This window comes from Pseudomonas sp. NIBRBAC000502773, from assembly GCF_006517195.1.
GTDB classification, from domain to species: Bacteria; Pseudomonadota; Gammaproteobacteria; order Pseudomonadales; family Pseudomonadaceae; genus Aquipseudomonas; species Aquipseudomonas marginalis.
This window is the reverse complement of sequence record NZ_CP041189.1, coordinates 2,332,828-2,448,170: the sequence shown is the minus strand read 5'-3', so window position 1 is coordinate 2,448,170 and position 115,343 is coordinate 2,332,828. Positions and strand designations below refer to the sequence as shown.

The 115,343-nt window shown below is 58.3% G+C and carries 93 protein-coding genes, 2 tRNA genes and 1 other RNA gene (2 of these 96 only partly in view); 47 read left to right on the top strand and 49 right to left on the bottom strand.

What is annotated here, in order from left to right; all coding sequences use genetic code 11:
- On the top strand, positions 1 to 228 hold the end of the coding sequence (locus NIBR502773_RS11230) for a xanthine dehydrogenase family protein molybdopterin-binding subunit (protein ID WP_115487555.1). The gene continues 1,956 nt to the left of window position 1, outside the view; the window shows 228 of its 2,184 coding nt (coding positions 1,957–2,184); its start codon lies beyond the left edge, outside the window; the stop codon is at positions 226 to 228.
- A gap of 61 nt (positions 229 to 289) precedes the next feature.
- Here NIBR502773_RS11230 and NIBR502773_RS11225 read toward each other — a convergent pair whose 3' ends face one another.
- On the bottom strand, positions 290 to 1,537 hold the full coding sequence (locus NIBR502773_RS11225; RefSeq protein ID WP_141156061.1) for an MFS transporter: 1,248 nt from the start codon (positions 1,535 to 1,537) through the stop codon (positions 290 to 292).
- 318 nt (positions 1,538 to 1,855) lie between these two features.
- Between NIBR502773_RS11225 and NIBR502773_RS11220 the strand changes: the two genes are divergently transcribed.
- From NIBR502773_RS11220 to NIBR502773_RS11210, 3 genes are read left to right on the top strand one after another with little or no spacing between them, the layout of a single operon-like run.
- Positions 1,856 to 3,295 (top strand): cytochrome ubiquinol oxidase subunit I, encoded by a 1,440-nt coding sequence (locus NIBR502773_RS11220; protein ID WP_027605306.1) that lies wholly within the window; start codon positions 1,856 to 1,858, stop codon positions 3,293 to 3,295.
- A gap of 1 nt (position 3,296) precedes the next feature.
- Positions 3,297 to 4,304 (top strand): cytochrome d ubiquinol oxidase subunit II, encoded by a 1,008-nt coding sequence (cydB, locus tag NIBR502773_RS11215; RefSeq protein WP_141156060.1) that lies wholly within the window; start codon positions 3,297 to 3,299, stop codon positions 4,302 to 4,304.
- A 12-nt stretch (positions 4,305 to 4,316) separates the two neighbouring features.
- Entirely contained in the window at positions 4,317 to 4,484 is a 168-nt protein-coding gene (locus NIBR502773_RS11210) for a DUF2474 domain-containing protein (protein ID WP_010562540.1), read from the top strand.
- Between the two features lie 81 nt (positions 4,485 to 4,565).
- Here the strand turns inward: NIBR502773_RS11210 and NIBR502773_RS11205 are convergent, their stop codons facing one another.
- Both NIBR502773_RS11205 and NIBR502773_RS11200 read right to left on the bottom strand, forming a co-directional pair.
- On the bottom strand, positions 4,566 to 5,690 hold the full coding sequence (locus tag NIBR502773_RS11205) for a methyltransferase (RefSeq protein WP_141156059.1): 1,125 nt from the start codon (positions 5,688 to 5,690) through the stop codon (positions 4,566 to 4,568).
- A gap of 161 nt (positions 5,691 to 5,851) precedes the next feature.
- Complete coding sequence (locus NIBR502773_RS11200) at positions 5,852 to 6,562, bottom strand: LuxR family transcriptional regulator (RefSeq protein ID WP_092488504.1); 711 nt, start codon at positions 6,560 to 6,562, stop codon at positions 5,852 to 5,854.
- Between the two features lie 380 nt (positions 6,563 to 6,942).
- Between NIBR502773_RS11200 and NIBR502773_RS11195 the strand changes: the two genes are divergently transcribed.
- Positions 6,943 to 7,719 (top strand): ferredoxin--NADP reductase, encoded by a 777-nt coding sequence (locus NIBR502773_RS11195; protein ID WP_141156058.1) that lies wholly within the window; start codon positions 6,943 to 6,945, stop codon positions 7,717 to 7,719.
- Between the two features lie 46 nt (positions 7,720 to 7,765).
- Here NIBR502773_RS11195 and mscL read toward each other — a convergent pair whose 3' ends face one another.
- Positions 7,766 to 8,182 carry a large-conductance mechanosensitive channel protein MscL gene (mscL, locus tag NIBR502773_RS11190; protein ID WP_115487559.1) on the bottom strand — a complete coding sequence of 139 codons (417 nt, stop codon included), beginning with the start codon at positions 8,180 to 8,182 and terminating at the stop codon, positions 7,766 to 7,768.
- Between the two features lie 287 nt (positions 8,183 to 8,469).
- On the opposite strand from mscL, the gene katB reads away from it, so the two are divergent.
- The 4 genes from katB to NIBR502773_RS11170 are packed head-to-tail and all read left to right on the top strand — an operon-like array spanning position 8,470 to position 12,750.
- On the top strand, positions 8,470 to 10,011 hold the full coding sequence (gene katB, locus NIBR502773_RS11185; protein WP_027605312.1) for a catalase KatB: 1,542 nt from the start codon (positions 8,470 to 8,472) through the stop codon (positions 10,009 to 10,011).
- A 54-nt stretch (positions 10,012 to 10,065) separates the two neighbouring features.
- Positions 10,066 to 10,605 carry an ankyrin repeat domain-containing protein gene (locus tag NIBR502773_RS11180; protein ID WP_141156057.1) on the top strand — a complete coding sequence of 180 codons (540 nt, stop codon included), beginning with the start codon at positions 10,066 to 10,068 and terminating at the stop codon, positions 10,603 to 10,605.
- Positions 10,606 to 10,640: 35 nt separating this feature from the next.
- Positions 10,641 to 12,008, top strand: coding sequence for a DNA repair protein RadA (radA, locus tag NIBR502773_RS11175; protein ID WP_024077502.1), 1,368 nt, complete (start codon positions 10,641 to 10,643; stop codon positions 12,006 to 12,008).
- Between the two features lie 16 nt (positions 12,009 to 12,024).
- Positions 12,025 to 12,750, top strand: coding sequence for a hypothetical protein (locus NIBR502773_RS11170; protein ID WP_141156056.1), 726 nt, complete (start codon positions 12,025 to 12,027; stop codon positions 12,748 to 12,750).
- Between the two features lie 4 nt (positions 12,751 to 12,754).
- Here NIBR502773_RS11170 and NIBR502773_RS11165 read toward each other — a convergent pair whose 3' ends face one another.
- The gene (locus tag NIBR502773_RS11165) at positions 12,755 to 13,123 is read right to left on the bottom strand and encodes a PilZ domain-containing protein (RefSeq protein WP_141156055.1); all 369 of its coding nucleotides are present in this window, start codon (positions 13,121 to 13,123) and stop codon (positions 12,755 to 12,757) included.
- A gap of 174 nt (positions 13,124 to 13,297) precedes the next feature.
- Between NIBR502773_RS11165 and NIBR502773_RS11160 the strand changes: the two genes are divergently transcribed.
- The 3 genes from NIBR502773_RS11160 (at position 13,298) to yjiA (ending at position 16,673) form a co-directional block, all read left to right on the top strand.
- A complete protein-coding gene (locus NIBR502773_RS11160) occupies positions 13,298 to 15,364 on the top strand; it encodes a carbon starvation CstA family protein (protein ID WP_027605316.1) in 2,067 nt (688 codons plus the stop codon).
- Positions 15,365 to 15,379: 15 nt separating this feature from the next.
- Positions 15,380 to 15,577 (top strand): YbdD/YjiX family protein, encoded by a 198-nt coding sequence (locus NIBR502773_RS11155; RefSeq protein WP_003176208.1) that lies wholly within the window; start codon positions 15,380 to 15,382, stop codon positions 15,575 to 15,577.
- A 136-nt stretch (positions 15,578 to 15,713) separates the two neighbouring features.
- Positions 15,714 to 16,673 (top strand): GTPase, encoded by a 960-nt coding sequence (gene yjiA / locus NIBR502773_RS11150; protein ID WP_131699342.1) that lies wholly within the window; start codon positions 15,714 to 15,716, stop codon positions 16,671 to 16,673.
- A 124-nt stretch (positions 16,674 to 16,797) separates the two neighbouring features.
- Here the strand turns inward: yjiA and glyA are convergent, their stop codons facing one another.
- Both glyA and NIBR502773_RS11140 read right to left on the bottom strand, forming a co-directional pair.
- Positions 16,798 to 18,051: a serine hydroxymethyltransferase gene (glyA, locus tag NIBR502773_RS11145; RefSeq protein ID WP_017528864.1), complete on the bottom strand. Its 1,254-nt coding sequence runs from the start codon at positions 18,049 to 18,051 to the stop codon at positions 16,798 to 16,800.
- A 178-nt stretch (positions 18,052 to 18,229) separates the two neighbouring features.
- Complete coding sequence (locus NIBR502773_RS11140; protein ID WP_141156054.1) at positions 18,230 to 22,081, bottom strand: bifunctional diguanylate cyclase/phosphodiesterase; 3,852 nt, start codon at positions 22,079 to 22,081, stop codon at positions 18,230 to 18,232.
- Positions 22,082 to 22,366: 285 nt separating this feature from the next.
- On the opposite strand from NIBR502773_RS11140, the gene ettA reads away from it, so the two are divergent.
- Together ettA and gdhA are read left to right on the top strand one after the other, a co-directional pair.
- Positions 22,367 to 24,031, top strand: a complete 1,665-nt coding sequence (gene ettA, locus NIBR502773_RS11135) for an energy-dependent translational throttle protein EttA (RefSeq protein WP_065925348.1) — start codon at positions 22,367 to 22,369, stop codon at positions 24,029 to 24,031.
- 299 nt (positions 24,032 to 24,330) lie between these two features.
- Positions 24,331 to 25,668: an NADP-specific glutamate dehydrogenase gene (gene gdhA / locus NIBR502773_RS11130; RefSeq protein ID WP_065938305.1), complete on the top strand. Its 1,338-nt coding sequence runs from the start codon at positions 24,331 to 24,333 to the stop codon at positions 25,666 to 25,668.
- Here gdhA and NIBR502773_RS11125 read toward each other — a convergent pair.
- From NIBR502773_RS11125 to NIBR502773_RS11105, 5 genes are all read right to left on the bottom strand, one after another.
- Positions 25,665 to 26,162, bottom strand: coding sequence for a GreA/GreB family elongation factor (locus tag NIBR502773_RS11125; protein ID WP_141156053.1), 498 nt, complete (start codon positions 26,160 to 26,162; stop codon positions 25,665 to 25,667). The two genes, gdhA and NIBR502773_RS11125, sit on opposite strands and share 4 nt — an antisense overlap.
- Before the next feature lie 70 nt (positions 26,163 to 26,232).
- A complete protein-coding gene (locus NIBR502773_RS11120) occupies positions 26,233 to 26,589 on the bottom strand; it encodes a hypothetical protein (protein WP_141156052.1) in 357 nt (118 codons plus the stop codon).
- Between the two features lie 147 nt (positions 26,590 to 26,736).
- Positions 26,737 to 27,042 carry a chorismate mutase gene (locus NIBR502773_RS11115; RefSeq protein WP_098480906.1) on the bottom strand — a complete coding sequence of 102 codons (306 nt, stop codon included), beginning with the start codon at positions 27,040 to 27,042 and terminating at the stop codon, positions 26,737 to 26,739.
- A gap of 48 nt (positions 27,043 to 27,090) precedes the next feature.
- The gene (locus NIBR502773_RS11110; RefSeq protein WP_065938303.1) at positions 27,091 to 28,944 is read right to left on the bottom strand and encodes a DUF4105 domain-containing protein; all 1,854 of its coding nucleotides are present in this window, start codon (positions 28,942 to 28,944) and stop codon (positions 27,091 to 27,093) included.
- A gap of 91 nt (positions 28,945 to 29,035) precedes the next feature.
- Positions 29,036 to 29,524 carry a DUF3015 domain-containing protein gene (locus NIBR502773_RS11105; RefSeq protein ID WP_027605327.1) on the bottom strand — a complete coding sequence of 163 codons (489 nt, stop codon included), beginning with the start codon at positions 29,522 to 29,524 and terminating at the stop codon, positions 29,036 to 29,038.
- A 268-nt stretch (positions 29,525 to 29,792) separates the two neighbouring features.
- Here NIBR502773_RS11105 and NIBR502773_RS11100 point away from each other — a divergent pair, with 268 nt between their 5' ends.
- Positions 29,793 to 32,231 (top strand): Lon protease family protein, encoded by a 2,439-nt coding sequence (locus tag NIBR502773_RS11100; protein ID WP_141156051.1) that lies wholly within the window; start codon positions 29,793 to 29,795, stop codon positions 32,229 to 32,231.
- A gap of 297 nt (positions 32,232 to 32,528) precedes the next feature.
- Positions 32,529 to 32,846, top strand: coding sequence for a hypothetical protein (locus NIBR502773_RS11095; RefSeq protein ID WP_141156050.1), 318 nt, complete (start codon positions 32,529 to 32,531; stop codon positions 32,844 to 32,846).
- A gap of 6 nt (positions 32,847 to 32,852) precedes the next feature.
- Here the strand turns inward: NIBR502773_RS11095 and NIBR502773_RS11090 are convergent, their stop codons facing one another.
- The gene (locus NIBR502773_RS11090) at positions 32,853 to 34,676 is read right to left on the bottom strand and encodes a hypothetical protein (RefSeq protein WP_081744420.1); all 1,824 of its coding nucleotides are present in this window, start codon (positions 34,674 to 34,676) and stop codon (positions 32,853 to 32,855) included.
- Positions 34,677 to 34,839: 163 nt separating this feature from the next.
- Here NIBR502773_RS11090 and NIBR502773_RS11085 point away from each other — a divergent pair, with 163 nt between their 5' ends.
- Complete coding sequence (locus NIBR502773_RS11085; protein WP_017253710.1) at positions 34,840 to 35,328, top strand: TIGR00645 family protein; 489 nt, start codon at positions 34,840 to 34,842, stop codon at positions 35,326 to 35,328.
- Positions 35,329 to 35,343: 15 nt separating this feature from the next.
- Here NIBR502773_RS11085 and NIBR502773_RS11080 read toward each other — a convergent pair whose 3' ends face one another.
- The 5 genes from NIBR502773_RS11080 to NIBR502773_RS31300 all read right to left on the bottom strand — a co-directional run bounded on the left by NIBR502773_RS11080 (position 35,344) and on the right by NIBR502773_RS31300 (position 41,671).
- Entirely contained in the window at positions 35,344 to 36,783 is a 1,440-nt protein-coding gene (locus NIBR502773_RS11080) for a glycosyltransferase family 39 protein (protein WP_141156049.1), read from the bottom strand.
- A gap of 149 nt (positions 36,784 to 36,932) precedes the next feature.
- Positions 36,933 to 38,999, bottom strand: coding sequence for a methyl-accepting chemotaxis protein (locus NIBR502773_RS11075; RefSeq protein ID WP_373682390.1), 2,067 nt, complete (start codon positions 38,997 to 38,999; stop codon positions 36,933 to 36,935).
- Positions 39,000 to 39,217: 218 nt separating this feature from the next.
- Positions 39,218 to 40,333: an HD-GYP domain-containing protein gene (locus tag NIBR502773_RS11070; protein WP_141156047.1), complete on the bottom strand. Its 1,116-nt coding sequence runs from the start codon at positions 40,331 to 40,333 to the stop codon at positions 39,218 to 39,220.
- A 75-nt stretch (positions 40,334 to 40,408) separates the two neighbouring features.
- Positions 40,409 to 41,341 carry a chemotaxis protein CheV gene (locus NIBR502773_RS11065; RefSeq protein WP_115487566.1) on the bottom strand — a complete coding sequence of 311 codons (933 nt, stop codon included), beginning with the start codon at positions 41,339 to 41,341 and terminating at the stop codon, positions 40,409 to 40,411.
- 243 nt (positions 41,342 to 41,584) lie between these two features.
- The gene (locus NIBR502773_RS31300; RefSeq protein ID WP_373682389.1) at positions 41,585 to 41,671 is read right to left on the bottom strand and encodes a hypothetical protein; all 87 of its coding nucleotides are present in this window, start codon (positions 41,669 to 41,671) and stop codon (positions 41,585 to 41,587) included.
- A gap of 79 nt (positions 41,672 to 41,750) precedes the next feature.
- On the opposite strand from NIBR502773_RS31300, the gene NIBR502773_RS11060 reads away from it, so the two are divergent.
- Positions 41,751 to 42,197: a hypothetical protein gene (locus NIBR502773_RS11060; protein WP_141156046.1), complete on the top strand. Its 447-nt coding sequence runs from the start codon at positions 41,751 to 41,753 to the stop codon at positions 42,195 to 42,197.
- Positions 42,198 to 42,272: 75 nt separating this feature from the next.
- On the opposite strand, the gene NIBR502773_RS11055 is transcribed toward NIBR502773_RS11060, so the two are convergent.
- The 6 genes from NIBR502773_RS11055 to NIBR502773_RS11030 form a co-directional block, all read right to left on the bottom strand.
- A complete protein-coding gene (locus NIBR502773_RS11055) occupies positions 42,273 to 44,063 on the bottom strand; it encodes a hypothetical protein (protein WP_141156045.1) in 1,791 nt (596 codons plus the stop codon).
- A 223-nt stretch (positions 44,064 to 44,286) separates the two neighbouring features.
- On the bottom strand, positions 44,287 to 46,137 hold the full coding sequence (locus NIBR502773_RS11050) for an AIPR family protein (RefSeq protein WP_069077039.1): 1,851 nt from the start codon (positions 46,135 to 46,137) through the stop codon (positions 44,287 to 44,289).
- Positions 46,137 to 47,150: a PD-(D/E)XK motif protein gene (locus NIBR502773_RS11045; protein WP_141156044.1), complete on the bottom strand. Its 1,014-nt coding sequence runs from the start codon at positions 47,148 to 47,150 to the stop codon at positions 46,137 to 46,139. Before NIBR502773_RS11045 ends, NIBR502773_RS11050 begins: the two co-directional genes overlap by 1 nt.
- Entirely contained in the window at positions 47,134 to 49,965 is a 2,832-nt protein-coding gene (locus NIBR502773_RS11040; protein ID WP_069077037.1) for a Z1 domain-containing protein, read from the bottom strand. Before NIBR502773_RS11040 ends, NIBR502773_RS11045 begins: the two co-directional genes overlap by 17 nt.
- Before the next feature lie 13 nt (positions 49,966 to 49,978).
- On the bottom strand, positions 49,979 to 51,424 hold the full coding sequence (locus NIBR502773_RS11035; RefSeq protein ID WP_141156043.1) for an ATP-binding protein: 1,446 nt from the start codon (positions 51,422 to 51,424) through the stop codon (positions 49,979 to 49,981).
- An 88-nt stretch (positions 51,425 to 51,512) separates the two neighbouring features.
- A complete protein-coding gene (locus tag NIBR502773_RS11030) occupies positions 51,513 to 53,114 on the bottom strand; it encodes a DNA cytosine methyltransferase (protein ID WP_141156042.1) in 1,602 nt (533 codons plus the stop codon).
- A gap of 29 nt (positions 53,115 to 53,143) precedes the next feature.
- On the opposite strand from NIBR502773_RS11030, the gene NIBR502773_RS11025 reads away from it, so the two are divergent.
- Positions 53,144 to 53,557: a very short patch repair endonuclease gene (locus NIBR502773_RS11025; RefSeq protein ID WP_069077034.1), complete on the top strand. Its 414-nt coding sequence runs from the start codon at positions 53,144 to 53,146 to the stop codon at positions 53,555 to 53,557.
- Between the two features lie 41 nt (positions 53,558 to 53,598).
- On the opposite strand, the gene NIBR502773_RS11020 is transcribed toward NIBR502773_RS11025, so the two are convergent.
- From NIBR502773_RS11020 to NIBR502773_RS10970, 10 genes are all read right to left on the bottom strand, one after another.
- Complete coding sequence (locus NIBR502773_RS11020) at positions 53,599 to 54,591, bottom strand: hypothetical protein (RefSeq protein ID WP_069077457.1); 993 nt, start codon at positions 54,589 to 54,591, stop codon at positions 53,599 to 53,601.
- 68 nt (positions 54,592 to 54,659) lie between these two features.
- Positions 54,660 to 54,974 (bottom strand): hypothetical protein, encoded by a 315-nt coding sequence (locus NIBR502773_RS11015; RefSeq protein ID WP_069077033.1) that lies wholly within the window; start codon positions 54,972 to 54,974, stop codon positions 54,660 to 54,662.
- A complete protein-coding gene (locus NIBR502773_RS11010) occupies positions 54,971 to 55,951 on the bottom strand; it encodes an integrase domain-containing protein (RefSeq protein ID WP_069077456.1) in 981 nt (326 codons plus the stop codon). Before NIBR502773_RS11010 ends, NIBR502773_RS11015 begins: the two co-directional genes overlap by 4 nt.
- Complete coding sequence (locus NIBR502773_RS11005; protein ID WP_069077032.1) at positions 55,929 to 56,288, bottom strand: hypothetical protein; 360 nt, start codon at positions 56,286 to 56,288, stop codon at positions 55,929 to 55,931. Before NIBR502773_RS11005 ends, NIBR502773_RS11010 begins: the two co-directional genes overlap by 23 nt.
- Complete coding sequence (locus NIBR502773_RS11000) at positions 56,272 to 57,672, bottom strand: YfjI family protein (RefSeq protein WP_141156041.1); 1,401 nt, start codon at positions 57,670 to 57,672, stop codon at positions 56,272 to 56,274. The genes NIBR502773_RS11005 and NIBR502773_RS11000 overlap by 17 nt, the downstream gene beginning before the upstream one ends.
- A 1,032-nt stretch (positions 57,673 to 58,704) precedes the next feature.
- Positions 58,705 to 59,961: an integrase domain-containing protein gene (locus NIBR502773_RS10990; protein ID WP_069077455.1), complete on the bottom strand. Its 1,257-nt coding sequence runs from the start codon at positions 59,959 to 59,961 to the stop codon at positions 58,705 to 58,707.
- A gap of 187 nt (positions 59,962 to 60,148) precedes the next feature.
- Positions 60,149 to 60,545: a transfer-messenger RNA gene (gene ssrA / locus NIBR502773_RS10985) on the bottom strand.
- A gap of 94 nt (positions 60,546 to 60,639) precedes the next feature.
- Positions 60,640 to 60,918 (bottom strand): hypothetical protein, encoded by a 279-nt coding sequence (locus NIBR502773_RS10980; protein ID WP_065938289.1) that lies wholly within the window; start codon positions 60,916 to 60,918, stop codon positions 60,640 to 60,642.
- A gap of 137 nt (positions 60,919 to 61,055) precedes the next feature.
- Positions 61,056 to 63,866 carry an FAD-binding and (Fe-S)-binding domain-containing protein gene (locus NIBR502773_RS10975; protein ID WP_141156040.1) on the bottom strand — a complete coding sequence of 937 codons (2,811 nt, stop codon included), beginning with the start codon at positions 63,864 to 63,866 and terminating at the stop codon, positions 61,056 to 61,058.
- Between the two features lie 105 nt (positions 63,867 to 63,971).
- Positions 63,972 to 65,666: a lactate permease LctP family transporter gene (locus tag NIBR502773_RS10970; RefSeq protein WP_065947685.1), complete on the bottom strand. Its 1,695-nt coding sequence runs from the start codon at positions 65,664 to 65,666 to the stop codon at positions 63,972 to 63,974.
- Between the two features lie 261 nt (positions 65,667 to 65,927).
- Here NIBR502773_RS10970 and NIBR502773_RS10965 point away from each other — a divergent pair, with 261 nt between their 5' ends.
- On the top strand, positions 65,928 to 66,695 hold the full coding sequence (locus NIBR502773_RS10965; RefSeq protein ID WP_074847629.1) for an FCD domain-containing protein: 768 nt from the start codon (positions 65,928 to 65,930) through the stop codon (positions 66,693 to 66,695).
- Positions 66,696 to 66,730: 35 nt separating this feature from the next.
- On the opposite strand, the gene smpB is transcribed toward NIBR502773_RS10965, so the two are convergent.
- Positions 66,731 to 67,213, bottom strand: a complete 483-nt coding sequence (gene smpB, locus NIBR502773_RS10960; RefSeq protein WP_014719962.1) for an SsrA-binding protein SmpB — start codon at positions 67,211 to 67,213, stop codon at positions 66,731 to 66,733.
- 168 nt (positions 67,214 to 67,381) lie between these two features.
- On the opposite strand from smpB, the gene NIBR502773_RS10955 reads away from it, so the two are divergent.
- Both NIBR502773_RS10955 and NIBR502773_RS10950 read left to right on the top strand, forming a co-directional pair.
- Entirely contained in the window at positions 67,382 to 67,816 is a 435-nt protein-coding gene (locus tag NIBR502773_RS10955) for a type II toxin-antitoxin system RatA family toxin (protein ID WP_141156039.1), read from the top strand.
- Positions 67,809 to 68,111, top strand: coding sequence for an RnfH family protein (locus NIBR502773_RS10950; RefSeq protein ID WP_141156038.1), 303 nt, complete (start codon positions 67,809 to 67,811; stop codon positions 68,109 to 68,111). The genes NIBR502773_RS10955 and NIBR502773_RS10950 overlap by 8 nt, the downstream gene beginning before the upstream one ends.
- A gap of 62 nt (positions 68,112 to 68,173) precedes the next feature.
- On the opposite strand, the gene NIBR502773_RS10945 is transcribed toward NIBR502773_RS10950, so the two are convergent.
- Complete coding sequence (locus NIBR502773_RS10945; protein WP_027605355.1) at positions 68,174 to 68,701, bottom strand: outer membrane protein assembly factor BamE; 528 nt, start codon at positions 68,699 to 68,701, stop codon at positions 68,174 to 68,176.
- Positions 68,702 to 68,799: 98 nt separating this feature from the next.
- Between NIBR502773_RS10945 and fur the strand changes: the two genes are divergently transcribed.
- The gene (gene fur / locus NIBR502773_RS10940; RefSeq protein WP_010562662.1) at positions 68,800 to 69,204 is read left to right on the top strand and encodes a ferric iron uptake transcriptional regulator; all 405 of its coding nucleotides are present in this window, start codon (positions 68,800 to 68,802) and stop codon (positions 69,202 to 69,204) included.
- A gap of 85 nt (positions 69,205 to 69,289) precedes the next feature.
- Here fur and recN read toward each other — a convergent pair whose 3' ends face one another.
- On the bottom strand, positions 69,290 to 70,963 hold the full coding sequence (gene recN, locus NIBR502773_RS10935; RefSeq protein WP_141156037.1) for a DNA repair protein RecN: 1,674 nt from the start codon (positions 70,961 to 70,963) through the stop codon (positions 69,290 to 69,292).
- Positions 70,964 to 71,216: 253 nt separating this feature from the next.
- Here recN and grpE point away from each other — a divergent pair, with 253 nt between their 5' ends.
- The 8 genes from grpE to NIBR502773_RS10895 all read left to right on the top strand — a co-directional run bounded on the left by grpE (position 71,217) and on the right by NIBR502773_RS10895 (position 81,681).
- A complete protein-coding gene (gene grpE, locus NIBR502773_RS10930) occupies positions 71,217 to 71,777 on the top strand; it encodes a nucleotide exchange factor GrpE (protein WP_141156036.1) in 561 nt (186 codons plus the stop codon).
- A gap of 102 nt (positions 71,778 to 71,879) precedes the next feature.
- Positions 71,880 to 73,793, top strand: a complete 1,914-nt coding sequence (gene dnaK / locus NIBR502773_RS10925; RefSeq protein WP_141156035.1) for a molecular chaperone DnaK — start codon at positions 71,880 to 71,882, stop codon at positions 73,791 to 73,793.
- A 318-nt stretch (positions 73,794 to 74,111) separates the two neighbouring features.
- Complete coding sequence (dnaJ, locus tag NIBR502773_RS10920; RefSeq protein WP_065925314.1) at positions 74,112 to 75,236, top strand: molecular chaperone DnaJ; 1,125 nt, start codon at positions 74,112 to 74,114, stop codon at positions 75,234 to 75,236.
- Positions 75,237 to 75,246: 10 nt separating this feature from the next.
- A complete protein-coding gene (gene dapB / locus NIBR502773_RS10915; protein WP_065938283.1) occupies positions 75,247 to 76,053 on the top strand; it encodes a 4-hydroxy-tetrahydrodipicolinate reductase in 807 nt (268 codons plus the stop codon).
- 259 nt (positions 76,054 to 76,312) lie between these two features.
- Positions 76,313 to 77,449: a glutamine-hydrolyzing carbamoyl-phosphate synthase small subunit gene (gene carA / locus NIBR502773_RS10910; RefSeq protein WP_141156034.1), complete on the top strand. Its 1,137-nt coding sequence runs from the start codon at positions 76,313 to 76,315 to the stop codon at positions 77,447 to 77,449.
- Positions 77,450 to 77,553: 104 nt separating this feature from the next.
- On the top strand, positions 77,554 to 80,775 hold the full coding sequence (gene carB, locus NIBR502773_RS10905; protein WP_141156033.1) for a carbamoyl-phosphate synthase large subunit: 3,222 nt from the start codon (positions 77,554 to 77,556) through the stop codon (positions 80,773 to 80,775).
- Positions 80,772 to 81,248: a transcription elongation factor GreA gene (gene greA, locus NIBR502773_RS10900; RefSeq protein WP_115487576.1), complete on the top strand. Its 477-nt coding sequence runs from the start codon at positions 80,772 to 80,774 to the stop codon at positions 81,246 to 81,248. The genes carB and greA overlap by 4 nt, the downstream gene beginning before the upstream one ends.
- 28 nt (positions 81,249 to 81,276) lie before the next feature.
- Positions 81,277 to 81,681, top strand: coding sequence for an MFS transporter (locus NIBR502773_RS10895; protein ID WP_065938281.1), 405 nt, complete (start codon positions 81,277 to 81,279; stop codon positions 81,679 to 81,681).
- Positions 81,682 to 81,690: 9 nt separating this feature from the next.
- On the opposite strand, the gene NIBR502773_RS10890 is transcribed toward NIBR502773_RS10895, so the two are convergent.
- Positions 81,691 to 81,999, bottom strand: coding sequence for a YhbY family RNA-binding protein (locus tag NIBR502773_RS10890; protein ID WP_017139256.1), 309 nt, complete (start codon positions 81,997 to 81,999; stop codon positions 81,691 to 81,693).
- Positions 82,000 to 82,104: 105 nt separating this feature from the next.
- On the opposite strand from NIBR502773_RS10890, the gene rlmE reads away from it, so the two are divergent.
- From rlmE to NIBR502773_RS10810, 16 genes are all read left to right on the top strand, one after another.
- Positions 82,105 to 82,755, top strand: coding sequence for a 23S rRNA (uridine(2552)-2'-O)-methyltransferase RlmE (rlmE, locus tag NIBR502773_RS10885; protein ID WP_015885924.1), 651 nt, complete (start codon positions 82,105 to 82,107; stop codon positions 82,753 to 82,755).
- Between the two features lie 200 nt (positions 82,756 to 82,955).
- The gene (gene ftsH, locus NIBR502773_RS10880; RefSeq protein WP_027605365.1) at positions 82,956 to 84,866 is read left to right on the top strand and encodes an ATP-dependent zinc metalloprotease FtsH; all 1,911 of its coding nucleotides are present in this window, start codon (positions 82,956 to 82,958) and stop codon (positions 84,864 to 84,866) included.
- A 34-nt stretch (positions 84,867 to 84,900) separates the two neighbouring features.
- Positions 84,901 to 85,725, top strand: coding sequence for a dihydropteroate synthase (folP, locus tag NIBR502773_RS10875; protein ID WP_141156032.1), 825 nt, complete (start codon positions 84,901 to 84,903; stop codon positions 85,723 to 85,725).
- A 16-nt stretch (positions 85,726 to 85,741) separates the two neighbouring features.
- A complete protein-coding gene (gene glmM, locus NIBR502773_RS10870; RefSeq protein WP_115487578.1) occupies positions 85,742 to 87,079 on the top strand; it encodes a phosphoglucosamine mutase in 1,338 nt (445 codons plus the stop codon).
- Between the two features lie 66 nt (positions 87,080 to 87,145).
- Complete coding sequence (gene tpiA / locus NIBR502773_RS10865; RefSeq protein ID WP_015885920.1) at positions 87,146 to 87,901, top strand: triose-phosphate isomerase; 756 nt, start codon at positions 87,146 to 87,148, stop codon at positions 87,899 to 87,901.
- Between the two features lie 4 nt (positions 87,902 to 87,905).
- Entirely contained in the window at positions 87,906 to 88,289 is a 384-nt protein-coding gene (secG, locus tag NIBR502773_RS10860) for a preprotein translocase subunit SecG (RefSeq protein ID WP_141157837.1), read from the top strand.
- A 22-nt stretch (positions 88,290 to 88,311) separates the two neighbouring features.
- Positions 88,312 to 88,397 (top strand) — tRNA-Leu (locus tag NIBR502773_RS10855).
- 96 nt (positions 88,398 to 88,493) lie between these two features.
- Positions 88,494 to 88,570: transfer RNA gene (locus NIBR502773_RS10850), tRNA-Met, on the top strand.
- A gap of 140 nt (positions 88,571 to 88,710) precedes the next feature.
- A complete protein-coding gene (gene rimP / locus NIBR502773_RS10845) occupies positions 88,711 to 89,169 on the top strand; it encodes a ribosome maturation factor RimP (RefSeq protein WP_003235029.1) in 459 nt (152 codons plus the stop codon).
- 47 nt (positions 89,170 to 89,216) lie between these two features.
- Positions 89,217 to 90,698, top strand: coding sequence for a transcription termination factor NusA (gene nusA, locus NIBR502773_RS10840; protein WP_003212187.1), 1,482 nt, complete (start codon positions 89,217 to 89,219; stop codon positions 90,696 to 90,698).
- Between the two features lie 27 nt (positions 90,699 to 90,725).
- Positions 90,726 to 93,254, top strand: a complete 2,529-nt coding sequence (gene infB, locus NIBR502773_RS10835; RefSeq protein WP_141156031.1) for a translation initiation factor IF-2 — start codon at positions 90,726 to 90,728, stop codon at positions 93,252 to 93,254.
- Positions 93,255 to 93,413: 159 nt separating this feature from the next.
- Positions 93,414 to 93,809: a 30S ribosome-binding factor RbfA gene (gene rbfA / locus NIBR502773_RS10830; RefSeq protein ID WP_003176137.1), complete on the top strand. Its 396-nt coding sequence runs from the start codon at positions 93,414 to 93,416 to the stop codon at positions 93,807 to 93,809.
- A 3-nt stretch (positions 93,810 to 93,812) separates the two neighbouring features.
- On the top strand, positions 93,813 to 94,730 hold the full coding sequence (gene truB / locus NIBR502773_RS10825) for a tRNA pseudouridine(55) synthase TruB (protein ID WP_027605370.1): 918 nt from the start codon (positions 93,813 to 93,815) through the stop codon (positions 94,728 to 94,730).
- Between the two features lie 115 nt (positions 94,731 to 94,845).
- Entirely contained in the window at positions 94,846 to 95,115 is a 270-nt protein-coding gene (gene rpsO / locus NIBR502773_RS10820; RefSeq protein WP_003176135.1) for a 30S ribosomal protein S15, read from the top strand.
- 195 nt (positions 95,116 to 95,310) lie between these two features.
- Complete coding sequence (pnp, locus tag NIBR502773_RS10815; RefSeq protein ID WP_141156030.1) at positions 95,311 to 97,416, top strand: polyribonucleotide nucleotidyltransferase; 2,106 nt, start codon at positions 95,311 to 95,313, stop codon at positions 97,414 to 97,416.
- 294 nt (positions 97,417 to 97,710) lie between these two features.
- The gene (locus NIBR502773_RS10810) at positions 97,711 to 98,331 is read left to right on the top strand and encodes a BON domain-containing protein (protein WP_027605372.1); all 621 of its coding nucleotides are present in this window, start codon (positions 97,711 to 97,713) and stop codon (positions 98,329 to 98,331) included.
- A gap of 180 nt (positions 98,332 to 98,511) precedes the next feature.
- Here the strand turns inward: NIBR502773_RS10810 and NIBR502773_RS10805 are convergent, their stop codons facing one another.
- From NIBR502773_RS10805 to NIBR502773_RS10755, 11 genes are all read right to left on the bottom strand, one after another.
- The gene (locus NIBR502773_RS10805; RefSeq protein WP_141156029.1) at positions 98,512 to 101,445 is read right to left on the bottom strand and encodes a DUF748 domain-containing protein; all 2,934 of its coding nucleotides are present in this window, start codon (positions 101,443 to 101,445) and stop codon (positions 98,512 to 98,514) included.
- An 88-nt stretch (positions 101,446 to 101,533) separates the two neighbouring features.
- Positions 101,534 to 102,550 carry a class I SAM-dependent rRNA methyltransferase gene (locus tag NIBR502773_RS10800; protein ID WP_141156028.1) on the bottom strand — a complete coding sequence of 339 codons (1,017 nt, stop codon included), beginning with the start codon at positions 102,548 to 102,550 and terminating at the stop codon, positions 101,534 to 101,536.
- 67 nt (positions 102,551 to 102,617) lie between these two features.
- Positions 102,618 to 103,487, bottom strand: a complete 870-nt coding sequence (locus NIBR502773_RS10795; RefSeq protein ID WP_141156027.1) for an oxygenase MpaB family protein — start codon at positions 103,485 to 103,487, stop codon at positions 102,618 to 102,620.
- Between the two features lie 15 nt (positions 103,488 to 103,502).
- A complete protein-coding gene (gene acs, locus NIBR502773_RS10790; protein ID WP_141156026.1) occupies positions 103,503 to 105,440 on the bottom strand; it encodes an acetate--CoA ligase in 1,938 nt (645 codons plus the stop codon).
- 105 nt (positions 105,441 to 105,545) lie between these two features.
- A complete protein-coding gene (pgi, locus tag NIBR502773_RS10785) occupies positions 105,546 to 107,210 on the bottom strand; it encodes a glucose-6-phosphate isomerase (RefSeq protein ID WP_027605377.1) in 1,665 nt (554 codons plus the stop codon).
- A gap of 223 nt (positions 107,211 to 107,433) precedes the next feature.
- The gene (gene panC / locus NIBR502773_RS10780) at positions 107,434 to 108,285 is read right to left on the bottom strand and encodes a pantoate--beta-alanine ligase (protein ID WP_141156025.1); all 852 of its coding nucleotides are present in this window, start codon (positions 108,283 to 108,285) and stop codon (positions 107,434 to 107,436) included.
- Entirely contained in the window at positions 108,282 to 109,082 is an 801-nt protein-coding gene (panB, locus tag NIBR502773_RS10775; protein ID WP_141156024.1) for a 3-methyl-2-oxobutanoate hydroxymethyltransferase, read from the bottom strand. The genes panC and panB overlap by 4 nt, the downstream gene beginning before the upstream one ends.
- A 214-nt stretch (positions 109,083 to 109,296) precedes the next feature.
- Positions 109,297 to 109,794 carry a 2-amino-4-hydroxy-6-hydroxymethyldihydropteridine diphosphokinase gene (gene folK, locus NIBR502773_RS10770; protein WP_141156023.1) on the bottom strand — a complete coding sequence of 166 codons (498 nt, stop codon included), beginning with the start codon at positions 109,792 to 109,794 and terminating at the stop codon, positions 109,297 to 109,299.
- Positions 109,795 to 109,796: 2 nt separating this feature from the next.
- Positions 109,797 to 111,200 (bottom strand): polynucleotide adenylyltransferase PcnB, encoded by a 1,404-nt coding sequence (locus tag NIBR502773_RS10765; protein ID WP_027605381.1) that lies wholly within the window; start codon positions 111,198 to 111,200, stop codon positions 109,797 to 109,799.
- A 696-nt stretch (positions 111,201 to 111,896) separates the two neighbouring features.
- Positions 111,897 to 113,336 carry a sigma-54 dependent transcriptional regulator gene (locus tag NIBR502773_RS10760; RefSeq protein WP_141156022.1) on the bottom strand — a complete coding sequence of 480 codons (1,440 nt, stop codon included), beginning with the start codon at positions 113,334 to 113,336 and terminating at the stop codon, positions 111,897 to 111,899.
- A gap of 22 nt (positions 113,337 to 113,358) precedes the next feature.
- Positions 113,359 to 115,343, bottom strand: partial view of a sensor histidine kinase gene (locus tag NIBR502773_RS10755; protein ID WP_027605383.1) — the 3' portion only. The gene runs 970 nt beyond the window's last position; the window shows 1,985 of its 2,955 coding nt (coding positions 971–2,955); its start codon lies off the right edge, out of view; it ends in the stop codon at positions 113,359 to 113,361.

Sequence of the window (115,343 nt, the reverse complement as noted above, 5' to 3'; positions counted from 1 at the left end):
TACATGAACCACAGCCTGGCCGAGTACCACATCCCGGTAAATGCCGATATCGGCGAGATTGACGTGGTGTTTGTCGAGGAACATGACGAGATCGTCAACGCCCTTGGCTCCAAGGGCGTGGGAGAGATCGGCATTGTCGGGGTGGCGGCGGCGGTAGCGAATGCGGTCTACCATGCCACCGGCAAGCGGGTGCGAGAGTTTCCGATCACCCTGGATAAGGTGCTCTGACGCGGTCCAGCAAACACTGAAGATCCAAATGTGGGAGGGAACAAGCCCCTCCCACATTGGATCATGCAGCGGGCTTGATGCTTTCATCTACCGGCACATGCATACGATCCCGATTCGCCAGGGTCGGGAACAGTTTGATCCACACTCCGGTCACCACCAGCGTACCGATGCCGCCCATGACCACGGCGGGCACGGTGCCGAACCAATGGGCGGTAATCCCCGATTCGAACTCGCCCAGTTGGTTGGACGCACCGATAAACAGACCATTGACCGCACTCACCCGCCCGCGCATTTCATCCGGCGTCTCCAACTGCACGAAGGACGCACGGATCACCATGCTGATCATGTCCGCCGCGCCCAGCACCACCAGCACCGCCAGGGAAAACCAGAACGAGGTGGACAGGCCGAAGGCGATGGTCGCCACGCCGAATACGCCGACGGCGGTGAACATCACCCGGCCGACCTGCCGATCTACCGAAAAGCGCGCCAGCCACAACGACATCAACAACGCGCCCACCGCCGGCGCCGAGCGCAACAGGCCCAGGCCCCAGGCGCCGGTCAGCAGGATGTCCTTGGCGAATACCGGCAGCAACGCGGTGGCGCCGCCCAGCAGCACGGCGAACAGGTCGAGGGAAATCGCCCCGAGGATGTCCGGGCGGCTGCGGATAAAGCGGATGCCGGCGAGCAGTGAATCGAGGGTGGCCTTGCTCTTGTTGAGCGGGGTCTGGCGGGCGGGCAGGTTGAGGGTCAGTACACAGGCAATCAGGTACAGCGCCACCGTGGGCCCATACACCCAGACGCTGCCGAAGGCGTATAGCAAACCACCGAGGGCCGGGGCGACGATGGTTGCCAGTTGCTGGGCCGACTGCGACGAGGCCACCGCACGCGGGAACAGCGCACTGGGCACGATGCTTGGTAGCAGGGCCTGGGTGGTGGGCATTTCAAACGAGCGCGCGGCGCCGAGCAGGAAGGCGAGGATAAAGATCATCTCGCGGGTCACGTTGCCGGTGAGGCCGCCGATGGCCAGGGAAAGGGCAATCAGCGCCTGCACGGTCTGGCAGATGGCCGCGACTTTGCGTCGCTCATAGCGGTCGGCCACATGCCCGGTGTGCAGCATGAACAGCACGCGCGGCACGAACTCCACCAGACCGACCAGCCCCAGGTCGAGCACGTTACCGGTGAGTTGGTAGAGGTTCCAGCCAATGGCCACGGTAAGCATCTGGAAGCCGCTGGCGGTGAAGATCCGTGCCAGCCAGAACGCGATGAAAGGGCGGTGGTGACGTAACAGCAACGTGGGTTCACTGGGCATCGGAAATTCAGGTCAAGGCCGGAGGGAAGAGGCAGATTAGCATCAAGCTGTAACAATTAGTTGCGAGAAGAAGGCTGAGGCAAGCTGTCACGCGGCAAAAGACCACACAGGCCAGCCGCGAAAATGGGACTACTCTTTTCACTGTGATTGACCCAGATCAAAGTCATTTCAGAATTTGTTCTGGTGGCCGCAAGGCCCGATTCCCTGCGTGGCTGGTTAAAAAAAGAAACGAATTGAAATTCGCCAGACTCCATATCCGTGGGGGCAGTGGGTGCAGGCTCCCGCCAGCAGCCGGTATTACCTGACAGAGGAAGACTTATGTTCGGTTTGGAGGCGCTAGATCTCGCCCGAATTCAGTTCGCGTTCACCATCTCATTCCACATCCTGTTCCCGGCGATCACCATCGGCCTGGCCAGTTACCTCGCGGTACTGGAGGGCTTGTGGCTCAAGACCCATAACGATACCTACCGTGACCTCTACCATTTCTGGTCGAAGATCTTTGCCGTCAACTTCGGCATGGGCGTGGTCTCCGGTCTGGTCATGGCCTACCAGTTCGGCACCAACTGGAGCCGCTTCTCGGACTTCGCCGGCGCCGTGACCGGGCCGCTTCTGACGTACGAAGTGCTTACGGCCTTCTTCCTGGAAGCCGGTTTCCTCGGCGTGATGCTGTTCGGCTGGAACAAGGTGGGGCGCAAGCTGCACTTCTTCTCCACCGTGATGGTGGCCGTCGGTACGTTGATCTCGACCTTCTGGATCCTGGCGTCCAACAGCTGGATGCAGACGCCGCAAGGCTTTGAAATCATCGACGGCCGCGTGATTCCTACCGATTGGCTGGCGGTGATCTTCAACCCGTCGTTCCCTTACCGCCTGATGCACATGGCGACAGCGGCGTTCGTGGCCACCGCGTTCTTCGTCGGTTCCTCGGCGGCCTGGCACTTGCTGCGCGGCAAGGACAACCCGGCCATCCGCAAGATGTTGTCGATGGCGATGTGGATGGCCCTGATCGTGGCGCCTATCCAGGCGGTGATCGGCGACTTCCATGGCCTCAACACCCTCGAGCATCAGCCGGCGAAAATCGCCGCGATTGAAGGCCACTGGGAAAACAAAGGCAATGAGCCAACCCCGCTGATCCTGTTTGGCTGGCCCGACATGAAAGCGGAAAAAACCAAATACGCCGTGGAGATTCCGTACCTGGGCAGCCTGATCCTGACCCACTCCCTGGACAAACAGGTGCCGGCGCTCAAGGAATTCCCGCCGGAAGACCGGCCGAATTCGACCATCGTATTCTGGTCGTTCCGGGTCATGGTCGGCCTGGGGTTCCTGATGATCTTCACCGGCCTGTTCAGCCTCTGGCTGCGCCGGGGCGACAAAATGTACACGTCCAGGCCGTTCCTGTACCTGGCGCTGTGGATGGGGCCGTCTGGGCTGATCGCGATTCTCGCCGGTTGGTTCACCACCGAAATCGGCCGTCAGCCGTGGGTGGTCTACGGGTTGATGCGCACGGCGGATGCTTCTTCCGGGCATAGCCTGGCGCAGATGACGATCACCCTGGTGTTGTTCGTGGTGGTGTACTTCGCGCTGTTTGGCGCCGGCCTGGGCTACATGATGCGCCTGGTGCGCAAAGGCCCGGTGACCCACGAAGGCACGGAACCGACCCACGGTGGTCCTGGCCAGAAACGCACACCGGCCCGTCCGTTGTCCGCCGCCGATGATGGCAGCGATGACGACCACGCCCACATCCAGCACAAGGGGAATTGAGATGGGTATTGATCTTCCGCTGATCTGGGCCGTGATCATCATCTTCGGCATCATGATGTACGTGGTCATGGACGGCTTCGACCTGGGTATCGGCATTCTCTTCCCGTTTATTCCGGGCAAGACCGACCGTGACGTGATGATGAACACCGTGGCCCCGGTCTGGGACGGTAACGAAACCTGGCTGGTGCTGGGCGGCGCGGCGTTGTTCGGCGCGTTCCCGCTGGCCTATTCGGTGGTGTTGTCGGCGCTATACCTGCCGCTGATCCTGATGCTGGTGGGGCTGATCTTTCGTGGCGTGGCTTTCGAGTTCCGCTTCAAGGCCAAGGACCACAAGCGTCACCTGTGGGACAAGGCGTTTATCGGCGGTTCGCTGACGGCCACGTTCTTCCAGGGCGTCGCGCTGGGCGCGTTTATCGATGGGATTCCGGTGGTCAATCGCCAGTTTGCCGGCGGCTCGCTGGACTGGCTCACGCCGTTCACGATGTTCTGCGGCGTGGCGCTGATCGTGGCCTATGCCTTGCTGGGTTGCACCTGGCTGATCATGAAAACCGAAGGCCCGTTGCAGGAGAAGATGCACAACCTGGCGCGGCCATTGGCCTTCGTGGTGCTGGCCGTGATCGGCATCGTGAGTCTCTGGACGCCGCTGTCGCACCCGGAAATCGCCTCGCGCTGGTTCACCCTGCCGAACCTGTTCTGGTTCCTGCCGGTGCCGATCCTGGTGCTGGTGACCATGTACGGCTTGATCCGCGCCGTGGCGCGTAATGCCCACTACACGCCGTTCCTGCTGACGCTGGTGTTGATCTTCCTCGGCTACAGCGGCCTGGGGATCAGCCTGTGGCCGAATATCATCCCGCCCTCGGTGTCGATCTGGGATGCCGCTGCGCCGCCGCAGAGCCAGGGCTTCATGCTGGTGGGCACCTTGTTCATCATCCCGTTCATCCTGGGCTACACCTTCTGGAGCTACTACGTGTTCCGCGGCAAGGTCACCCACGAAGACGGCTATCACTAGGAGGGTCGTTGCATGTCCGGCAAACCTACGTTGCACGAGATTGAACAGGCCGAGAAACAGCCGCTGTGGCGGCGCCTCGGCTGGCTGGCGATGATCTGGACCGGCAGTGTGCTGGCCCTGTTCGTGGTGGCCAGCCTGATGCGCATGTTCATGAATGCGGCCGGCCTGACCACCCACTGACATCCCGATCCGGGCTTCGCGGCCCGCTGCCTGTTAACTTGAGGGCAAGCCCTGCTCTTCTTTTGGAAGGGCAGGGCTTTTTTATTTGCGTGCTTTGAGAATCACGAACTTGGGCGTGGCAGCGACCTGCTCTACGCCACGGAACAAGCGCGCCAACTTGCTGTGATAACCCAGGTGACGGTTGCCGACGATATACAGGGCGCCGCCGACCACCAGCGCCTCCCGCGCCTGCTGGAACATACGCCAGGCCAGGAAGTCGCCGACCACCTGCTGCTGGTGGAACGGCGGATTGCACAGCACCACGTCGAGGGAATCCGGCTCCTGGCCTGCGAGGCCGTCCCCGGCGCGTACTGTCACCTCCCGCTCACCGAGGGCGGCTTGCCAGTTCTCAAGGGCCGATTGCACGGCCATGTAGGACTCGTCCACCAAGGTGTACCGGGCTTCGGGGTTTTGCAGTGCGCTGGCAATCGCCAATACGCCGTTGCCGCAACCCAGGTCCGCCACGCGGGCACTGCCCAGGTTATTGGGCAGGTGCGGCAGGAAGGCGCGGGTGCCGATGTCCAGGCCTTCACGGCAGAACACGTTGGCATGGTTGAGCAGTTCGATGGCCGGCGCGTCGAGGGTGTAGCGCGTCGGGTAGGGCGAGACCGCCGCGGGGCGGTCGGCCAGTGTCGCAATCAGCAACCGCGCCTTCTTCACCGCCAGGGAGGCATGCATTGGCCCGATATAGCGCTCCAGCAACTCACCGGCCGCCCGGGGCAGGTGCTTGACCATGGCTGCGGCAATCACTTCGGCGCCCTGCGCGAGTTGGCCTTGCAGGCGGATCAGTTGTTCTTCCAGCAATGCCAGGGTCTTGGGGACGCGGATCAGCACCCGGTCGAACGGCCCGCTGGGCACCTCGCTGGCGGGGATGAACGGCACGGCGTCAAAGGCCTTGCCATTGCGCACCAGGTTTTTATCCAGGCCCAGGGCGGCCAGGAACGAGTCGCCGCTGGAGGTCACCTGCACCCGGCCTTCCAGGCTCGCAGCCAGGGCGCCGAAGCTGTCATTGAGCACCAGCACGCGGGTCGCAGCGCTCGGTTGCTGTTCAGCCAGGTAGCTGAGCAGGTACTCGTCGGCGGCGTCGAAGGCTTGCAGCGGATCGTTATGTTGCTCTGGCTGGCGGATCAGATCGAGCTGGGCGAAGGGGCTGTCGAGCAGGGGCATGGCGAGGGAGGCTCTGGGTCATCGATGGGTGTTCGGCAGTCGGCTGCGGAACCGTCTGAGTGAACAGCGGGCGGCACCCCGTGGGAACAGCCCAACACTCAGAATGGGTCGTAAATGTTACTTTTTTTCCAGAGGGATTACATGCGGTGTTTCAACGCTGATTAAAACAACCCCGCTTTCGAAGCGCAGAGCACGGCGGCGATCTTGTTATTGACCCCCAGTTTTTTGAAGCAACTGCAGATATGAAAGCCCACGGTGCGTTCGGACAGGCACAGGATGACGGCGATGTCCGCAGCGGTCTTGCCCATGGCTGACCACTTGAGGATTTCGGTTTCGCGCGGGGTTAATTTGTTTGCAGGGTTAATGCTGGGCTTGTGTGCGTAAGTCTTCGCGACTACCGCATGCATCGCATGGCACAGCCACAGGACCTGGCCGGCTTTTTCATAAAGCTCCTGCGGGGTCACTTCACCCGCACTGCGACCCAGGGTCAGCATGCTGAACACACCCTGGAAATCATGCACGGCTTGGGTCCATCCCAAATGCACACCAAAGGATTGAGCTAAAGACCACAGGTTGGGTGAGTCTTTAAAGATTTTTTCTTCCCAGACAAGGGGCAGTACACAACGTTTGCAATGTTCCACCACGGGATCAGCGTCAAAGAAGTGGGCCTGGTTATACAGTTTGTTCCATTCATCTGGATAGTTGTTGAGGCGAACAGGTTTCGTTTGGTTGTTAGGTAGTTGAGAGCTCATCGTGAAAGAACAGTATTGAAAGCCGAGTGCGTAGGTGTGGTTGACAGCCATCTCGAAAAGGGTAGTAACCTCGCTCTCGCCCTCCAGTTTGGGAAGTCGGGTATTGCGCCAGTTGACCATTGGTAACTCTCCATGGGTTTCCGCATGACATGGGATACGTCCTGAACTCCCACTGCACGGAAATTAGTGTAGGACATGAGCTACATCGCGAGACAAAATTTTCGCTCTTGCAGGGCAGCGTTTAAGAAATTTTCTCTAAGGTCGCGGCGGGCTTAGCTAAGGGGCTTAGTGGTTTTTTTCGATTTTTTAGTCAGTTGAAGCAGCTGTAGCGGATCAACTTAGAGCGTGCTTGTAGCGCGGATAAAGGAGCTAATAGCAAATTGATCAGAGTTGATATTAGGTTGCCATTATTTTGTGCCTATATAATGCCACTACCAACCAGAGGTGTTTCCGGGCTCGAGTTTGAGGGACACTAGGGCACCTGTAGAACGGAGTCCCCCATGACGGCCAGTGCTGAGAAATTTACCCGCCAGACCTTGCTCGATGTGCAATCCCTGACCCCCAGCCTGTTTACCCTGCGAACCACCCGTGACCCAGGGTTCCGGTTTACCGCCGGTCAGTTCGTGCGCCTGGGGGTCAGCAAGGCGGATGGCAGCACGGTGTGGCGCGCCTATTCCGTGGTGTCCTCGCCGTTTGATGAACACTTGGACTTTTTCTCGATTGTTGTCCCAGGCGGTGAATTCACCAGTGAACTCAGCCGATTGCGGGTGGGCGATACCTTGATGGTGGAGCGCCAGGCTACCGGGTTCCTGACCCTGAACCGTTTCGTCGATGGCCGGGACTTGTGGATGTTAGGCACCGGCACCGGGGTGGCACCGTTTTTGTCGATCCTGCAGGACTTCGAAGTCTGGGAGAAATTCGAGCGCATCATCCTGGTATACAGCGCGCGGGAAGCCCGGGAGCTGGCGTACCAGTCGCTGATCAAGGGGTTGGGCGAGCGGGAGTACCTGGCAGAATATGCGCACAAACTGACCTACATCCCCATCGTGACCCGAGAGGATTATCCGGGGGCGTTAAGTGGGCGTATTACCACCTCGATCGAAAACGGAGAATTGGAGCGTGCTGCCGGCGTCGAGCTGACCCCGGAACACTCCCGCGTGCTGATTTGCGGCAACCCGCAGATGGTGGATGACACTCGCCAGTTGCTCAAGCAGCGCGACATGCAACTGAGCCTTAGCCGCCGGCCAGGGCAGGTGGCGGTGGAAAACTACTGGTAATGAAAAGGCGCCTCAAGGAGGCGCCTTTTTTCCAAGCCGGTATGGGTTAAAGCTGCCTGTCGTTCTGTGCCTTGAGCAGGTCGCGAATCTCGCCCAGCAGCACTTCTTCCTTGCTCGGTGTCGGTGGCAGGCTCGGCGCCACGGCTTCTTCGCGCTTGAGGCGGTTGATGGCCTTGACGCCCATGAAGATCGCGAACGCGACGATCACAAAGTCGATCACGCTCTGGATGAACTTGCCGTACGCCAGCACCACGGCAGGCACATCGCCCTGTGCCGCCTTGAGCGTAATCGCCAGGTCACCAAAGTCCACGCCACCGATCAGCAGACCAATGGGCGGCATCACCACATCGCCTACAAACGAGGAAACAATTTTGCCGAAGGCGGCGCCGATGATGATACCGACGGCCATGTCGACCACATTACCTTTGACCGCGAAGGCCTTGAACTCACTGATCACGCCCATAGGTTATTCCTTGTTACAGATGAGAAGGGTGCCGCTCAGTGTAAGTCAGTCGTAACCGGCTTGCCTGATACAGCTGCTAACACTGTCAGTTTTTATCGACACATTAAATCGCAAATAGTTTGCAAAGTGCCACCAGTCGCGCGCGAAATACGCGCCATTTCAGCGGCTTACCACATTATTTTCTTAATCGCCCTGGTGGTGTTTTTCTATTTATCTTCTGACTCGCGGGTCACTAGCCTCTGGCAAGCACAACTGAATGTGCACTAAAAAAACCAGAGGAAACCTTGATGAAGAATCCAATGAATCGCGGCCCGGTATTGGCGCGTCATGTGCTGGTACTGGCGACCGCCAGCCTGCTTTCCCTCTCTGTACAAGCCGCCAACCTGACCCGTGACAACGGTGCCGCCGTCGGCGACAACCAGAACTCGCAAACCGCCGGCGCCAACGGCCCGGTGCTGCTGCAGGACGTGCAACTGATCCAGAAACTGCAGCGCTTCGACCGTGAGCGCATCCCCGAGCGCGTGGTGCATGCCCGCGGTACCGGCGCCCATGGCACCTTCACCGTCACCGATAACCTCAGCGACCTGACCAAGGCCAAGGTCTTTGCCGCTGGCGAAACGACCCCGGTGTTTGTGCGCTTCTCGGCCGTGGTGCACGGCAATCATTCCCCGGAAACCCTGCGTGACCCGCGCGGCTTCGCCACCAAGTTCTATACCGCCGATGGCAACTGGGACTTGGTGGGTAATAACTTCCCGACGTTCTTTATCCGCGATGCCATCAAGTTCCCCGACATGGTCCACGCCTTCAAGCCGGACCCGCGCACTAACCTGGATGATGACTCCCGTCGCTTCGACTTCTTCTCCCATGTTCCCGAGGCCACTCGCACACTTACCGAGTTGTATTCCGACTCCGGTACTCCGGCCAGTTATCGGGAAATGGACGGCAATGGCGTACATGCCTACAAGTTGATCAACGCCAAGGGTGAAGTGCACTACGTCAAGTTTCACTGGAAGAGCCTGCAAGGCATCAAGAACCTTGATCCCAAGCAAGTTACCGAAGTGCAGGGGCGTGACTACAGCCATATGACCAATGACTTGGTCACCCATATCAACAAGGGCGACTTCCCCAAGTGGGACCTGTATGTGCAGGTACTCAAGCCGGAAGACTTGGCCAAGTTTGATTTCGACCCGCTTGACGCTACCAAGATCTGGCCGAATGTACCCGAGCGCAAAGTCGGGCAGATGGTGCTGAACCGCAACCCGGCAAATGTCTTCCAGGAAACCGAACAAGTGGCCATGGCCCCGGCCAACCTGGTACCGGGCATCGAGCCGTCGGAAGACCGCCTCCTGCAAGGCCGGGTGTTCTCGTATGCCGACACGCAGATGTATCGCCTGGGCGCCAATGCCCTGCAATTGCCGATCAACGCCCCACGGGTCACCGTCAACAACGGTAACCAGGACGGCGCGCTGAACTTTGGCAAGACCACCAGTGGCGTGAACTACCAGCCAAGCCGCCTGGAAAACCGTGAAGAGCCGCAAACCGCGCGCTACAGCCAGACGGCGCTGTCGGGCAGCACCCAGCAGGCGAAGATCCAGCGTGAGCAGAACTTCAAGCAGGCCGGCGATCTGTATCGCTCCTACAGCCCGAAAGAGCGCCAGGACTTGATCGACAATTTCGGCGGCTCATTGGCCACTACCGATGACGAGAGCAAGCACATCATCCTGTCGTTCCTCTACAAGGCCGATCCGGAATACGGCACCGGCGTGGCCAAGGTCGCCAAGGGTGACCTGGCGCGCGTGAAGGCGCTGGCCGAAAAACTCACTGACTGACGTTGGTTTCGGTCGACGCCCTCCCGGGCGTCGACCTCTGGCAGGAGAGAACCCATGCGTATTTCTATCGGTTTACTGATGACCATGCTGGCCTTTGTCGCCCATGCCGAGTCGCCCGACCCGGTCGCGCTCAAGGCGCAGCTCCAGGACTATTACTTCGACGCCGCCCGCCGTGGCGACCTCGACATGCTCAACACCTTCATCGACGCCGGCTTCCCCCTCAACACCCAGGACGACAAGGGCTACACCGCGCTGATCCTCGCCGCCTACCACGGCGAAAGCGCTTATGTGGAGCGTTTGCTCGCCGCCGGTGCCGACGCCTGTGTGCAGGACAAACGTGGCAACACCGCGTTGATGGGGGCGATCTTCAAGGGTGAGTTGAGCATTGCCCAGCGCCTGCTGGCCACCGACTGCAACCCCGACCAACGTAACGGTGCCGGTCAAACGGCGGCCATGTACGCCGGCCTGTTCAAGCGCCTCGAGTTGCTCGACGAACTCAAGGCCAAGGGCGCCGATCTCAACGCCCAAGACCCGGTCGGCAACAGTGCTTCACGATTGGCCAGCGGTGAAATCCGGACCCCGGCGTCGCGCTGAGCTATCATCGCGGTTTTTCGGTTGGAGGTTCTCAAATGGCAAAGGCCAAGCGCATGTACGGCTGCACGGAGTGCGGCGCGACCTTTCCCAAGTGGGCCGGCCAATGCACCGAGTGTGGTGCGTGGAATACCCTGACTGAAACCATGATCGAAAGCGGCGGCGCCTCGGCCCCCACCGGCCGCGCCGGCTGGACCGGGCAGCAGGCGCAGATCAAGACTCTGGCGGAAGTCAGCGTTGAAGAGATCCCGCGTTTCTCGACGGCCTCCGGTGAGCTGGATCGGGTGCTGGGTGGCGGTCTGGTGGATGGTTCGGTGGTGTTGATCGGCGGTGACCCGGGCATCGGCAAATCGACGATTCTGCTGCAAACCCTGTGCAGCATCGCCAGCCGCATGCCGGCGCTGTACGTCACCGGCGAAGAATCCCAGCAACAGGTGGCCATGCGTGCCCGCCGTCTGGGCCTGCCCCAGGACCAACTGCGGGTCATGACCGAAACCTGCATCGAAAGCATCATTGCCACGGCCCGGATCGAAAAACCCAAGGTCATGGTGATCGACTCGATCCAGACGATTTTCACCGAACAACTGCAATCGGCGCCGGGCGGCGTGTCCCAGGTGCGCGAGAGTGCGGCGTTGCTGGTGCGTTACGCCAAGCAGAGCGGCACGGCGATCTTCCTGGTCGGCCATGTGACCAAAGAGGGCGCGCTGGCCGGGCCACGGGTGCTGGAGCATATGGTCGATACCGTGCTGTATTTCGAAGGCGAGTCCGATGGCCGCTTGCGCTTGCTGCGGGCGGTGAAGAACCGCTTCGGCGCGGTGAACGAACTGGGTGTGTTCGCCATGACCGACCGGGGGCTGAAGGAAGTCTCCAACCCCTCGGCGATTTTCCTGACCCGCGCCCAGGAAGAAGTTCCAGGCAGCGTGGTCATGGCGACGTGGGAAGGCACCCGGCCGATGCTGGTGGAAGTCCAGGCGCTGGTGGATGACAGCCATCTGGCCAACCCACGCCGCGTCACGCTGGGCCTGGATCAAAACCGCCTGGCGATGCTGTTGGCGGTGCTGCACCGTCACGGCGGCATCCCGACCCATGACCAGGACGTGTTCCTCAACGTGGTGGGCGGGGTCAAGGTGCTGGAAACCGCGTCCGACCTGGCGTTGATGGCGGCGGTGATGTCCAGCCTGCGTAACCGGCCATTGCCCCACGACCTGCTGGTATTCGGTGAAGTGGGCCTGTCGGGCGAAGTGCGCCCGGTGCCGAGCGGTCAGGAACGCTTGAAGGAAGCGGCCAAACACGGCTTCAAACGCGCGATCGTGCCAAAGGGCAATGCGCCGAAGGAAATGCCGCCAGGATTGCAGGTGATTGGGGTCACGCGCCTGGAACAGGCGTTGGATGCACTTTTCGAATAACTCAGGGATGGACACGATGCAACGATCAAACCGCTGGGGCGTCGTCGCTCTGTTTATCACCTTGGCCGGCTTGCCCGCCATGGCCTGGGCTGAGCTGCCAACGGGCTATCGCCTGGCGCAAACGCTGGTGACACAGGACGGCAGTGTGTTGCAGGTGCTCGAAGACCAACGCATCAGCGTCCAGCTGCACAAGGACAGTTGGGGCAGTGGGCTGGATGAAGACTCGTTCGACGAGCCCGGCGATTTGGTCGACAACCCGCTGCTCGAAGCCCAGGTGCGGTGGGTATCGGCCTCTGGCGAGGTGATAGCCCACGAAGACCTCGGCTACCCGTTGGCCGAGGTCGAGAAAGCCCCGATCAAAGGGCTGCCCGAACCTGTGTATTTTTTGACCATTGACCAGACCGCCCCCATGGGCAGCTACAGCGGGCCTGCCACGCAGCTGTTGCTGCCTGGCAAGCAGCAACTCAAACCGCTGGGTTACCAGGGCGCCGACGGCAAAGTCCAGGCGTTGACCCTGGCGCATACGGGCAAGGCGGCGTGGAAGATCGTAACGCCAACCAGTGGCGGCTCGGACGAACTGCTGCAGGTGTCGTCATTTATGGACGGCGACGGTGAGGATGACTTTGCCACCCGTTATCAGACTTATCGGTTTGTCGACGGGCAGTGGCACGGCGCCTCAAGTCAGAAGAAGGGCTACTGGGACATGGAAAGCGAATTTCCCGCACGTACGGCGTTTCCCTGAGCCCTTACACCTCCAGCAACGCGCCCAGCTCCCGCTCCAGCTCTTCCTGGTCGCCCAGGTTCAACTCGATCAGCCGCCGCAAGTGGCTGATCGATTCCAGATCGATGTCTGTGCACACAAATCCCAGCTGGCCATCCGCTTCGTGGGTCAGATGCACTCGCATCTTTATATGAGCCTTGGGGTCCAGGCGTATGTCGACGTCGAACGGCAGGGCTTTATTCCCCTTCCAGGGGGCGGGCTTTTGCACCAGCAAGCCCTTCAGCGACAAATCCACCAATTGCACGGGCCACTCCTGGCCGGTTTGCCGAAGTTCGGTCTTGGCATCAAAGGCGATCCGGCGAAAACGACGGCGATCAGACGCTTGCTCGGTCATGGTGAAACCCTCTGTGGATAAAAGGATTGTAGCCCTGCGCCATCATCGGGTGGTTTTTTCTGCTTTTTTTGCCTCTGCAAGGCTCTAGACCAACGTAGGGGGGTGGCCTTTAAGGCCAGTAGCGCTAAACTCCGGATGGCTGTCCTTTCTGTCCACCCTGGCTGGAATATAAAAATGAAAAATAATAATAGCCTGCTACGCCACCTACCCTGGCTGGTGTTGGCAATCGTAGGAGCGTGCGCCCTGGGCGTAGTGGCCTTGCGCCGAGGCGAGGCGATCAACGCCTTGTGGATCGTGGTCGCTGCCGTGGCCATCTATCTGGTCGCTTATCGCTACTACAGCCTGTTCATCGCTAATAATGTGATGCAACTCGATCCACGGCGGGCCACCCCCGCAGTGCTCAACAATGACGGTCTGGACTATGTGCCGACCAACAAACACATCCTTTTCGGTCACCACTTTGCGGCAATTGCCGGTGCAGGCCCCCTGGTCGGCCCGGTACTGGCGGCGCAAATGGGCTACCTGCCCGGCACGCTCTGGCTGATTGCCGGCGTGGTGCTGGCCGGTGCGGTGCAGGACTTCATGGTCCTGTTCCTGTCCACCCGTCGTAATGGCCGTTCCCTGGGCGACATGGTTCGCGAAGAGATGGGGCGTATCCCGGGGACCATCGCGCTGTTCGGCTGCTTCCTGATCATGATCATCATCCTCGCGGTGCTGGCGCTGATCGTGGTCAAGGCCCTGGCCGAGAGCCCATGGGGCATCTTCACGGTGATGGCGACCATCCCGATTGCGATGTTCATGGGTATCTACATGCGCTACATCCGCCCGGGCCGTATCGGTGAAATCTCCATCATCGGCGTGCTGTTGCTGCTCGGTTCGATCTGGCTGGGCGGGCAGATCGCCGCTGATCCGGTCTGGGCCAAGGCCTTCACCTTCACCGGGATCCAGATCACCTGGATGCTGATCGGCTACGGTTTCGTGGCGGCGGTACTGCCGGTGTGGCTGATCCTCGCGCCACGTGACTACCTCTCTACCTTCTTGAAAATCGGCACCATCATCGCCCTGGCGATTGGCATCCTGGTGACCATGCCCGACCTGAAAATGCCGGCGCTGACCCAGTTCATCGACGGTACCGGCCCGGTATGGAAGGGCGGCCTGTTCCCGTTCCTGTTCATCACCATTGCCTGTGGCGCGGTCTCGGGCTTCCACGCGCTGATTTCCTCGGGCACCACGCCCAAGCTGCTGGCCAATGAAAGCCACGCCCGTTACATCGGTTACGGCGGCATGCTGATGGAGTCCTTCGTGGCTATCATGGCGATGGTTGCCGCTTCGGTGATCGAGCCAGGCGTGTACTTCGCCATGAACAGCCCGGCGGCAATCGTCGGCACCGACGTGGTGACCGTGGCACAAACCGTCAGCAGCTGGGGTTTTGCAATTACCCCCGAGGCGCTGTCGGCGGTGGCCCATGACATCGGTGAAACCACCATCCTCGCGCGTGCCGGTGGTGCGCCGACGTTGGCGGTGGGTATCGCGCAGATCCTGCACAGTGTGCTGCCGGGTGAAAACACCATGGCGTTCTGGTACCACTTTGCGATCCTGTTCGAAGCGCTGTTTATCCTGACTGCCGTCGATGCGGGCACCCGTGCCGGTCGCTTCATGCTTCAGGACTTGCTTGGCTCCTTCGTACCGGCGCTCAAGCGCACCGAGTCCTGGACCGCCAACCTGATCGCGACCGCCGGTTGCGTCGCCATGTGGGGTTACCTGCTGTACCAGGGCGTGATCGACCCGCTGGGCGGTATCAACACCTTGTGGCCGCTGTTCGGTATCTCCAACCAGATGCTGGCCGGTATCGCGCTGATGCTCGCCACCGTTGTGCTGATCAAAATGAAGCGCCAGCGCTACATCTGGGTGACCATGCTGCCGGCGGTCTGGCTGCTGATATGCACCACCACCGCGGGCTTCATCAAGTTGTTCGACGCCAACCCGGCGATCGGCTTCCTGTCGCTGGCGAAGAAGTACAGTGATGCCCTGGCAAACGGCCAGATCCTGGCCCCGGCCAAGAGCGTGGACCAGATGCAGCACGTGATCTGGAACGCCTACACCAACGCAACGCTGACTGTGCTGTTCCTGTTCGTGGTGTTCAGCATCCTGTTCTATGCGCTCAAGGTCGGCGTCGCCGCCTGGGGCAACAAAGAGCGTACGGATAAAGAAGCCCCGTTCCAGGCAGTACCGGACGCATAATCGAGGATTGCAAGCATGTTCAATGACATCAGTCGCCTCGGTAAATACCTCGGTCAGGCCGCGCGCCTGATGGTCGGCATGCCCGACTACGACACGTACGTCGAGCATATGCAAACCAAGCACCCGGACAAGCCGATGATGGACTACAAGGCGTTCTTCCGGGAACGCCAGGAGGCCCGTTACGGCGGCAAGGGTGGGCCCAAGTGCTGTTGATTTAACGCAACGCCCTGTGGGAGGGGGCTTGCCCCCGATAGCGGTGTGTCAGTGACAGATCAGTGCCTGACACACTGCTATCGGGGGCAAGCCCCCTCCCACATTTGTTTCTGTGTTCCTTTAAGGAGAATTTCTTTTGTCCTCTCCCATTCCAGTCACCGTTCTCAGCGGCTTCCTCGGCGCGGGCAAGACCACCTTGCTGCGCCATCTGCTCAAGGCCGAGCACGGGCTGAAAATTGCCGTGATCGAAAACGAATTCAGCGACGCCGGTATCGACACCCAATTGCTGGGCGAAGAACCGGTGCAAGTCATGACCCTGTCCAACGGCTGCGTGTGCTGCACCATCCACACCGACCTGACCAAGGCCCTGTATCTGCTGCTCGAGCGCCTGGACAGTGGTGAGATCGCCTTTGACCGCCTGGTGATCGAGTGCACCGGCCTGGCCGACCCGGCGCCGGTGGCCCAGACCTTTTTCATTGATGAAGAACTGCGCGAGCGTTACATCCTCGACGGCATCATTACCCTGGTGGACGCCGCCCACGCCGAGCATCACCTGACCCAGACCATCGCCCAGGCACAGATCGGTTTCGCCGACCGGCTGCTGGTGAGCAAGCGTGACCTGGTGGATGACGCTACCTTCGAAGCACTCAGTGAACGCCTCACACGCATCAACCGCCGCGCGCCGATTCGCGTGGTTGAGCACGGCAAGATTGATCTGGCCGAACTGCTCGATGTGCGCGGCTTCAATCTCAACGCCGGCATGAGCCTGCGCCCGGTGAGCAAGGCGCCGTCCATCGACCGTATTTCCAGCCTGGTGCTGCGCACCGACCAGCCGCTGGATATCGACCGGCTCAGTGAGTTCATGAACGAACTGCTGGAAGACCATGGCAAGCAGCTGCTGCGCTACAAGGGCGTACTCAATATTGCCGGCGAAGACCGTCGCATGGTGTTCCAGGGCGTGCTCAAGCTCTATGGTTTCGACTGGGATACCGAATGGGCCGAGGGTGAGGCGCGGGAGAGTGTGATCGTGTTTATTGCCGATGAATTGCCGGAAGATAAAATCCGCGAAGGCTTTGCCAAGGTCTACCAACCTTGACGTGTAATGCAGTCAACTGTGGGAGGGGGCAAGCCCCCTCCCACAGTTGATCTCATTTCAAGTTGGAGACCAGGCATAAAAAAGCCCGGCTCAAGAGCCGGGCTTCTCAGTCAAGCAACTGCAATCAAGCGCCGTATACCGGCAGCTTCTTGCAGATGGCCTTGACCTTCTCACGTACCGCGTCGATCACGGCTTCGTTGTTCAGGTCCGCCAGGATGTCGCAGATCCAGCCGGCCAGTTCCTTGCACTCTGCTTCCTTGAAGCCACGAGTGGTCACAGCCGGGGTGCCGAAGCGCAGGCCGGAGGTGACGAACGGCGAACGTGGGTCGTTCGGCACGGAGTTTTTGTTCACGGTGATGAAGGCTTTGCCCAGGGCAGCGTCAGCATCTTTACCGGAAATGTCCTGCTTGATCAGGGACAGCAGGAACAGGTGGTTTTCAGTACCGCCGGACACCACGTCAAAGCCGCGCTCGATGAACACGCCGGCCATGGCCTTGGCGTTTTTCACCACTTGTTGCTGGTAGGTCTTGAACTCAGGCTGCAGGGCTTCCTTGAAGCAGATCGCCTTGGCAGCGATCACGTGCTCCAGTGGGCCGCCCTGGGCGCCCGGGAATACGGCGGAGTTCAGCTTTTTCTCGATCTCGGCGTTGGCGCGCGCCAGGATCAGGCCGCCACGTGGACCGCGCAGGGTCTTGTGGGTGGTGGTGGTCACCACGTCAGCGAAAGGTACCGGGTTCGGGTAGACGCCAGCGGCGACCAGACCGGCTACGTGAGCCATGTCGACGAACAGGTAGGCGCCCACCTTGTCGGCGATGGCGCGGAAGCGTGGGAAGTCGAGGATCTGCGAGTAGGCAGAGAAACCAGCCACGATCATTTTTGGCTTGTGCTCGACCGCCAGGCGCTCGACTTCGTCGTAGTCGATCAGGCCGTTGGCATCGATACCGTACTGAACGGCGTTGTACAGCTTGCCGGAGGAGGAAACGCTGGCGCCGTGGGTCAGGTGACCACCGTGGGCCAGGCTCATGCCCAGGATGGTGTCGCCGCCTTGCAGCAGGGCCAGGTACACGGCGCTGTTGGCTTGGGAGCCGGCGTGTGGCTGGACGTTGGCGTAATCGGCGCCGAACAGTTCTTTTGCACGGTCGATGGCCAGTTGCTCAACCACGTCGACGTACTCGCAGCCACCGTAGTAGCGCTTGCCTGGGTAGCCTTCGGCGTACTTGTTGGTCAGAACCGAACCTTGAGCCTCCATCACCGCAGGGCTGGTGTAGTTTTCCGAAGCGATCAGCTCAATGTGCTCTTCCTGGCGCACGGCTTCTTGCTCCATGGCGGCGAAGAGATCGGCGTCGTACTTGGCAATAGTCAAATCACGGCTGAACATGGCGGTCCTCAAGGATCGGGGGCAGAAAAGGAGGGCATTCTAACCCAATGGGTTTTAGATGGCATATGAAAGGACATCATGTCGCGGACAAGTGGGGCTCATCTCGAGATGGGCGGTGACTGTGCCGGCCTCATCGGGGGCTTGCCCCCGATGAGGCCATAAGCCTTACCACAACATTTCAATCGAACATGAACAGCGCATCATTGCTGAACTGCGCCTCGAACCGATGTGCCGGCATCGGCCGCCCGAATAGATACCCCTGCACCTCGTCGCAACCATGCTCGCGCAGGAAGTCCAGCTGCTCATGGGTTTCCACACCTTCGGCAATCACCGCCAGGTTGAGGCTGTGGGCCATGGCGATAATGGCGCGGGCGATTTGTGCATCCTGTTCGCCGGAGGGCAGGCCATCGACGAAGGTGCGGTCGATTTTCAGCACGTCGATGGGGAATTGCTTGAGGTAGTTGAGGGACGAATAACCGGTGCCGAAGTCATCCACCGCGATGCTCAGGCCCAGGTTTTTCAGGCTGTCGAGGATGTGCATGGCTTCGTTGACTTCGCGCATCAGGATACTTTCGGTCAGCTCCAGTTCCAGGCACGCCGGCGGCAGGCCGGTGTCCTTGAGGATGGTGGCGATGCGCGTGCCCAGTTGGCCGTCGGAGAACTGCCGCGCAGAGATGTTCACCGAGACTTTCGGCACCCGCACCTTGTTCTGGTGCCAGGTCTTGAGCTGGCGACAGGCTTCGCTGATCACCCAGTCGCCCACGTCCACCACCAGGCCCAGCTCTTCGAGCACCGGAATGAAGTCCCCCGGCGGCACCAGTCCACGGCGTGGGTGGCGCCAGCGCAGCAACGCCTCGGCACCGGTCAGGCGTTTGCCGTCGCCGCTGAACTGCGGCTGGTAATAGAGCACGAATTCGTCCTGCTCCAGGGCGTGGCGCAGGTCGCTCTCCAGTTCCAGGCGTTCCAGGGCGCTGGCGTTCATATCGGCTTGGTAGAACTGGAAGTTGTTCTTGCCGCGTTCCTTGGCGTGATACATCGCGGTGTCGGCGTTTTTCATCAGCTGGCTCAGCTCGTTGCCGTCCTGGGGGCTGAGTGCGATGCCGATACTGGCGGTCACAAAGAACTCGCGACCCTCCAGCACGAAGGGCTTCACCAGGCTGGCGAGGATCTGCTCGGCCACATGGATCGCGCGGTTCAGCGCCATCTCGCGGTTGACCCGCGGTTGCAGCAGCAACGTGAACTCGTCGCCGCCCATGCGTGCCACGGTGTCGTCTTCGGCCACGCAGCCGAGCAGGCGGGTCGCCATTTCCTTGAGCATGCGGTCGCCGGCCGCGTGGCCCAGGGAGTCGTTGATCGGCTTGAAACGGTCAAGGTCAAGGAACATCAGCACCACCCACGACTTCTGCCGTTCGGCTGATTGCAGCGCGGTGTGCAGGCGGTCCTGGAACAGCGTGCGGTTGGGCAGGTGGGTCAGGGCGTCGTAGTAGGCCAGACGGTGGATGCGCTGTTCGCTGGCCTTGCGTTCGCTGATATCACTGAAGAAACACACATAACTCGCCAGGTCGCCTTCGTCGTCGAACACCGCCGTAATGCCGACCCAGGCCGGGTAGTGCTCGCCGTTACGGCGCTTGAGCCACACTTCGCCTTCCCAGGTGCTGTGCTGGTGCAATTGCTTGAGCACGTAGCGCAGGTGGGCTTCCTGTTGTTCGTCGACGGTGAGCATGTTCGGCAACTGGTCGAGTACGTCACTCACCGCATAACCGCTGACCCGGCTGAACGCCTCGTTGGCCTGCACGATATAACCGGCCGGGTCGGTGATCAGGATCGCCGACGTGGAGTGTTCGAATACGGTGGCGGCCATGCGCAGGTCTTTTTCCGCGCGGCGTTGCTGGCTGATATCGCGGCCCACGCCGAGGACACCTTCGAAGGCCCCGTGCTCATCCCACACCAGCACCAGGCGCAGCTCGATCGGCACCTTGCGGCCGTCGGCGCGCAGGCAGTCGAACAGGAACAATTGGGTCTGCACTTGATCGCGGAGTCTGTTCAGCGCGTCGGGATCGCCCAGCGCCCGGCTGACCTGTTCCAGCAAGCTATAGATGCCGGTCAGTTGCTGGGGGTTGGCGATGATCGACTGCCAGCCGTTCTTGAATACCCAGTCCACGTCGTAACCCAGCACGGCGTTGACCGACGGGCTGATGTAGTTGAGGGCCAGTTGGCTGTCGGTGGAGCAGATCACGTCGCTGATGCTTTCGGCCAGCATGCGGTAGCGCTTTTCGCTGTCGCGCAGGGACTCGCTGGCTTCGATCTGGTCGGTGATGTCCTTGGCCACACCGATGATACGCGTGACTTGCGCCGATTTGTCCCGCGCCAGGGCCTGCTCGCGGATATCAAAGCGCCGCCATTGGTTGTTGCGATGGCGAAAGCGCAACTGGCAGTGCAACTGCGTCGCGTAGCCGGCCTGGCGTTGCTGCTGGCGCAAATCGTGGTAATGTTCGGCGTCTTCGGGGTGCAGCAGGATTTCCCAGAAATACTCGCCCATTTGCTGCAGTTCGGCCTTGGTATAGCCGAGGGTGTGGCCCAGATGGTGGTTGCTGAAGATCATGCGCTGGCTGATCACGTCCTGCACATACAAGTGGTCGGGCACGGTACGCACCACGTCCGACCAGAAGCTTTCGCGTTCCACCAGCGACAGCTCGATAAGCTTGCGGCTGGTGATGTCGCTGATGCTGAGGATCACCGCCTTGAAGTCGTCCTGCTGCTCCGGCAGGCGCATCACCATCCAAAGGTACTGTTCGTTGCCGGCCACATCCTTGAGCTGGATTTCCAACTCAAGCTGATTCTGTTGGGTCAGGACCGCTTCGAGTATCTGATGCCCGATGGACGTGGTATTGCGCGGGCAATCATCGATCAGCCGCTCCCACGCTTCCTCGCAGGAGCCCACTCTGAGCAGGCTCACCGCCACCTGGTTGATCTCGGTGATGCGCAGTTCGGTGAGCAACTGCCGGCATTCCTCGGGGGAGGTTTGCAGCCAGGCGTGCAGTTGCTCGCGGGTCTGCAAGTGCACCTTGCCAAAGAATGCATTCAGGCCCGACAGGTCAAGTACGCACAGGGCGACGCCGGTGCCTTCGAAAATATCCTGATACCGACGCCGGCCTTCATGCACCTGGCGCTGGCGGCGACGCATATTCAGCAACACGATCACGGGGATCAGCGAGAAGGCCAGGCCCAGCAGGCATTTACCGATAAACGCCGGCAGCAGTTGTTCCAGCACGGCTGCGCGGTCGAACATCCCGCGCAATTGCCAGTCGCTTTTGCTCAGGGGCGTGACCAGCACGCTTTTATTCAGGTCATCCGGGGTCAGGGCACCGGTCCATTGCGCCGGCATTCCGCTGTCACGGCTGACCACCCGGTGGTTCAGGCGGTTCTCGATGGCCCACATCGGCCGTTGGCCCTGGCTGTCCTGGCGGGTCAGGTTGACCAGGTAATCGGGTGCCAGGCGCAGCGCCCAGTACATCCTTGAGCCGCCGCTGGGCTGGTGCAGCAGCAGATAGATGAGGGTGCCGTCGTTGTTATTGCTCAGGTAGTAGGGTTGGCCGTGGCTGCGCTGCACCAACTCTTCCAGCCAGGCGCTGTCCTGGCTGTCATTGGCGCTGTCGCTGATCATCGCGCCGCTGGGCGCCAGCAGGGCGATACTGCGCAGTTCCGGCAGCGAGCGCTGCAACGTGCGCGTCAAGGCCTGCTGCTGTTCGATGTCGCGCGGCGGCTCGACCATCGGTAGCAGGTTCAGGGCAATTTTTGCGCTCAGGGCCATGTTCAGGCTGATTTGTTCAGCCAGGTCGGCACTGTAGTCGATGGTGTATTGCTGTTGGTTTTTCTGGTTTTGCTGCAACTGGTCCAGCAGTTGCCAGAACAATAATGCGAGCAGCAGGAGGACAAGCGTCGCCAATGCGCCTTTGAGGGTGCCGTGCAGGGGCGTTCCCGGCGCTACATGAGCGGCGCGCAAGGGCGTTGGCGGCGTGACTTTGGACAAGCTGTGATCCTGCGGTTTGGCTGGACTGGCGCGCGACGTGCACTATAAGCCGGACGCCCGAAGGGCGGCTAGCATGCCTTGACTTGTGGCAAAGTGCCAGCCCCGCTTGGCTGGACTGACCAAGCGCATTCAGGTAGCTTTGCCGGTTACGCGGGGGCGTTCCAGCCCCAGACATTCAGGCTTTTTCCGCTCGCTGGCATTGATGATAGTCAACGGCCCGCGCGGCGCATGGCCTGGCACGGGCTTCGCCCGCTTAATTCATCAGTCACTGACGCTAGGTTCACCATGGCTCAATACGTCTTCACCATGCATCGGCTGGGAAAAGTTGTCCCTCCGAAGCGGGAAATCCTGAAAAACATTTCGCTGTCCTTCTTCCCCGGCGCCAAGATCGGCGTGCTCGGCCTCAACGGTTCGGGTAAGTCCACGCTGCTGAAAATCATGGCCGGCGTCGACACCGAGTTCGAAGGCGAAGCCCGCCCGATGCCGGAACTGAACATCGGTTACCTGCCCCAGGAGCCGATCCTGGACCCGACCAAGACCGTGCGTGAAGTGGTCGAAGAAGCTGTCAGCGTGATCAAGGACGCCCAGGCTCGCCTGGACGAGGTCTACGCCGCCTACGCCGAACCGGACGCCGACTTCGACAAGCTGGCCGCTGAACAAGCCAAGCTCGAAGCCATCCTGCAGGCCGGCGACGGTCACAACCTGGAGCGCCAGCTGGAAGTCGCCGCCGATGCACTGCGCCTGCCGGCGTGGGACGCCAAGGTCGAATTCCTGTCCGGTGGTGAAAAACGCCGCGTGGCCCTGTGCCGCCTGCTGCTGTCGGCCCCCGACATGCTGCTGCTCGACGAACCGACCAACCACCTGGACGCCGACTCCGTCGCCTGGCTGGAGCACTTCCTGCACGATTTCCCTGGCACCGTGGTTGCGATCACGCACGACCGCTACTTCCTCGACAACGTTGCCGGCTGGATCCTCGAGCTCGACCGTGGCGCCGGTATCCCTTACGAGGGCAACTACTCCGGTTGGCTGGAAGCCAAGTCCGACCGTCTGGCCGCCGAATCCAAGCAGCAATCGGCCCACGAAAAAGCCATGAAGGAAGAACTGGAGTGGGTGCGCAAAGGCGCCAAGGCCCGCCAGTCCAAATCCAAGGCACGTCTGCAACGCTTCGAAGAAATGCAGTCGCAGGAATTCCAGAAGCGCAGCGAAACCAACGAGATCTACATCCCGGCCGGCCCGCGCCTGGGTGACAAGGTCATCGAGTTCAAGAACGTGTGCAAAGGCTATGGCGACCGCGTGCTGATCGACAACCTGTCGTTCTCCATGCCAAAAGGCGCGATCGTCGGCGTCATTGGTGGTAACGGTGCGGGTAAATCCACCCTGTTCCGCATGCTGATGGGCAAGGAAACGCCGGATTCGGGCAGCATCGAAATCGGTGAAACCGTGCAACTGGCCTGTGTGGACCAGAGCCGCGAAGACCTGGATGGCAGCAAGACTGTGTTCCAGCAAATTTCCGACGGTTCCGACCAGATCCGCATCGGCAACTATGAAATCCCGTCGCGCACCTACGTCGGCCGTTTCAACTTCAAGGGCGGCGACCAGCAGAAGTTCGTCAAGGACCTGTCCGGTGGTGAGCGCGGTCGCTTGCACCTGGCCCTGACCCTGAAAGAGGGCGGCAACGTCCTGCTGCTCGACGAACCGTCCAACGACCTCGACGTTGAAACCCTGCGTTCCCTGGAAGAAGCCCTGCTGGACTTCCCGGGCGCCGCCATTGTGATCTCTCACGATCGGTGGTTCCTTGACCGCGTCGCGACCCACATCCTGGCGTACGAAGACGACTCGCAAGCGGTGTTCTTCGAAGGCAACTACACCGAGTACGAAGCGGACCGTAAAAAGCGTTTGGGCGAAGCGGCTGCCCAGCCGCACCGTGTGCGCCACAAAAAACTGGCCTGATCCGGCTGGTGTGAAAAAAGCGGAGTCCTCGGACTCCGTTTTTTTTTGTACATTTTTCCTGACCCACACCGATCAAAAGTGGGAGGGGGCTTGCCCCCGATAGCTTTTTCCCTGCTGGTGCATAGCCTGTCTTGGCAATCCCCTTTTAAGTGCGATAAATCCTTTTTTCCTGGGTTTATTTATATCTAATGCACCATTTAAATTCACAAAAGCGACATTTTGCCCTGTCGCGGTGCGGCATGAATTGATAAAGTCCGGCTCAATCTCATTTAAAAACAATCAATTTGCCGAGACTTCTCATGATCGAATCCGTCGAATCCTTCCTTGCCCGCCTGAAAAAACGCGACCCTGACCAGCCGGAATTCCACCAGGCCGTAGAAGAAGTCCTACGCAGCCTGTGGCCGTTTCTTGAAGCCAATCCCCACTACCTGGCCTCGGGCATTCTGGAGCGTATCTGCGAGCCGGAGCGTGCGATTACCTTTCGGGTGTCGTGGGTGGATGATCACGGCAAGGTCCAGGTCAACCGCGGCTTTCGTATCCAGATGAACAGCGCCATCGGCCCCTACAAGGGCGGCCTGCGTTTCCATCCGTCGGTAAACCTGGGGGTGCTGAAGTTCCTCGCCTTCGAGCAGACCTTCAAGAATTCCCTGACCTCGCTGCCCATGGGCGGCGGCAAGGGCGGCTCGGATTTTGATCCCAAAGGCAAGAGCGATGCCGAAGTCATGCGCTTCTGCCAGGCGTTCATGAGCGAGTTGTACCGCCATATTGGCGCAGACGTGGACGTGCCGGCCGGCGACATCGGCGTGGGCGCCCGTGAGATTGGCTTCCTGTTCGGCCAGTACAAGCGCCTGAGCAACCAATTCACCTCCGTGCTCACCGGCAAGGGCATGACCTACGGCGGCAGCCTGATCCGCCCGGAAGCCACTGGGTTCGGGTGTGTGTACTTCGCCGAAGAAATGCTCAAGCGCGACGGCCTGCGAGTGGAAGGCAAGCGTGTCGCGGTCTCCGGCTCCGGCAACGTTGCCCAATACGCGGCGCGCAAGGTCATGGACCTGGGCGGCAAGGTGATTTCCCTGTCCGACTCCGAAGGCACGCTCTACGCCGAAAGCGGCTTGACCGAGGAACAATGGTCGGCGCTGCTGGAGCTGAAAAACGTGCAGCGCGGGCGCATCAGCGAACTGGCCGGCCGTTACGGCCTGGAGTTCCGCGCCGGTAAGACCCCTTGGGAGCTGGCCTGCGACATTGCCCTGCCATGCGCTACCCAGAACGAACTCGACGCCGAAGCGGCGCGCACGCTGCTGCGCAACGGCTGCATCTGCGTGGCCGAAGGCGCCAACATGCCGACCACCCTTGAGGCTGTGGATATCTTTATCGAGGCGGGCATCCTGTTTGCGCCGGGCAAGGCATCGAATGCCGGCGGCGTCGCCGTGAGCGGCCTGGAGATGTCGCAGAACGCCATGCGCCTGTTGTGGACCGCCGGTGAAGTGGACAGCAAGCTGCACAACATCATGCAGTCGATCCACCATGCCTGCGTGCACTACGGCGAAGAGAACGGTCGGATCAACTACGTGAAGGGCGCGAACATTGCGGGCTTCGTCAAAGTTGCCGACGCGATGCTGGCCCAGGGCATCGTCTAAGCCTCGGCCTCGATGCGCAGCACTTCGATCAACTGATCGCCGACGGGGCGCTTCCACAGCACCTCGTCACCCTCCTGGGCGCCCAGCAAGGCACGGCCCAGGGGCGAGCCCCAGTTGATCAGGCCGGCGCCGGCATCGGCCTGGTCTTCCCCGACCAATTGAATGCGCTGCTGTTCGTCATGCTCATTGGCGAACGTCACCCAGCTGCCGATCTGCACCTTGTCGGTAGACGTAGCGGGCGCTACCACCTGGGCGCTCTGCACGCGCTGGTTGAAGTAGCGCAAATCCCGCTCAAGGTCGGCCTGGCGCTGCTTATCGGCCTGTTCGCCCTTGGCAGACTCGGCGCTGTGCGCGGCCTGTAGCTGCGCAACCTTGGCCTGCAATTGCGCCAACCCCTGGGCGGTCAGGCGATTGGGCTGCTCACTGACCTGGCGCTCCACCGGCTGATCGGCCTGGGCGGCGGCGTTGTCCTCATTTACAAAAGCTCGGCTCATGACGTTCTCCCTCTATGGAGCTTGGGCCATGTTCGCCGCGCTTTAGTTTCGATGAATGTCTGAAAGCGACCTATTGCGAGCGATAGGCCCGCGCAGCATCCCGGTTTTTCTCCTGTTGCCAGGCGCGTTCATGGTCATCCCAGTGATTGTCCTTGTAGTCGCGCAGTTCCTCGTTCTCACGCATGGCCTTGCACTGGCGAAAACCATCCTCCCAGCCTTCGGCATAGACCCGGTCTTTCAGGTAACGCGGCACGTTTTTGCGAAACACCCCGGTGATCACCCCCGCCGCCTGGCGACCGCTGCTGCACCCATCGTCAAAACCATCGGCAAAGGCGGGCGGATAGCCCCGAGCCAGCAATTCCTGATGGGTTGACTGGCAACCCGATAGCCACACCACCGCACACAGCATTACTGCATACCGCCACATTGCTTGCTCCCTGGCCGTTTCACGGCTGATAGGAGAAGTCTAGATAGGGATTTGTCGGGGAGGTGTGAAAGGGGTGTGAGAAAGGTGTGGAGTACGATGAGATCGAGCGGTGGGCGCCGAAGCCGTTGGCGCCCTCACCACAAGGGCCTATGTCGCCTGGTTGGTCGCCAGGGCCGCATGATCCGCCAATTCCTGCTGGATAAACGCCGCGATCATTGCGCGATAGACCTGCTCGGTCACCTCGGGGTTGGCGCCCACGGTCTGCGCCAGATCCCGCACCTTGGCGATCACCTGCTCGACCCGCTGCGGGGCCTTGACGCCATCGGTGTCTTTTTTGAAGCGTGCCGCCTGGGAGACGTAGCGGCCGCGTTCGGCCAGCAGGGTGACGATTTGCTGGTCGAGGCGGTCGATGTTGTTTCGAACTTCTTCAAGGGTGGTGCAGGTAACGGCCATGTCGAATGAACTCCTGATGGTGCGGGCAATGCTGACAAAAGGTGTTAGTCAGTAGTGATACCACTTCACCTCAAGCATCACTTCATTCACCGGCGTCGACAAGTGGCTGTACTCGCGCTGTGCACTCAGGCGCAGGCCGAGGTTGCGGGACAGTTCCCACTGCTGGTTCAGGCTGATGCTGCGCCGCACTTCACCATTGGTGAAGAAGTCTCCTTTAGCCTCCAGGCTCAAATTGCCCAGCGGGTTTTTCCACAGCACGCCGGTATTAAACCCGGCAGCGGGAGAGATGGCTTCGTTGAAGTCGTTGTTGTGTTCCACGCGCACGGTGCCGAGGGCGAAGCCGAGCATGTCGTCGCGCAGTTGCCAGGTGCCACCGGCACCGCCGTTGACGTGGGCGACCAGGGTTTCGTCGTCGTGTTTACCGGGCACCCGCTCCAGGCCGCCGGTAACTTGCCAGGACCACGGCTGCAGCAAGGCGTTGCGCGGGGTCAGGGAGCGGATGGTGGCCAGGTCCAGTTGCTGCAGTTGCCAGTGGTTGCCTTCGTACTGGCGCAGTTTCATCTGCAGGATTTCGATCTGGGCGCCGAGGGGGAAGCCTTCGGCGTTGTCGTTGAGGTCGTGGTAGGCCATGCGCAGGCCGTATTCGCCGAAGGCCTTGTCGCCACGGGTGCCGAGGCCGGCTTGCCAGGTGCGCGATTCATGGCCGTTTTCGGGCAGGCCGGGGGGCGTGATCGTCAGGTCGGGCGCCGGGTTCTGGTTGATCGCGCGCAGCAGTTCGAAGCTGCGTTGGGAGCGCGCGGTGTCGCGCTCGAGGCCATTGGCACGGTAGCGGCCCAGGCGGTAGGCGGCGTCGATGATCAGCGCCTGGCGGTCGCGAGGTAATGCTTTGAAGGCTGGCGCCTGCAATTGCTGCTGGTCGTCGCTGACCTTCAACACCCATTGTTGTTCGTCGCTGTTCAGCGGCTTGGCGCGCTCCAGCAACTCGCGCTCGCGGGAGGGGCGGTAGTCGATCTTCTCTACCAGGCCGGCATCTTTTACCGCCTTGACCGTGTCGGTGGGGATCGCGGTGAGCGGGAATTGCTCGGTCAGGCGCAGGCCGGGGCGGGCCACTTGCAGCAGTTCCAGCAGGCGATAGGAGCAGTTTTCATCGAAGAAAAAGTAGTCGAACTGGATCTGCTTGAGTTCCCACACGTGCTCGACCATCCGCTCGGTCTCGACCTGGGTGAGGTTGAGGCGGTATTCCCACAGGTCGCGGTTTTCGAGGCTGCGGTATTCGGAGAGTTTTTCCTGGTAGGGCACCAGGGCGAACAGGCCGGGGTAGCCGCCCATCAGGCCTTTCCAGGCGTACAGGATGCTGTTGTCCGAGCCTTCGATATAGGCGCCGAAGTTGATCGCGTAGCTGAGCAGCGCAGTCTTGTTGCTCTGCACGTCGGCCTGGTCGATACGCAGCAGGGTGTGACCGAACATCGACGACGGGCTGTTGAGGTAGGCCGCCGGGAAGATCATCACCGCGCTATGGGGCGCGACGTCCTTGAACCATTGCTTGAATTCCTTGCAGTCCACGGCGGGCAGGTCAGTGAGGTGCAACTGATCCTTTAGCCAGCGGGTACGTGCGGGGTAAACGCATTGGGCGTGTTTTTCACCCAGGCTGGCCGGAGCGTAAAGCGCTTCAACGGTGGCCTTGAGTTCTGCATCCGGGTGGTGGGCGCCATCGGCGGCGAGGAAGAATTTCTTTTCACTGACATAGCTGCGCCAGCCACTGACTTTGCCAGCTTCGTAATGGCCCAGAGAAAGCCAGAACGGATCATTGGCCAGTTGCTGCAAACGTTGATCATCAAGATGCGGTGCCGCGTACAGCGGGGCGCAGGCAAAGAGTGCCATCCAGGCAAAGCGTTTGAGCATAGGGGCAACTTAAGTCGGAAATTAGAGAGACCCAAGGAGAGGCGGGTCCAAAAATAAAACCCGCGCCTGGGTAGGCGCGGGCAGGACGAGCTTAAGCCTGGGTAGCGTATTTTGCCAGACGGGCATCGCCTTTCAGTACAGCCAGGGTGTTGTTGTGCACGTCTTCAGCGGTCACATCGGCCTTGCTGAAGATTTGCTGGAAGTGTTCGTGAGCCACGGCAGCGAAGTGCTCGCGATCTTCCGGAGCAACGCCCAGTACCACGGCGTAGGTGGTCAGTGCTTCGCCATTACCCTTGGCCATGTCTTCGGACAGCTCGTTCATCATGCCATTCATGGCAATCCAGGACTTGCCGCCGTAGGTCAGCGCGCTGTTGGTGCTGCAACCGTTGGTGCCCGAGGTCATGCCGAAGGTGGCGTTACCCGAAGTACCGTTGGTGGTGGAAGCCAGGAAGTGAGCTGGAGTACCGCGCTGGCCTTCGAACAACATGTTGCCCCAACCGCAGTTCGGGCCACCTGGTGCTTCAGCCATTGCATTGAGGGAGACGACGGTGAAGAGAGTACCGAGAAGGATCCGTTTCATAGCTTTGTTCTCTTTGTGTGCAAACCAATGGACAAGGGTTCAGGCACTTCATAGCGCCCTAGGGATCGGTTATTAGTCCAACCCGCGCAGTTTGGAGTTTAGGCACGTTCCAAGGGTTCCGTGTGTTTTTATAAAACAATCAGCAATGTCGCGATTTTTTTTGCAGGGTGCCTCCCGTGTCCAGGGTTTCCCAACGGCGCGCCTTGCCAGAGCGCGCAACAGGGAGCCAGAATGCCGTCATCTGCCCCGCCTGATGTAAGGAAGCCCGATGCCTGATCCTGTTGCTGCCAGCTTGCGTCTAGCGCCCGAAGCGCTGACTCGCCCTTTCTCCGCTGAACAGTTCAGCTTCTCGACCACCAATGATTTGGAGCCCTTTCGCGGTGTGCTTGGCCAGGAACGTGCGGTTGAAGCGTTGCAGTTCGGTGTGGCCATGCCGCGCCCCGGTTACAACGTATTTGTCATGGGCGAGCCGGGTACCGGCCGCTTTTCGTTCGTCAAACGCTACCTGAAAGCCGAGGGCAAGCGCCTGCAGACCCCGGCGGACTGGGTCTATGTGAACAATTTTGACGAGCCTCGCGAACCCCGCGCCCTGGAATTGCCAGGCGGCGGTGCGGCAGCGTTCATTGCCGATATCAATGGCCTGGTCGACAACCTCGTCGCGACCTTCCCGGCGGTGTTCGAACACCCGACTTATCAGCAGCGCAAGAGTGCCATCGACCGCGCCTTCAACCAGCGCTATGACAAGGCCCTGGACGTGATCGAGCGCCTGGCCCTGGAAAAGGACGTGGCGCTGTACCGCGACAGTTCCAACATCGCCTTCACCCCGATGCTCGACGGCAAGGCCCTGGATGAGGCCGAGTTCTCCCAGCTGCCGGAAGTGGAACGCGAGCGTTTCCACACGGATATTTCCGAGCTGGAAGAGCGCCTCAACGAGGAATTGGCCAGCCTGCCCCAGTGGAAGCGCGAGTCCAATAACCAACTGCGTCAGTTCAACGAAGAAACCATCACCCTGGCCCTGCAGCCTTTGCTCGCACCGCTGTCGGAAAAGTACGCGGAGAACGCCGGTGTCTGCGGTTACCTGCAGGCCATGCAGGTGTACCTGCTGAAAACCGTGGTCGAGCAACTGGTGGACGACGCCAAGACCGACGCCCAGGCCCGCAAGCTGCTCGAAGAGCAATACTGCCCGAGCCTGGTGGTGGGCCATCCGGTCAACGGTGGCGCGCCGGTGGTGTTTGAACCGCACCCGACCTACGACAACCTGTTCGGCCGTATCGAATACAGCACCGACCAAGGCGCGCTGTACACCACCTATCGGCAGTTACGCCCAGGTGCGTTGCACCGTGCCAACGGCGGTTTTCTGATTCTTGAAGCCGAGAAGATGCTCAGCGAGCCGTTTGTGTGGGACGCCCTCAAGCGTTCCCTGCAGTCGCGCAAGCTGAAGATGGAATCGCCCCTGGGCGAACTGGGCCGCCTGGCCACCGTGACCCTTAACCCGCAGATGATCCCATTGCAGGTCAAGGTCATCATCATCGGTTCGCGCCAGTTGTATTACGCGCTGCAGGACGCCGATCCGGACTTCCAGGAGATGTTCCGGGTGCTGGTGGATTTCGACGAAGACATCCCGATGGTGGACGAGAGCCTGGAGCAGTTCGCCCAGTTGCTCAAGACCCGCACTTCGGAAGAAGGCATGGCGCCGCTGACTTCTGACGCGGTGGCGCGCCTGGCCACCTACAGCGCACGGCTGGCAGAGCACCAGGGCCGTTTGTCGGCGCGTATTGGGGATTTGTTCCAACTGGTCAGCGAAGCGGACTTTATCCGGCACCTGGCGGGCGATGAGATGACCGATGCGGGCCATATCGAGCGCGCGCTGAAGGCCAAGGCCACGCGCACCGGGCGTGTGTCGGCGCGGATTCTCGACGATATGCTCGCCGGGGTGATCCTGATCGACACCGCCGGCGCGGCGGTCGGCAAGTGCAACGGGCTGACGGTGCTGGAGGTCGGCGACTCGGCGTTCGGGGTGCCGGCGCGGATTTCCGCCACGGTGTACCCGGGCGGCAGCGGCATCGTCGACATCGAGCGTGAAGTTAACCTTGGACAGCCGATTCACTCCAAAGGCGTGATGATCCTCACCGGTTACCTGGGCAGCCGCTATGCCCAGGAGTTCCCGCTGGCGATCTCGGCGAGTATCGCGCTGGAACAGTCCTACGGTTACGTGGACGGTGACAGCGCGTCCCTGGGCGAGGCCTGCACGTTGATCTCGGCCTTGTCGAAGACGCCGCTCAAGCAGTGCTTTGCGATCACCGGTTCGATCAACCAGTTTGGTGAAGTGCAGGCTGTGGGCGGGGTCAACGAGAAGATCGAAGGCTTCTTCCGCCTGTGCGAAGCCCGCGGTTTGACCGGCGAGCAAGGGGCGATCATTCCCCAGGCCAACGTGGCCACGTTGATGCTGGATGAAAAGGTGTTGCAGGCCGTGCGCGCCGGGCAATTCCACATCTATGCGGTGCGTCAGGCCGACGAGGCATTGAGCCTGCTGGTGGGCGAGGATGCCGGTGAGCCGGACGCCGAGGGGCAGTTCCCGGAAGGCACGGTCAATGCCCGCGTGGTCGAGCGCTTGCGCGCGATTGCCGAGATGATCAGCGAGGAAGACCTGAAGGAAGCGGAGAAGGAGCTGGCACAGCAGGCGCTGGCCGAAGCCAAGCCCACCTGAGTTCTGAGGCCAGGCCGGATCAAACATGTGGAAGGGGGCTTGCTCCCGATTGCGATAGGTCAGTCATGTAGAGGTCGACTGACACACTGCATCGGGAGCAAGCCCCCACACATTTGGATCTGGTTACGTCACTAAATTGACGTCCTTCCGAGGGGCCAACGTCCGTTGGTCCCTACAGCCTTGGTTTGTCATGTTTTTATTCTATTCTGAGCCTTAGGGATATCCACAGGAGTCGCTGGATAGAAACAGCCTCGCCATAGGTTGAGGCTGAACACCGATCTACCGAGGGTCGCCGCCATGCCGCGCAACCTTTGCCTTACCCGCCAGTGCTTCGGCCTGGTTACCCGAATCGAATGTTCCGTTCGCCCGCTCGCGGGGGATAACGGGATGTGGACCTTGTTGTTTGCCGCCGGAATGACGGGTGAGCAGCCTTCCACAATCAAGTCCCAGGGCCCGTTTCATGGGCCCTTCGTGGCAGAAAGCATGCTGCAATCGATCGTCGACAGCCTGACCCAGCATGGCTATGAGCTGGCGGGTGACCCGCAGATCTGGTGCCTGCACATGCAGGCCCATCTGCGGCAGCTCAATGGCAGCCATGAGCAACTGGCGCTGTAGGCGCGGTTATTTGCTCTCGGGTTTGTCCAGCTTGACCTCAAAGCCGTATTGCACGGTACTGAGGTCGGTGCGCTGGTAGCTTTCCAGTGCGGTCGGCTGGCCGTAGAAGTAATGCACGTCAAACAAGGCCGTGCCGTATTCCTCGGCGCGATGGCTGACGCCGAGGATTTCCTTGAGGTAGTTGCCGCTGGCGTCCTTGGCATAGAAGCGCCAGCTGTCGGCGGGGAATTCCTTTTGGTCGACGATCAGTGCGTTGTCTTTGAGCGACAACCCCTTGGGCAGCTTGGCCGCATCGATGTCGCCTTTCTCGATAGTCGCCAGGAACAGCGGGATCGAACCCACCACAAACGCCGGGTTTTCCGGGAACAGGTTGAGGTCGTAGGTGAGGGTGCCGCGGGCCGGGTTCAATTCATACGCCTCGGTCGGCAATTCGATGGGCTCGCCGCGTTCACCTTTCTCATCGGCAGTGAAGAACGTCACCGGTGATTCGCTGCTGTTGCGCTCGCTGCCCACCAGGTCGTCATTGAAGGTGAATGGGTGGTCGAACACGATATGGGCGGCGCTGGCGTCTTCGACGGACTGGCTGATGGTGACGCTGTTCTTCAGTTGCTCCTCGGTCAACGAGGCGTCCTTGAGCCAGCTGGCGGCGCCGTCGTCGTACACGGTGACCGGCATGGGCAAGGCTTGTACGGTTTTTTCCAGGCTGTTCTTGTCGAAGCGCAGGACCGGCAGGTCGAGGTCCTTGCGGGTGACCGTGGCCGTGGAGAAATCCAGCACATTGATCTGCAGGGTGTCGATCAGGCCATTGAAATAGACCTTGGCGTAATGGCTGCTCTGCTTGTGTTCGAAGGCTTTCTGCTCATCGACCAGTTGCTTTTCAAACCCATCGGACCAGGCCTTCTGTTTTTGCATCTCGGCCAACTGCTTCTGGTAGAACTCGACTTGCGCGCTGCTTTCGTTGATCGAACCCGAGCGTGTGAGGAATTGCCCGGTGCCGTCCCGCGCCTGTACCAGCAAGGGGTTGGGCGATTCGTCACCCACCTCAGGTGCCAGTGGTTGGCTGTTGGTCAGTTCGATTTCGGCGTAGTTCTTTTCCAGGAGCAGCAGGTTGACGGTGATATTGCCTTCGGTGCGTTTGTGGCCGACGTCCTTTTTCGACAAGTCGAAGGTCAGCACTTTGCCCGGTGCGATCACTTCCACTGCGCCTTTGAGGCGAACGGGTTGCGGCTGGCTTTTGTTTTCCGTCTCGATGCCATCGATGAACGGGTAGGTGACCGTCAGGTCATCCGGGTTGGTCAGGTTGGAGCTGCTGGGGCTCAACTGGATGCCGGGATCGGTTTCCGACCATTCCGGCTGGAACGGCACGACCTTGTTGTTGCTTAAGGTGACGGACTGCCATTCCAGGCCGTGGGGGAAGGGGAACTGGTCCGGCACATTGAAGTTGAACGGGAAGACCGGCTGCAGATCGGTCAGGTAGTCGGAATGTGAGGCTTTGCGCAGTACGAACAAGCCATTGATGTAGGTGTCCACCAGCCCTTGCGGCGTGGGGTAGTGCTTGAGCAGCGCGAGGGTGTCCTCGCCGTATTCGGCCTCGATGGGCTTGGTGGCGAGCTTGACCCGCGCCCGTTCCAGCAGCAGCAGCGAGCCGCCGAGGTCGGCAATGGCGTCGCGCAGTTTCGGATCCTGGATGCTGTCGAGGGACTGCTCGAACTTCGCGGTTTTCTCTTCGAGGGTGGCCTGTTTCTGCTCATCGCTTGGGGAACAGCCGCCGGCCAGCAACAAGGCGGCGCACAGGCCAACGCTGGCCAAAGGGGATCGCACATCCATCATCTGAGTTTTTCCTGTCCGACGTCATCGAGCCGAGTTATTGGGCTCGACACTAGCAGAAAAATTCTCTTACAGATGCCGCCCAGGTCAGTTTTCTCGTGGTTACAGGTGTCTTATAGCGGCTGGTATACTCGCCGCCATTTCTAGCCATGCTGTGTGAGATCCAATGGAACGCTTTATCGAAAATGCTATGTACGCCTCGCGCTGGCTGCTGGCGCCTATCTATTTCGGCCTGTCCCTCGGGTTGCTGGCGCTGGCGCTGAAATTCTTCCAGGAAGTGATTCACCTGCTGCCGAGCGTGTTCTCGATGGCCGAGTCCGAGCTGATCCTGGTGCTGCTGTCGTTGATCGACATGGCCCTGGTCGGCGGCTTGCTGGTGATGGTGATGATTTCCGGCTACGAGAACTTCGTCTCGCAGCTGGACATCGATGAAAACAAGGAAAAGCTCAATTGGCTGGGCACCATGGACTCTTCGTCGCTGAAGATGAAAGTGGCGGCCTCCATCGTGGCGATTTCCTCCATCCATTTGCTGCGCATCTTCATGGACGCCAAGAACGTCGATCCGCAACACCTGATGTGGTACGTGATCATTCACATGACCTTCGTGATCTCGGCGTTCGCCATGGGTTACCTGGACAAGGTTACCAAGCACTGATGCCCCGCGCTGGCCTTACTGCTCGATGAAGTAGTAGGGCTGGCGGTTGATGGCCATCTCCTTGATCACTGTGACCTTGGTGGTCAAGTCGTTGGTATGGTCCAGCAGCGCAACGTTGCCGGGCTTGGCGGCGAGGTAGCTGTGCAGTTCGGGTTCCGTCTGCAGGATCCTCAGGTAACCCTTCATATAGAACACGCCGGCCCCCGCGATCCGCTCGTTGGGCTGGAACAGCGCGACTTCCTTGCCTTGTGCCTGCAGCGCCTGGACCTGACTGATCACCGGTACGAATGACTGGCGCGCGTCAGCTTTTGGCGCGAACCAGAAAGCGGTCACCAGATAGCAGGCGATGAGCAGGCTGAAGACACCGCCGATCACGTGCCGGTGGTAGCGGTAGAGCGCCGGCTTGTGGTCCTTGAGCCATTCCAGCAACACCCGGGCGTATTCGGCAGCCAGTACAGCGGCGGCCGGTGTCAGGGCCATCAGGTAAACCGTGCGCTTGCTTGAGGCCAGCGTCAGCAGGGTGAATTGCGCCACCAGCCATACGCTGAAAAACAGGCGGTAGCGGTTGCGCACCAGGCTTTTACGAAAATGCCACAGGCCCAGGTACACCAGGATGTTCCACGGCAGGAAGGCCTCGGGCAGCTTGGCGATGTAGTAATAGAATGGTTCGTAATGCCCGGCCTCCACGAACGAGCCGCTGAAGCGCCCGACGCTGTTGGTCCACAGCACTTCGCCCACGGCCTGCATTCCGCCGCGCTGGAACAGGAAGCACAACCAGATCATCAGCGGCACCAATGCCAACAGGGTGAACAACGCCGGCTTGAGCCAGTCGGCGAGGCGCAGGCGCTTGTCCATCAGGCTGGTGCTGGCCAGGTACACAAAAATCACGATGCCCGGCATCGCCAGGCCCAGTACGCCTTTGCTCAAGGTGGCGATCACCATGCCGGCGGTAAACAGCGCCCAGGCCCAGGTCGTGGAGCCTTGGCGCTCGGACTCAGGCCGCATTGCCTGGTAGAACGCCAGCAGCGCGGTGGTCACGCCGAGGCTGAGCAGTGAGTCTTCCCCCACGCCGCGCACATTGCTCCAGTAGCTGGCCATGGTCGCCAGGATCAGCGCCGCACTGAAGGCCAATGTTTTCGGGCGCCCGAACCGGCGCAGCATTCCATAGAACAGCATCACGCTGAACAGACCGGCAAATGCCGAGGCCAGACGGACCGCCCCAGGCGTGCCGCCGAACAGGCGAATCGCTCCGGCGTCCAGCCACAGGCTCAAGGGCGGTTTTTCCAGGAAGGGTTCACGAAACAGTTGCGGCACGACCCAGTCATTGTCCAGGTGCATGGCCATGGCGATCCCCGCGACGCGGGCCTCGGTGGAGCCTTGCAGTTCGTGGTTACCCAGGGCAAAGAAAAACAACAGAGCAGCAAGCAGGAGCAGCAGGGGGGCGGGGCGCGTCATGGAGTCTGGCTACCGAGGCAGAAGGCCGTTCGGGGGAACGGCTCGCAATCGGTGAGTATAGGGAGACGATTCTTAATATTTCATGAATGGGAGTGGGTTTATATCGCTGGGCCAGGAGGTTGATGTACCCCCTGGCTTTGCGTGAGGCATTACGAGGCTTTGACTTTGAAGCGGCTCAGGCCCTGTTGCATGGCGTTGGCTCGTTCCGAGAGGTTCTTGGCCGCCACCGCGCATTGTTGGGAGTTGACCTGATTCTGCTGGGTGACTTCGTCGATCTGCTCCAGGCCGATGCTCGCCTGCTGCAGGCCGGAAGCCTGTTCACTGGAGGCTTGGTAGATCAACGACACCAGGCTGGACACCGTGCTGGTGCCGCTGACGATATTTCTCAACGAGTCGGCTGTACGGCCGGCGATGATCATGCCGCGTTGGGTCTTGGTCGAGGAGTCGGCAATCAGCGCGGCGGTTTGCTGGGCGGCTTCGGCGCTGCGGGCGGCGAGGCTCCTGACCTCATCGGCGACCACCGCAAAGCCACGGCCCAGTTCGCCGGCACGGGCGGCCTCGATGGCCGCGTTCAGCGCCAGCAGGTTGGTTTGAGCGGCGATGTTGTCGATGGTGGTGATAATGGCCGTGATGTCTTTGCCCGAGTTGTCGATCTCCGCCATGGCCGCGATCAATTCACTCATCAACTTGTCACTTTCCCCGGCGTCGGCGCGGGAGGTCTGGGATTGCTCATCGGCCTTTTTCGCATTGGCGGCGTTGTCGGTGGTTTGCGCTGCCATCTGGGTCATCACCGCACTGATTTCAGTGATGGACGATGCAGAATTGGACGCGCCGTCGGACAGCGACTGGCTCAACTCGGTGACCTGTGCGGAACTGCCGGTGATTTGCGTGGCACTGGCCTGCACCTGGGAAATCAAGGTGTTCAGGTTGCCGACCATTTTTTCCAACGACTTGCCCAGGGTGTCATTGGGCGAGGACAGGCGCACTTCCAGATCCAGGTCCCCCTCGGAAATTCGCTCGGCTACGCGCACCTGGCGTTGCAGGCTTTCCGACATATCGTTCAAGGCAAAGGACAATTGGCCCACTTCATCTTCAGATTTTTGCACCAGCCGGCGCGAGAAATCCCCCAGGCTGATGTTGGCGGCCAGGGCCGCGGCTTCACGAATCGGACCGACGATTTTTGCCGTGGCCAACCACAGCGCCAGCAAGGAGATGCCGACGCCGACCGAGACCTGCCAGATGCTGCTTTTGACACCGCGTGACTGCAGTTCCTGCTCCAGGGCCATGGCCTGGCTCATGACCACCGCCTTGGGCAGATGTATCACAATCGCCCAAGGCTTGCCGGTGCGCCCCAGGTTGATCGGCATCTGCACTTCGATTTCCTGGGAGTCCGGGTTGAGCCGGCTGTCTCCCTGGCCCTTCTGTACATTGGCCAACACTTTTTCCCACGTGCCGGGCAGCAAGGCTTTCAGTGACTGGCCGATGAGTTCCGGGCGTTTACTGTCGGCCACCACCAACCCTTGATTGCTCAGGATCGACACCGAGCCTTTGCCGCCATACAGGTCGGCGGACATTTGCTCGCTGAGTTTCTGGATAAACGAAATGTCGAAGTCTGCACCGACCACGCCGTAGAACTTGCCATTGGCGATGATCGGTACCGACAGCGTGGTCAGCCATACATTTTTGCCCTGCACCACGTAGGGAAGCGGGTCGAGCACGCTTTCTTTCTGGGTGTCCCGCGGGCCGGAATACCAGCCGCCCTTCAACACACCGTTGGGGTGGCGGGCATCGGAATCGTACTCAACCAGCGGTTGCACGGCGATATGGCCGTCTGAACTGCGTGTCCAGTAAGGCGTGAAGCGGCCCGTCAGCGGGTTGTTACCGCTCTCATTGATACGAAAGGCTTGATCCTGGCCGTCCAGCGCATCCGGCTCCCAGCATGAATAGGTGCCGTTGAAGTCAGGGTTGTCCTTGAGCACGCTGAGCAGCATCGCATTGATCTGCTCGCGGCCCAGGGTCAGCGGGCTCTGGGCACTTTTACTCGCTCCCAGGGTATTGGCCATTGTGCGTGCCGAATCCAAGGCGTTTTGCAGTTTTGCCTGGATGGCATTGGCACGCGCCTCAGCCAGGTTTTGCACTTCGCGGATAGTGGCGCTTTCAATCAGGGTTGAAACTTCAGCACCTACAAAAGCCTGGTTGGCATTCGAGGAATACAGGCCATATAACACCAGGCTCGCGCAAGAGATAAACAGGCAGAGCCCGGCGGTGAAACAGATTCGAGTCTGCAATGAGTTGAATTTCATGATGTTTCCTGCCCATGCTAATAGTTGCCAACATCATCGAATGTCGACATTCCGGTACTTTCTTGGCGCAAGGCATCGTGTTCTATCATTGGCTGCTTAGGCATATGCATGCGGTACAGCGCTGAGTTTGCTTAATGCTCTTTTGGCATCTCTTCATCGAGCCATAAATGCTCGGTATTTTTAAAACCGTAACGCTGGGGCGGTACTCTCGCGACAATTCGGTCGGAGTGTGCGGGATCACTCAGGTCTATTATTTTCGGCGTTACATAGATATTTAGAACGGGCAGGAAAAATACTTTGATTTTTGGCGTCAATAAAGAGTCGGGATGTTGCTCTATGACGACACCGATACTGCCACTTTTCAATTGAACGATAGAACCGACCGGGTATATACCCACGGACTTCAAAAATGCACGAAATACTTCGTCATCAAAGTGTCCGTCCCATGTGGACATCTGCTGGATGGCGACGGCGGGGTCCCAGCCCTGGTTGTAGGAACGGTCCGAGGTGATTGCATCGTAGACATCGCATACCGCCGCCATCCGGGCTACCAGGCTGATCTGGTCACCCGCCAACTGATGGGGGTAGCCGGTACCGTCGACTTTTTCGTGGTGATGCAGGCACACATCCACGACCATTTCGCACATCTGCGAGGCCGCCAGCAGGGTTTTCTCCCCCTCCAGTGGATGGGTGCGCACCAACTGCAATTCGTCATTGCTCAACCGGCCAGGCTTGTTGAGGATGGCGCCCGGTATCGCCATTTTGCCGATGTCGTGCAGCAACCCGGCCATTCCGACCCGACGAATCAGTGCGGTGGACAGGCCCAATTGATTACCCAGGGCAATCATCAACGCACACACGGCGACCGAATGCATGTAGGTGTAGTCGTCGATGCTTTTCAGGCGTGCCAGGCTGATAAAGGCGTTGGGATGGCGGGCGATGGAGCTCGAAATGTCGTCCACCAGTGCACTGATGTGTTCCAGCTCCAGGGCCCGGCCCATGCGGGCATGGCCGAACATTTCGACAACGGCGGTCTTGGCGCGGCTACAGATTTGCTGTGCGGCCACCAACTCGTCTTGCATGGATCTGGGGACGGCGGGGACGGCTGGCGCTGCTGTCGGGGCCTGGGTGGCTGGCTGAGTGCCGCAGCCCAGGGCGTACGGCTCTTCTGAGGGTGCGCCGTCCCGCCAGAATGGCTTTGCCTCGCCGTCAGGCGCCTGCAGATTGAGTTCATTGCACTTCAACATGGTATGCCCTCTGTTGATGTTCTTCTTATACCTTTCTCATCAGCTTCCTTGGCTTGAGCAGTGTTGTCTTGCCTTTCAGGTCGGGCTCGCGGTCTTGATACGCGCGACTACGCGGCCTGCCAGGTCATCCGGGCGAAACTTCGCCAGGAAGTCATCGGCCCCGACTTTCTTGACCATGGCCTGGTTGAAACCGCCCGACAGGGAGGTGTGCAGCACGATATGCAACTTGGCCATGCGCGGGTCACCGCGGATTTCGGCGGTCAGGGTATAACCGTCCATTTCCGGCATTTCGATGTCCGAAATCATCATCAGGAATTCCTCATGCGGGTTGCGCCCCTCGTCAAGCATGGCCCGAAGGTAATCCAGCGCCTGGCGCCCATCGTTCAAGGCGACCACCTCGACGCCTACCGTTTCCAGGCAGCGGGTCACCTGTTTACGCGCCACCATCGAGTCGTCCACGGTCAACACACGCAGATGCCTGGCCTGTTGGGTGACCGCGTCATCCACCACGCCGACGGATATTTCCTCGGACGAGGGCGAGATTTCCGTCAGCACCTTTTCCACGTCGATGATTTCGACCAGACGATCATCGGTACGGGTAACGGCTGTCAGGTAATTGTTGTCGCCGCTGCCCTTGGGGGGCGGATGAATATCTTCCCAGTTCAAATTGACGATGTGTTCAACCGCATACACCAGAAAGCCCTGAACGCGGTTGTTGTACTCCGTAAGTATAATAAAGGCGCTTTCTTTATCCGTGATCCCGGGCAGCCCCGTTGCCATCGCGAGGTCTAGAATGGGAATGCAAGCGCCGCGTATATTGGCAACGCCACAAATGTTGTTATTAGACTTTGGTAGTAGAGATAACTTGGGACAGCGGATAACTTCCCGAACTTTAAAGACGTTGATTCCGTACAGCTGTTGGTCGTTGAAGCGGAATAGCAATAATTCCAGCCTGTTCTGACCGACCAGTTGTGTACGGCTGTTAACGGATGCCATTACACCTGCCATACACACCCCTTGATTCTGGTTGGAACAGCGTTGATGTCGTAATGACATTAGCATATGTAAGGGAATGTAAAATATATGTGAAATAAAAATAATCGAGTGGTTTATCGTTAAAGCAATATCGACGCGGATGAGTAGCTATTCAGGTGGGTGTTTTAAAATAGTTAGTTGGCTAACTTGCTATTTTTGGAGCTGAGAATGATTTAGGTTGGAAAAGCGTCGGGTGCGCGCGTATGACTACTTTTGTTACTGGCGTGCGCAGGCGTCTTCGGTAAGTAGCAACACGCCTTCGACCAACAGTTCACCCAGCACAGTGGATCGGTGGGTGGCCAGTAGCGTGTGACGGTTGGCGCCTTCGAGTTCGAAGGCCAGGTCATGGCGTTGGGTGAGGCGAGGATTTGGAGAACATCAAGTGGACTTTGCGCAGAGCTCCTGCATCAGAGTGAATTACGCCGGTACCCTTGTTCAGCACCGTATCCCGCTTGTGCTCCTACTGGAGATGAATTCGGAGGATGGTGTGGAGGGCGTCGTCTGCAAAGGTGCAGGGGCTTTCCCAAGACGGGTGCTGGGTAGCCGGGGTAACAAGGCGTCTGGAACGCAAAAAGCCTATACGGAAGCCAATAACTCCGAACCCTTGGTTTTTCTGGATTTCAGGCACAAAAAAAGACGTCCGTGGACGTCTTTAGATGTTGAAGTGGTGGGCCGGGGTAATTTGAATCCGGCTGGCAAGATATTGATTTATAATATTTATATAGATTTAATTTTTTTATTGGAATACCAATTGGAATACAGCACTCCACGTGACCACCCGTTTTGCAGTCGATCTGACAGCACGCTTCATAACCATGATTGGCAGTAAACTGCCTACAGCTGCCGATGACGACAAGCAGAAATCGACCAAGAGCAGATCACGCAGACAAGATTCGGGGGGGATTCAGTAACTAAAGAACAGGTCTTTGAGTCTCACTTTTATCCCGGGTAGATATAGATCTAAGGACTCTTTTTTTATGTTTTCATCTATGTGCGTCTGTTCTTTTAATAGCTGTTCAAAGATGTCACCAAATACATCAATACTTTTCCCAATGCTGTAGCGAACTCGACGAAACATTGGAAGGTTACAACAGGCTACATGGCTGGCCTCGCGGCTGTAGCCATACCCTTGAACACGGAAGGCCGACCAAGAAATTCCAAAAAGATAAATTCTGGTAATTGACCTTCCTTCTGGAAGCTTCAGTCGCAGCGTTTTTACGAGTTCATCTGAACTTTTATCTTTCAGCCATGATTCTACAGCCTCCCCCCACGAATCTATCTCGGAAGCAAGATTTTTTGCCTTGCTTCGAAGCTTTTTAACATCAAAAACAAAATAGTCCTGCCACTTCAATTGAAAGAGCGCAAGGTTTCCTGAAACAGTATCATAAATAGCGCCGTCTAGATCAGTAATTGTTCGTCCTGCATTTCGTAACTTAATGTTTCCTGTTACCCGCTTGTATCGATTTCCCATGAACATGTAATAAATGTGGCTTCTAAGCCAATCTTCTCTAGGGAGCGCGATAGCGTTGGTTGTATTTATGTCTCTTTGCGTGAGTAGTTCAATCATTGAATGAAAGGGGTTTCTGAGTATGCTGGCGACGGGCCGAAGAAGCATTCCATTACCCATGTCAAGTAGTAGTGGTGAAATATAACTGCCGCTTTTGAATGTGGAAAGGTCTGATATTTTAAAAGATATTATGTCGAGAATTTCAGATGTCAGGTCTTTCTCGAAGCCTGTATGAGCCATAACTGCATCTATAAGGTCACTTTGCGTGGTCCAGATGGTCAGGCTTTGCGGTATTGATATTTCCTTTATTTTATGGAGTGCTATATCTGCAAATGTAATGTGTTTAGTATGCAGTGCTATGATCACAGCAGTGACGACTATGATGTGTACGGCGCTTATTCCGTTGATTTTTACACTAGGATGAAGCCCTGCTTGGTCTCGTGCCTCTCTTATCCAGTCAAGGGCTAAAGAGAAGAAATGATTATCGACTCGAGGGTCAGCACCGTACCCCATCATGACTCCATGTCCCAAGTCATGAGGGAATATCAATGGTTCCATCAGTATTCTTACATTTTCAATTTTTTTGTCTTTGTGTAGGCTGGAATTATTGAAGCCATAGAATGCACCAACAGCCTTTATTTCATCGGGTTCTTCATCAAAGCTAAAAACTTTCCATCCATTCGAGAAGCCGGTTGTGTTTTTTCTTACCGCTAGATCGATTTGAGATGCGTATGTGGACTGTAGTGCATCCATAAGTTGATATGTGATCTCTTCTCGTGCGGTCACTGTTATTTGGTCAGTGGAGGTGTGGATATCTATCAGTCCGGTACAGTTTAAGTCTGAAATGTTTTTTAGGAAGGCGATCGCCCCTAGTCGATACAATACTTGAGCTGCAATTTTTCTTGTTTCGGTAGTACTTTCCCTAACTGGTATTCCCGGCTTTCCGATGTCTACAAAAAAATGCTTTATGGCCATTCCCCAGCCAAGTCTATATAGCTCTGACTCTGAGGTTGAAGTTATTTGCTCCTTAGGTAGCGAGTCTTTATATACGGTAAAATAATCTAGAAACCTCATCATGTCTATGAATAAGGTCATTTTTGATATTGGATCTTTAGGGAGTGAATCTAGTATTCGTATTAGCTCTGAGTCGGCTAGGTTTCTTAAATTTTGCTCCGCTGAAAGGTCCATATTTAATATCCCTATAAAATTAAACTCGTGTTGACGGAAGTCTTTGGGGTGGCTGTCTGGGCTGTGCTTAATAAAGCTGTTCTACAGATATTTCAAGGTTTTTTGTCATAAAATTGTCTTTGAAAAGGTAAAATTTCAGCGATTCTAGACTATTTTTTTGGGGGGTTATATCTACTACGTAGTCATCTGTTGCACCTGCTTCAAAATTGCAGGTTTGTTTTCCTCACTTTAAAGTTTCAGGGATGAAGTGCTCTGGGATGTTTTTCTCTAATTCAGAATAGCGAGTATCGCTTACCTGTCCCCAGCACTCTTGTTTCTTGGCCCATTCGGAGATCATTTTTCCACCAGCGCCGCGATGAAGTGCTTCATTTACCTCATGCGCCCAAGTTGCTAGTTGTCTTTGCAGCTGTAGTGAAATGGCTTGCTCCTGCCAGACACGTTGAAAGTTGAAATTATTACCCATTTTAAGCGCGAGCACCGAGACCGTGTAGACCGTGATGTTGCCTTGGAATGCGGGGAACAAGGGTCTGATAATCTTCTGGGCAGACTTGAAGAGGATTGCCTTTGCAATCATTTCTTTGAACTGCTCTTGGTCCGGGATCACATTTCCCCCAGCGCCCTCTCGTTCGGCTAGCTCATCCATGAATGCCTGAAAATTCTTCTGGCTACCCAGTCCAACAACATGAGGTTTTTGCTCCCAAGTGAGCAGAAACTTCGCTAGATCAGGCTTGGTGATCTTGCGGAATGTCGGGATGGCAACCTGCAGTTTTTTCTTTTGAGCAGGTGTAGTCGCCTCCTTTTCCAGCATCACCTTGTAGCTTCCTGCTGATCGTTCGTAGAACCAGCGGCCCACACCATCCGGACAATATGTGCGCATGGACAGTTTCTCTAACTCACGGTGGAATGGCTTGTTGGCGGAAAGGTCTGACTGCTTGACGACATTCTGGCTGTTGGCATAGCGAGAAATATTCGAGATCAGCTCTTCGTCATCGCCTTGCCCATTTCGCAGCACGATGATCTTGGCTGGGACTCGTACGTTACTCAGATCTATCTCAGGATTTTTCTTCTTGGCGAAGTAGATGGAGGCAGTCGTCTGCCCGCCGTTAACTATTTGCATACCCTGCAGCCACAGGATGCCCGTTGATCCATCTTTAGCGCGGTCCAGTTTGGCGGCATCGGCCACAACAACGATGCCATTGTTGTATGCCATGAAACGGTCAGGATTATTCCGCAGACTGTCGCGAATCCCCTTGTTCACTCCTTTGCTGTTTACCCCAAGGAATGAGCGTACGTTGGCTTCAAGAATACGCGGGCCGTATTTTTCGTAGAGAAAGCGTAGTGCCTCACCAGGTACTGCTGTCAGAGCATAGTCATACTCGTCGTCACCTGAGCCCGGAACCCATACGCTTGGTAGCGCTGTTCCGCAGAGGTCCTGAAAATTGACTATTAGTTCATCGCGCGGTCGGCCTTGTTGCCAATGGTTAAACAAGCGCTGAATATCCATGACTTCAAGTCGGACCTGCTTGCCTTCGACATCATGGGGGGCGTAGGTCCTTGTTTTGACCAGCGCGTCAGTAATTATGAAGATCCTTATGCTGTCGAGTGTCTTGAAGATACGTTCGACTTCCGTTACCAGCGCGTAGGCATCATTGGTTTCATCGAGCTTTCCGGCTAGCTGCCCGGTTGCGCAGAACCTGAGGAACTGCAGGCCTTCTTTTGCCGCCTTGCCTACTTCTTGGTCGGGAAGGGATTCGATTTCGTCCAGTGCCTTATAGAGACTGACAAAAAGATCGAGCCTGTCGGGGCTTCCATTTTCGTCTGTGGTTTCGGACACCGAGTAGCCACTGATTCTGACCTTATAGGCCGCGCTTTTCCCGCCGATGCTGCCTCCGACTTTTGCCTCGTAATGACAGACCGTTGGCTCAAAGGTGATGCCTTCATCTGCCATATGTGTCATTACCTGCTCGGTGAAAACGGCCTCGGCAGGAACCGGCGCTGCACCTGGAGCAACATCTTTCTCTATTTCTTCTCTGATTGATGCCTGCGTTTCTCGCAGAAAGTCCACAAGTTCCATCAAACGACTCCAAGTTTCTCAAGCACATCCGAAAGAGGGCAGTTATCGACCGGAAGCAATGCCAGATCGAGTTCATACTGCGCTCGGCGAATAGGTGTAGGGATGTTGAAAGGTGTCAGCTTAGGAAATTCCGAATCCACGAGATGGATCCTGATCTCGCCTAGCGAAAAACGACGTGTGTAGGTTTCTGCCTGCATGTCCAGATAGCCGACATGAAGGAGTGCCTGCTCGAAAAGTCTTGTCGCTGCAGGATCGGGCTCCAGAAGATGGCGAGTATTCGATACGTACTCGGGAAGCGTTATGCCCGACTCGTTCGATCCAAAGCGGAGCGCTGCAAGGAAGAGTGGCGGGCACTGGGAGTCGTCCAACTGGTCCAAAGAGGCAATCCTTACTGGAAAGCCTTCCGTGGCCATTGTTGATTTGACCTCTATTGCACCTGTCCCCAGTTGGAAGTCATGCAGGCCGTCGAGCGGTCCTTTCCATCCATCAACTGCAGAGAAAAGCGGTACGCCTTCATCAAAAAGGTAGCGCAGCAGGCAGATCTCACCTACAAGCCCCAGTTCGGCCTCGACGCTAAGTCCTTCACGGCCCCTGCGCATGAACTCCTGCCATCCGCGTACCCTTCCAAGCAGCCGTTGATACAGCAGCTCTTCAGGGTAGCTATCGGATGAGTCAATAAGCCCGCAGACATCCGTCACAACAGTGGCAAACAGTTCAAGATTGCCCGCAGATTGGCGAACGACTGCAAGCCATTGATATTCGCCAGCAGTCTCGCCAAGAGTCGCTCTTTCCATGCGAAATCCCTGTCCTTGGGGTAGCTGTGAGGTCGGAGCTAACTTGGCACTCGAAAACCCAATCAGAATGGCCTCTTCATTTCCGGGAGCATGCCTGGCGGCTTTTACTCGACAGGTGCCTGACTGAAAGAGATCTATGGATCTCCATCCGGGGATCGATGCGTTACCGGGAAGCGCCCTCCAGGTACCCAGAATTTCGGTGCTACTCAGCGCCGCCATATTGCTGCTCCCACAGAAGGTTTGTGACGACATAGGGCACTGATTTCCCCGCATGGCTCGAAGGAAAGCTGATAGCAAATGCAATGATAGGAGTTTTAACGCCTGAAACGTCAGATTGCTCCGGGTCGAGAATAGATATCAGCAGCAGCCCTCTTTCGGGGGCGGGGACTACGGTGTCGGCCCCAAGGCCACGGATACGTCTGATGTAGGGGCCGCTTGGAACCTCAGGCAATTCTCTGCCTCTTGAGCGACCCGGGTCGGGTTTCCAGCTTTTCTGCGTCAACTCAAGTGCGGCATTCCATGCCGGCTCATCGATATCCAGCGCCTCGTCCTGAGGTGACAGCAGGCGGCCAATGGAATACTTATCGTCAGTATCCAGAGATTTGTTTTTTCGCTTCATGCGTTTGATCTGAAAGCCCGCAACGTTCTCCGTCTCCGCAACACCACCACCGATTACGGCAACAGTCCAAGAGGTAAGCTCGCCGATGCGACTCATTTCCTCTATGAAGTTCGCGAGTAGATCGCTTCTAACCTTCCGGGAATCCGGGTGCGTTTGATACGACCTTAGAAAGTCGACTACCGGCTGCACCGGAACATCAACCCAATTCACACCGTTCCAGTTGTCTTTTCGGCCATTTCGGCTCTGAGAAGGGATTAAGGACGGCATTCCCAAGCTATCGGCAAGGAAGTTGAAAGCACCCAGGTTCTGTTCGAGCTTTGCAGGGTTTTTGAAGAAACTGACCGTTTCGACAATGTCACCGCTGAAAGACAGATGCAGGGTTTTTGCCGTCCGCATTTTCAGCGGTGATGTGACCATCAACACGGGATGGGACACTACCTTGAGACCATAGTCGCGTGGCGTAAGGCCGCTATCCATCATGAAGTCGAATTCGGCTCTAAGCTCTTCGGCAGCATCGGCAATGTGTTCGAACCATTCGACAAGATCTTCCGTGGTGTAAAGGCGACACAAATCTAGGTAGCCTGGTCGATAGCCAAACCAGCGGCCCATTTGCATCAGTGTGTCGTACATCTTGGAGGCGCGGAGAAAGTAGCTGACGCATAGTCCCTCAAGCGTAAGCCCACGTGCCAGTTTGTCACCGCCGATGGCAATGACTTTTAGTCCCGTGGCGCTGTCGGCATAGTCCAATGCATCCTTTGCCGTACCATTGATCATGCGCACATCGATCTGCTCCAGCAGATCCGGTAGAGCCTGTTCTATCTCAATCCAGTCTGTAATTGTGCGGTGAGGCGACTCCGACGTTTGCTTTTCAACGCTGTCGCTAGTTGACAGGAAGTCACGGCTCCACAGGCTACGCAGTTCGGATAGAGCGCCCTGATGATCAATGCGTCGTCTGAGACGCTGTTTCAAATGCATCACGTAATCGTAGACTTGTCCGTGTACATGCTGCTGAACAAGGTTGAAGCGGGTAACGTGAACCAGCATGGAGCTGTGCTCTGCTCCCTGACCACGAAGTTGTCGAATTGTGCATGCAAGGATGAATGCCTGTATTGCCTCGATAAGTGAGGGCGGCATGATATCTGGGGGCGTATGACTGCTTTTGTGACTAACAGGCATCCAGCCACTCTTGCCATCTTCCGAGCATTGGTCCGTGACCGGGCGAACCAGATCGAGCGCACCGAGTCGCCCATTTTCGCTAGCCAGCCCGAAGACTCTTGATGGACCTACGTAACTGGATGGGGCTGAGAGATTGGTGATAAATGCTGCCGGGAACAGGTCTGGTCCTTCCTTGGTGGTTTCGCCTTGTTCATGGATATAGATGTTCGCAAACGGCGTGGCGGTGTAGCCGATATAGGCCTTTCTTGAAAAGGAGTGCAATATTTGGCGAATGAGGCTGTTGATTGCCGTTGGCTCGTGTTCAAGGTCCGGCTGGCCGTTGTCGTCGACAACTTTCTCTCCTGTATCCACTGATGCATGGTCCGCCTCGTCGTCAACGATCAGAAGGGGGAGATGCGTTACCAGTGGGCGGCCAGTCTCCGGGTCTGTCGTTTCAGCCACATGTTTGTGAATCCACTTCAAAAGGCGCTGTAGGACTGTCTTGTTCTTCTTTACTACGAAAAGCCACGGCTTCTGTTCAGGCGATACGCCAAGGTTCTTTACGAACTTGGTATTGAAGTCACCTGTCTCTGTCCTATTGGTTACGTACTGCGGGCGTAGAGCCGGTGAAGGATCAATCTTTCCTACTCCAATTGCAACGTTGCCTTCACCCTCAATGGGGCTGGTCTCGTAGCCAAGAAATCCTTCATCCAGTCGCATTTGCGTTTGGGAACGCAGGTTGTTGTGAAGGCCTGCCAGTACGATGATTATCTTGTAGCCAGCATCGGCTGCCTTGCAGATCAGGCCCGTATAGTTCCCTGTCTTTCCTGACTGCACATGACCAACCACCATACCGCGACGATCCCATGAGCCTTCGCGTTTCGGATCTTCGAGCATCGAGAGGATGTTGTCGGTTGTCTTGTCGAGTGCTTCTATAGCGCTCCATGGCAGTTTCTTCTCCTGCCATTCTCTGTATCGCCGCCAGTAGCGCCACTCCTTCTTTCGCTCGCTGGTAAGCCAGGGTATGTGCCCGGCCATATCGACAAGCGACGAATCATCACCAACCCAGATACTGAATCGCCTAATGAGTTCGTCAGTGACAGCGGTGCGGTCGAGCCCTTCTGCCTTGTTCGGCATGATCTTCAGCACCATGTCGATCTTTTGCGAAATCAGGGTCGGAGTAATTGCTGACTTGTCCTGTTCGTCTGCAAGCATTTCCTGGACGATTTTGACCACACTCCATTTGTTGTCCTCGGACATTCGCTACGACTCCTTATAAATTGTCAGGCAGAGCATCTACCAAGTAAGGGAAGGCATGGAAGGGTTCTGTCGCTCGGAGTTGTTCCTTGGCGGAGGAGGCTGAGTATCCCTTCCTCTCGACCATGCCGCGGTACATGACCATCAGAATCTCACTGACCTCGCTGGATGGTGCCTTCTCGAACCCCGTACACGGGGTATCCTTGTTTTCTGCCGTATCAATCCATATCCGCTGGACAGGAACGGTTTCTTCGATAACTCGCAGCATTGCCTTGATCTGGGGGAGCAATGTTCCTGCTTCATCCAGAACGTCTCTTACTGCAGGGTGGTCGCTATCTATTCTGTATCGCATTCCACTGGCGAGCCGTTCGACCTTCCATGCTTCAGCAACCTGCTTGTTGCCAAGCAATGTTGGTCGTCCTCTATGGGCAAAAGCTCGTCTGGCGCGGGCACGGGTCGCTTCGGCTAAGCTGGTCAACCAGTCTCTAAGATAGATGGGGGGCCGTGCTGTGGACTTCCTGATATCGATTTTCCAGTCGGCATCTGCAGAGTTCGGGATATCAATCCGGATTCTGGCCAGGCGATGGGCTTCGTCTTTTGTCCAAGATCTACCGGTTCCCAGCCCAAGCCAGCTGCCTGCTACCAGAAGGCGTTCGTTGCGATAAACGTAGAATCCCTGTTGCGCTGTCCAGCCATCAGGGCCGCCCAAGCGCTCGAAGTCTTCAGGCGAAAGCATGTCCTTGTGCGGTAGGACATGACATTCGGCCTCGATACCTCTGATGGATGGATGTTTGAATACGGGAGGGTTGTATGGCTTTCCCGGATGGTCCGTCATAAAGGGATCCCAAGGCCTTACGGGCTGACCATTGAGCAGAACTCTGAGGCGGGGCCTGCTTCCTTCAAGGTATCGGTGAAAGACCATTCCGAGATGCTGCTCCACCTTGTCGGCAAGGTTAAGAAAGTCCTGAACCGTACTTCCTGGCGTAATAATTCTGTCTAGTTCCTCCCACAGCACCATTGTTCCTTTGCCTGCATCAGAAAGAGGCTCCAGACATTTCTCCGAGCCTGGGTGGGGGCCCTCTAGAAGGTGCCAGCCGCCATCATGGCTATTGGCTATGTAGTCGAGGTCCCAGCGTAGAGACTGCATGTTGTCGGTGCCGATTGTCGCTACAGTCAGCCTGCGACACTGTGAGAAGGAAGCGGTCTTGAGTCCAAGGCCAAAACGACCAAGATCAGACTTTGATCGCTCCTCTAGCGGGTTTCGCTCGCCCAGTCTCATGGCAAGATCAAGCCCGGCTGCTGACATTCCAGTGCCGTTGTCTAGGCAGGTAATTCGGCTCTCTGTCTCTGCCCAGATGAGTTCGACTCTGACTTCCGACGCACCTGCCGCTACACTGTTGTCGATAATGTCGGCCAGTGCTGTCTGTGTGTTGTAGCCAAGCCCACGCAGTGCCTCGACCATTGCGCTGGCCTTTGGAGGGGCATTTCGACTCTTGAATGACGGTGGCAAGTGAACTCTCCCTGTCGAGCATGTAGTGCCTGGATTGACTCTATCTCGTGTCTTTTCCGTTTCTGATAATGCGCGCTACAACATCTGCAATCTGTCGAGCCAGAAGTGGTGGAACTGCGTTGCCCACTTGATGGAATTGCTGCGTTCTGTTTCCGAGAAAGAAATAGTTGTCAGGGAAAGTTTGCAGTCGGGCGGCCTCGCGGACAGTCAGGCTTCTGCATTGTCTGGGATCATAATGAATAAAGTAGTGACCGTCCTTGGCGATATGGCTGGTTATCGTCGTGGAGGGAATGCCCGATCTCTGTACCCGGAAGCGGTCGCTGAACTTTCCGGTCTTCCAGTTTTTATGGTCTGGTTCGAGTCCTGGCAGGTTGAAGTCATGGTGGCCTTTGGGCGAGTCCTTGTATGTCTCGGCAAAGGCGGTAGCGTAAACGTATCTACGCAGATCGGAGCTCATGTGCCCTCGTGCTTCATGATTGAGCCAATACTTGAGCCGAGGATCCTGCAGCCAGCCATCGAGGTGGGTGCCTGTCACGCCATTCCATGCACTCTTTTTGAGAACACGTAACCCTCCCGAGTTCAGGTCTCTACCATCGTAGCTGCTGGCGAGAATGCCGAGTTTTGTGGCTAGACCTAGTCTTTCAGGCGTATCGGGTACCTGTAGAAGGCACTCCTGGTTCAGCTCCCTCAGATGCTCACGCACGGTATCTGCCCAGACATCAGGAGAGTCCTTTACTTTGGTAAGAGTGCTTCGCAAGGGCGGTAGGCAGCCGATGACCTTGTCTATTGATGGTCCTTGGGCTGGTGATAGCTTGTGATCTCCAAGAGCGTTTAGATACTCCTCGGAAACACCGAGAAGTATCACTCGATGCCTGGCCTGAGGAACGCCGTAGTTCTCGGCCCGAATGATGTAGTTGCTTGGTTCGATGCTGTCCGGGTCAGCTCCGCTTTCGTAGATGTCATCGGCTACCAGCGAACAGATCCTGTACTTTGGCCCGTTTTCGCTTTCTCCCAATGCTGCGTCCGGGTCAGCGAGGTCTCGCAGGATCTGTGGAAACATCTGCTCGCCAGCTACTTTCGATGAAAGAATCCCTTTCACGTTCTCCATCACGAAGACTGCGGGTCTTTTCTTTTGAATGATCCTCAGGTATTCACGATAGAGAAAGTGTCGATGATCGTCCTCTGCTCGATAGTCCAGTTTTCCGCGATTTCTTGCACGCCCGACGATTGAGTAGGCCTGGCATGGTGGGCCGCCGATCAGAACCCATGGTTTGGTTTCGTCGAGGCGATGTTCCAGCATTCTGTCGAGCCGGATGTTGCCTTCTTCTGTACCCAGCTCCAGCAGCTGCGCCTCGTTGTCAGCATGCTTCCAGGCCTCAAGACTTCTGTTTGTGTAGGGCTCCGCTACATCTGCTGTTTCGCAAAAGTTGTAATAATCCTCTAGGGCCTCGGGTTGTTTGTTTTTCAGCAGCCGGTAGAAAGCCCGGAGTCGCAGAGTGGAGCGAGCCGAGATCTCCATCTCGGCTGAGACCTTGATCTCGAAGGTCTCAGCATTGTTGCTGGAGTGAGAGGAAAAGCCCTCTCCGAGACCGCCTGGGCCAGCAAAGAGATCCACGACCTGGATGGGATAGCTACGACTCATGAAACCACGCTGTTTTGAGGAAGTACTAAATGGATGTCGTCGACCGCGCCACAAGATCCCGCATGATGGCTGGCATCAAAGGGAAGGGCACCAAGCCGGAAATGACAGTCAGGCGCTTTCTGCACGCCCATGGCTACCGGTTCCGACTTTATCGCAAAGACCTGCCGGGAAAACCGGATATTATACTGTCTAGACTCAGGGTCTGTATTTTTGTACATGGGTGTTTTTGGCATCGCCATGCTGGATGTAAATATGCTGTCTTGCCCAAGACACGAGTCGATTTCTGGGCGGCCAAGCTTCAATCCAATGTTGAAAGAGACTTGACGGTATTGCAGAGGTTGGAGAGTGATGGATGGAACGTTCTGGTCTTGTGGGAGTGCGAGCTCAGACATCCTGAGACCGCCCTGCTTGCGTTGCTTGAGCGCCTGAGGGCTCTTGAGTAGTGCGGCAGATTGCCAGTGAGCATCCCTGCGCTCTGATGCGTTCACAAGGCTTCGTCGAGGGCGGTTAGAATGCTTAAAGCCCACGGGTGGCATTCCCATCCACCTGGCCCGCTTCTCTTCAGGTAGTGGCTTAGGGAGCCCGTAAGTAGTTTGTTGATATCCGCGACAGGGTATCCAAGTACCAATTCAGCGTGGGCAGCTCGGTCCCCCGGGTTGTCTGCAAAGTATCTCAATAGGTCCAATGCGATGGTTCCGAGTTTTGCCGTACGCTCCAAAAGCGTGTTCTCCCCAAGTGAGGAAGTGCGACCTTGTGGCGGTAGAAGAAGCTCTTCGACCCATACTGATTCGCTCAGAGATTCGGCGAGGCCCGAAATCACTGCGCCACGTTCTATGGTGCGGTAGGCACCTATAGTTTCTTGGGTGCATTCGGCCTGTGTTCTCAGGACTTGGTCATCTACTTCTGGTTTTTGCGCCTCATCTGCTGGTATCCAATCCCAGTCCAGTGTTTTCACATCTTCGATGGATATGGCTGTATCGATCTCAGACTCTGTATTTTCAGCAGATGGATTTGTATTCGTAGGGGGGAGCGGGGTGCTGGATCTTTCGCTGAAAAGCAGCTGCATCTGTATCAGCTTGCTCAGGCGTTCTGAGTCGTGCTTTTCGCGCAGGAAATCTACTAGCAGGTCGCGCGCTTCATTCTCTAGGCCAACAGATACCAGCGAGGAAGATGCGCGTATAACGCCATGAGGCAGATTTTCCCGGAAGCAGGCACGAAGTAGTTCTGCACACTCATCGATGTGAGTTGGGAGTGACTCTGGTAGTACGCGCGTGACAAGCTCCACCCAGTCGTCAAGCTTCGTACTCACATGGTAGAGGGCCGCATCGTGTTCGGTTTCGATATGGATACAGCCGTCTTCTACTGGCCAGAGCAATTTTCTGTAGGTGACGGCAGGCCGCCCCCCATCCATTCTGAGGGGGCGCATGATGCGGTCGATTTCCTGTCCGCGAGACATCACCCTTATCGCTACTTCCATATCCCTATCGCCTAAACGGAAACTAACAGCACTCGATGTCGTAATGCTGGCCACATGCAGTATCATGCCTAGAAACGACGCTGCTTCCAAGGGGCTCTATTCGAGCGTTGGATCAGCATTTCTCGGTGATTCCCTAATCGTTTCCAGATCAATAGGGTGGTGAGGCGATAGTAATACCGGGTGGCGTCGGAATGATCCTTCAGGTGCTGAGTGAAAAACCAGCGCACATGCTTGAGCTGCCAGGTCCAGGGATTATCGCGTTGCCATCGCTGTTGTATGGCCGCCTGCATGATTCGGGCTTGGCATAGGTGGCGTTGCTGCGTGATCTTCGAGCCGGTCAGTACGCCGCTCAGGAACAGCGCCATATCGAAGGGCTTGGTCACGCTCTACCTCCAATGTAAGCCGAAACCACATCAATCCGGTTATGCCCGAGCTCAAGGCTGATTTGTTGGCGCGCCCGTTGATCAAGGTCGCGGTCAATTCGATAGCAGTGGCCACCATTGACTGGGGCCGCGTGGCCAGTGAGCTGTTCGTAACGCTCGCAGGCATAGGCCGCTCGCAGTTCATGAAAGCCCTTCAGCCCTTGTTCATGTAGCACTTCGCGGGCGGGGAGTACGGTCTGTTGCAGGAATGCGGCGTAGCTTTCGCCTCGGGCCAGCAAGTTGCGGCTGCGGGGCGGCGACGCATTTCGGGCGAGCTGTAGCGCCACCTTCACCTCTTCATTAGCATTGATCCATCGCGGCGCTGATGCCCCTGAGCGGCCGCCTTTGGTGCCGTCCTGGATGTTGATACGGCCCAAGTGTTCGGCTTCGCGTTGCAGTCGTGGTAGGTCAGCCAGGATCGCTTCGCGCAGGCGCATACCGGTTGTTCGGGCCAACAGAACAATTGCCGCCACCCGCTCGTGGTGCTGTTCGCCAAGCGCCTCAATCACTCGCTGCACTTGTTGGCGGTCTTGGCCATCCGGCGCGCGGGTGCGTACGTTCGAGCGCTGCTGTCCCAACGCCTGGCTCGGGCTGGCGATCCTCACGTCCTGATCACCGCGGAGCGCAGCGAGGGTTCGGTTGACGCTGCTTAGGCGGTTCTGCGCGGTCGCGATGCAGAGTTCACCTTGCTGGATCTGCAGGCGCAGGTACGCGGCGTAGTCTTGCAGCGTCCGTCGATCGATCTGACGTGCATCGTTGTAACCGGGGCCGTCCACTGATCGACACCAACGCACGAACGCTTGCCAGCGATCGCTATGCGCTTTGACCGTGGCGAAGTGGCCGCCGGCAAACAAATCGTTTAGCGCTTGTGGGCCGGCGTAGCTCAGCTGGCGGCCATAGCCAAAGTTGCGACCATCACGCCGACCGACCAGTGCCATCGTCATCACCGTTTTCGTTTGTTTGCAAAAAGAGCAGCAGGGCTTTCCAGTGGGGGCTGAGCCTGTCCACCTGCTGCCAGTGTGTCGGGCGGATCAGGAGGGCGTTCTCCTGGTGTTCCAGCAGTGCTCCTTCTTCACGCAGTTGCTCGATCAGTATGGCGATGTCGGCAGGGGCAAGAGGTGGTGTGGCGACAGCGGCGACAGTGGCGACAACCCGCGTCATTCCTGGCCTGGCGCGTGGCGACAAGGTGGCGACAGAAGCGGCGACACACCGTGTTTCTGATTGCGATTGATGTTGCGCCTGGTAGCAGCGCACCGCGTCATTGAGGCGAAACATGGCGGACCTCGAAAGTTTTGGCATCGCGACTGTTCAGCCAGTTATGCGTGATCAGCTCGACGAGCAGTGTGGCGGTGTGATGGCTGCTCTTGCGGGCAAAGCGAGGGCCGTTGCGATTGAGATCGCGGATGGTGAATTGGGTCCAGCCTTTTTGCGTCAGCCAGCGTAGCAGTCGATCCGCCTCCTCACGTAAAGTGTTGATTGGCTCTTGTTCGGTCAGGCGCTGGATCTCCGCCAGGTAGTAATCCATCAGTGTTGAGGCGCGTTGAATATGGGCCTCACTCACTACATTCGCATCTTCAATTACCGCGAGCACACCGGCGATGCGCAGCACATTGGCCGCTGCTTTTCCTGCGACGGATTGGACTCCTGCCAGTTCACCGAACTCGCCAGACTGGCATTCGATGGTGTCGTGAATATCAATCCAGGCAGTGCGAGCGCTGGGCGTCAGTTCCAGCCTGGCGGGGTTAAGTGAACCGTCTTTGTGCAGCGACAGTGGCTTATCCAGTAGGGTGGTAATGTGCGTTTGGTAGCGCTGAACCTTGGCATCTCGCGTCAGGTCGACTGCCTTGTACAAGCGCTGACCGACCAGACGTTCGGGCCAGCTGATCAGGCAGCGGCCCAGGATGCCTTGGCCTTTGATCACCGAGTCTTTGAGTAGCTGGTTGGCCAAGTAAGGCTGCAGCATCAAATGCAGGCTGAGGCGGCGGTCATAGGCGCGCAGGCTTTCTCCAGCCATGGAGCGCGCCCGGTCGATCGGGCTGCCATCCCACAGTGTCGACAAGGTGGTAATCGCCTTAAGCAGGTTCTCTTTGCTCATGGTGCTGCTGCCCAAGAATTGGCCACCTTCATCATTGAACAATCCCATGCTGGGCAAGCCGTGGCACAGGCTTTTGATCAACGCTTCGATGGTGGGCTCGGTAATGATCAGTCTCGGCGGTACCGGCTCGGATAGCTCACCGCCTTCCACCTCCGCGCGTTTCTTTGTTGTTTTGGGTTTGGTCATGATGTTGCTGGCGGCGCGATAGGTTATGAGCTTTTCCGTATACAGGGTCCACTGCTGTCGTTCCCAGTCGCGCGCCGCCTTCAGTGCCAGGTGATCCACCGCGCTTTTTCGATCACCCGAGGACGCCACCGTCAGTAGGTATAGCGACAACGGATAGGTTCGTCCGTCGAGGTGGACATTGGCATGACCCTGACTTACTAGGGCAGCGCTGGCCAGCACCGATTGTGCAGCCATGGCGCAGGGCACGCCGATCACTTCGGCCAGTCGTTCAACCGCAGGGCCCAACAGATTCCCGAGTGCTTCGACCGGGTAGGGCAGTGGCGACTGCAGGTATTCCAGCAAGGGTTGTGGTGGCTCGAATGCTTCGCACAGTTGCATCGCTATTCTCCTGAGGTTATCGACTTTGTCCTCACTTATCCCGCCACGGTTGTTGAGTGTTATCAGGGATCAAGGCCCCTGCGACCTGTGTGAGGTTTGTCCACTTACGCGGGACTGACGGCTCCTTACGACCGGGAGCTTGGGCATCTCATGACCTGGCCTCCTGAACACCTCCGAAGAAGTGGGCGGGTGGAGGCTGCACTGGCTGACGAGACCAATGCCGCGAGATCCTGAGTCGGGTGAAGGCAGCGAGGTGATGACTGGGGCATGCCTGACTGTCAGTCAGGTGCAGTCCATTTCATGGGCTGCGGCACCATCATTGGCATCGCTGTTGCTGGTGATTTTTCGGTGTTTGTCACGCCGATTGTCACTAGGGGGAAAACCGCAAAGGCCCGTGCGAGCAGGGCTGCAGCAGTGATAGGAGCGCCCGTCTCTTTAGGGGCAAAGAGACGGGCAACAGGTTGGCGCAAGGAAATGGCCAAGCGGATAGGTTGCTGCTGGGCAGCTATAAAGGGGTATGAGTTGCCGCAATGGCACTCTGGTAGAAGTAGGCATCCATCACATCACTGTGAGCGTGCGAGCCGCCGGACGCTAATCGCACTTGGGGAGAACCACCACGATGTGGCGTAGCCTCAAAGGTTCTGGCTACCTGGGTGCTGTCGAGGACAGCGCTGGTACGGTTCTGGTTTAGCGCTCGTTCTGCTGGCGGTCAACCGTATTTTGGGGGTGACTCTTGCGCCCATCGGTAGCGCTGGAAGGCCTTGGAGGCCGGTGGTTTTCCATGGCTGGGTGGTCGTTCGTCGGTTTTTAATGTGAGCCCATGCGAGTGGGAATGCGGAGCCTTCCCGCTCGCGTGGGCTTGGCCGAGAAAGCCCCAAGGGCGAGGCTTGCAGCGGCGACAGTCGCCACCTCTGTCGCCACGCTGCAGGCCAGGTATTACGCGGGTTGTCGCCGGTGTCGCCGGTGTCGCCAAATCAACCATCACTCCATCTGGGGAGTCACTCTCGGTTACTGGCGGCGTCCGGTGAGTGCTCACCGTATCCGCACGACGTTGTGGTCCCTGGTTTGATTGATCGCAGATGCCGACAGGTTGCCAGTGGCCGCTTTCTGGATGTGCTCACTCCACCAAGCCATCATCGGACGCCGGCGCTCGATGTAGTCCGCCCGGTTGTAAGCGCTTCGGACTTCGTCCTTGTCGACATGCGCCAGCGCGACTTCGATGAGCTCCGGATCCCACCCATGCTCGTTCAGGATGGTGCTGGCCATGGAGCGCATGCCGTGGCTAACCAAGCGGTCCTGGAAGCCCATGCGCTTCAACGCCATGTTGGCGGTCTGGCTATTGGCGTGGGTGCGCGGGTTTCTATCTGCCGGGAACACGTATTCCCTGTGGCCACTGTGGGGCTTGAGCGCCTCCAGTAACGCGAGTGCCTGTTCGGTCAGAGGGATGGTGTGTGGACGACGCTTTTTCATGCGCTCCGGCGGGATGGTCCAGATGCGTTTGTCGAAGTCGATGTCTGCCCATTGGGTGGTAGCCGCTTCGGCAGGACGGGTCATGGTGTGCAGTTGCCATTCGATCAGGCAGCGGGTGGTCCGCTTGATGCTGGCGTTCGCGATTTCGATCATGAGCTCGGAAAGCTCATCGGGTCGTAGCGCGGCCATGTTCTGTTTTTTGGGTTTCTTGAATACCGCCCGAATGCCACTGAGGGGGTTAGCGAAAATCAACCCGGAGTTCACCCCGTAGGTCATGATCTCGTTGAGCCGTTGGCTCAATCGCTTCACTGTCTCGAGGCTGCCTTTGGCCTCGATTGGGCGAAGCAGTTCGATGACCATCGGTGCGGTAATTTTCGAGAGCGGCGTTGTTTTCAGGTCTGGAAATACATGCAGCGTGAGCGATCGCCAAATGTCTTCGGCGTACGCCGGCGTGACGGAGTCCTTCTTCAGCTCGAACCAGGCGGTGGCCACGTTCTCGAACGTATGTTCCGTCTCCGCTCGTTTGGCTTCGTCCTGTGCATTGCGTTGCACCTTGGGATCAATGCCTTGTGCAAGCAGCTCGCGTGCTTCCACCACTTTCTTCCTGGCGTTCGCCAGCGAGAGCTCTGGGTATGTGCCCAGCCCCATATTGATACGATTTTTGGTTACCGGCTCGCGGTAGTTGAAGTTCCACAGCATCGAGCCATTGCTCCTGACTCGGAGCTGAAGGCCGTCACCATCGCTGAGGACGTAATCCTTGTCTTTTGCCTTGACTGCCTTGAGCTGGCGGTCGGAAAGGCGAAGGGCTGGAGCGGGCATGAGAGCTACCTCTGACACCGTTTTGGTATTCCAAAAAATAGCACCGGATGGCTTGGAATACCATTTGGAATACCCAAACGGCTGTAACTCAAAAAACCTCTCCAGCGCCCAGTAGCGCTTAAACCCTTGATTTCGCTGGATTTCAGGCACAAAAAAAGACGTCCGTGGACGTCTTTAGATGATGAAGTGGTGGAGCCGGGGGGATTTGAACCCCCGTCCGCCAGTACTCCGCTGTCGGTACTACATGCGTAGCCGTTTCTATTAAGTTAACCCTCAGCGACCCGAAGGGCAGGGTGCTTTGGGCGAGTTGTGTAAGTTTTAGCCGCTTCGTCCACAACGTACTGCACGGCGATTCTGTTCTATATGACAATCACTTTGGGTTTACAGACATCCCCTGGTGATTGCTGGACCCGAAGGTACCAGAAGCTCAGGTCTAAGGCTGCTTACGCAGCGATAGCGAATTCCTGGCCGTAGTTTTCGTCATTGGCAACTATAAGTAGTTGCAACAGTGGATTTACGAGTTCTGTTACCAACTCGGCATGCACCTAAAGTTTCGCGACCGGCGTCGAATCCTAAACGGCCCCGTGCTTGTAACTCGTTGTTTCATAGTGAGTGACAAGCCTGTGCAGTGTACGCCAAACGGTCACGGAAGGCCAACCCGAAGGTTGGCCCTCTCGTTTACTGGCCGCCTTTTTCGAGGTTCTGCAGGTCTTGCAGGGCCTTGGAGGTGATTTCGATGCACTTCTTGTCATCACCGGCGGCGTGGGCGGCCTTGGCTTGGGAGACGGCTGTGTCGATTTCGCCGCTTTTGCCACTGGTGTCGGTGGCGAGCAGCGCTTTACCGTTGTTGATTTTGTCCAGGTTGATCTTGCACAGGTCGGGCTCGCCAGCGGCGAAAGCAGGGGAGGCCAACATCGCAGCGGTAATGAACAAGCCAGCAAGAGCGGAACGCTTCATAGGGTATCTCCTTGCGCAAAAAAGGCTCGACGCTGCTGGCGTTCATGGGGTGCCAGCGACATCACAAATGGGCCTCGTGCGTCGAGGCCTATGCAGATGACTACGCCAGCGCGCAGGGGTTCTGTTTTTTTGCGGGATCAATGGGCGCGGGCCTGGGTCACGCGATCCACGAGGTACACCAGCCCGTGATAGTCGATGCCGCCATGCTGGCTCAGGCCGATCTCGCAGGTGCGGCTGGTGGAGATCCCTTCACTGCAATACTGCACTGCATCCTTGAGGGAGCGCAGCGAGTGGGCGTTGAGTTCCGGCGTGGTGAAACCTTTGTCGCCGGCAAACCCGCAGCAGTGAATGCCTTCCGGGATCACCACGGTTTTGGCACAGCGGCGGGCCAGGTCGATCAGGGCCTGGCTTTCTCCCAGGTGTTGGGTGCTGCAGGTGACGTGTACGGCGATCGGCGCTTCCTGTGGGGTGAAATCGAGACGGTCCATCAGGTGCGTGCGGATGAAACGTACGGGGTCGTAAAGGTCCAGGCGCGTTTCGCCGAGGTCTTGCACCAGGCGCAGGGTGCAGGGGCTGGTGTCGCAATAGATCGGGTCCAGGCCGCCGCGGCTGGCATGGAGCAGGGCGCCGATCAGTTCCTGGCGTTTGTGTTCTGCCTGTTCGGCGTAGCCTTTGGACGCGAAAGGCTGGCCGCAGCACAGGTTGTCCTGATTGTCGGGAAACACGACCTGGTAACCGGCTTTTTCCAGCAGGCCCTGGGTTTTTTCGTACAACGACATCTGCTCTTTATCACCTGCCGCCGGGCCCATGGCGCGTGAGACGCAGGCCGCCAGGTAGACCACCCGTGGCCGCTCATCCGTCACCGCCGGGCTGAAGCGAATGGCTTTTTCCGGTTGTGGCATGGCGTTGGTCCACTGCGGGATCTGCCCCTTGGACAACTTGGTCATGGTGGCCGACAGCTTCGCCAGGCGAGGTGCCCCCAGCAGCATGCGTGCACCATTGGCTACATGCAGGGTAAAGCGCGCACCTTGCAGTGCCGTGGCGAAATGGGTGGCCAGCCATTCGGCGGTTTTCGTACGGTCGGCGTCACGGCTTCGCAGTTTTTTCACCAGATCGCCGGTATTGATTCCTACCGGGCAGCGCTGGGCGCATAGGCCGGTGGCGGCGCACGTGTCGATGCCCTGATAGTGGTAGGCCGCTTCCAATTCGGTAGTGTCGACGCCGGCGCGTTTTTTCGCCTGTATATCTCGCCAGATCACGATGCGCTGGCGTGGGCTCAACGTCAGGCCCTTCGATGGGCATACCGGTTCACAGAAGCCGCATTCGATGCACTTATCCACAAGCTCATCAGCCGCGGGCAGCGGCTTGAGGTGCTTGAGGTGAATCTGCGGATCTTCGCTGAGCACCACATCAGGATTGAGAATGCCGTTGGGATCGAGCAGGCGTTTGAGTTGCCACATCAATTGATAGGCGTCGCTGCCCCATTCCAGTTCCACGAAGGGTGCCATATTGCGGCCAGTGCCGTGTTCGGCTTTCAGCGAACCGCCGAACTCCACGGCGACCAATTGCGCGACGTCATCCATGAACGCTTGATAGCGTGTGACTTCATCCGCGCTGTTGAAGCCTTGGGTGAACACAAAGTGCAGATTGCCTTCCAGGGCATGTCCGAAAAGGATGGCTTCGTCGTAGTGATGTTTGTCGAACAGTTCGATCAAGCGGTTCACGCCAATGGCCAGTTGCTCGACCGGGAAGGTGACGTCTTCGATGATCACCGTGGTGCCGGTTTTGCGTACGGCTCCTACGGCGGGGAAGGTGTCCTTGCGGATGGCCCATAGGCGGGCGTTTTCCACCGGGTCTTCGGTGAAGTCGACCTGTTTCTCCACCGGGAAACCGGCCAGCGACGCCATGATCAGCGCCAATTGTTCATGCAGCAATGACGGCGATGCGGCGCGGGATTCAATCAGCAGAGCGCAGGCATGTTCTGATAATTGCTGTACGAAGGCGGGCATGCCCGGTTTGTTCTGCACCGAGCGCATGCTGCGTCGGTCCAGCAGCTCGACGGCCGACACCGGTTGGGTCTTCAGGACGGTGACTGCGTTGCAGCAGGTCTCCACATCCGGAAACACGATCAACGCCGACGCCTTGTTCGGGTGATCGATCACGGTGTCATAGGTGACTGCGCTGATGAACCCGAGGGTTCCCTCGGAGCCCACCAATAAATGGCTGAGGATATCCAGCGGTTCATCAAAATCCACCAGGGCGTTGAGTGACAGGCCGGTGGTATTTTTCAGGCGGTATTTGTGGCGGATTTTTGCTGCCAATTCAGCGTTTGCCCGCGTTTCACGGCCGAGTGTGGCCAGGCGCTCGAGCAGTGCGCCGTGCTGTTCACGAAACGCCGTTACGCTGCTTGCGTCTTCTGTATCGAGGCGGCTGCCATCGGCCAGGACCAGACGAATTCCGGCCAGGGTGTGGTAGGTGTTCTGCGCCGTACCGCAGCACATGCCACTGGCGTTGTTGGCGACGATTCCGCCGATCTTGCAGGCATTGATCGACGCCGGGTCTGGGCCGATCTTGCGCCCGAATGGTGCCAGCCAGGCGTTAGCCTGTGCGCCGATGACGCCGGGTTGCAGGCGGATCTGAGTGCCTTGCCCGCGAATCTCGCGGCCGTTCCAATTGTCCCCCAGCACGATCAGTACCGAGTCGCTTATCGCTTGTCCGGACAGGCTGGTGCCGGCTGCGCGGAAGGTTACCGGCACACGTTCACGCTGGGCCAGTTGCAGCAGCGCCACCACTTCGTCTTCCGATTCGACGCGGATCACCAGTTGTGGGATCAATCGGTAAAAACTGGCGTCGGTGCCGAATGCGAGGGTGGAAAGTGGGTCGTCGAAACGTCGATCTTGTGGGATCAGCTGTGCGACGTCAGCAAGGAAAGCGGCAGGCAGACTCATTGGTCCTCCAGGATCAGCACCCCCTGGGCGCCGTATTGACACGATTGCGCAAAGCCGACGCCGAAGTTATAGCCCGGCGTCGGTTATGACCCTATTGCTACGGCTTTAGTGCACCAGCATGCCGGTAAACCAGTAAGCCTGGGCCAGGGTGATCAGCCCGACGATGGTGGCGAAGAACAGGCTGTGCTTGAGGGTGAAGCGGAACAGGTCGGATTCTTTTCCCACCAGTCCGGTAGCGGCGCAGGCCACGGCGATCGATTGCGGCGAAATCATTTTGCCGGTCACGCCGCCGCTGGTGTTGGCAGCGACCAGAAGCGTGTCGTTGACGCCGATCTGGTGCGCCGTGGTGGCTTGCAACGAGCTGAACAGGGCGTTGGACGATGTGTCGGAGCCTGTCAGGAAAACCCCCAGCCAGCCGAGGAAAGGCGAGAAGAACGGGAAGGCTGCACCGGTGCCGGCCAATACCAGCGCCATGGTCGAAGACATGCCGGAGTAATTGGTGACAAAGGCGAATGCCAGCACCATGCCGATTGACAGGATCGGCCAACGCAACTCGTAGAAAGTCTCTTTTAAAGTGGTAAGACCAATCTTTATATTGATCTTCAGGACCAGCATCGAGATCAGTGCCGAGAAGAAAATCGCGGTGCCGGTCGCCGAAATCGGGTCTAGCTTGAATATCGCTGGGATCGCAGTCGGGTTGGTCACGATGGGTGCAACCTTGATCACCATTTGATCCAGGTGCGGGATCGCGAAGTTGAATACCCAGCTGTACATCGAGCCGCCTGCGGCGAACATCGCCTTGAACGGTTTGAGGGTCCAGATGGTGACCAGCACGGTGAGGATCAGGAACGGTGACCAGGCCTTGAAGATCTGGCCCAGGCTGTAAGGTGAGGCGACGGTGCTGCGCGGCAGGCCGAAGCCGCCGGCGCTGGCGGTAATCGCTGCGTCGGACGTGGCGCCGGCAATCTGCGCGCCTGCGGTGCGTTTGGGTTGCCAGACTTTCAGGAACAGGGTCAGAGAGATCAGGCTGGCCAGGGCCGAGGTGATGTCCGGCAGTTCCGGGCCGATGAAGTTGGACGTGAAGTACTGCGTAATGGCGAAGCTCAGGCCCGCGACCAACGCAGCTGGCCAGGTTTCGCGAACGCCGCGCAGGCCATCCATCATGAAGACCAGCCAGAACGGCACGAACAGCGACAGCAGCGGCAGTTGGCGGCCAGTCATGGCGCCGATCTTGAATGCATCGATTCCGGTCACTTGCCCGGCAACGATGATCGGAATTCCCAGGGCGCCAAAGGCGACGGGTGCGGTGTTGGCAATCAGGCACAGGCCGGCTGCGTACAGCGGGTTGAAGCCCAGGCCTACCAGCAGTGCGGCGGTAATCGCCACGGGGGCGCCGAAACCGGCAGCACCTTCCAGGAATGCGCCGAAGCAGAAGCCGATCAACAGCACCTGCAGGCGCTGGTCATCGGTGATCGACAGGACAGAGCTGCGGATGATCTCGAACTGGCCGCTCTTGACGGTGAGTTTGTAGAGAAACACCGCCGCGACAATGATCCAGGCAATAGGCCACAGGCCATAGGCAAAACCGTAACCGGCGGCGGCCAGCGCCATATCCACCGGCATGTGGAAGGCAAAGATCGCCACCAGTATTGAGAGTGCCAGGGTGATGCTGCCGGCCACGTGACCTTTGAGGCGAAACACGGCCAGAGCCAGGAAGAAGAACACGATCGGAATAACGGCGGCCAGTGCGGACAGGCCGAGGCTGCCGAGCGGGCTGTAGAGCTGTTGCCAGGTTTGCATATGGGGTGGCCCCTAATTGTTGTTGGTCAGGCACTTCATAGTCGACTTGGATAATTGGTAATACCAATTTACAATCGCTGGAGGCTAGGTTAAAAGTCTTCGGGGTATGTGTCAATTTGCCGCTTGCGAAACTTTGGTCGTAGCCCGGCAGGCGAGGTGGTTTGATCGGGTGAATCGAAGCGGTTCTGATAGGTGCTGGAAGGGCGGCGATAGGCCAGAATAGAGGGCCCGGCGAGTGGTCGGGATGGTTGGGAGTGAGTTATGGGGTTTGATCAGGTGCGTCAGCGCCGTTTGTCTGACGATATAGTCGAGCAGCTTGAGGGGATGATCCTTGAGGGCACGTTGAAGTCGGGTGAGCGCTTGCCGGCCGAGCGTGCTTTGGCTGAACAGTTTGGTGTGTCGCGTCCTTCGTTGCGGGAGGCGATTCAGAAGCTGGCGGCCAAGGGCTTGTTGGTGAGCCGTCAGGGGGGTGGCAACTATGTTGCCGAGTCACTGGGCTCGACGTTCAGCGATCCGTTGCTGCACCTGTTGGAAAACAATCCCGAGGCCCAGCGTGACCTGCTGGAGTTTCGTCAGACCCTTGAAGCGTCCTGTGCTTATTACGCAGCATTGCGAGCTACTGAGGTCGACCGTGAGCGGCTGACCGCTGCATTCGAAGCCTTGCAGGATTGCTATGCCCGCGTTGATGAAGTGAGCCGGGTCGAGGAAGGGGCTGCGGATGCACAGTTCCACCTGGCCATTGCGGAGGCTAGCCATAACGCGGTGTTGCTGCACACCATTCGCGGCTTGTTCGACCTGCTCAAGCGGAACGTGGTGACCAATATTGGCGGCATGTATCAGCAACGTACGGAGACGCGCGACATGCTGATCAGTCAGCACCGGGAGCTGTACATGGCGATTATCGAGGGCCGGGCCGAACAGGCGCGAGAAGTCTCGACACGTCACCTGGAATACGTGCAGGAAGTGCTGGAGGAGGTGCGTCAGGAGGTTCAGCGCGTGGCGCGGGCGGAGCGGCGCAAGGGGATGTAGCCGGGGGACGTCCCGAGGCTACATCGTTACAAGGATTATTCTTCCTTGCCCTTGTTGCGCACCGCGCGATGCAGTTCGCGGTTGGAATCGCGTTCGCGCTCAGTATCACGCTTATCGTATTCCTTCTTGCCCTTGCCCAGTGCGATCTCGCACTTGACCAGGTGTTTGCTCCAATACCAGGACAGGCAGACGCAGGCGTAGCCTTTCTGCTGCACGGCTGCGGCGAGCTTTTCCAGTTCGCGGGCATTGAGCAATAGTTTGCGCGTGCGCACCGGGTCGGCAATCACGTGGGTGCTCGCGGTTGTCAGCGGGGTGATATGACTGCCAAGCAGCCATGCCTCGCCATCCTTGAGCAATACGTAGCTGTCGACCAGTTGCAACTTGCTGGCACGCAGACTCTTTACTTCCCAGCCGGCCAGGACCAGACCAGCCTCGAACCGATGTTCGATGAAGTAATCGTGTCGCGCTTTTTTATTTTGCGCGATGGTCCCTGTGGGGTGTTTCTTTTGTTTAGCCATAGGGGCGGCATTATAGGGAGTTGCGAGCGTGTCGGCTACGGTCAACCTGCGTGCTTGAGCGTGTTGGTCGAATCCCGGACAATACGGGCAGTTCTTTGGTTTTTTTCTTTCGCGGATCGGACTGCTCTTTCGCGATGTTTGCCGCTCAGCTGTGGAAATCACGCACACATGACGACGCATATTCAACGTTCGGCCCTGCTGCCCTATCCGGCGCAGGTGCTCTATGACCTGGTCAACGACGTGGCGCGTTACCCGGAATTCCTGCCTTGGTGCTCAACTGCCGAGGTGCTGGAAAGCAGTGATGAACATATGGTTGCCAGTGTTGGGGTGGCGAAAGGCGGGCTCAGTCAGCACTTTGTTACGCGGAATGCGCTGGTGCCGGGCAAGTCCATTGAAATGAATTTGCAGGAAGGGCCGTTTACCCAGCTGCATGGTGTATGGGTTTTCAAGGCGCTTACCGACAAGGCCTGCAAGATCAGCCTGGATTTGTCGTTTGATTACGCTGGGCCGATTGTGCGGGCGACATTGGGGCCGTTGTTCAACCAGGCGGCCAATACCCTGGTGGATGCATTCTGCCAGCGAGCCAAGCAATTGCATGGTTGAGATCGAGGTGGTTTACGCCGCCGAGGATCGCCAGGTTTTGCTGGCGCTGAAGGTTGCTGGGGGAACCAGTTTGCGCGCAGCAGTGCAGTTGTCAGGGATGGCTGCGCAGTTTCCTGAGCTGGATCTGGCTGATTGCCCTTTGGGGGTATTCGGTAAGGTCGTCACGGATGCGGAGGTGCGCCCCGTACAATCGGGCGATCGCATTGAAATCTATCGGCCCCTGCTTGTGGACCCTAAAGAAGTGCGCAGGCTGCGTGCGGCCAAAGCGGCGTTGGCGAAGCGGCAGCATCCATAGGCTGGTTGAATGACAGGCAACAAAAAGCCCGGCATGCCGGGCTTTTTATATGCGCCGCAATGTTACTGCGGGCTGGTGTCCAGAGGCTGAGGCGTCGGGACAGGGACCGTTTCGACCCCGTCGACGTCTTTCTGGATCTTGTCGAGCAAGGAGCCTGGCTTGGCCGGTACTTCGGACTTCGGCTTCTCGCTTTCCTGCACAGGTGCAGTCACGTTGGTGCCGTTATCGTTGCCGAGCAGTGCTTGATCACGGCTTACGCCTGGCATGAAGTCACCCGACAGGCTGACAAGCTGGTCATTGCCATTGAAAATGACGCTGACGCGCTCCTGTTGGCGTTCACCGCCACCAGGCTGCAGGCTGTAGAGATAATCCCAGCGATCGGCGTGGAAAGTGTCGGTCAGCAGGGGGTTGCCCATGATAAACCGTACTTGCCGTCGGGTCATTCCCGGGCGTAACTGGTCTATCATGTCCTGCGTGACGACATTGCCCTGCTGGATGTCGATTTTGTAAACCCCGGGGAATGAACAACCGGCGAGTGCGAGCAGTCCCACAAAGGTGAAACTGGTTAGCAAGAGCTTGGTGTTTTGCATCGGTGGGCGACTTCCACTATCTTGGCTGGGACAACGTAAACGCCGATCATACCCGTATTAAGAGAAGCTGCGAAGCAGCATCCGCGAGAAAGCTAACCATGGTTGAAAATAGCGAACTACGCAAAGCCGGTCTTAAAGTGACTCTGCCACGAGTCAAGATTCTACAAATGCTCGATTCTGCTGAGCAGCGCCATATGAGTGCCGAGGATGTTTACAAGGCGCTGATGGAGTCTAACGAGGACGTCGGCCTGGCCACGGTTTACCGTGTACTGACCCAGTTTGAAGCCGCAGGGCTGGTGGTTCGTCATAATTTCGACGGCGGTCATGCTGTGTTCGAATTGGCTGACGGTGGTCATCACGACCACATGGTTGACCTGGATACCAATGAGGTTATCGAGTTCACCAGCCCGGCAATCGAAAAGCTCCAGCACGAAATTGCTGAGGAGCATGGTTTCGATTTGGTCGACCACAATCTTGTGTTGTACATCCGTAAGAAAAAGTAAAAAGCGACGCAGAATTGCTCTGCGAAACGATCGAAGGCGACCCTAGGGTCGCCTTCGTGCTTTCTATAATAAGGAAAAGCTCGGCTCAGGCCTTGGTGGCTACGACCATTTTCTTCGCGTGTGCCAAAGACTCTTTGGTCAGGTCGATCCCGCCGAGCATCCGTGCCACTTCTTCCACGCGCTCCGACTTATTCAGTTTGGATACTGCCGTGTGTGTCGCTTCGCTGCCTCTGACCTTGTGCACAAACAAGTGTTGATGCCCTTGGGCCGCGACTTGCGGCAAGTGAGTGACGGTCAGCACCTGGCCGCGATCCCCCAGGCGGCGCAGTAACTGACCCACAATTTCCGCCGTGGGGCCACCGATACCTACGTCTACTTCATCGAACACCAGTGTCGGTACCCGTGAGGTTTGCGCGGTAATCACTTGGATCGCCAGGCTGATTCGCGACAGCTCACCACCAGACGCCACTTTTGCCAGTGCCTTGAGCGGTTGCCCAGGGTTGGCGCTGACCAGTAGCTCTACCTGCTCCAGGCCGTAGGGCTGCAGCTCGTTGCTGGCGTTGGTACGCAACTCGATGGTAAAGCGCCCGCCCGGCATGCCCAGGCGCTGAATTTCCTGCTCGACGGCGCCAGCGAGGCTGGTGGCAGCCTGTCGGCGCAGATCGCTCAGTTCGCGGGCCTTCTCCTGATAGTGGCGGGCAAAAGAGTCGAGCTCTTCGCCCAGTCGTTCAATGGATTCGTCATTCGCGTTCAGGGTCTCGATTTCATCCAGCAGTTTCTGCTGCATGGTTGCCACTTCGGTGGGCTGGATTCGATGTTTGCGCGCCAGCGTATAGATGGTGTCCAGGCGCTCTTCTATTTCCTGCAGCCGCGCCGGGTCAGCGTCGAAATGATCAAGAAAGCGATTGAGTTCGCCGACGGCTTCTTCTACCTGGATTTGCGCACTGGTCAGCAGGGTGGTGGCTTCACTCAGTGAGCCTGAAGCGCTGTTAACACTGGACAGTCGGTTGAGGCTGGCGGTGAGTGCGTTGAGCACATTGCCGGAATCGCTCTCGCTGCATTGCTCCACCACCTGGCGGCAGATAGACAGGAGGGTTTCGGCGTTGGTGAGATTCTTGTGTTCCTGTTCCAGTTGTTCCAGCTCGGTTTCGCCAAGACCCAGGCTTTCCAGCTCTTCAAGTTGATAGCTGAGCAATTGATGGCGAGCACGTTGCTCATCGCCGGAATTGGACAGTCGCTCCAGCTCCTGTCGGGTCTGGCGCCAGCGCTGGGCAGCCAGTTGTACCTGCCGGGCAAGGTCGGTGGCGCCAGCGTACTCGTCAAGCAGGCGGCGGTGGGTGTCGGTTTTGAGCAGGGATTGGTGTTCATGCTGGCTATGGATGTCAATCAGCAGTTCACCCAGGGCCTTCAGGTCGCCAAGGGGGCAGGGGGTTCCATTGATATAGCCGCGCGAGCGGCCCTCGGCGGTGATGACTCGGCGCAGGATGCACGGGCCGTCGTTATTAAGGTCGCGCTCGACCAGCCAGGCTTCGGCTTCGGGGATGTCCGCGAGGTCGAAGGTGGCCAGAATGTCGGCCTTGTCCGCGCCGGGGCGCACCACGCCACTGTCGGCGCGGTCGCCCAGGGTCAGGCCCAGGGCGTCGAGCATGATCGACTTGCCGGCGCCGGTTTCGCCTGTGATTACGCTCATCCCGCGATCCAGTTCGAGATCCAGATGTTCAACGATGGCGTAGTTGTGTACAGACAGGTGCACGAGCATGACGGCCGCTCCCAGGCTTTAGGTCTGGTTATTTATACAGTGTTTTGTTCTGGGCTGACAATCCTGCTGCTTAGCTCAATTTGCTCGGTCATTCAGCTTTTTTAGTGCAAAGAAGAATGATCAGGCTGAAGTTGATCTGGGGCAGGCGAAAGACTTTGGTAGAGCCTGCACCCTTGAACCTGGAAATTGTGGCCCCATATACCGGAACAGAAGCGCGAGTTGAGTTCGCGCATGATTTTGAAAGGAGAAATCTATGGCTGACGAACAGACGCAGGATACGCAAACTCCGGACGCCAATTCGGCTGTCGGTGATGAACTGGCAACTCGTGTGCAAGTGCTCGAAGAGCAGTTGGCCGCTGCGCAGGATCAGTCTTTGCGTGTTGCCGCCGATCTGCAGAACGTCCGCCGCCGTGCCGAGCAGGACGTAGAAAAAGCTCACAAGTTCGGGCTGGAAAAGTTCGCGGGCGACCTGCTGCCAATTATTGACAGCCTGGAGCGTGGCCTCGAGTTGTCCAACCCGGATGACGAAAACATCCGCCCGATGCGCGAAGGGATCGAACTGACCCTGAAAATGTTTCAGGACACCCTGAAGCGTTATCAGCTGGAAGCCATTGATCCGCAAGGCGGCGAACCGTTCAATGCTGAGCTTCACCAGGCCATGGCCATGCAAGAAAGCCACGACCTCGAACCCAACAGTGTGTTGAAAGTGTTCCAGAAGGGCTATCAGCTCAACGGTCGCCTGTTACGCCCTGCAATGGTGGTAGTGAGCAAGGCTCCTGCACCCGTTGCACCTTCTATTGATGAGCAGGCTTGAAATCCGCCGCAAGGCCCCCATCTATAAGTCAAGCGTTTAAGTGCTACCGCAGTTAGCCACCACTGCTGCGGCAACCAAATTCAAGTTTCGGGAGAGTAAATCATGGGCAAAATTATCGGTATTGACCTGGGGACCACCAACTCCTGCGTCTCCGTGTTGGAAAACGGCGTTGCAAAAGTAATCGAAAACGCCGAAGGCGCGCGTACCACGCCGTCGATCATTGCTTACGCCAACGATGGTGAAATCCTGGTTGGCCAGTCGGCCAAGCGCCAGGCTGTGACCAACCCGCATAACACCCTGTACGCGGTGAAGCGCCTGATCGGTCGTAAGTTCGACGAAGAAGTCGTACAAAAAGACATCAAAATGGTCCCTTACAAGATCGCCAAGGCTGACAACGGTGACGCGTGGGTTGAAGTAAATGGCCAGAAAATGTCGCCACCGCAAATCTCGGCTGAAATCTTGAAGAAGATGAAGAAGACTGCCGAAGATTACCTGGGTGAGACAGTGACTGAGGCGGTGATCACCGTTCCAGCCTATTTCAACGACAGCCAGCGCCAGGCGACCAAAGACGCCGGCCGTATCGCGGGCCTGGATGTAAAACGTATCATCAACGAACCGACCGCAGCTGCTCTGGCTTACGGTATGGACAAGGCCAAGGGCGATCACACCGTGATCGTTTATGACCTGGGTGGCGGTACGTTCGACGTTTCCGTGATTGAGATCGCTGAAGTAGATGGCGAGCACCAGTTCGAAGTGTTGGCCACCAACGGCGACACCTTCCTGGGTGGTGAGGACTTTGACATTCGTCTGATCGACTACCTCGTTGACGAATTCAAGAAAGAAAGCGGCATGAACCTCAAGGGTGACCCGCTGGCGATGCAGCGCCTGAAAGAAGCTGCTGAGAAAGCCAAGATCGAGCTGTCTTCCGCTCAGTCGACCGACGTTAACCTGCCGTACATCACTGCAGACGCCACCGGTCCTAAGCACTTGAACGTGAAGATCTCTCGCGCCAAGTTGGAAGCGCTGGTCGAGGACCTGGTTCAACGCACCATCGAGCCATGCCGCATTGCGCTGAAAGACTCCGGTATTGATGTTGGTTCGATCAACGACGTGATCCTGGTAGGCGGTCAGACCCGTATGCCACTGGTTCAGAAGTTGGTTACCGAGTTCTTCGGCAAAGAAGCACGTAAAGACGTGAACCCGGACGAAGCGGTTGCCATGGGTGCTGCCATCCAGGGCGCGGTATTGGCTGGTGACGTGAAAGACGTGCTGCTGCTGGACGTAAGCCCGCTGACCCTGGGTATCGAAACCATGGGTGGCGTGATGACTGCGCTGATCGAGAAAAACACCACGATTCCTACCAAGAAATCCCAGGTGTTCTCGACGGCTGATGACAACCAGGGTGCTGTGACCATTCACGTGCTGCAAGGTGAGCGTAAGCAGGCTGCTCAGAATAAGTCTCTGGGCAAGTTCGACCTGGCTGAGATTCCACCAGCACCGCGTGGCGTGCCACAGATCGAAGTGACCTTCGACATCGACGCCAACGGCATTCTGCACGTAGGTGCGAAAGACAAGGCTACCGGCAAAGAGCAGAAGATCACCATCAAGGCCAACTCCGGTCTTTCTGATGAAGAAATTCAACAGATGATCCGCGATGCTGAAACCAATGCTGAAGCTGACAAGAAGTTCGAAGAGTTGGCAGGTGCCCGTAACCAGGGCGACGCACTGGTTCACTCGACACGCAAAATGATCGCTGATGCTGGCGAGAAAGTGACCGCTGAAGAGAAGGCCGCGATCGAAGCTGCTGTCGTTGCCCTGGAAGCCGCTGTTAAAGGCGACGACAAGGCTGCCATTGAAGCCAAGGTTGAAGAGTTGTCGAAAGTTTCCGCGCCAGTGGCTCAGAAAATGTACGCCGAGCAGGCTCAGCCGGCTGACGGTGCTGCTCAACAGGCAGAGCCTGAAGCTAAAGACGATGTTGTCGATGCCGAGTTCGAAGAAGTTACCGACAAGAAGTAAGTTGGTCGCCCGGTTGACCGCTATCAAGCGGTGACTGGTAGGATGTCGCCGCGCGGGAGCTTGCTCCCGCGTTGGCGTGTCTGGGGTATGCGAATTTTTACAGCATGCGACTGCGTTCGGATGTTGGCGGTGTGATCGGGGATGCTCCTGCTTTCCGAGCAATGAATACCGCGTTTTTGGCCGGGTCCCTGGCTAAAAAGTAGTAACGACCAGGATCGTTGAATTGACGTGAGTTGGGTCCGGGCCTGTATTGGGGCTCAACGAGTTTAGCCAGGCTCAGGAGGGTCTGGCTGGACGTCCTTAAGAGTGCAAAGACTTATGGCAAAGCGTGACTATTACGAAGTGTTGGGTGTGGAGCGCGGCTCCAGCGAGGCGGACCTGAAAAAGGCTTACCGTCGCCTGGCAATGAAGCACCACCCGGACCGTAATCCGGATAGCAAAGAATCCGAAGACATGTTCAAAGAGGCCAATGAGGCCTACGAATGCCTGTCTGATCCCAACAAGCGTGCGGCCTACGATCAGTATGGCCACGCGGGTGTCGACCCGAGCATGGGGGGCGGCGGTGCCGGTTTTGGCGGTCAGAACTTCTCCGATATTTTCGGCGATGTATTCAGTGACTTCTTTGGCGGTGGCCGGGGTGGTCAGCGCGGTGGTGCCCAGCGTGGCAGCGACTTGCGTTACACCCTGGAGCTGAACCTGGAAGAAGCTGTACGCGGCACCAGCGTCAATATTCGCGTACCGACGCTGGTTAACTGCAAGCCGTGTGATGGTTCGGGTGCCAAGAAAGGCTCTGCGCCGATTACTTGCCCGACGTGCGGCGGTATCGGCCAGGTCCGTATGCAGCAGGGTTTCTTCTCGGTGCAGCAGACCTGTCCGCGTTGCCATGGGCAGGGCAAGATCATTTCCGATCCGTGCGATTCCTGCCACGGCGAAGGCCGCGTCGAAGAGTACAAGACCCTGGCGGTGAAAGTGCCGGCGGGAGTCGATACCGGAGACCGTATTCGTCTGTCGGGTGAGGGTGAGGCCGGTACCCAGGGTGGTCCGACGGGCGACCTGTACGTGGTGATCAATGTGCGCGAGCACTCGATCTTCCAGCGCGACGGCAAGCACTTGTTCTGTGAAGTGCCGATCAGCTTTGTCGATGCAGCCCTGGGTGGCGAATTGGAGATTCCGACCCTGGACGGTCGGGTCAAGCTCAAGATCCCTGAGGGTACGCAGACCGGCAAGCAGTTCCGTATTCGTGGCAAGGGCGTGGCGCCGGTGCGCGGTGGCGGTGCTGGCGACTTGATGTGTCGTGTGGCCGTGGAAACTCCCGTCAATCTGGGGCGTCGTCAGCGTGAATTGCTTGAGGAATTCCGCAGTTCGCTGGAGGGCGATGACACGCATTCGCCGAAAACAACTGGCTTTTTCGAAGGCGTGAAGCGCTTCTTCGGCGACCTGTAAGGAAGTGAGTATGCGACGTATAGCCGTAATGGGCGCTGCCGGGCGCATGGGCAAGACGCTGGTCGAGGCGGTGCAGCAGCGCTCCCCGGCCTCTGGGCTGACCGCGGCGATTGTGCGTCCCGGTAGCACGTTGATCGGTGCGGATGCGGGTGAGTTGGCTTCGCTGGGGCGTATCGGTGTCTCCTTGTCAGGCAGCCTGGAGCAGGTGGCTGACGAGTTCGATGTGCTGATCGACTTCACCCTGCCGGAAGTGATGCTGAAAAACCTCGCGTTCTGCCGCAAGGCGGGCAAGGCGATGGTGATCGGCACCACGGGGTTGACTGCGCAACAGAAGCAGTTGCTTGAGGAGGCGGGTAAGGATATTCCCGTCGTCTTTGCAGCCAACTTCAGTGTCGGCGTGAATCTGTCGCTCAAGTTGCTGGACATGGCGGCGCGGGTGCTGGGGGATGAGGCGGATATCGAGATTATCGAGACGCATCACCGCCACAAGATCGATGCGCCGTCGGGTACCGCACTGCGCATGGGTGAGGCTATTGCCGACGCGCTAGGGCGTGACCTGTCCAAGGTGGCGGTTTACGGTCGAGAAGGGCATACCGGTGCGCGTGCACGTGACACCATTGGTTTTGCGACTGTCCGCGGCGGTGATGTGGTGGGCGATCACACGGTATTGTTTGCTACCGAGGGTGAACGCCTGGAAATCACGCACAAGGCTTCCAGCCGTATGACATTCGCCAAAGGCGCGGTGCGTGCCGCGTTGTGGTTGGAAGGTCGCGAGCCTGGTCTGTACGACATGCGCGATGTGTTGGATCTGCACTAATCAGTAGCTAAAACGGGGCCTCAGGATTATCCTAAGGCCCCGTTTTTACCCGCTAAGCGACGTCCTGTCGCATTCTCCTGCCTTTAAGGCTCATTAGCGGTGGACCAAAAAAGCCTTTTTCTGTAAGCTACAGCTTTAGTGTGTCCACTAAAAGCGCGCAGAATAATTCAGTGAAGAAGCGGGGTGACGTGTCCATACGTCACTCCGCTTTTTTACAACCTGCGATCGCCCTTTCAGGCTTTATTTACGGGAGGTCTTCTTGACTAAGCCAGCCATACTCGCCCTTGCTGATGGCAGCATTTTTCGCGGCGAAGCCATTGGAGCCGACGGTCAAACCGTTGGAGAGGTGGTGTTTAACACCGCCATGACCGGCTATCAGGAAATCCTTACCGATCCTTCCTACGCCCAACAGATCGTTACCCTGACCTATCCGCACATCGGCAATACCGGTACTACGCCGGAAGACGTTGAGTCTGATCGTGTCTGGTCGGCGGGTCTGGTCATTCGTGATCTGCCACTGGTTGCGAGCAACTGGCGTAACACGATGTCGCTGTCCGATTACCTGAAAGCCAACAACGTTGTGGCGATCGCCGGTATCGATACGCGCCGCCTGACGCGCATCTTGCGTGAAAAGGGCTCGCAGAACGGCTGCATCATGGTCGGTGACAATATTTCCGAAGCTGCGGCAATTGCAGCAGCGCAAGGCTTCCCTGGCCTGAAAGGCATGGACCTGGCGAAAGTCGTCAGCACCAAGGAGCAGTACGAGTGGCGCTCCACCGTCTGGGACTTGAAGACCGACAGCCACGAGACTATCGAAGCGGCTGACCTGCCGTATCACGTGGTCGCATACGACTACGGCGTCAAGTACAACATCCTACGTATGCTGGTCGAGCGTGGGTGCCGCGTGACCGTGGTGCCGGCGCAAACGCCTGCCAGCGACGTGCTGGCCCTGCAACCTGACGGCGTGTTCCTGTCCAACGGCCCGGGTGATCCGGAGCCTTGTGACTACGCCATCCAGGCCATCAAGGAAGTGCTGGAAACCGACATTCCGGTATTTGGTATCTGCCTCGGTCACCAACTGCTGGCGCTGGCCTCCGGCGCCAAGACCCTGAAAATGGGTCATGGTCATCACGGCGCCAACCACCCCGTGCAAGACCTGGACACCGGCGTTGTGATGATCACCAGCCAGAACCACGGTTTTGCGGTGGATGAAGCGACCTTGCCGAGCAATGTCCGCGCGATTCACAAGTCGTTGTTCGACGGTTCCCTGCAGGGTATCGAACGTACTGACAAGAGCGCGTTCAGCTTCCAGGGCCACCCTGAAGCAAGCCCGGGCCCGAACGACGTAGCGCCGCTGTTCGACCGTTTCATCAATGAGATGGCCAAGCGACGCTGACTGAGCGGCCCGCGGGCGGCCCCTACCTCGGTGGCCCCCGTAGGCTCTTCGAAGATTGTTCAAGACGGCTTGCCGACTGACCTGCGGATTTGAGTGACAAACCCATGCCAAAACGTACAGACATAAAAAGCATCCTGATTCTCGGCGCTGGCCCGATCGTTATCGGCCAGGCCTGCGAATTCGACTACTCCGGCGCCCAGGCCTGTAAAGCCCTGCGCGAAGAGGGTTACCGCGTCATCCTGGTGAACTCCAACCCGGCCACCATCATGACCGATCCGGACATGGCCGACGCTACCTACATCGAGCCGATCAAGTGGCAGACGGTTGCCAAGATCATCGAGAAAGAGCGTCCGGACGCACTGCTGCCGACCATGGGCGGCCAGACTGCATTGAACTGCGCCCTGGACCTGGAGCGCGAAGGCGTCCTGGAAAAATTCGGCGTAGAGATGATCGGCGCCAACGCCGACACCATCGACAAGGCTGAAGACCGTTCGCGCTTCGACAAGGCCATGAAGTCCATCGGCCTTGACTGCCCGCGCTCCGGTATCGCCCATAGCATGGAGGAGGCCAACGCAGTTCTCGAAAAGCTCGGCTTCCCGTGCATTATCCGTCCGTCCTTCACCATGGGCGGCACCGGTGGTGGCATTGCCTACAACCGTGAAGAGTTCGAAGAAATCTGCGCCCGTGGCCTGGATCTGTCTCCGACCAAAGAGCTGCTGATCGACGAATCCCTGATTGGCTGGAAAGAGTATGAGATGGAGGTTGTCCGCGACAAAAAGGACAATTGCATCATCGTCTGCTCCATCGAAAACTTCGACCCGATGGGTGTGCACACCGGTGACTCGATCACCGTTGCTCCGGCGCAGACCCTGACGGACAAGGAATACCAGATCATGCGTAACGCCTCGTTGGCGGTATTGCGTGAGATCGGCGTTGAAACCGGTGGCTCCAACGTTCAGTTCGGCATCTGCCCGGACACAGGCCGCATGGTCGTGATCGAGATGAACCCGCGTGTATCGCGTTCTTCGGCGCTGGCATCGAAAGCGACCGGCTTCCCGATTGCGCGTATCGCCGCCAAGCTGGCTATCGGTTACACCCTGGACGAGCTGCAAAACGAAATCACGGGCGGCGCTACGCCGGCGTCCTTCGAACCGTCCATCGACTATGTCGTGACCAAGCTGCCACGCTTTGCCTTCGAGAAGTTCGCCAAGGCCGACGCGCGCCTGACCACTCAGATGAAGTCGGTGGGTGAGGTCATGGCCATCGGTAGGACGTTCCAGGAATCCCTGCAGAAAGCCCTGCGAGGCCTGGAAGTGGGCGTTTGCGGCCTGGACGAGAAGCTCGACCTGAGCAATCCGGAAAGCATGAGCATCCTCAAGCGCGAGCTGACCGTGCCGGGCGCCGAGCGTATCTGGTATGTGGCTGATGCCTTCCGCGCCGGCATGACTGTCGAAGACGTCTTCGGCATGAACATGATCGATCCGTGGTTCCTGGTGCAGATCGAAGACCTGATCAAGGAAGAAGAGAAGGTCAAGACCCTGGGGCTGGCCAGCATCGACCGCGACATGATGTTCCGCCTCAAGCGCAAAGGCTTCTCCGACCAGCGCCTGGCCAAGCTGCTGGGTGTGACCGAGAAGAACCTGCGCACGCATCGCCACAAGCTGGAGATCTTCCCGGTCTACAAGCGCGTTGACACCTGTGCCGCCGAGTTCGCCACCGACACTGCGTACCTGTACTCCACCTACGAGGAAGAGTGCGAGGCTGCGCCGTCGGGCCGCGACAAGATTATCATCCTGGGCGGTGGTCCGAACCGTATCGGCCAGGGTATCGAATTCGACTATTGCTGCGTACACGCCGCCCTCGCGCTGCGCGAAGACGGGTACGAGACCATCATGGTCAACTGCAACCCGGAAACTGTTTCCACTGACTACGACACTTCCGACCGCCTGTACTTCGAGCCGGTAACGTTGGAAGACGTGTTGGAAATCTGTCGCGTCGAGAAGCCCAAAGGCGTGATCGTCCAGTACGGCGGCCAGACCCCGCTGAAACTGGCGCGTGCCCTTGAGGCTGCCGGCGTGCCAATCATCGGCACGAGCCCTGACGCCATCGACCGTGCCGAAGACCGTGAGCGCTTCCAGCAAATGGTTGAGCGCCTGAACCTGCGTCAGCCGCCAAACGCTACCGTGCGCAGCGAAGACGAGGCCATCCGTGCTGCCAGCAAGATCGGCTACCCGCTGGTGGTGCGTCCGTCCTACGTACTGGGCGGCCGGGCGATGGAAATCGTCTACGAAGAAGAAGAGCTCAAGCGTTACCTGCGTGATGCGGTAAAAGTGTCCAACGACAGCCCGGTGCTGCTGGACCACTTCCTCAACTGCGCCATCGAAATGGACGTGGATGCGGTTTGCGACGGTACCGACGTGGTCATCGGCGCGATCATGCAGCACATCGAGCAGGCGGGCGTTCACTCCGGTGACTCCGCGTGCTCGCTGCCGCCGTATTCGTTGCCTGCACATATCCAGGACGAGATGCGCGAGCAGGTCAAGAAAATGGCCTTGGAGTTGGGTGTTGTCGGCCTGATGAACGTACAGTTGGCGCTGCAGGGCGAAGACATCTACGTCATTGAAGTCAACCCGCGTGCTTCGCGTACCGTGCCGTTCGTTTCCAAGTGCATCGGCGTGTCCCTGGCCATGATCGCTGCGCGTGTGATGGCGGGTAAGACCCTGAAGGAAATTGGCTTCACCAAGGAAATCATTCCGAACTTCTACAGTGTGAAAGAGGCAGTGTTCCCATTTGCCAAATTCCCTGGTGTGGACCCGATCCTGGGCCCGGAGATGAAGTCCACCGGTGAAGTGATGGGCGTGGGCGACACCTTCGGTGAAGCGTTCGCCAAGGCCCAGATGGGCGCCAGCGAAGTGCTGCCGACCGGCGGTACTGCGTTTATCAGTGTGCGTGATGATGACAAGCCGCTGGTTGCAGGCGTGGCCCGTGATCTGATCAACTTGGGTTTTGAAATCGTGGCAACTGCCGGGACCGCCAAGCTGATCGAAGCGGCCGGCTTGAAAGTGCGCCGCGTGAACAAGGTGACGGAAGGCCGTCCGCATGTGGTCGACATGATCAAGAATGACGAAGTCACGCTGATCATCAACACCACCGAAGGTCGCCAGTCGATCGCGGATTCCTACTCCATTCGCCGTAATGCCTTGCAGCACAAGATCTACTGCACCACCACTATTGCTGCTGGCGAAGCTATCTGCGAAGCGCTCAAGTTCGGTCCGGAAAAGACCGTGCGTCGCTTGCAGGATCTACACGCAGGATTGAAGGCATGATCAAATACCCAATGACCGTCCAGGGCGCCAAGGCCCTGGAAGAGGAGCACGCCCATCTGACCAAGGTCGTACGTCCAAAGCTGAGCCAGGACATCGGTACGGCCCGCGAGCTGGGTGACTTGAAGGAAAACGCCGAATACCACGCTGCTCGTGAGCAGCAGGGTATGGTCGAGGCGCGGATCCGTGACATCGAAGGCCGTTTGCAGAATGCGGTGATCATCGACGTCACGACTATTCCCCACACTGGCAAGGTGATTTTCGGCACCACCGTGGAGATCGCCAACGTTGAGACTGACGAGAGCGTGGTCTACCACATCGTGGGAGAGGACGAGGCTGACTTCAAGCTCGGCAAGATCTCCGTCGGCTCACCACTGGCCCGTGCCTTGATCGCCAAGGAAGAGGGTGATGTGGTGTCTGTCAAAACGCCAGGCGGTGTGATCGAGTACGAGATTGTTGAAGTTCGTCACGTCTGAAAGGCGGCGCCCGCTTCGTGCGGGTGCCATGCTCTGGCAGCTTGCCCAGATGCTTTGGGTGGGCGGCCTGTGGTTGTTACATCTTGGTGTATTGCCGGTGCTGGGCCTGATTGGCCTGGCTCCGTTGCTGATTGATGAAATCGATGGATTATTGAGTGCGCTGCTGGTGGGTTTCGCGGCGGCGTGCGTAGCACTTCAGGCATTGGTGCTGGTCAAGGCTGAAGGCTTGGAGAGTCTGTGGCGGGATATTCGCGGCCAACTGCTGTTGATGGCGCTGTATGCGTGTGCAATGTACTGCATTGTGCATGTCTGGCTGCCGGAAGCGTTGCGCTGGCAGCTATTCAGCTATCTTGTGCTAGGGTTCTCCGGCCTGGTGCTGGTTATACAGCCTGCTCCGGGATGGAGTGGCGGGGCGCGCGAAGCACGCCCGTGACCCTTTGTATTACTTGAAGCGGTGTACGTTCGACAGTTGCTTGTTGACGCTGAAGTTCTTGCGATACAGCAGCGCCATCTTGCCGATGACCTGAACCAGGTCCGCCTTGCCAACCTTGCACAGTTCTGCAATGGCGGCCAGGCGCGCCTCGCGGTCAAGGATGTTGACCTTGATCTTGATCAGTTCGTGATCGCCCAATGCGCGTTCAAGTTCGGCTAACACACCTTCAGTCAAACCGTTGTCTGCCACAATCAGAACTGGTTTCAGATGGTGGCCAATGGATTTGTACTGTTTCTTCTGCTCTTGAGTGAGCGGCATAATCTGACCCCTGCGTCTGATCTTGTAAAAAGCGGCGGCCAGTTTACCCGAGCGAGTCCGGGACCGCCCAGTTAATCACGACCCGTTTTATTTTCGAGGTGGCCCGTGGCCCGTTCCAAAACTAGCCTTAAGTGGCTGCAAGAGCATTTCAACGATCCTTACGTCAAAAAGGCGCAAAAGGATGGCTATCGTTCCCGGGCCAGCTACAAGCTGTTGGAGATCCAGGATAAGGACAAGTTGATTCGTCCTGGCATGAGCGTTATCGACCTTGGCGCGGCCCCTGGTGGCTGGTCCCAGGTGACCAGTCGTCTGATTGGTGGTCAAGGCCGCTTGATCGCTTCCGACATCCTGGAAATGGACAGTATCCCGGACGTGACCTTTGTTCATGGAGACTTTACCCAGGACACCGTGCTGGCCCAGATCCTCGAGGCTGTGGGAAATTCGCAGGTAGACCTTGTGATTTCCGACATGGCCCCCAATATGAGTGGATTACCGGCCGTTGATATGCCGCGGGCCATGTTCCTTTGCGAATTGGCGCTGGATTTGGCGGGTCGGGTGTTGCGTCCCGGTGGCGATTTCCTGGTGAAGGTGTTCCAGGGCGAGGGTTTCGACGAGTACCACAAGAACATCCGCAAGTTGTTCGACAAGGTGCAGACGCGTAAACCGGACTCTTCCCGGGACCGGTCCAGGGAGCAATACCTGCTGTGCCGCGGCTTCCGTGGTGTCGAAGGCGCGGCGAGTGAAGAGCGTTTTTGAGGAATTCGAGGAGGGCGATAGGTTTTTTTATATCGCTTTCGTCACGAAGCTTTACGAATATTGTGTAGTCAAAGTTTCACAAAGGGTTACAGACGGCGCCTGCCAGAGTTGTAGGTAATGTAGTAAGTTAGGCCGGTGAATATCATGCGAAGCGCGCGCCAGTAGCGGAGCTTGCTTCAGAGGGTAGTTAATTGAACGATATGGCAAAGAATCTGATCCTGTGGTTGATCATCGCGGCTGTCCTCGTGACGGTGATGAACAACTTCTCCAGCCCTAACGAGCCGCAGACCCTCAACTATTCCGACTTCATCCAGCAAGTTAAGGATGGCAAGGTCGAGCGCGTAGCGGTTGATGGCTACGTGATCACCGGCAAACGCAACGATGGCGATAGCTTCAAGACCATTCGTCCGGCAATTCAGGACAATGGTCTGATCGGCGACCTGGTGGATAACCACGTGGTTGTCGAAGGCAAGCAGCCTGAGCAGCAGAGCATCTGGACTCAACTCCTGGTGGCAAGCTTCCCGATCCTGGTGATCATTGCCGTGTTCATGTTCTTCATGCGCCAGATGCAAGGCGGTGCGGGAGGCAAGGGCGGGCCGATGAGCTTTGGCAAGAGCAAGGCGCGCCTGCTCTCTGAAGATCAGGTGAAGACCACCCTGGCTGACGTAGCGGGTTGCGATGAAGCCAAGGAGGAGGTCGGCGAGCTGGTTGAGTTCTTGCGCGATCCAGGCAAATTCCAGCGCCTGGGTGGCCGTATTCCTCGCGGCGTGCTGATGGTCGGCCCTCCAGGTACCGGTAAAACCTTGCTGGCCAAGGCGATTGCCGGCGAAGCCAAGGTACCGTTCTTCACCATTTCCGGTTCTGACTTCGTTGAAATGTTCGTCGGTGTCGGTGCGAGCCGCGTTCGCGACATGTTCGAGCAGGCCAAGAAGCATGCGCCATGCATCATCTTCATCGATGAAATCGACGCCGTTGGTCGCCATCGTGGTGCTGGCATGGGCGGTGGTCATGATGAGCGTGAGCAGACCCTCAACCAGTTGCTGGTCGAGATGGATGGTTTCGAGATGAATGACGGCATCATCGTCATCGCGGCAACCAACCGTCCGGACGTGCTGGATCCTGCGCTGCTGCGTCCAGGCCGCTTTGACCGCCAGGTGGTGGTTGGCCTGCCGGACATCCGTGGGCGCGAACAAATCCTGAAAGTGCACATGCGCAAAGTGCCGATGGGCGACGACGTTGCACCGGCTGTGATTGCCCGTGGTACCCCAGGGTTCTCGGGTGCTGACCTGGCCAACCTGGTGAACGAGGCTTCGTTGTTTGCAGCCCGTACCGGCAAGCGCATCGTTGAAATGAAAGAGTTCGAGCTGGCGAAAGACAAGATCATGATGGGCGCTGAGCGCAAATCCATGGTCATGTCCGAAAAAGAGAAGCAGAACACTGCTTATCACGAAGCGGGTCACGCCATTGTGGGGCGCGTCGTGCCTGAGCATGACCCGGTCTACAAAGTGTCGATCATTCCTCGGGGTCGCGCCTTGGGTGTCACCATGTTCCTGCCGGAAGAGGATCGTTACAGCCTCTCCAAGCGTGCGCTGATCAGTCAGATCTGCTCGCTGTACGGCGGTCGAATTGCTGAAGAGATGACCTTGGGCTTCGATGGTGTGACCACGGGGGCTTCCAACGACATCATGCGCGCCAGCCAGATTGCGCGGAACATGGTGACCAAGTGGGGTTTGTCGGAAAAACTTGGTCCTTTGATGTATGCCGAAGAAGAAGGTGAAGTATTCCTGGGGCGTGGCGGCGGTGGTCAAAACGCCAGTTTCTCCGGTGAGACAGCCAAGCTGATCGACTCTGAAGTGCGCAGTATCATTGACCAGTGCTACGGCACTGCCAAGCAGATCCTGACCGATAATCGCGACAAGCTTGATGCAATGGCTGATGCACTGATGAAGTACGAGACCATCGACGCAGACCAGATCGACGACATTATGGCCGGTCGGGCACCTCGTGAGCCTCGTGATTGGGAAGGTGGCTCGGGTACTTCGGGCACCCCGCCTGTGGTTCAGAACGAACGCCCTGAAACCCCAATTGGTGGCCCGGCAGCTGATCATTAAGGTTTGAAATGACTTTTGCTCCGTCCTCCCCCGGTTGCCTTGCGGCAACCGGGTTCTTGATTTGGCCCATACGCATGTCATGGGCATTCTTAATGTAACCCCTGACTCCTTTTCCGATGGTGGCCGCTTCAGCCAGCTTGATGCTGCGTTGCGTCACGCAGAAGCCATGGTGGTGGCCGGCGCGACCTTGATTGATGTCGGTGGTGAATCGACTCGGCCTGGTGCTCGCGCAGTTTCTCCTCTGGAGGAGTTGGAGCGCGTGGCGCCGATTGTCGAGCGCATCGCTCGAGAGTTGGATGTGATCATTTCGGTTGATACCTCCACCCCGGCCGTGATGCGTGAGACTGCGCGCTTGGGTGCCGGCTTGATCAACGATGTGCGGTCCCTGCGGCGCGACGGAGCCCTGGATGCAGCTGCAGCTACCGGTTTGCCGGTGTGTTTGATGCATATGCTGGGTGAGCCCGGCAATATGCAGGACAGCCCGCACTATGATGATCTGGTGGGTGAGGTGAGTGGTTTTCTCTCCGAGCGCGTTGCCCAATGCGCTGCGGTAGGTATTGCGCCGGAAAGGATCATCCTTGATCCGGGGTTTGGTTTCGCCAAGACCCTGCAACACAATTTGAGTTTGTTCAAACACATGGAGTCCTTGCATGCCCTTGGTCGGCCCCTGTTGGTCGGTGTTTCGCGCAAGAGCATGATAGGGCTGGCATTGAGCCGTCCGGTGGGTGAGCGGTTGTACGGCGGTCTTGCACTGGCGGCGCTCGCGGTGACCAAGGGTGCGCGCATCTTGCGTGTGCATGACGTTGCTGAGACCGTGGATGTGGTACGCATGATTGCAGCTGTGGAATCAGCCGAATAAGAATGATGGAGCACTTATGACTAAAAAATACTTTGGCACCGACGGTATCCGTGGTCGGGTCGGCGAGTTTCCGATTACTCCTGATTTCATGCTCAAGCTTGGATGGGCGGCGGGCATGGCGTTCCGCAGCATGGGGGCATGCCGCATCCTGGTGGGCAAGGACACCCGAATTTCAGGGTACATGTTTGAATCAGCGCTTGAGGCCGGCTTATCCGCCGCAGGCGCCGATGTGATGTTGCTGGGGCCAATGCCGACGCCCGCGATTGCATACCTGACGCGTACCTTTCACGCTGAGGCCGGTATTGTGATCAGTGCTTCGCACAATCCACATGACGACAACGGCATCAAGTTCTTCTCCGGTCAGGGCACCAAGTTGCCGGATGAGATTGAGCTGATGATCGAAGAGCTGTTGGATGCGCCGATGACCGTGGTCGAGTCCAGTAAGCTGGGCAAGGTGTCGCGCATCAATGATGCGTCCGGTCGTTATATCGAGTTCTGCAAGAGCAGTGTGCCAACCAGTACCAATTTTGCCGGCCTTAAGATTGTTGTCGACTGTGCCCATGGTGCGACCTACAAAGTCGCGCCAAGTGTATTCAGGGAACTTGGTGCAGACGTGACGGTTCTGTCGGCTCAGCCCAACGGATTGAATATCAACGAAAACTGCGGCTCCACTCATATGGAGCAGTTGCAGGCCGCAGTCCTGGCCGAGCACGCCGACCTTGGGATTGCCTTCGACGGTGACGGCGACCGCGTGCTGATGGTTGACCATACCGGTGCAGTGGTGGACGGCGATGATCTGTTGTTCATCATTGCCCGCGACCTGCATGAGCGTAACAAGCTGCAAGGCGGTGTCGTCGGTACGCTGATGAGCAACCTGGGGCTTGAGCTGGCGCTGGCAGACCTGGGTATTCCTTTTGTTCGCGCCAACGTCGGTGACCGGTATGTGATCGCCGAGCTGCTGGAGCGTAACTGGCAGGTAGGTGGTGAGAACTCCGGGCACGTGGTGTGCTTCCAGCACACCACCACCGGCGACGCGATTATTGCGGCGTTGCAGGTGCTATTGGCTTTGCGTCGCCGCGAAGAGAGCCTGGCCCAGGCGCGTCAGGCTTTGCGCAAATGCCCGCAAGTATTGCTGAACGTGCGTTTCGCAGGTGGGGAAAATCCGATCGAGCACCCTGCTGTCAAAGAGGCTTGCGAGCGCGCGACCCTGGCAATGGCTGGTCGTGGACGGGTATTGCTACGCAAGTCCGGCACAGAGCCTTTGGTGCGCGTCATGGTCGAAGGTGACGACGAAATACAGGTTCGCGGCCATGCCGAAGACCTGGCAAAACTGGTAACTGAAGTTTGCGCCTGAATTCGGCTTGCCAGTGATGATGTGGTTGGGTAACATCTGCGCCCACTTTGACCGACGAGGTACAGCATGCGTCGCACTATGGTAGCTGGTAACTGGAAGATGCACGGTACCCGCGCCAGTGTCGCTGAGCTGATCAATGGCCTTCGTCACTTGGCTTTGCCTAGCGGTGTTGATATCGCGGTGTTCCCGCCTTGCTTGCATATCACCCAAGTGGTGGATGGCTTGAAAGGTAAGTCGATTCAGGTCGGCGCGCAGAACTCTGCGGTGGAAGCCATGCAAGGTGCGTTGACCGGTGAGATTGCACCGAGTCAGCTGGTTGATGCGGGTTGTTCCTATGTGCTTGTCGGGCACTCCGAGCGCCGTCAGATGATGGGCGAGCGTGATGGGACACTCAATCGCAAGTTCGCAGCGGCACAGGCTTGTGGCTTGATTCCGGTGTTGTGTATTGGGGAGACCCTTGAGCAGCGTGAATCGGGCAAGACCCTTGAGGTTGTCTCGCGTCAGCTTGGCAGCATCATCGAGGAGCTGGGTGTTGGTGCGTTCGCAAAGGCGGTAATTGCTTACGAGCCGGTCTGGGCCATTGGTACCGGGCTGACTGCTACACCGCAACAGGCGCAGGATGTGCATGCAGCCATTCGCGCTCAGTTGGCGGCAGAGAATTCTGAAGTCGCACAAGGTGTGCGGCTTCTATACGGCGGCAGCGTGAAGGCGGCCAATGCGGTCGAACTGTTCGGCATGCCGGATATCGATGGGGGGCTCATTGGTGGGGCTTCCCTGAATGCAGATGAGTTCGGTGCGATTTGTCGCGCCGCGGGAAACTGAAAAAATGCTGGAAACAGTCGTAGTCGTTTTTCATCTGTTGGCTGCCCTGGGCGTAGTTGCCCTGGTTTTGTTGCAACAGGGTAAAGGTGCGGATGCTGGTGCGTCTTTCGGTGCAGGTGCTTCAAATACTGTGTTCGGAAGCCAAGGTTCCTCTACCTTTCTTAGTAAGTTTACTGCTATACTTGCCGCCGGTTTCTTCATAACCAGCTTAGGGTTAGGTTACTTTGCTAAAGAGAAAGCTCATGTGCTGACTCAAGTAGGTTTGCCAAACCCAGCAATGTTGGAAGTACCAAAGGCAAAACCGGCTTCTGATGATGTCCCGGTGCTTCAAGAGCAAAAGTCGGCTACTCCAGCGACTGACGTACCTCCAGCTCAAGAGCAGAAGTAAGAAGGGTTGTAAACGCTGTATTGCCGAGGTGGTGGAATTGGTAGACACGCAACCTTGAGGTGGTTGTGCCCATAGGGTGTAGGGGTTCGAGTCCCCTTCTCGGTACCAATTATCAGGAGAGCCCGCTGTTGCGGGCTTTCTTGTAGGTGGAAGGTTACATTGACCCTGTAAGGGATCGGTCGTATACTTCCGCCCCAGCTTTGTCGCGGGGTGGAGCAGTCTGGTAGCTCGTCGGGCTCATAACCCGAAGGTCGTCGGTTCAAATCCGGCCCCCGCAACCAGTTTTAGCGGAGCCCCTTTTAAGGGGCTTTTTGTTAGCTGGACACTTTCAACGCCGCTGTTCGACGGCGTTTCAAGGATGGGCGTTTCGCCCATTTTTTTATTTTGCACAGCATGCACATACATGCACGAGGGGGTTCAGGTGTCGAGCAAGCTAGAAGAGTTGCAGGCCTTGTTGGCCCCGGTGGTCGTGGCCCTAGGCTATGAATGCTGGGGTATTGAGTTTTCGGCTCAAGGTCGCCACTCAATGTTGCGCGTTTATATCGATAAAGAGGGCGGCGTGCTGGTGGACGATTGTGCCATTGTCAGCCGTCAGATCAGCGGTGTTCTGGATGTTGAAGATCCTATCTCCGTTGAGTACACCCTCGAAGTTTCCTCGCCAGGCATGGAACGCCCACTGTTCACTATTGATCAGTTTGCAAAATTTGCCGGTGAACAAGTGAAGATCAAGCTGCGATCCCCGTTCGAAGGGCGTCGCAACTTTCAGGGCCTTCTGCGCGGTGTAGAAGAACAGGATGTCGTGGTGCAGGTAGAAGACCATGAGTTCCTGTTGCCGATCGATATGATCGACAAGGCCAACATTATTCCCAGTTTTGACTGAGACGCGGATCCCGCGGATCCAATGGCTTGCGAAAGGCGAGGCGTACGATGAGCAAAGAAGTACTGCTGGTTGTTGAGTCGGTATCCAATGAAAAGGGCGTACCGGCAAACGTGATTTTTGAAGCGTTGGAGCTGGCCCTGGCCACTGCTACCAAAAAGCGTTTTGAAGACGAAGTTGATCTGCGTGTGGAAATCAACCGCCACACCGGTGCCTATGAGACTTTCCGTCGCTGGACGGTCGTCGAAGAGGCCGATCTTGATGATCCGGCCATCGAAACCTGGCCAAGCAAGGTTGCTGAAACGCACCCAGGTGCCCAGGTCGGTGATGTCGTTGAAGAAAAGATCGAGTCCATCGAGTTCGGCCGCATTGCTGCACAGACCGCCAAGCAGGTCATCGTGCAGAAGGTTCGCGAAGCCGAGCGCGCTCAAGTCGTTGATGCCTATCGCGAGCGTCTGGGGGAAATCATCTCCGGCACCGTGAAAAAAGTTACCCGCGACAATGTGATCGTCGACCTGGGCAACAACGCTGAAGCGTTGCTGGCCCGCGAAGACATCATCTCCCGCGAAACCTTCCGTGTTGGCGTGCGTTTGCGTGCGCTGCTCAAGGAAATCCGCACCGAGAACCGTGGCCCTCAGTTGATCCTGTCGCGTACTGCGCCGGAAATGCTGATTGAGCTGTTCCGTATCGAGGTGCCGGAAATTGCCGAAGGCCTGATCGAAGTCATGGCTGCGTCCCGCGACCCGGGTTCGCGTGCCAAGATCGCGGTCCGCTCCAAGGACAAACGCATCGACCCGCAAGGCGCTTGCATCGGTATGCGCGGTTCGCGCGTCCAGGCAGTGTCGGGCGAATTGGGTGGTGAGCGTGTGGACATCGTCCTCTGGGACGATAACCCGGCGCAGTTCGTGATCAATGCCATGTCGCCGGCTGAAGTGGCGGCAATTATCGTTGACGAAGATGCCCATGCAATGGACATCGCCGTTGGCGCAGACAATCTGGCCCAGGCCATTGGTCGTGGTGGTCAGAACGTGCGTCTGGCCAGCCAGTTGACCGGCTGGACCCTGAACGTAATGACCGAATCGGACATCCAGGCTAAGCAGCAAGCTGAAACCGGTGACATCCTGCGCAACTTCATCGACGAGTTGGAAGTCGACGAAGACCTGGCGCAGGTGCTGGTAGATGAAGGCTTCACCAGCCTGGAAGAGATTGCCTACGTACCGTTGGAAGAAATGCTCAACATCGACGGCTTTGACGAAGACACCGTCAACGAGCTTCGCGCTCGGGCCAAGGATCGTTTGTTGACTAAAGCCATCGCTACTGAGGAAAAGCTGGCAGACGCCCATCCGGCCGAAGACCTGCTCTCGCTTGAGGGTATGGACAAGGATTTGGCGATGGAACTGGCGGTGCGCGGCGTAATTACCCGCGAAGACCTGGCCGAGCAGTCTATTGACGATCTGCTCGACATCGACGGCATTGACGATGATCGTGCCGGCAAGTTGATCATGGCCGCCCGAGCCCATTGGTTCGAGTAATTAGGCGCGGCCTGAGGAGAGAAGTGCATGACGCAAGTCACGGTGAAACAACTGGCCGATGAGGTCAAAACACCGGTAGAGCGCCTGTTGCAGCAGATGCGTGAGGCAGGTCTGCCGCACACCGCCGCCGATGAAGGTGTGAGCGATAGTGAGAAGCAGTCTTTGCTGACTCACTTGAAGAGCAGCCACAAGGCGAAAGTGGAAGAACCGCGCAAGATTACATTGCAGCGCAAAACCACCAGCACCCTGCGGGTTGCCGGTAGCAAGAGCATCAGCGTTGAAGTACGCAAGAAGAAAGTCTTCGTACAGCGCAGCCCGGAAGAAATCGAAGCCGAGCGCAAACGCGAACTGGAAGAACGTCGCGCAGTAGAAAATGCTGCACGTCAGAAGGCTGAAGAAGAAGCCAAGCGTCGCGCCGAAGAAGAAGCGCGTCGTCAGCCTGCTGCTGCTGCGCAAACGGCTTCCACTGAAGCGGTAGCCGCGCCTGGCGCTCCTGTAGACGCTGTGCGTGAGGCCGCTCCGGTTGCCGCTGCACCAGCACCTGCTGCCGATGCCCGCAAGCGCGAAGAACCTCGTCGTCCGGATAAACCACGTGCCGACGATAACAATCGTCGCGGTGGTGGTGGCGATGGCGAGCGCAAAAACGCTCCGCATCGTGCTTCGGTCAAAGAGAAAGCGCCTGCTCCACGCGTTGCTCCACGGACTACCGACGAAGAAAGCGATGGCTTCCGTCGTGGTGGTCGCGGCAAGGCCAAGCTGAAGAAACGCAACGCCCACGGTTTCCAGAGCCCAACCGGCCCTGTCGTGCGTGATGTGCAGATCGGCGAGACCATCACGGTTGGCGATCTTGCCAACCAGATGTCGGTCAAGGCTGCTGAAATCATCAAGTTCATGTTCAAACTGGGTACTCCAGCGACCATCAACCAGGTGCTTGATCAGGAAACTGCTCAACTGGTAGCCGAAGAACTGGGCCACAAAGTGACCCTGGTCAGCGACACCGCCCTGGAAGATTCCCTGGCAGAGTCCCTGAAGTTTGAAGGCGAAACGTTCTCCCGTGCGCCAGTCGTGACCGTAATGGGCCACGTTGACCATGGTAAGACTTCGCTGCTCGACTACATCCGTCGTGCCAAGGTAGCTGCTGGCGAAGCCGGTGGTATCACCCAGCACATCGGTGCGTACCACGTTGAAACCGAGCGCGGCATGGTCACCTTCCTCGACACCCCAGGTCACGCCGCGTTTACCGCAATGCGTGCCCGTGGTGCCAAGGCGACTGACATCGTGATTCTGGTCGTTGCAGCGGACGACGGCGTGATGCCGCAGACCATTGAAGCTGTCCAGCACGCTAAAGCCGCTGGTGTTCCTCTGGTTGTTGCCGTGAACAAGATCGACAAGCCGGGCGCCGATCTCGATCGCATACGTAGCGAACTGTCGGTTCATGGCGTGACGTCTGAAGAGTGGGGCGGTGATACGCCGTTCGTTTCGGTTTCGGCGAAAGTCGGTACTGGCGTTGACGAACTGCTCGAAGCTGTCCTGCTGCAAGCTGAAGTACTTGAACTGAAAGCAACCCCATCTGCCCCAGGTCGTGGTGTTGTGGTTGAGTCGCGTCTCGACAAAGGTCGTGGCCCGGTTGCAACCGTACTGGTTCAAGACGGTACCCTGCGTCAAGGCGACATGGTACTGGTCGGTTCGAACTATGGCCGTGTACGTGCCATGCTCGACGAGAACGGCAAGCCAATCAAGGAAGCCGGTCCTTCCATCCCTGTCGAGATCCTCGGCCTGGACGGTACTCCGGACGCTGGCGACGAGATGAGCGTGCTGTCTGACGAGAAGAAAGCCCGTGAAGTGGCTCTGTTCCGTCAAGGCAAGTTCCGTGAAGTCAAACTGGCTCGCGCGCATGCCGGCAAGCTGGAAAACATCTTCGAGAACATGGGCCAGGCCGAGAAGAAGACGCTTAACATCGTCCTCAAGTCTGACGTTCGTGGTTCCCTCGAAGCGTTGAACGGCGCCTTGAATGGCCTGGGTAACGACGAAGTGCAAGTGCGTGTTGTGGGTGGCGGTGTCGGTGGTATTACCGAGTCCGACGCCAACCTGGCACTGGCTTCCAACGCTGTACTGTTCGGCTTCAACGTGCGTGCCGATGCTGGCGCTCGCAAGATCGTCGAGCAGGAAGGCCTGGACATGCGTTACTACAACGTCATCTACGACATCATCGAAGACGTCAAGAAAGCCCTCACCGGCATGCTTGGCAGTGACGTCCGGGAGAACATCCTGGGTGTCGCCGAAGTACGTGATGTGTTCCGCTCGCCGAAATTCGGTGCGATCGCCGGTTGCATGGTTATCGAAGGTACCGTGTACCGTAACCGTCCAATCCGTGTACTGCGTGAAGACATCGTTATCTTCGAAGGCGAGCTGGAATCCCTGCGCCGCTTCAAGGATGACGCTTCCGAAGTGCGTGCCGGCATGGAATGCGGTATCGGCGTCAAGAGCTATAACGACGTCAAGGCTGGCGACAAGATCGAAGTCTACGAGAAGGTTCAGGTTGCTCGCAGCCTCTAACTCGCGCACTTCAGGAGCCACGCCGCGTGTGGGCATGCAAATGCCCCGCGCAGCGTGCGGACTCTAAACGCAACGCCCGGTCTGGCTTTTGTCAGGCCGGGCGTTTGCCGCTTTCAGACCCCATGGGTTTCACCGTGTGGCAGTAACAGGTAACAAGACATGGCAAAAGAATACAGCCGTACCCAGCGTATCGGCGATCAGATGCAGCGTGAGCTGGCCCAACTGATCCGTCGCGAAGTCAAAGACCCCCGCGTTGGCCTGGTCACCATCACCGCTGTTGAAGTGAGCCGTGACGTGGGTCACGCGAAGATCTTCATCACCGTGATGGGGCAGGACAACAGCGAAGAAATCGCGCAAAGCATCAAGGTGCTCAACTCGGCCGCAGGTTTCCTGCGCATGCAGTTGGCCCGTGAAATGAAGCTGCGCAGCGTGCCCCAGTTGCACTTCCACTACGACGAAAGCGTCGTGCGTGGCGCGCACCTGTCGGCACTGATTGAGCGCGCCGTGGCTGAAGACAGCCAGCACCCATCCACACCTGAAGACGCCAAGGAGTAAGCGGTGGCTCAGGTCAAACGTATCCGTCGCAACGTCAGCGGCATCATTCTGCTCGACAAGCCGATTGGCTTTACCTCCAATGCCGCGTTGCAGAAGGTCCGCTGGTTGCTCAATGCCGAGAAGGCCGGACACACCGGCAGCCTCGATCCCCTGGCCACCGGTGTACTGCCGTTGTGCTTTGGCGAGGCCACCAAGTTCTCGCAATACCTGCTCGATTCCGACAAGGGTTACGAAACCCTGATGCAACTGGGCAAGACCACCACCACGGCAGACGCCGAAGGTGATGTTTTGCAGGTTCGCGACGTGACCGTTGGTCGTGCTGATATCGAAGCTGCTTTACCTGCTTTTCGTGGGCAAATCAGTCAGATACCGCCGATGTACTCGGCGCTCAAGCGTGATGGGCAGCCCCTTTACAAGCTTGCACGTGCGGGCGAAGTAGTGGAGCGCGAACCGCGTTCTGTTACTATTGCGCGCTTGGAATTGCTCGCCTGTGAAGGTGACACCGCACGCTTGGCCGTAGACTGTAGCAAAGGCACTTATATCCGTACCCTGGTGGAAGATATTGGTGAACAGCTCGGTTGCGGCGCGTATGTAGCTGAACTGCGACGCACCCAGGCCGGACCTTTCAGCCTGGCCCAGACGGTCACGTTGGAAGAGTTGGAGGCGGTACACGCCGAAGGTGGCAACGAAGCGGTTGATCGCTTCCTGATGCCGTCGGACAGTGGTTTGCTGGATTGGCCATTACTGCACTTTTCGGAACATAGCGCGTTCTACTGGCTAAACGGCCAGCCGGTACGCGCCCCGGATGCCCCGAAGTTCGGCATGGTGCGGGTACAGGATCATAACGGTCGCTTTATCGGTATCGGTGAAGTGAGCGAAGACGGGCGCATCGCGCCACGTCGACTGATTCGGTCAGAATGACCGAACGAGTGTGGCTGTTAACAGGCACGGTCAACACTCATTTTTAGATACAGGGATTTGTCCCTGGCCTGTTGAAACTGCCCTTTGGGTGGTTTCCTGAAAAAAGGATTGCCTCATGGCTCTCGACGTTCAAGAAAAAGCACAAATCGTAGCTGACTACCAGCAAGCTGTTGGTGACACTGGTTCGCCAGAAGTGCAAGTTGCACTGCTGACCCACAACATCAACAAGCTGCAAGGTCACTTCAAGGCCAACGGTAAAGATCACCACTCCCGTCGTGGTCTGATCCGCATGGTAAACCAGCGCCGTAAGCTGCTGGACTACCTGAAAGGCAAGGATCTGGGTCGTTATCAGGCTCTGATCGGTCGCCTGGGTCTGCGTCGCTAATCAGCGATTGCGCTAGAGGTTGGTTGTCTGCCGTGTGTCAGTGGGATTCCCGCTGGCCCATGGTAGGCTCCCAGCCTCAAGTTTTATCTGGATACACGTTTTACCCCTGGACAAGGGTTGGGCCGATTCCCGACATTGCCCAAGAATTTCGCAAGAAGACAAGTTCCCCAAGAGCCACAAAGAAGGTAGGACACCGTGAACCCGGTTATCAAAAAATTCCAGTTCGGTCAGTCGACCGTTACCCTCGAGACAGGCCGTATTGCCCGTCAAGCCTCCGGCGCAGTGCTGGTTACCGTTGACGACGACGTTACCGTATTGGTGACCGTTGTTGGCGCCAAGCACGCCGACCCAAGCAAAGGCTTCTTCCCTCTTTCCGTTCACTACCAGGAAAAGACTTACGCTGCCGGTAAGATCCCTGGCGGTTTCTTCAAGCGCGAAGGCCGTCCTTCCGAGAAAGAAACCCTGACTTCCCGACTGATCGACCGTCCGATCCGTCCGCTGTTCCCAGAAGGCTTCATGAACGAAGTGCAGGTTGTCTGCACCGTCGTTTCCACCAGCAAGAAAACCGATCCTGACGTCGCTGCGATGATCGGTACTTCGGCAGCCCTGGCCATCTCCGGTATTCCTTTCGATGGCCCGATCGGCGCAGCCCGCGTTGCTTTCCACGAAAGCACCGGTTACCTGCTGAACCCGACTTACGAGCAACTGAAAGCATCGAGCCTGGACATGGTCGTTGCCGGTACGTCGGAAGCCGTATTGATGGTTGAATCGGAAGCCAAAGAGCTGACCGAAGACCAGATGCTGGGTGCAGTACTGTTTGCTCACGACGAGTTCCAGGTTGTGATCAACGCTGTTAAAGAACTGGCTGCCGAAGCTGCCAAGCCGACCTGGGCCTGGGCTCCGCAAGACGAAGCCACCGAACTGCTGGGCGCTATCCGCTCCGAGTTCGGCACTGCGATCTCCGACGCCTACACCATCACCGTCAAGGCCGACCGTTACGCTCGCCTGGGTGAGCTGAAGGACCAGGTTGTTGCCAAGCTGTCCGGCGAAGAAGGCCAGCCTTCTTCCAGCGAAGTCAAAGCAGCCTTCGGTGAAATCGAATACCGCACCGTTCGCGAAAACATCGTTAACGGCAAGCCTCGTATCGATGGCCGCGACACCCGCACCGTTCGTCCGCTGAACATCGAAGTCGGCGTTCTGCCGAAGACTCACGGTTCGGCACTGTTCACCCGTGGTGAAACCCAGGCACTGGTCGTTGCGACCCTGGGTACTGCCCGTGACGCACAGCTGCTGGACACCCTGGAAGGCGAGAAAAAAGACCCGTTCATGCTGCACTACAACTTCCCGCCGTTCTCGGTGGGCGAGTGTGGTCGCATGGGTGGCGCTGGTCGTCGCGAAATCGGTCACGGCCGTCTGGCCCGTCGCTCGGTCCAGGCCATGCTGCCTGCTGCTGACGTGTTCCCGTACACCATCCGTGTGGTGTCGGAAATCACCGAGTCCAACGGTTCCAGCTCCATGGCTTCGGTCTGCGGTGCTTCCCTGGCGCTGATGGACGCGGGTGTGCCGATGAAGGCGCCGGTTGCCGGTATCGCCATGGGCCTGGTTAAAGAAGGCGAGAAGTTCGCCATCCTGACCGACATCCTGGGTGACGAAGACCACTTGGGCGATATGGACTTCAAAGTAGCCGGTACCGCCAAAGGTGTTACCGCGCTGCAGATGGACATCAAGATCAAGGGCATCACCGAAGAAATCATGGAAATCGCCCTGGGCCAAGCCCTGGAAGCGCGCCTGAACATCCTCGGTCAGATGAACCAGATCATTGGTCAGTCCCGTACCGAACTGTCGGAAAATGCTCCGACCATGATCGCGATGAAAATCGACACCGACAAAATCCGTGATGTTATCGGTAAAGGCGGCGCGACCATTCGTGCGATCTGTGAAGAGACCAAGGCTTCGATCGACATCGAAGACGACGGCTCGATCAAGATCTTCGGCGAAACCAAGGAAGCTGCAGAAGCTGCGCGTCAACGCGTCCTGGGCATCACCGCTGAAGCCGAGATCGGCAAGATCTACGTCGGTAAGGTTGAGCGCATCGTCGACTTCGGCGCATTCGTCAATATCCTGCCAGGCAAAGATGGTCTGGTTCACATCTCCATGCTGAGCGACGCTCGCGTTGAGAAAGTGACCGACATTCTGAAAGAAGGCCAGGAAGTGGAAGTGCTGGTACTGGACGTGGACAACCGCGGCCGTATCAAGCTGTCCATCAAGGACGTAGCAGCAGCCAAGGCTTCGGGCGTTTAATTACCCTAGGCTCACGCTGAAAAAAAGGACTCTTCGGAGTCCTTTTTTTACGCCTGAAGGAAAATGCCGAAAAATCAGACGCTTAGTAAATCGCAAAAGCCGCAACTTGCACGCAGGCACGATGGCGTTCATGCAAGTTGCACGATTCCGAAATTCGAGTGTTTTTATAAGTATATGATTTTTAACGATTTAATCTTCCATGGCGACTTGGCACACTGCCTGCAATAACCCTGTTAACGCTGCAGCATCAAGGTTCACACACTGCAGACTTTTAATAAAACAGGAGTTACTCGTATGAAGAAGTTCGCTCTCGCTACTGCTACCGCTCTGACCCTGGCCATGGGTGCTAACGTGGCCTTTGCCCAGACTTCCCAAGCTCCAATGACCCTGGCGGCCGGTGAAGCCACCAAGGCAAAAGAAAGCGTTTCGGATACTTGGATCACCACCAAAGTTAAATCCGATCTGCTGACCGAAAAAGGCATTCCTGGTTCGGACATCAAGGTTGAGACCAACAAAGGTGTGGTTTCCCTGTCTTCGACCGTAGCCATCTCGGACGCGCAGAAAGAAACTGCCGTAGCGATCACTAAAAAAATCAAAGGTGTAACCGCAGTTTCTGCTGACGGCCTGTTGGCTGGCGGCGCTACCAAGGCAGACAACATCGACAAAACCAAAGGTGCAGCAGCTGACGCCAAAGGCGCAACCTCCGATACCTGGATCACCACCAAAGTCAAAGCTGACCTGGTCACCGAAAAAGGCATTCCTGGCACCGATATCAAAGTCGAAACCAACAAGGGTGTAGTTTCCCTGTCCTCTTCGGTCGCTGTGACCGAGGCACAGAAAACGACCGCGGTGAACATCACCAAGAAAATCAAAGGCGTTAAAGCTGTATCGGCCGATGGCCTGAAAGCAGAGTAACGCTCAAGAATTCGTCTGAACTAGCGGCGGCGGCGCGTGAGTTAGATATCCACTCAATGCACCTCTAAGTTTCATGCGACCGACCACACGGATGTGGTCATTACAGGCCCCGGCACTTCTGTGTCGGGGCCTGTTCTATTGGGGCGGGAAAGTAATGCGTTAGCGGCTTGCCGTGGACGCCTACTCGGCATCCAGGTGCATCGGCGTTATCACTCGACCGTCTTTCTCTGCCTGGCCCAGTTGCGCGTCAATGAAGTAGACCCGGTCGTCCTCCAGCTGGGCTTTATCCACCAGGTAGTCCTTGATCGTGCTCGCACGGTCCTGGCCCAACTGGCGCAGCAGCACGTCACTGCCACTCCAGAACTTGATCACGCCCTCTTTCAACCTGGCGGTGCGGTCACTGCTGCTCAGGTCCTTCCATTCAGCCGGAGGCTGCTGTTTCAAGCGGGTGCGGTAAATACCTTCGAGCAAGGGGGCTTTTTCGCTCTCAGGGACTTCCAGTAAGGACGCCTGGGCCGGGACTTTCTCGCCACGGCGCTGCAGCATTTTGTAGTAGTTGTATTGGTATTCCCGCTCCAGCCGCTGGGCCGCCAGGAATGGGCCGTCGCTGCTGGCTGCGGCCGTGCCTTCGATTTCCAGGCGTAGGGCAGGGCGTTCTTTCAAGGCTTTGGCCAAGGTGTTGAGAGCGCCTTCGGCGTCTTTGTTCAACTCGCTGGAGCCTGCAGCGAACGACACGCTACCCAAGTCCTCCGCTCCGCCTCCGGTGACCAATCCGCCAATAAACTTGAACGGCGCAGTGGCCGCTCGCACCACCAGATTGCGCAGGGTTTGCCACACAATGGGCATCACACTGAATTGCGGGTTATTCAGGTCACCGGATACCGGCAGTTCAATGGAGATCTTGCCGTCGCTGTCCTTAAGCAAGGCGATTGCCAGACGAATCGGCAAGTCCACGGCATCGGCGCTGTCGACTTTTTCGCCCAGTTGCAATTGCTCGACCACCACTTTGTTCTCTGCCTTCAACTGGCCCTTGGTGATCACGTAGTGCAGGTCCAGGTTGAGGCGACCCTTGCGGATGCGGAAACCGGCGAATTTGCCCGAGTAAGGCGTCAGGGTGGTCAGCTCGACACGTTTGAAGCTGGTGGCGATGTCCAGCGCCGCCATCGGGTCAAACGGGTTCACGCTGCCTTTGATGGTGACCGGTGCATAACGGTCCACCTTGCCCTTGATGTCAACACTCGCCGGCTTGGCCTGGCGACTGTCGATGGTGCCTATCTGCCCATTGAGCTGCTGGATCGCCGTGGCGAAGTTGGGGGTGAGGCTGAAGTCGGCGAAGTTGGCCGAACCGTCGTTGATCGCAATCTGCCCGATATGGATGCCCAGGGGTTTTTCTTTGCTCGCGGCAGGTTTGGCTGACGATTTGGCGCCACTGTCGGCCGGCTGCGGTATCAGCAAGTCGTCGACGTTGGTGGTGCGGTCATCGTTGATCATGAACCGCGCATAGGGCTGCAGCAGGTTGACCTTGTCGATCGACAGGCTGTCGCCGTGTTGATAGTTCACGCCTTCGAGCACCAGGCGCTGCCATTTGAGGAAGTCGCGGGTCTTGAGGGTGTCGAGGGTATGCAACTGGTCGACCTGCGCGCGGCCGGTGATCTGCAGCGCCAGGGGATCGGTGCTTTTCAGGTTCACGTCGAGGTCGCTGCCAAGCATGCCGCTACGCAGCTCCAGACGGATAAACGGGCTGATATAGGACTGGGCGACCCGCAGGTCGATGTCCTTGGTATTGACCTTCAACTTGGCGCTGACCGGGTTGAGGTTAACCGTGCCGGTTGCCTGGATCTTGCCCTGCTTGCCCAGGCCGGTGTCGACCTTCAGGGTAAAAGGGCTCTGGTTGAGGCTGTCGAAGTTCTGCACGTCGACGTTCAACGGGCCGAGCTCCAGCGCCACTGCAGGTTTGGCCTGGCGGTCGGCCAAGTGCACTTGGTAGTTGCGCAGCTGTACATCCTTGAGCAGCACTTGCCAGGGCTTGCTTGGGGCGACGGGCGCAGGCTTTGGCGAGTCGGCCGTGGCGGGTGCAGTCGCAGGCTCCGGCGCCTTGGCCGGTTTGTTCGGCTGGCCGGCGAACAGTTTTTGCCAGTCCAGTTGCCCATCCGCTTCACGAGCCGCCCAGGTCTCGAGTTTATTGCTGCGGATCTTGCCCACCACCACCTGCTGTTTGGCCAGGTCCACCGTGGTCTCACTGACGTCCAAACGCTCCAGGCGCACCAACGGCCTGCCATCCGGGGCCTTGATCGCGAACGGTGCGATGCTGGCGGCGGTGTTGGTCAGGTTCAGCTCGGTCTCTTTGGCCAGACTGAACCTGTATTCGGTACTGAAGTTGAGCACGCCGTCTTCAAGTACCAGAGGTAAGGCGTCACGCACATAAGGCCACCAGGCTTTCATCTTGCCGCCGGTGACTTTGAGCGTACCTTCGGACGTGATCGGCACCAGGCTGAAGTTGCCTTTCCAGTCGATCTGTCCGCCTTCAGGGCCGGCGGCGACCAAGGTCATGTCCGCATTGTCTTCCGGCAGGGTGCTGAGATTCTTCAGTTCGAAGTCGAGGGTGTCGTAGAGGAATTCGATGGGTTCGCTGGGGCGCAGGTCTTGGAAATGCAAATAACCGCCAGCCAGCTTGATGCTGTCGACACGCAGCGGGAACGGCTTGGCGTCAGGGTCTGCCGGGGTCGGCTCGCTCGGTGGCAGCTTGAACAACTGCGCCAGATTCAGCTGGCCTGACTTGTCGAACAACAACTCGGTCCTGGGCTTGTCCAGTTGCACATCCGCCAGGTGCAGGGCGCGGGTCCACAGGCTATCGGCCTGAAGGTTGGCGTAAAGCCGTTCGAAACCTACCTGTTCCTTACCCGGTTCGCCGATTTTCAAGCCCCAAACCGTGACTTCCAGGCTGAACGGGTTAAGTTCGATCCGCTCGATGCGTGCCGGCACCGTGGCGTAATTGGCTAACTGTTGGTTGGCAATACGAAGGGCGATGCCAGGCAAAATCAGAAAGCCCAGCAAGCTGTACAACGCGAGGGCAGTCAACAAGGCGCCAGTGGCGCGAATCAATCCTTTGGGCATGGGGCGGCGCCATCTATGTCAAACAGGAGTGCCTTGGAGTATGGCACGGGATTTCGGTTCCGAAGCACCGAGGAACATGGGAAAAGTACTACAACTGCAGGATCAGGGTCTTCAACGGTGGCTGTTGATCCTGTGAAGGGAAGTCCGCGCCAGGCGTCATGATTTGCCAGTCGCGTACCGGACGCCCGGCTTTCTCGGCGCAGCGCAAAACCTGGTCACGCCAGTCTTCCATGCTGACTTTTGCCAGGTTGTTACAGCAGATCAGCACGCCATTGTCTGCTGTGGCGAGCAGTGCCGGCTTGAGCAGGCTCTGGTAGTCACGTAACAGATCAACGGTACCGAAGGCACTCTTGGCCCAGGCCGGCGGGTCGAGCAACACCAGGTCATATTGACGCTGCTCCAGGCGCGGATAGCTCGGCAGTTTCTGCCCGCGACGCTGGGTGATCGGCAGCCCGGCCAGTTGGCGAATCGCCGGGAAGTAGTCCGATTGCACGAACTCCATGGTGGGAAGCTGTGGATTGAGCTGGCCGTTTTCACGCCCCACCGCCAGGTTGCCCTCGGCGAAGTCCAGGTTGCATACCTCGCGCGCACCACCGGCAGCGGCGCTCAGGCCCACCCCACAGGTGTAGGCAAACAGGTTCAGTACGCTTTTGCCGGCGCTGTGGTCCTTGACCCAGCCGCGGGTATTGCGCAGGTCGAGGAACAGCAGTGGGTCCTGGCCGGCATGGCGCCCACGGACACGGTAATTGAGGCCCCATTCGTGACCCACTAGGTCTTCCAGCGCGGCAGGTTCGGCGCGGTATACCGAATCTTCGCGATCGACCCGCGAGTTGCCGCGGGAGCGGTCGTTGTAGACCAGCAGCAACTCCAGGCCCATGTACTGGTTGATCAGTTGGTGCAGCTCCAGCAGGTCAGCGGTTTCCAGCGACTGATGGAAGCTTTGCACCAGTAACTGCGGGCCATAGCGGTCGATGGTCAGGCCGCCGGCACCTTCCTGGCTGCCATGGAACAGCCGATAGCAGTCGGTGCCCTGGGCGTGCAGTTCGCTGATCAGATCCTGGCGATGATCGAGGGCGGCGCGCAGCGCCTGATTCAAGGGAGACATGGAGCGCGCCTTGCTTAGGTAAATGGGGGAAATAAGGGCGCGGAGTTTAGCAGCTATGGCGCGTTGCCTACATCAACCCCATCCGCCGGTGTGCACGCTGCACCGAACCATTGCGCATCGCCCAGCGCAACAACGGCGCGCTGCGCTTGACCCCGGCGCGGATCATCTGGCGTTGCAGGGGGCTCTGGTGCTGATCGAGCAGGGTGCTGGCCCAGTCCGGCAGCAGGTCGATCCCGGCTTGCATCATCAAGGCACCAAAAGGCTTGGCCAACAGGCTGGGGGAGGGCGCGTTCAGCAACAGGCGCAGCACTTCGCGGCTGCGCTCGTCGCACAGCAATTGCGGGCGGATATTCTCAAGGTAATCGGAAATTTCCTGGCGTGAATGCGGCACATCCTGCGCGCCCAACCGTTCTGCGACGACGGCGATCTCGCTGTAGTAACGGTCCTGATCACGGCCGGAGAGGTGTGGGTTGCGGTAGCGCAAGTGGGCAGCAAGAAAGTTGCTCACCTCCGCCACATGCACCCAGGTCAGTAACGCTGGGTCGCTGGCCGCGTAAGGCCTCCCGTCCGGGGCATGGCCCACCACCTGCAGGTGGATGGTGCGCACTTTTTCGATCAGCCAGTCGGCGTCTTTGCGCGCGCCGAACGTGGTACCGGAAATAAACTGCGAGGTACGGCGCAGGCGCCCAAGCATGTCCTGGCGAAAATTCGAATGATCCCACACGCCGGCCAGGGCCAATGGGTGCAAGGCTTGCAGCATCAACGCGCTGATACCGCCGATAAGCATGCTGCTGAAGTCGCCATGGACTTGCCAACTGACCGAGTCCGGCCCGAACAGGCCCGGATCGCCCTTGGGGTTTTCCAGGTCCAGTTGGCCCAGTGACAAGCCGGTGAGGCTCATCAACTGGGTTTCGATACGGCTGCGGATAAATTCCATGGCGACTCGGGTTTCCTAGCGGTTCAGGCGTTTGTCGATCAGGCCGTCGACGACGCTGGGGTCGGCCAGGGTCGAGGTATCACCCAGGCTGTCCAGTTCGTTGCAGGCGATCTTGCGCAAAATCCGGCGCATGATCTTGCCGGATCGGGTTTTCGGCAAGGCCGGTGCCCATTGGATCAGTTCCGGCTTGGCAAAGCTGCCGATTTCCTTGCTGACCAGTTCCAGCAGGTGCTTTTTCAGGGCATCGCTGGGTTCTACGCCATTCATGGGGGTGACAAACGCGTAGATGCCCTGGCCTTTGACATCGTGGGGGTAGCCCACCACTGCAGCCTCGGCCACCTGGTCATGCAGTACCAACGCACTTTCTACCTCGGCGGTGCCGATACGGTGGCCGGACACGTTGATCACATCGTCGATACGCCCGGTGATCCAGTAGTCGCCGTCCTCATCGCGGCGCGCGCCGTCACCGGTGAAATAGTAACCGGGGTAGGGTTTGAAATAGGTGTCGACCATGCGCTGCGGGTCGCCGTAGACGCTGCGAATCTGCCCCGGCCAACTGGCCTTGATCGCCAGTACGCCGCTGCCGGCTCCGCTGATGACCTTGCCTTGTTCATCCAGCAGCACGGGCTGCACGCCAAACATCGGCTGGGTGGCGCAACCCGGTTTGATCCGCTGGGCGCTGACCAGCGGGCTGAGCATGATGCCGCCGGTCTCGGTCTGCCACCAGGTATCGACAATGGGGCAACGCTGTTCGCCCACCGCGTTGAAGTACCAGTCCCAGGCTTCCGGGTTGATCGGTTCGCCGACGCTGCCGAGCAGGCGCAGGCTGGCACGGGAGGTTGTCTCCAGCGTGGCGTGACCCTCGCGCATCAACGCGCGCAAGGCGGTGGGGGCGGTGTAGAAGATATTCACCTGGTGTTTATCGATGACCTGCCAGAAGCGCGAACTGTCCGGGTAGCTCGGCACACCTTCGAACATCAGCGAGGTCGCGCCATTGGCCAGCGGCCCGTACACGATGTAACTATGGCCGGTGACCCAACCCACGTCGGCGGTGCACCAGAACACCTCACCGTCGCGGTAATCGAGTACGTACTTGAAGGTCATTGCCGCCTGGAGCAGGTAGCCGCCCGTGGTGTGCAGCACGCCCTTGGGTTTGCCGGTGCTGCCGGAGGTGTAGAGGATAAACAGCGGGTCTTCGGCGTCCATCGGTTCAGGAGGGCAATCGTCGCTCGCTGCATCCAAGGCCTGTTGATACTTGAGGTCGCGGCCTTCGCTCCAGTTCACCGGGGCGCCGGTGCGTTGTACCACCAGCACCGTGCTGACGTCGGGGCAACTGGCCAGGGCTTTGTCGACATTCTGTTTCAACGCCACCGGCTTACCACCGCGCACGCCTTCATCGGCTGTGATCACGGTGCGGCAGTCGGCGTCCAGAATGCGGTCACGCAGGGCGTCCGGTGAGAACCCGCCAAATACCACCGAGTGCACCGCGCCAATCCGCGTGCAGGCCAGCATGGCGTAGGCCGATTCCGGGATCATCGGCATGTAGATACACACCCGGTCGCCTTTTTTTACGCCACGGCTTTTCAGCACATTGGCCAGGCGGCAGACGTTTTGGTGCAGTTGGCGGTAAGTGATTTTTGAGGATTTTGTGGGATCGTCACCTTCCCAGATGAAGGCCGGCTGATCGGCGCGTTGCGCCAGGTGACGGTCGATGCAGTTGTAGCTGACGTTCAACTGGCCACCGGCAAACCATTGGGCGGCACCGGTCTGGATGTCTGACTGCTGGACGGTGTGCCACGGTGTTATCCAGTCGAGAAAGCCCTTGGCCTGTTCGGCCCAGAACGTGTCCGGCTGTTCGATGGATTGGCGATAGAGGCGCTGGTAGTCCTCTTGACTGAGTTGCGCAGCCCGGCGGACGGCATCGGCGATGGGAAACGTGCTGATATCGAACATGAGCGATCCTTATTCTTGTTTTTGCGACAAGTCATAAAGATGCACCCTGTATGGAGAGGGTTCAAGGCCAACGTCCAAACGGACGTTGGCCTTGCGGTGCCTGTATCAGCCGCGGTGACGGCCGCGGAAGTAGTTGATCAGGCCCTGGGTCGACGCGTCTTCGGCCAAGGTTTCTTCGGCGCCGGTGAGGCGATTGTATACGCCCTTGCCCAGCTCCTTGCCCAGCTCCACGCCCCATTGGTCGAAGGCGTTGATGCCCCAGATCACGCTTTGCACGAACACTTTATGTTCATACATCGCAACCAGGGCGCCCAGGCGACGCGGGCTGATGCGTTCAACCACCAGGGTGTTGCTCGGACGGTTGCCCGGGATCACCTTGTGCGGTGCCAGCTTCTGCACGTCGTCTTCCGGGATGCCCTTGTCGCGCAGCTCGGCTTCGGCTTCGCTGCGGGTCTTGCCGAGCATCAGTGCCTGGCTTTGGGACAGGCAGTTGGCGTACAACCACTGATGGTGGTCGGACACCGGGTTGAAGCTGACGATCGGCACGATGAAGTCGGCCGGGATCAGTTGGGTGCCCTGATGCAGCAATTGGTGATAAGCATGTTGGCCGTTGCAGCCGACGCCGCCCCAGATCACCGGGCCTGTGTCGGTGGACACTGGTTTGCCGTCCTGGCGCACGCTCTTGCCGTTGGATTCCATGTCCAGCTGCTGCAAGTGCTTGGTGATGTTACGCAGGTAGTGGTCGTAAGGCAGGATCGCATGGCTCTGCGCACCCCAGAAGTTGCCGTACCACACGCCCAGCAGGCCCAGCAGCACCGGCATGTTTTGTTCGAACGGTGCGTTCTGGAAATGCTGGTCCATGGTGTAGGCACCGGACAGCAGTTCCTTGAAGTTGGACATGCCGATGGCCAGGGCGATTGGCAAGCCGATGGCCGACCACAACGAATAACGGCCGCCCACCCAGTCCCACATCGGGAAGATGTTTTCTTCGCGGATACCGAAGGCCACGGCAGCCGCGTTGTTGCTCGACACGGCGATAAAGTGGCGGTACAGCTCGGCTTCCGAGCCGCCCTGGGCCAGGTACCAGGCGCGGGCGGCCTGGGCGTTTTTCAGGGTTTCCAGGGTGTTGAAGGATTTCGACGAGACGATAAACAGCGTGGTCTCGGCGCGCAGCTTCATGGTCAGCTCATGGAATTCGCTGCCATCGATGTTCGCCAGGTAGTGGCAGCGCACGCCTTTGTGGGCGTAGGACAACAGCGCTTCAGAGACCAGCTCCGGGCCGAGGAACGAGCCGCCGATGCCGATGTTCACCACGTCGGTGATCGGCTTCTCGGTGTAGCCACGCCACAGGCCGTCGTGGATGCGGCCGACCAGGTCGGTGATCTGGTTCAGCACCTTATGCACGTCCGGCATGATGTTCACGCCGTTGACCGACAGCTTGTCGCCCACCGGGCGGCGCAGGGCGGTGTGCAGGGCAGGGCGGCCTTCGGAGGAGTTGACCGGCTCGCCCGCATACAGCGAGTTGATTGCGTCTTTAAGGCCCACTTCGTTGGCAAGGCCCACCAGCAGGTCGCGGGTTTCGCCGGTGATCAGGTTTTTCGAGTAATCGAGGAAAAGTCCGCAGCTGCTCAAGGTGAACTGGGAAAAGCGCTGGGGATCGGCATTGAACGCTTCGCGCATGCTGAAATCCTGCATGGCTTGGCGATGTTGATTGAGCGCTTGCCAGGCGGGCAGAGCGGTAACGTCATGAGGGGTGCGGTAGTACGCCATCGCTGCGGGTTTCCTTTTATTACGGGGACTGCCTTTAGGACACTTCAAAGCCCGGAACATCCAGTCTTATCTCAAGGATTGGGTTCCAGACAGCGCTAACCATAGCGCAGGGCGATTACATTAAACCTAGCGTGTCGATATGTCTTGGCTTTGTCTGCGCTGTGGCCGGTACTTTTTTATACCGGCACAGCGATCAGGGCAATCGGCGGGGTGTTCAGAGGGGTCAGTCGAGGGTCAGATGCAGGTTGTCGATCAGGCGGGTCGTGCCTAGAAAGGCCGCCACTAGAATCACAATATCCCGATCCTCCGCCGTAGCGGCCCGCAGGTGCACGCCCTGGCGCACTTCGAGGTAATCCAGGCGCAACCCGGCGGCCTCGATCTGCTGCACCTGTTCGGCACGCAGCCTGGCGAAGTCGTGATCACCGCTTTTGATGGCTGCGGCAATCTGGCTGATGCTGCGGTACAGCACCGGCGCGATCGCACGTTGTTCTTCGCTGAGAAAACCGTTGCGCGAGGACAGCGCCAGGCCATCATCGGCGCGTACGGTGGGCTCGCCGATAATCTGGATCGGCATGTTCAGGTCATGGACCATGGCACGAATCACGGCCAGTTGCTGGTAGTCCTTCTGGCCAAATACAGCCATGTCCGGCTGGACCATGTTGAACAATTTGCTGACCACGGTCGCCACGCCTTCGAAATGCCCGGGACGGCTGGCGCCGCACAAGCCTTCGGACAATTGCGGGACGCTGACGCGGGTCTGGCCGGTCATGCCGCCGGGGTACATCTCCTCGACGGTCGGCGCGAACAGCAGGTTGCAGCCGGCCTGCAGGAGCTTTTCCTGATCGGCGGCCAGGGTGCGAGGGTACTTGTCCAGGTCTTCGCCGGCGCCAAATTGCAGTGGGTTGACGAAAATACTCGCTACGACAAAGTCCGCCTGCTGCACAGCCTTGCTGACCAGGCTGGCATGGCCGCTGTGCAGGTTACCCATGGTGGGCACGAAGCCGATGCGTTTGCCGGCCTTGCGGGCGTGGGCGACGGCGGCTCTGAGTTCACGTACGGTTTTTACGGTGTTCATGCAGAGAATCCGTGTTCGGCGCCTGGGAAGGTCACGCCTTTGACTTCGGCGACGTAAGCACTCAATGCCGCGTGGATGCTGTCCTGGCCAGTCATGAAGTTCTTCACGAACTTCGGCACGCGGCCGGTAATCGACAGGCCGAGCATGTCGTGCAGCACCAGCACCTGGCCGTCGGTGGCCGAGCCCGCGCCAATACCGATCACCGGCACTTTAACGGCCTGGGTGATTTCTGCCGCGAGTTCGCTGGGCACGCATTCGAGCAGGATCATCGCAACGCCCGCCTGCTCCAGGGCGATGGCATCGGCACGCATCTGGCGCGCCTGGGCTTCGTTGCGGCCTTGGACCTTGTAGCCGCCGAGGATGTTCACGGACTGTGGCGTCAGGCCCATATGTGCACAGACCGGCACGCCGCGCTCAGCCAGCTGGCGAATCGACTCGGCGAGCCACACGGCGCCCTCCACCTTGATCATGTGTGCACCGGCACGCATCAGTTTGCTGGCGTTCAGGAAGGTCTGTTCGACGGTGGCGTAGTCCATGAACGGCAGGTCGGCGATGATGAATGCGCCGTCGTTCCCGCGCTTGACGCTGGCGGTGTGGTAGGCCAGTTCATCGGTGGTGACGGGCAGGGTGCTGTCATTCCCTTGAAGGACCATGCCCAGGGAGTCACCTACCAGTAACACTTCAACCCCGGCCTGGCAGCTGGCGTGGGCGAAGGTGGCGTCATAGCAGGTCAGCATGGTGATTTTTTCACCTTTGAGCTTGAGGCTCTGCAAGGTGGTCAGGGTAATGTCTGGCATGAAAAGGGTCCTCGTTCAGGCGCTTGGAAACAGCGAGTTACGCGCGTGAGTCTTCGTTTATTCAGGCGCACCGTCTTGAGAGCAGTGCTTATAAGGCCTGGATTGCGCCCTTCAGCGCCGGGTTGGCGGCAGCGGGACGCCTATAGTCGTGAGGAGGACACGGGAAGTCAATTGGATGTGTTACCGCATTGTTACGATGGCGGTGTTACCGCTGTTACTGACGCGATTCAGCAAGGGGGAGCCGTTCCAGGCCGACAAACGGGCAGGCTTCAAGCAGGGCGCTGAGGCGTTTGCCATCCGGCAATTGCAATGCGGCAGGCGCCAGTTCGGCCAATGGATACAACACAAACGCACGCAGGTGCATCTGGTAATGGGGCACCTTCAGGCGCGGTTCGTCGATCAGGCGATCGCCAAACAGCAGAATGTCCAGGTCAAGGGTGCGAGGGCCCCAACGCTCCAGGCGCTCGCGGCCCTGGTCGTTTTCGATGGCTTGCAGCGCATCCAGCAGGTCAAGTGGTGCGAGGCGGCTGTCCAGGGCGGCAACTGCGTTGGTGTAGCGCGGTTGGCCCGCGAGCAGGGAGTCACTTTGGTAAAAGGCGGACACACCCGCGACGCAAGTGTCTGGCAATTGCGCCAGCGCTTGGATAGCGCTGCGCAATTGCTGGTCCGGGGCTGCCAGGTTGCTGCCCATGCCGATGTAGATGCGTTCCACGTTTATTCGCCCGCAGCGCCCGAGGCATCGGCCGCACTGCGTTTGCGCTTGGTGCCGCTGCGACGACGCTTCTTCGGCCCTGCGCCTTCGCCATCACCCTTGCTGCCGAGGTCGCGAATCATATCGCGGCGTTGGCTGTCATTGGCATCCTGATAGTCGGTCCACCATTCGCCCAGGCCGTCGGTCTGCTCACCGGCGCTTTCGCGCAGCAGCAGGAAGTCATAGCCGGCACGGAAGCGTGGGTTGTCCAGCAGCAGGTCGGCGCGCTTGCCGCTGCGGCGCGGCAGGCGTTCCTGCATGTCCCAGATCTCGCGGATCGGCATCGTGAAACGTTTCGGGATAGCGATGCGCTGGCACTGTTCGGCGATCAGCTCGTGAGCGGCTTCCTGCATGGCCGGGATCGGCGGCATGCCACGCTCCTGCAGACGCAGTACGCGCTTGGGCAGGGCCGGCCACAACAGGGCGGCAAACAGGAACGCCGGCGTGACCGGTTTGTTCTGCTTGATGCGCAGGTCGGTATTGATCAAGGCTTCGCTGATCAGCGTGTGGGTATAAGTCGGGTTGTACTCCAGTGCTTCGGCGCTGGCCGGGAACAGTGGGTCGAACAACTGCAGGTCGACCAGCATTTCGAAGGTGTCGGCGGCGTAGCCGGAGAGGAACAGCTTGAGCACTTCTTCGAACAGACGCGCGGACGGGATTTCCCGCAGCATTGGTGCCAGCTCGCGTATCGGTGCGGCGGTGTGCTTTTCGATGCCGAAGTTGAGCTTGGCGGCGAAGCGCACGGCCCGCAGCATGCGCACCGGGTCTTCCTGATAGCGCTGCGTCGGGTCGCCGATAAGGCGGATCAGGTTATTGCGAATGTCGTGTACGCCATTGGCGTAATCGAGGATGCGTTCGCTGACCGGATCGTAATAGAGGGCATTGATGGTGAAGTCGCGGCGCTGCGCGTCTTCTTCCAGGGTGCCGTAGACGTTGTCGCGCAGGATACGCCCGCTCTCGTTGCGGGAAGACTGATTGGTATCTTCCTCTTCATCGTTTTGCGGGTGGCCGGCACGGAAGGTCGCGACCTCGATGATTTCGCGACCAAAATGGATATGCACCAGCTTGAAGCGGCGACCGATGATTCGCGCATTGCGAAACTCGGCACGCACTTGCTCAGGCGTGGCACTGGTGGCGACGTCGAAATCCTTGGGCGTGATATTGAGCAGCATGTCGCGTACGCAACCGCCCACCAGGTAGGCCTGGTAACCGGCGTTCTGCAACCGTTCGACGATATTCACCGCATAACGGCTGAATTGAGCGCGCTGCAACGAATGCTGGCTGCTGTTGAGCACTTCAGGCGTGCTGCGTTTGTGTTGCGTACGACGCAAGGGGGAACGGAATGACTGGAACAACTTCTTCAGCATGGGATGCACTGTTTGAAGGAATGTTCGGCCATAACGAAGAATGACCGCATGATGGGCGGGGATTCTAGCATTTAGTCAGGGGATGGTGTAGGAACAAGCTTCGGCGTCGCGCCATAAGCCTTAAATCGTCAAATCCCGGAAACTACAAGGGGAGCCGAAGCTCCCCCAGAAGTAGTTGCGTGCTCTATTTTTATTATTGATTTCGGGCTTCTTGTTTTTGTTGATCGCCCTCGCCATGAAGCTTCACCTTCATGACACTCCCAATCGGGAGTCAAGAGCAAACGGATTGCTTTGGTCGCTGTGTTGCTGATCTACGATCCAACCAGTTCAGGCTCTGCCTTAGGGCAGTTTTTGTTGTTCTCGGCCTGGTTGCGGGGCAAGCCCCAAATGCAACGCCTCTCCAAAAGAATCAGTTAGCTGCGCCTCCGCCGTGTTGTTTTTATTGTGCGTGAGTCGATTCGTCTTATTTTTATTGTCTTGTACAAAGCTTGTTATTGTTTTTGTACTAAGCATATAGCAGGGTGCGTGCCAACTTTTGCACCGGCCAGTAAAACCGGGGGGTTGAGGTGGTTTTGGGTTTTTGACGGGCGAAAAAAAGCCGGGGCTTCGTTACCGTAAGCCCCGGCTTTTGTTACGTGAAAAGTCAGCGGTAACAGTTTTTTCACATCAGTGGGTGTTACCTGAAGGGGCGCACCCTCAGCTTTCGCTGGCCACCCCGGTCTTGCGCCGCGGAATACCCAGTCGCTGGCGACGTTCCCACAGGCACTTACGGCTCACGCCCAGCTTGCGGGCCAACTCGGTCTCGGTCATGTGGTCCTGGTGCTCCAGAACGAAATGCTGGAAATAGTCTTCCAGTGACAAATCTTCCGTCGGCTCATGGCTGGTGTTGCTACCGCCGCCCTGTGTCGGGACCAGGCCGATGAAATCGTCATCCTCCAAGTCACTGAGTTCAATATCGATACCCAGCAGCTCGGCGGAAATTTCCGGGCTTTCCGACAGGATTACCGCACGCTCGACCGCATTCTCCAGCTCCCGCACGTTACCCGGCCATGAGTAATGCCGAATGGCTTGCTCGGCGTCGGGCGCGAACTTCAGGTCGGTGCGGTTGATGCGCGCACTCTGGCGCAGCAGGAATGCGTTGGCGATCTCATTCACGTCGGCGCCGCGCTCACGCAGGGCCGGCAATTTGAGCGCGATCACGTGCAGGCGGTAATACAAGTCTTCACGGAACTGACCGATCTTGGCCAGGCTCTTCAGGTCGCGGTGGGTGGCCGCGATCAGGCGTACGTCAACCTTCTGCGATTGCACCGAGCCTACACGGCGAATCTCACCTTCCTGCAGCACACGCAGCAATCGCGCCTGGGCCTCCAGCGGCAACTCACCGATTTCATCAAGGAACAGCGTACCGCCGTCAGCCGCTTCCACCAGGCCCGCACGCCCAGCGCTGGCGCCGGTAAACGCGCCTTTCTCGTGGCCGAACAGTTCGGACTCGATCAGGGATTCGGGGATCGCCGCACAGTTCACTGAAATCATCGGTGCCTTGGCGCGTTTGGACAGGTTGTGCAGGGCGCGGGCCACCAGTTCCTTACCGGTGCCCGACTCGCCCTGGATCAATACATTGGAGTCGGTCGGCGCGACTTTACGGATCTTGCTGTACAAGTCCTGCATCGGTGGGCAGGAGCCAATGATGCCGATCTCGCCGTTGCTGTTGTCGACCCCCGGTTTGTCGGTGCCGTTGGTCGCCTTGCCGGCGGGGCGCTGTTCGGCAGGCGCGCTGCTGGCTGACTGGCGGTCGCGCAGGATGCGGGCCACGGCCTGGAGCATTTCATCGTGGTCAAACGGCTTGGCAATGTAGTCCACCGCGCCCATTTTCATGGAATCAACCGCCGAGCGCAGGCTGGCGTAGCTGGTCATGATCAGCACCGGAGTGCCCTGGCCAAGCTTGATAAGCTCGGTGCCCGGTGCGCCGGGCAGCCGCAGGTCACTGACAATCAGGTCGAACGTGGGGATGCTGAAACGCTCTTGTGCTTCCTGCACCGAGCCGGCTTCGCTGACTTGGTACTGATTACGTTCAAGCAGGCGACGCAAGGCAGAGCGGATAATGGTTTCGTCTTCGACGATCAAAATGTGCGGCATTGATTCAATTCTCTCGACGGTCTCAGTTCACAGCGGACGTCGCTTCGACATGACGCGGCAAGGTCACCCGAATACGGGTGCCGCGTTGGCTTTCGGTGTCAGCCGGGCTGTCGATGGTGATTTGTCCATAATGCTCTTCAACGATGGAATAGACCAGTGCAAGGCCCAGACCGGTACCTTCACCCGGGTCCTTGGTGGTGAAGAAGGGTTCGAACAATCGGTCCATGATGTTCTGTGGAATGCCGCTGCCTTCATCTTCGACGATCAAATCGACGGTATGTTCGAAAGCCTCGGTCTTGACGCGTACCGCACCACCGGCCGGGGTTGCGTCACGGGCGTTGGACAGCAGGTTGATCAGCACTTGGGCTAGGCGTTGTGAGTCGCCGTCGACCCAATGGTCGGGGTCGCACAAATTGAAGAACTGTACTTCGAAATTGCGCCGGTTCAAGGCGAGCAGCCCAATGGCATCCTGGGCAACTTCGGCCAGGCACACGGCCTCATCCAGATTCTGATGGCCGCCGGCATGGGCAAAGCTCATCAGCGACTGCACGATGCGCGAGACGCGCTTGGTCTGTTCGAGGATTTGCCCGCTGATTTCGATGATTTCGCCGTCTTCTTCACGTTCTTCCCGCAGGTTTTGCGCGAGGCAGGCGATACCGGTGATCGGGTTGCCGATTTCGTGGGCTACGCCCGCTGCCAGGCGACCAATACTGGCCAGGCGCTCGGAGTGCACCAGCTTGTCTTCGAGCATCTGGGTTTCAGTCAGGTCTTCGACCAGCAGCACCAAGCCGCTGTTACCCGGGGCCAACGGTTCATCGATCGCGGCTTTGTGCAGGTTGAGCCAGCGGGTCTGGCCGTCGAGGGCCAGGTGTTGCTTGTGCAAATGCTCGTCGGGCAGGTTGATAAAGCCCTGGAGCAGTTCTTTCCACGGATCGCCCAGGGTATTCAGGCGCGAGCCCACCACCCGTTGCGCGGCGATGCCGGTGAGTTCTTCCATGGCCTTGTTCCACATCAGGATCTCCTGATCCTTGGCCAGGGAACACACGCCCATCGGCAGTTCCTGCAGGGTCTGGCGGTGGTAGCGGCGCAGGGCATCGAGTTCGGCCGCCAGGCCGGTGAGGCGTGAGTGGTAATCCTCCAGCCGGCTTTCGATGAAATGGATGTCCTCGGTGACGTAGTTTTCGCCGCCGGCCTTGTAGGGCAGGAAGGTTTCCACCATGTCCTGGGACACGCTGGGGCCCATCAGGCCGGAGAGGTTGGCTTCGATGCGGTCGCGCAGGCGACGCAGCGCATACGGCCGGCGCTCGTCAAAGGGCAGGTACAGATCGCGCAGCGCCTGCTCGACTTCCTTCTGAGCCGCCTTGGCGCCGAGGGGCTTGGCCAGTTGCGTGGCGAATTCCTGGGGCGAGGCCGCGTGCAGTTCGCGGCGCTGCGGGCGACGCACATTATCCACCGCGCACGCCTCGGCGGCGCTGGTCTCTTCCGGGCTGGCATTGGTGAACAGTGAGATCAGGGTGAACATCAGTACGTTGGCGGCCAGCGAGGCAATCGCCGCCATGTGCCAGCTGGTGTCGTCCAGCACGTAGATCATGTTCAGCAGCGGAATGTAGAAACCCTGCAGGTTGCCGACCAACGGCAGCAGCATGGTGACGATCCATACCAGGATCCCGGCCAGCAGCCCGGCGATAAACCCACGGCGATTGGCGGTCGGCCAGTACAGCACCGATAGCACCCCCGGCAGGAACTGCAAGGTGGCGACAAACGCGACAATGCCCAGGTTGGCCAGGTCTTGCCCGGCGCCGAGCAACAGGTAGAACCCGTAGCCGGCCATGATGATCGCGACGATCAGCGCGCGGCGCGTCCATTTCAGCCAGCGGTAGATATTGCCTTCGGCGGGCGGCTGGTACAGCGGCAGCACCAGGTGATTGAGGGCCATGCCCGAAAGGGCCAGCGTCGTGACGATAATCAGCCCGCTGGCAGCAGACAAGCCGCCGACGTACGCCAGCA

What these genes read in the sequence shown, in the direction of transcription:
- NIBR502773_RS11225 (WP_141156061.1), bottom strand. Translation starts at nt 1,537, where the DNA reads ATGCCCAGTGAACCCACGTTGCTGTTACGTCACCACCGCCCTTTCATC.
- NIBR502773_RS11220 (WP_027605306.1), top strand. Translation starts at nt 1,856, where the DNA reads ATGTTCGGTTTGGAGGCGCTAGATCTCGCCCGAATTCAGTTCGCGTTC.
- cydB (WP_141156060.1), top strand. Translation starts at nt 3,297, where the DNA reads ATGGGTATTGATCTTCCGCTGATCTGGGCCGTGATCATCATCTTCGGC.
- NIBR502773_RS11210 (WP_010562540.1), top strand. Translation starts at nt 4,317, where the DNA reads ATGTCCGGCAAACCTACGTTGCACGAGATTGAACAGGCCGAGAAACAG.
- NIBR502773_RS11205 (WP_141156059.1), bottom strand. Translation starts at nt 5,690, where the DNA reads ATGCCCCTGCTCGACAGCCCCTTCGCCCAGCTCGATCTGATCCGCCAG.
- NIBR502773_RS11200 (WP_092488504.1), bottom strand. Translation starts at nt 6,562, where the DNA reads ATGGTCAACTGGCGCAATACCCGACTTCCCAAACTGGAGGGCGAGAGC.
- NIBR502773_RS11195 (WP_141156058.1), top strand. Translation starts at nt 6,943, where the DNA reads ATGACGGCCAGTGCTGAGAAATTTACCCGCCAGACCTTGCTCGATGTG.
- mscL (WP_115487559.1), bottom strand. Translation starts at nt 8,182, where the DNA reads ATGGGCGTGATCAGTGAGTTCAAGGCCTTCGCGGTCAAAGGTAATGTG.
- katB (WP_027605312.1), top strand. Translation starts at nt 8,470, where the DNA reads ATGAAGAATCCAATGAATCGCGGCCCGGTATTGGCGCGTCATGTGCTG.
- NIBR502773_RS11180 (WP_141156057.1), top strand. Translation starts at nt 10,066, where the DNA reads ATGCGTATTTCTATCGGTTTACTGATGACCATGCTGGCCTTTGTCGCC.
- radA (WP_024077502.1), top strand. Translation starts at nt 10,641, where the DNA reads ATGGCAAAGGCCAAGCGCATGTACGGCTGCACGGAGTGCGGCGCGACC.
- NIBR502773_RS11170 (WP_141156056.1), top strand. Translation starts at nt 12,025, where the DNA reads ATGCAACGATCAAACCGCTGGGGCGTCGTCGCTCTGTTTATCACCTTG.
- NIBR502773_RS11165 (WP_141156055.1), bottom strand. Translation starts at nt 13,123, where the DNA reads ATGACCGAGCAAGCGTCTGATCGCCGTCGTTTTCGCCGGATCGCCTTT.
- NIBR502773_RS11160 (WP_027605316.1), top strand. Translation starts at nt 13,298, where the DNA reads ATGAAAAATAATAATAGCCTGCTACGCCACCTACCCTGGCTGGTGTTG.
- NIBR502773_RS11155 (WP_003176208.1), top strand. Translation starts at nt 15,380, where the DNA reads ATGTTCAATGACATCAGTCGCCTCGGTAAATACCTCGGTCAGGCCGCG.
- glyA (WP_017528864.1), bottom strand. Translation starts at nt 18,051, where the DNA reads ATGTTCAGCCGTGATTTGACTATTGCCAAGTACGACGCCGATCTCTTC.
- ettA (WP_065925348.1), top strand. Translation starts at nt 22,367, where the DNA reads ATGGCTCAATACGTCTTCACCATGCATCGGCTGGGAAAAGTTGTCCCT.
- gdhA (WP_065938305.1), top strand. Translation starts at nt 24,331, where the DNA reads ATGATCGAATCCGTCGAATCCTTCCTTGCCCGCCTGAAAAAACGCGAC.
- NIBR502773_RS11125 (WP_141156053.1), bottom strand. Translation starts at nt 26,162, where the DNA reads ATGAGCCGAGCTTTTGTAAATGAGGACAACGCCGCCGCCCAGGCCGAT.
- NIBR502773_RS11120 (WP_141156052.1), bottom strand. Translation starts at nt 26,589, where the DNA reads ATGTGGCGGTATGCAGTAATGCTGTGTGCGGTGGTGTGGCTATCGGGT.
- NIBR502773_RS11115 (WP_098480906.1), bottom strand. Translation starts at nt 27,042, where the DNA reads ATGGCCGTTACCTGCACCACCCTTGAAGAAGTTCGAAACAACATCGAC.
- NIBR502773_RS11110 (WP_065938303.1), bottom strand. Translation starts at nt 28,944, where the DNA reads ATGCTCAAACGCTTTGCCTGGATGGCACTCTTTGCCTGCGCCCCGCTG.
- NIBR502773_RS11105 (WP_027605327.1), bottom strand. Translation starts at nt 29,524, where the DNA reads ATGAAACGGATCCTTCTCGGTACTCTCTTCACCGTCGTCTCCCTCAAT.
- NIBR502773_RS11100 (WP_141156051.1), top strand. Translation starts at nt 29,793, where the DNA reads ATGCCTGATCCTGTTGCTGCCAGCTTGCGTCTAGCGCCCGAAGCGCTG.
- NIBR502773_RS11095 (WP_141156050.1), top strand. Translation starts at nt 32,529, where the DNA reads ATGCCGCGCAACCTTTGCCTTACCCGCCAGTGCTTCGGCCTGGTTACC.
- NIBR502773_RS11090 (WP_081744420.1), bottom strand. Translation starts at nt 34,676, where the DNA reads ATGATGGATGTGCGATCCCCTTTGGCCAGCGTTGGCCTGTGCGCCGCC.
- NIBR502773_RS11085 (WP_017253710.1), top strand. Translation starts at nt 34,840, where the DNA reads ATGGAACGCTTTATCGAAAATGCTATGTACGCCTCGCGCTGGCTGCTG.
- NIBR502773_RS11080 (WP_141156049.1), bottom strand. Translation starts at nt 36,783, where the DNA reads ATGACGCGCCCCGCCCCCCTGCTGCTCCTGCTTGCTGCTCTGTTGTTT.
- NIBR502773_RS11070 (WP_141156047.1), bottom strand. Translation starts at nt 40,333, where the DNA reads ATGTTGAAGTGCAATGAACTCAATCTGCAGGCGCCTGACGGCGAGGCA.
- NIBR502773_RS11065 (WP_115487566.1), bottom strand. Translation starts at nt 41,341, where the DNA reads ATGGCAGGTGTAATGGCATCCGTTAACAGCCGTACACAACTGGTCGGT.
- NIBR502773_RS11055 (WP_141156045.1), bottom strand. Translation starts at nt 44,063, where the DNA reads ATGGACCTTTCAGCGGAGCAAAATTTAAGAAACCTAGCCGACTCAGAG.
- NIBR502773_RS11050 (WP_069077039.1), bottom strand. Translation starts at nt 46,137, where the DNA reads ATGGAACTTGTGGACTTTCTGCGAGAAACGCAGGCATCAATCAGAGAA.
- NIBR502773_RS11045 (WP_141156044.1), bottom strand. Translation starts at nt 47,150, where the DNA reads ATGGCGGCGCTGAGTAGCACCGAAATTCTGGGTACCTGGAGGGCGCTT.
- NIBR502773_RS11040 (WP_069077037.1), bottom strand. Translation starts at nt 49,965, where the DNA reads ATGTCCGAGGACAACAAATGGAGTGTGGTCAAAATCGTCCAGGAAATG.
- NIBR502773_RS11035 (WP_141156043.1), bottom strand. Translation starts at nt 51,424, where the DNA reads ATGGTCGAGGCACTGCGTGGGCTTGGCTACAACACACAGACAGCACTG.
- NIBR502773_RS11030 (WP_141156042.1), bottom strand. Translation starts at nt 53,114, where the DNA reads ATGAGTCGTAGCTATCCCATCCAGGTCGTGGATCTCTTTGCTGGCCCA.
- NIBR502773_RS11025 (WP_069077034.1), top strand. Translation starts at nt 53,144, where the DNA reads ATGGATGTCGTCGACCGCGCCACAAGATCCCGCATGATGGCTGGCATC.
- NIBR502773_RS11020 (WP_069077457.1), bottom strand. Translation starts at nt 54,591, where the DNA reads ATGGAAGTAGCGATAAGGGTGATGTCTCGCGGACAGGAAATCGACCGC.
- NIBR502773_RS11010 (WP_069077456.1), bottom strand. Translation starts at nt 55,951, where the DNA reads ATGGCACTGGTCGGTCGGCGTGATGGTCGCAACTTTGGCTATGGCCGC.
- NIBR502773_RS11005 (WP_069077032.1), bottom strand. Translation starts at nt 56,288, where the DNA reads ATGTTTCGCCTCAATGACGCGGTGCGCTGCTACCAGGCGCAACATCAA.
- NIBR502773_RS11000 (WP_141156041.1), bottom strand. Translation starts at nt 57,672, where the DNA reads ATGCAACTGTGCGAAGCATTCGAGCCACCACAACCCTTGCTGGAATAC.
- NIBR502773_RS10990 (WP_069077455.1), bottom strand. Translation starts at nt 59,961, where the DNA reads ATGCCCGCTCCAGCCCTTCGCCTTTCCGACCGCCAGCTCAAGGCAGTC.
- NIBR502773_RS10980 (WP_065938289.1), bottom strand. Translation starts at nt 60,918, where the DNA reads ATGAAGCGTTCCGCTCTTGCTGGCTTGTTCATTACCGCTGCGATGTTG.
- NIBR502773_RS10975 (WP_141156040.1), bottom strand. Translation starts at nt 63,866, where the DNA reads ATGAGTCTGCCTGCCGCTTTCCTTGCTGACGTCGCACAGCTGATCCCA.
- NIBR502773_RS10970 (WP_065947685.1), bottom strand. Translation starts at nt 65,666, where the DNA reads ATGCAAACCTGGCAACAGCTCTACAGCCCGCTCGGCAGCCTCGGCCTG.
- NIBR502773_RS10965 (WP_074847629.1), top strand. Translation starts at nt 65,928, where the DNA reads ATGGGGTTTGATCAGGTGCGTCAGCGCCGTTTGTCTGACGATATAGTC.
- smpB (WP_014719962.1), bottom strand. Translation starts at nt 67,213, where the DNA reads ATGGCTAAACAAAAGAAACACCCCACAGGGACCATCGCGCAAAATAAA.
- NIBR502773_RS10955 (WP_141156039.1), top strand. Translation starts at nt 67,382, where the DNA reads ATGACGACGCATATTCAACGTTCGGCCCTGCTGCCCTATCCGGCGCAG.
- NIBR502773_RS10950 (WP_141156038.1), top strand. Translation starts at nt 67,809, where the DNA reads ATGGTTGAGATCGAGGTGGTTTACGCCGCCGAGGATCGCCAGGTTTTG.
- NIBR502773_RS10945 (WP_027605355.1), bottom strand. Translation starts at nt 68,701, where the DNA reads ATGCAAAACACCAAGCTCTTGCTAACCAGTTTCACCTTTGTGGGACTG.
- fur (WP_010562662.1), top strand. Translation starts at nt 68,800, where the DNA reads ATGGTTGAAAATAGCGAACTACGCAAAGCCGGTCTTAAAGTGACTCTG.
- recN (WP_141156037.1), bottom strand. Translation starts at nt 70,963, where the DNA reads ATGCTCGTGCACCTGTCTGTACACAACTACGCCATCGTTGAACATCTG.
- grpE (WP_141156036.1), top strand. Translation starts at nt 71,217, where the DNA reads ATGGCTGACGAACAGACGCAGGATACGCAAACTCCGGACGCCAATTCG.
- dnaK (WP_141156035.1), top strand. Translation starts at nt 71,880, where the DNA reads ATGGGCAAAATTATCGGTATTGACCTGGGGACCACCAACTCCTGCGTC.
- dnaJ (WP_065925314.1), top strand. Translation starts at nt 74,112, where the DNA reads ATGGCAAAGCGTGACTATTACGAAGTGTTGGGTGTGGAGCGCGGCTCC.
- dapB (WP_065938283.1), top strand. Translation starts at nt 75,247, where the DNA reads ATGCGACGTATAGCCGTAATGGGCGCTGCCGGGCGCATGGGCAAGACG.
- carB (WP_141156033.1), top strand. Translation starts at nt 77,554, where the DNA reads ATGCCAAAACGTACAGACATAAAAAGCATCCTGATTCTCGGCGCTGGC.
- greA (WP_115487576.1), top strand. Translation starts at nt 80,772, where the DNA reads ATGATCAAATACCCAATGACCGTCCAGGGCGCCAAGGCCCTGGAAGAG.
- NIBR502773_RS10895 (WP_065938281.1), top strand. Translation starts at nt 81,277, where the DNA reads ATGCTCTGGCAGCTTGCCCAGATGCTTTGGGTGGGCGGCCTGTGGTTG.
- NIBR502773_RS10890 (WP_017139256.1), bottom strand. Translation starts at nt 81,999, where the DNA reads ATGCCGCTCACTCAAGAGCAGAAGAAACAGTACAAATCCATTGGCCAC.
- ftsH (WP_027605365.1), top strand. Translation starts at nt 82,956, where the DNA reads ATGGCAAAGAATCTGATCCTGTGGTTGATCATCGCGGCTGTCCTCGTG.
- glmM (WP_115487578.1), top strand. Translation starts at nt 85,742, where the DNA reads ATGACTAAAAAATACTTTGGCACCGACGGTATCCGTGGTCGGGTCGGC.
- tpiA (WP_015885920.1), top strand. Translation starts at nt 87,146, where the DNA reads ATGCGTCGCACTATGGTAGCTGGTAACTGGAAGATGCACGGTACCCGC.
- secG (WP_141157837.1), top strand. Translation starts at nt 87,906, where the DNA reads ATGCTGGAAACAGTCGTAGTCGTTTTTCATCTGTTGGCTGCCCTGGGC.
- nusA (WP_003212187.1), top strand. Translation starts at nt 89,217, where the DNA reads ATGAGCAAAGAAGTACTGCTGGTTGTTGAGTCGGTATCCAATGAAAAG.
- infB (WP_141156031.1), top strand. Translation starts at nt 90,726, where the DNA reads ATGACGCAAGTCACGGTGAAACAACTGGCCGATGAGGTCAAAACACCG.
- rbfA (WP_003176137.1), top strand. Translation starts at nt 93,414, where the DNA reads ATGGCAAAAGAATACAGCCGTACCCAGCGTATCGGCGATCAGATGCAG.
- rpsO (WP_003176135.1), top strand. Translation starts at nt 94,846, where the DNA reads ATGGCTCTCGACGTTCAAGAAAAAGCACAAATCGTAGCTGACTACCAG.
- NIBR502773_RS10810 (WP_027605372.1), top strand. Translation starts at nt 97,711, where the DNA reads ATGAAGAAGTTCGCTCTCGCTACTGCTACCGCTCTGACCCTGGCCATG.
- NIBR502773_RS10805 (WP_141156029.1), bottom strand. Translation starts at nt 101,445, where the DNA reads ATGCCCAAAGGATTGATTCGCGCCACTGGCGCCTTGTTGACTGCCCTC.
- NIBR502773_RS10800 (WP_141156028.1), bottom strand. Translation starts at nt 102,550, where the DNA reads ATGTCTCCCTTGAATCAGGCGCTGCGCGCCGCCCTCGATCATCGCCAG.
- NIBR502773_RS10795 (WP_141156027.1), bottom strand. Translation starts at nt 103,487, where the DNA reads ATGGAATTTATCCGCAGCCGTATCGAAACCCAGTTGATGAGCCTCACC.
- acs (WP_141156026.1), bottom strand. Translation starts at nt 105,440, where the DNA reads ATGTTCGATATCAGCACGTTTCCCATCGCCGATGCCGTCCGCCGGGCT.
- pgi (WP_027605377.1), bottom strand. Translation starts at nt 107,210, where the DNA reads ATGGCGTACTACCGCACCCCTCATGACGTTACCGCTCTGCCCGCCTGG.
- panC (WP_141156025.1), bottom strand. Translation starts at nt 108,285, where the DNA reads ATGAACACCGTAAAAACCGTACGTGAACTCAGAGCCGCCGTCGCCCAC.
- panB (WP_141156024.1), bottom strand. Translation starts at nt 109,082, where the DNA reads ATGCCAGACATTACCCTGACCACCTTGCAGAGCCTCAAGCTCAAAGGT.
- NIBR502773_RS10765 (WP_027605381.1), bottom strand. Translation starts at nt 111,200, where the DNA reads ATGCTGAAGAAGTTGTTCCAGTCATTCCGTTCCCCCTTGCGTCGTACG.
- NIBR502773_RS10760 (WP_141156022.1), bottom strand. Translation starts at nt 113,336, where the DNA reads ATGCCGCACATTTTGATCGTCGAAGACGAAACCATTATCCGCTCTGCC.